Raw genomic sequence first — 82,438 nt, 5'->3', positions numbered from 1 at the left:
ATCGCCGCACGCAAGCCCGACCAAGCCGAGACGCTCGCAAGGTCGCATATTCAGGAAGCTTTGAGGTCACGTCTGAAATTGCTGCAGCATCGTTAGCATCAGCCCGCATGCCTTTCGACGACACCTGCGCAATGGCTTGTAGTTTCGAATCCCCGTGAACAACGGACGGCCCTGTGGTGTCCAACGGTAACGTCCGGATCGGGTCAGACTCTGAAGCTTCCTGTAAAACCCTCTCTTTCCCCTTCGTGCCATACCTCGGGCATGACTTTCTCTCGCGACACCACCGCCATTGTTGAGATCACTCCCGTCTCAGTTCTAGGTGAGAGGATGCTTAGGGAATACGAGCCTGACTCGAACGATTCTCCCAGAAGCCAAACGGTCAAGTGTATCTTTGATCACTTGGGCGATCTCTGGCTCAATGCCCGGAATGCGCTCGATTTGGGGAGCCATGGCTCTAAGCTGCTTGAGGCTCGTGATCTTGGCCTCGTCAAGAGCCTTCCAAGCGCTCCCAGGCAACTGCAGACCTTCGAACCGATCACCGGATCCCTTAGACATCGGAAAACTCCTGGCTATCAATCAGGGGGATGCGAGGCGTACCCGTCGATCTTAGACGCTTGAGCCAGGCGCTTTATTCCCGCGGGGGATGAATTTTCCAGCATTGAGCAGCAGCCCGCCGTTCCCTCTTCATGCCATATCCGTCGGCATGACCTGCTCTCGTCAGGGACCTAGGCGTCAGCACATCCCACTTCCACAACCAGCGAGAGGGCCATCCGCAGCACAACCTGACCGCTCTCGTCTCTTACGCTGACCACGAAGGAGCGAAAATTCCCATCCGGAAGCGCGTCCTTTGCCATGTCAGGCAGAGCTTTCTGCCCTTCGGTCTTGGCCGTCTCGATACTTTCGAGCTCCATCCCCACCTCATCAGGGAAGAAGCGTTCGCCGTCATAGGTGTCGAAGAAAAAGCGAGGCATCCGCACTCCAGAATCACGCGACCGTAGCTGACAACGAGGGAACGCCCCCTTTGTTCATGGATCTGTGTGACAACCCGCAGCAGGAATGCGAGGCCCGCGCACGGCTTCGACTACATTTACGGGCGTGATTTCGACGAGAGCACAGCCATCTTTGGTGAGTATGAGAGTGCTTCGACAGGATGCCCCCGTCATATTTGCATTGTCTTGAGGCAGAAGCGCATGTCACTGTTCTCCTCGACAAAGCGAGCGCATGAAGAGGACCCACGTGGCAGATTTGATATTCGTTCCCGAGCAGGTGCTGGATGCGAGGACCTTTGACGCCTTGCGCGATGCCGGTGCGGATGAGAATTCGGCGCGCGCGGCAACGCGCGCCATGCTTCACGCATCGCGCCTTGGAATCGACAGTCATGGCGTCCGGCTCACATCCCATTATGCGAAGGTTCTCCGCGGCGGGCGCGTGAATCCGACACCTCAGATGGAGACGCGCCGCACGGCTGCTGGCTCCGCCATTCTCGACGCCGACAACGCTCTTGGTCATGCGGCAGCCTATGCCGCCATGAACCTCGCCTGTGACATGGCGAAGGAAGCCGGCGTTGCCGCTGTTGGAGTCGTCAACTCCTCGCATTACGGAGCAGCCGGGGCCTACGCTCTTGCCGGAGCGGAGGCCGGTCTCATCGCTGTCTCGATGACGAACACCGATTCCGTTGTTGCTTTGCACGGGGGAGCACAGCGTTTCCACGGCACCAACCCCATTGCCGTCGGTGCTCCCGTGCCGGGTCACAGGCCGTGGCTGTTGGACATGGCGACCTCTTCCATTCCGTTCAACCGGGTTCTGCTCTACAGAACACTTGGCCGATCTTTGCCTGAAGGGGTTGCCGCTGATCAGTCGGGCCAGCCGACACAAGATCCCAACGATGTCGAGATGTTGATGCCTCTCGGCGGCATCGACTTCGGTTTCAAGGGAGCTGCCCTGGCAGGCTTCGTGACCCTTCTGTCAGCCGTTCTGACCGGCAGCACCTTGGATCATCTCATGATCCGAATGGCCGAGACTGACGATTTCAAAACGCCCCGGCAGATGGGGCACTTCTGCCTTGCCATCGACCCGGATCGGTTCGCGGGCCGGGCCCTCTATGAGGCGGCAATCACGCGCTACCTGGCCGATCTCCGGGCAAGCGCAACCAGTCAGGGACAGAGCGTCATGGCGCCGGGCGACAGGGAATGGGCCGTCGAGGCCGAGCGCCAGCGCACCGGCATTCCAGTGGATCCGGAAACAGCAAAATTTCTCGGTGTCGGATAAATCCTCTTTCCCAGATCAGGTGCACACAGGCATGCCGATCCGCTCATCGCGCTGGCGCAGCCAGGAGATGACCGGAATGCTGAGGATCACCATCCAGGCCTTACCGATGATCTGAGGCAGCAGGAACTGGAGGCTGCCGAAGGCCAGGAACAGGAACACCATGCTGTCGATGACCAAGCCCACGACGCTGCTCGCAACCACCGCAAGAACGAGGCCACGCTTCTGCAGAGGCGTGTAGACTGCCAGATCGGCCATTTCGGACAGCAGGAAAGCAGTTGTCGACGCGAGAATGAGTGGCGGCGGAGCAAATACGACGGAGAGGATCGCCCCGATTCCAATGGCAGCCAGGGCCCAGTAGCGCCCCAAGCGGCGCTGCACGAGGTCGCGCAGAACAAGCGCAAGACCGACCACGAGCACGCCGCTGGGGGCCGAGATACCCGGTGCGACAGGGATGAGACAGGGACCATCCGGAACGCAGGTTGTGCCGACATTGCCGACAAGCCAATTGGCTGCCGGAATACAGGCGGCAAAACCTATCAGAACGGCAATTCCCTCGATCCTGCGGCGCTTATCCGGAGTCATGGTTCGGCTCATCCTTGTGTGAGTTCATCACAAGCGGTTCGAAGGGGCAGTCTAACACCTCAATGTGCCAGCACCGAGCGTCCCTCTTCCGTCAAGGTCGCGCTGTTGAGTGTCGGCTCGGACGGGTGCGGTATGGGGCGCACGATCTGGGTCGGCTCGAACGCCTGCGTGGCGAAACGCGGCCTGTTGCGCAGATCCATGAGCGCGCGCAATTCCGTAGCCGGAAGATCCATCGGCTTCGCGTCTCGCCAGCGCCTGCGGAACTTGGGCTGCCGGGAAAAGAGACTCCAGGCGCTCTTCACCTCTTCTTCGACCTGCAAAATGATCCGTCCGGAAAAGGATTTCCGGAGATTGAAACGCCCCGTCAGAGCCATTGTCTTATTCCTTTTTGAGTTTCTTCGACCCGCCGCCCGATTAGCCGATCGAGGTCGCCAAAGGCTTAAGACATAAGGTAAACGATAGCGAATGAGGGCGATGAGAGCATTTTGCTCTCAGCATCCTCTGTCGCGCATCGAGACGTCGGGATGAGGAATAATTCCCCTACGATCACATCACAGCGCCAACCTGCCAGGGAACGAACTCCAGATCGCCATAGCCAAGGTCTTCAGATTTCGTGTGTTCGCCCGATGCCACACGCAGAAGCGTGTCGAAGATCTCCGCGCCTTTCTGCTCGAGAGAAACTCCATCGAGGATGTCGCCGCAGTTGATGTCCATGTCTTCCTGCATGCGACGGTAGATGTCGGAGTTGGTTGCGAGCTTCAGCGATGGCACGGGCTTGGCTCCGAAGGCGGAGCCGCGTCCGGTTGTGAACGCGATGAGGTTTGCCCCACCCGCCACCTGACCGGTGGCCGCCACCGGATCGTAGCCGGGCGTGTCCATATAAACGAAGCCGTGCTCCTTCACCTGCTCGGCATATTCGTAGACGGCGCGCAGGGTCGAGCGCCCTCCCTTCGCCGAGGCGCCAAGCGATTTTTCCAGGATCGTCGTGAGGCCGCCCGCCTTGTTTCCGGGAGACGGATTGTTGTTCATCTCGCCGCCGTTGCGTGCGGTGTAATCCTCCCACCAGCGGATCCGGGAGACGAGCTTTTCGCCCACCTCGCGGGCCGCCGCGCGCCGAGTCAGCAGGTGCTCGGCACCATAGATTTCCGGCGTCTCGGAGAGGATGGAGGTGCCGCCATGGCGCACCAGCAGGTCGGATGCGACGCCAAGAGCCGGATTGGCAGTCAGGCCCGAATAGCCGTCGGAACCGCCGCATTGAAGCGCGAGGACCAGTTCGGAGGCCGGACGCGTCTCGCGCTTCGCGCGGGCTGCGATGGGCAACATGTCACGGATACCGGCGGTGATCGCTTCGACCGTCTTGCGCGTGCCGCCCGTCTCCTGGATCGTCAGGGTCCGGAAGGTATCCGTCTCCTCCAATCCATATTCTTTCTTCATGCGCCCGATTTGAAACACCTCGCAGCCGAGGCCGACCATCACGACGCCGGCAAAGTTCGGATGGCTGGCGTAGCCCCATTGGGTGCGGCGCAGAATGTCGAACCCCTCGCCATAGGCCGCATGTCCGCAGCCCGTGCCGTGGACGATCGCCACCACACCGTCGATGCCAGGGTAGTCCTTCAAGACGCCCAAACGCTCGATTTCCGCTGCGGCAAACCGGGCGACCGATGCCGAGCAGTTCACGGAGGTCAGGATGCCGAGATAATTCCGCGTGCCGGTTTTCCCCGACTCGCGCCGATAGCCCTCGAAGGTAGCCCGCATCTCCGGCGGCAGCAGATCGTCATCGTGAGCGTCCACGCAGAAAGCGTAGTCACGCTCGAAATCGTGGAGGCCCACATTGTGCTCATGCACCCATTCGCCGGGAGCGATGTGAGTTTTGGCAAAGCCAATGATCTGGCCGAACTTACGGATCGGCTCACCCTCGCGGATCGGCTCGATGGCCATCTTGTGGCCACGCAGAATGCGCTCACGGGCGGTAAGGCCGGAGACGGTATCGCCCTGGTTCACGAGATCGATGGCGATGGCGACGTTGTCGTCGGCGGAAAGACGGATGGTGCGGGGGGATGTCATGGTCATCTCATAAAATTAGTCGTTTTCATCAAATCTCGCCATACACCTTGTCATCTCCCGAGACCCATCTGCCGCGGCAGCCAGAGGGTCAGTTCAGGAATGTAGGTGATCGCGATCAGGGCGAGCATCAGGGGCACCAGCCAGGGCAGGATCGCCATGGTCGTGCGCTCGACGGAGAGTTTCGACACCCTTGCCAGCACGAACAGAACCATGCCGAGCGGCGGATGAAGCAGGCCGATCATCAGGTTGAGGGTCATGATCAATCCGAAATGGACCGGATCGATGCCGAGCTTGAGCACGATGGGCAGCAGAATCGGCACCAGGATGGTGATTGCCGCGATGGTGTCGATGAAGCAGCCGACGAACAGGATAAGGATGTTGGCCAGCAGCAGGAACACCCACTTGTTCTGCGTGAAGCCCAGAATGGCATCCGATAGAAGCTGTGCCGCCTGGCTGACGGTCAGAAGCCAGGCGAAGATCGATGCGGCCGTGACGATGAAGAGCACCGAGGCGGTGGTTTCGATCGTGTCGAAGGTCGCCTTGGCGAGGCTCCTGAATGTCATCGAGCGGTAGCGCACGAGGCCCAGGAACAAGGACCAGATCACGGCGGCCACGGCGGCCTCGGTCGGGGTGAAGAGGCCCAGCGTCATGCCGCCGATCAGGATGACAGGAGCCATCAGGGCCATCACGGCCGAGAAGTCGAAATACCAGTCGAGGGCCAGGAGCACGACAAGCGCAATGCCGATGGCGACGTTGGTGGAGAGCCCGGCCTGAACCATGAGCCAGACGGCGACCGGAAAGGCGAGCACGATGATGACTTCGATACTGGCACTGCCGAGTTGACGCCAGGAGAATGGCGTATCCGAGCCCCAGCTGTTCTTGTAGGCGAAGTAGGCGACGGTCGCCATCATCATGAGCGTCATGACCACGCCAGGGATGAGCCCGCCCAGGAAGAGCGCGCCGATCGAGACATTGGCCATCATGCCGTAGATCACGAAAGGCAGCGACGGCGGAATGATCGGCCCGAGCGTTGCAGACGCCGCCGTAACGCCGACGGAGAACTCGGTCGAGTAGCCATGGTCCTTCATGGCCTTGATCTCGATCGTGCCGAGCCCTGCCGCATCGGCAATGGCCGTGCCGGACATGCCCGAAAAGATCACGGAGCCGACGATGTTGACTTGGCCCAGCCCGCCCTTCATCCAGCCGACAAGGGCGACGGCAAACGAATAGATGCGGCCGGTCACGCCGGCGATGTTCATCAGGTTGCCGGCCAGGATGAAGAACGGGACCGCCAGAAGCGGGAAGCTCTCGACGCCGGCGATCATGCGCTGCGCCACGATGACGTCCGGCACCACGCCGGTGGCGAGAATGTACAACAGGGAGGCGACCGCCATCGAAACGGCGACGGGCAGCCCGAAAACCATGAGGACAAGAAAGGAGCCTAGCAAAATGAGCATCAGGTTTCTGCCACGAGAGGAGCATCAAAAGCTTCGGGCCGTTCAAGAACGGAGTAGCCGCGCCGCCAGTTGGCCACAGCCACCTGGATCGAGCGGAAGCACATCAGCAGGAAGCCGATGAAAACGAAGGCGTAGGTCAGGTTCTTCGGCAGATTGATCGTCGTCATCTGCTCGTCTCCGATGATGCTCATGAAGCGCCAGGTCAGGACAGCGCCATAAGCAAAGAAAGCGAGGCGAGCGAGGTCGACGACGGTCGCCAGGATGCGTCCTACCAGAGGTGGGACATAGCGATAGACGAAGTCCACATGGATGTGCCGGCTCATGCGCACACACATGGCGGAGCCGATGAAAACCAGCGCCACGTTGAGGTTGGTCGCGATCTCTTCAGTCCAGGCGAAGGAATCGTTCAGCACGTAACGGGTGAAGAACTGCACGAAGACGGCGAGCGCCATGGCCCAGAACAGCGCCAGCGCCAGCCAATCCTCAAAAGCATATTCGGAGAGATCGACGGGCGCGTGCTCGCTTTCGTCGAAGGTTTGCGCCAGTTCCTCGGCGCTCACTTGGCTATGGACTTCAGTCGTCATCCGGCAATGATCCTCGTCCTCGAAATCAGGGCGCGACAACCCGGCAGGTCAGCCGGTCGGTCAGGAGAAGGGGCCGCCTCACGACGGCCCCAGAGGTGTCACAGCCCTTCCGACTTCAGCGCCTGGATCTTGTCGTAATCGGACTTCCGGTAGCCGAGGGACTCAAGGCTGACGTTCTTCATCACTACGTCCTTGAACTCGTCCTTGTTCACTTCGGTGACCGTGAGCCCCTTCTGCTTGAAGGTTTCGATCAGCTCCTTCTCCTTGGCCTGGATCTCGGCCGAGGCGCGCACAGCGGCCTCCTGGGCGACGTCGTTGAAGATCTTCTTGTCTTCATCCGAGAGCTTGGCCCAGAGCTGTTTCGAGATGATGGTGGCCAGGTGGTCGACGATGTGGCCGGTGAGCACGATGTGCTTCTGGACCTCGTAGAACTTCTTGGCCTCAATGGTGGTCAGCGGGTTTTCCTGAGCATCGACAGTACCATTCTGGAGGGCGAGGTACACCTCGGCGAAGGCAATCGGCGTCGTGTTCGCACCGCAGGAGCGCGGCATCGCCAGATAGGCGGGAGCATCGGGCACGCGGATCTTGAGACCCTTCATCTCGGCGCAGGTCTTGAATGGCTTGTTCGTCGAGGTGTGGCGCACGCCGTAATAGGTCAGCGCAACCATCTGGTGTCCGGTCTTGTCGGAATATCCCTTGGCGAGCTCCTTGAAGACGTCGCTCTTCGCAAAAGTGAGCAGATGGGAAGCGTCGCGGAAGATGTAAGGATAGTAGCCGATGCCGACCGGCGGATAGCTGCGGGCAGCGAAGCTCGGGCCGGAGATGATCATATCGACGGTACCGAGCGACAGGCCCTGGTTGATATCGCTCTCCTTGCCAAGCTGCGAGGCTGGGTAGACATCAATCTGATAGCGGTTATTGGTGCGCTTCGCGATTTCCTGCGCTGCCCAGACGGACTGCGTATGGAAGGGTTCCGAAGTTTCGTAGACGTGGGCCCATTTGAGCTTCGTCTGCGCACTGGCGGGCAGCGCAGGCAGGGTCAGGGCAACGGCGGCCGTCAGGCCAAGCATAAGGCGGCGGGTCACGGAAGGCATGCTGGCGTTTCTCCCAAAGCATCCGGCTCTTCGTCCGGTTCATGAGCATGAACGAGCAGGTTCGCTCGCGGTGAACCCGACAAGACGATGGCGTCAGCCTGCCGGATCCACTAACATGTTAGCGCCATGACAATGATCGACAAGGCAGAACAATATAGCTTTCTCGAGCCCCTCGAGCGGGGACCGCGCGGGAACACGACGGAGCAGGTGGAGCGCTCGCTTCGTTCCGCCATCGTTGCTCTCGACTTCGCACCGGGCGAGTTCATCGACAAGGGCCTCGTCTGCGCCAGGCTTGGCGTTTCGAGATTTCCGGTTTCGGAGGCTCTCGCGCGCCTGGCAGCGGAAGGGCTGGTGGAGATCCTACCCCAGCGAGGCACGCGCGCCGCCCGCATCCGTCTGGCCGAGATCAAAGAGTCCATGCTGATCCGCAACGCGCTGGAAGCAATAGTGGCGGAGACGGCGGCTCGACGCCTGCCCTCCCCGGCTCTCACTGCCCTGAAAAAGAATCTGCAGGCACAGGAGAAGGCGGTGGCGAAGGGTGACAGGGCTGGCTTCCACGCCCTCGACCTCGCGTTCCATGCTATCCTGGTGGATAGCCTGGAATTGCCGCGGATCGCGGCCGTGATTGAGGCCTCGCGCGCCAATATCGACCGGGTTCGTCGGCTTCTTTCCTCCCCGCGACGTCATGCCGTCACGCTGGCCGAGCACCGGGACCTGCTCAAAGCGCTGGAGGCTCACGATTCCGAGGCCGCACGCCGCGCCATGGAATCCCATCTGGAAGCCGTGATGGACGAGCTGGAGCACTTCTCGTCCGAGTACCCGGAGGTCTTCGCGCCGCGGTGATGGCAGCCCCCTGCTTTCAGCGCCGTCCTCGATCTCTCAGATAGATCCGGGCCGCGTTGTTGCCGAGAATGGCGGCTTTCTCCGTATCGGAGAGGCCGGCGATCAGATCCTGTGTCGTATTCCTCCAACGCTCATACCCGCCAGCAAGATTGACGACGGGCCAGTCACTTCCCCAGAGCAGCCGCTCAGGCCCGAACACCTTGAGAAGATGGTCGACATAGGGGCGCAGATCATCGACCGCCCACTCCGCCTGGGCCTCCGTCACGAGACCGGAGAGCTTGCACACGGTGTTGGGACGGGCCGCCATGGCCGCAATGTCCGCCCGCCATGGATCGAGCAGTCCCTCCCGGATGAAGGGCTTTGCTCCATGGTCGACGACGATGGAGAGATCCGGGTAGCGGTCCGCCACCACAAGCGCTCGGGACAGATGACGGGGCAGGACAAGGGCATCGAACACCAGCCGCTGTTCGACAAGGGTGCGAAAGGCAACTGCCAAATCCGGGCGTAGAAGCCAGTCATCGTCGGGAATGTCCTGCACCATGGGACGAAAGCCGACGATCAGGGGATTGGCTGCCAGTCGTTCTATCGTTTGGGCGGCGTCCGGATCGGAGAATTCGACCCAGCCGACCACTCCAGCCACAAAGGGAGCGGCTTCAGCGGTCTCCAGCATGAACTCGGTTTCCGCCACAGTCGGCGCCGCCTGCACAAGGATCGTCCGGTCGATACCGTGGCGAGCCAGCAGAGGCTGGAGATCCTCCGGGCCGTAGTCGCGATAGAGCATCTCGACGTCAGGGCTCATCCAGAAATAATCGCCGCGACTGACACGCCAGAAATGCTGATGAGAGTCGATCCGCATCATTGAGCCTCGCTAAGCTGCCGGACCTCCGCGGCGTGTCGTTATGGTCTGCATCATTCAGAGCGGACGACGCCCTTCTTGAGGATGATGTTGCCGTAGAGCCTAGCCTCCCCCGTCGAAACGATGGCATAGGCCGCCTTGGCCCGCTCATAGAAGGCAAAGCGCTCAAGGGCAGCGAGACGAAAGCCCGCCCCCTCGTGACGGGCAATGATGGTGCGAAACTCATCGAAGATCGGCTGTTCGGCCTGCGGATCTCCCACGACCTCCATGCGCCATGCGGCTTCGGGCACGAAGTCGTCGAGGGGCATCACTGACAGGATCGCGTCCGTCACGGCTGTCGCGCTCAGCCCATCGAGCCTCACGAGACGCTGCGCCATGGAGGCTGCAGGAAAATTGGCATCGACCACGGCGATCTCATCGCCGTGCCCCATCGAACGGAGCACCATCAACAGTTCAGGGGACAGGAGAGGATTGAGGTTCTTCAGCATGGCGGAGGCTCCACGAACGTCGACTATCCCGGCTTGTACTCACGTGTCGCCTCAGGATCCTCGGTTGAGAAGGACAAGGAGGCCAGCTCATCCCACACCTCCTGAGGAATCGGCCAGCGCGCCCATTCAAGTGTCTGCTCAACCCGCTCAGGCCGGCTCACTCCGCAAACCGTGGAGGTGATCCGTGGATCACGCATCGAGAACTGCAGGGCCGCGGCACCGGGCGGAACGTCGTGCTTGGCACAGACCGCCTCGACACGCCGGACCGGATCCAGCATCTCCTCGGATGCCTCTTGATAGACATAGCGCCGGTACGAGCTTGAGCCTTTGGCCAGAACGCCGCCAGCATAGGGAGCCGCATTCAAAACTGCGATGCCCTTGGCGCAGGCGAAGTCGATCATGGCGTGCGCGTTGCGGTTGGTCAGGGTGAACCGGTTGTGCGTGATCAGCACGTCGAAATCCCACTCGTGCAGGAGCGGCATCATGATGTCCACCGGACCGGCGGCAAGCCCGACGGCGGTCGTCAATCCCTCCTCCTTCATCCTGAACAGTTCCGGAAGGGCTCCCTGAGGGCCGGTGACTTCCTCCAAGGAGGTGGTGTGCTCCGGATCATGGAGATGAAGAATATCGACGCGATCGAGGCCGAGCGCCTTCAGGCTCTCCTCCAGCGAGCGCCGGGCCCGGGAGGCGTCGAAGCGATTTGTCTCAGGGTCACGATCCAGTTTGGTCGAGACGACGAACCCTTGAGGGAGGCCGCCCCGTTCACGGACAGCCTCGCCGATCCGCTCCTCGCTTCGCCCGAACCCGTAGATCCGGGATGTATCGAGAAAGTTCACAGGACTTTCGAAAATGGCCTGGATCGTCTTCTTGGCCCGCTCCTCGTCGACGCCATAGCCATAGGTGTCGGGCATATCTCCCAAGGATGACGTGCCGAAGCAGATATTCGATACGGCAAGATTCGTGCGTCCCAGCTTGGTCTTTCCGATTGGGTCGTCCGCCATACGATCACTCCGCTCGTCCCTGGCCTTGTTGGCGTTGTTTACTCAAGCTATGGCGTATGCTCAAAACCGGCAAGGCGGAGAAGCGTCGAGGGACGAATACATTACATCATGAAGGCTGCTATTGCCCTGTTCCGCTCACAGGTTTGTTGCTCATGCGGTGCAGAAATCATTTCAGTTGCCTCCCTCCACTCTTCATGAATATCATCCTCTCAAAAGAAGAAGCCTCCCCGGTTACAATCCGATCCGGCCCCTGCGGACCGAGAAAATTGGATGGAGAGGCTCTAGGTCGTCGGGGGCCGACGATTGGGAGGAAATATGCGGGTCCAGGGCGACGTCCTGCTCTTTACCGCAGTAGCCTGGTGTCTTGAGCGCGCCTGCGTGGTCACGCGCCGGTGTCCCGGTACTGTTGATCCTGCATGGGCGGCGCCCATCAAGTCTGACCGGGCGGGAAGCGCCTCATGACCCCGCTCGTCACGATCCGGAATTTAGACAAGGCTTTTCCCGGCGTGCAGGCGCTGAAGCAGGCGCGCTTTGAGCTTCTCCCCGGCGAGGTCCACGCTCTCATGGGGGAGAACGGCGCGGGCAAGTCGACCCTGATGAAGATCCTCGCGGGCATCTACCAGAAGGATGCCGGCGAGATCCGCATCGAAGGCGCTTCCGTCGATATCCCCTCCCCCCGAGCGGCACAGGACCTCGGCATCAGCATCATTCATCAGGAACTCAACCTGATGAATGATCTCACGGCTGCCCAGAACATCTTCATCGGCCGCGAGCCCAAACGCGCCCTTGGCATTTTCCTTGATGAGGATGCTCTCAACCGGAATGCCGCCGCCATTTTCGAGCGCATGCATCTCAGGCTCGACCCACGCGTCGAAGTCGGCAAGCTCACGGTCGCCAAGCAGCAGATGATCGAGATCGCCAAGGCCCTGTCGTTCAGGTCCAAGGTCCTGATCATGGACGAACCCACCGCGGCCCTGAACAATGCGGAGATCGCGGAGCTGTTCAGGATCATCCGGCAGCTCAAGGCCGAGGGCGTGGGTATCGTCTATATTTCTCACAAGATGGACGAGCTGAAGGAGATCTCCGACCGGGTCACGGTCATGAGAGACGGTGAATATATCGGCACCATGCCAACGGCCTCGACCTCCGTCGACACCATCATTTCCATGATGGTCGGGCGAAGCCTGACCGAGACGAAAACGGAAGTTCCGGACCTGCTGAAGCATGATGTCGTGCTCGAGGTGAGAAACCTTCGGCGAGATCCTGCAATCCGAGACGTGAGTTTCAGTTTGCGCAAAGGGGAAATTCTCGGCTTCGCGGGTCTGATGGGCGCCGGACGCACAGAAGTTGCCCGCGCCATCTTCGGCGCCGATCCGCTCGATGGTGGCGAAATCATCGTCCGAGGCCGACCGGTGAAGATCCACTCCCCAAGAGACGCCGTGCGCCTAGGAATCGGCTATCTCTCCGAAGACAGAAAGCGCTTCGGGCTCGCGACCGGCATGGATGTGGCAACCAATATCGTCATGCCTTGCCTGAACCGTTTTGTATCCCTTCGCGCATTTCTAAAAATGCGCGAGATCAAAGAGACGGCACGCTCCTATATCAAACAGCTGCGGATCAAGACGCCCTCTGAGACCCAGGAAACCCGGCTTCTGTCAGGCGGAAACCAGCAGAAGATCGTGATCGCGAAATGGCTCGCAAGGGACTGCGAGATCCTGTTCTTCGATGAACCGACGCGCGGGATCGACGTCGGTGCCAAGAACGAGATCTACAAGCTCCTGAACACGCTTGCCGCCCAGGGCCGTGCCATCGTCATGATCTCGTCCGAGCTGCCGGAAATCCTGCGCATGAGCCATCGCATCGCCGTCATGTGTGAAGGGCGGCTGACCGGCGAGCTGCCGGCCGAAGGAACTACCCAGGAAGATATCATGCGGTTGGCCACACAACGGCGTAGCGTAACGGCCGTCACCGCGAACACGGCGACTGAAGGGACAATGACGTGACGACCATTGCAGAGCAGGAAACCCGGGCTGTCATCAAGTCCGCCGTGTTGAGCCAGGGAGCCTGGCAGAAAATTCTTGCCTTCGCCAGTCTGATCGCGCTCATGGCGGTGTTCAGCATCGCCTCCGAGAACTTTCTGCAGAGAGACAATCTCATCGGCATTCTTCAGGCGACAGCCGTCAACGGTGTCCTCGCGGTCGCTGCGACCTTCGTGATCATTACGGGCGGGATCGATCTGTCGGTGGGCACGCTAATGACGTTCTGCGCGGTGATCGCCGGCGTCTTCCTGACCTATTGGGGACTGCCGATGCCTGTCGGCATCTTAGCGGCGATCGCAGCGGGCGCTCTGTGCGGCTCCATCTCGGGAGCCATCATCGCCAAGATGAAGGTACCACCGTTCATCGCGACGCTCGGCATGATGATGCTGCTGAAGGGACTGGCCCTCGTGATATCGGGGACGCGGCCCATCTACTTCAACGATACGCCGAACTTTCCGATGATCTCGCAAGAGTCCCTCATCGGCACCATTCTGCCGTTTCTTCCCATTCCCAACGGCGTTCTTATCCTCTTCGTTGTTGCGATCGTCTCAAGCATCGTTCTCACCCGCACCGCCTTGGGCCGCTATACGTTTGCCTTGGGTTCCAACGAGGAAGCGGTGCGCCTGTCCGGCGTGAACACGGACTTCTGGAAGATCATCGTCTACACGGTCTCCGGCGCGATCTGCGGTATTGCCGGTCTCATCATCGCCTCACGCCTGAACTCCGCGCAGCCCGCGCTTGGACAGGGATATGAACTCGACGCGATTGCCGCGGTGGTCATCGGCGGCACATCGCTCAGCGGCGGCCGCGGCACCATCCTGGGAACGATCATCGGCGCGCTGATCATCAGCGTTCTCACGAACGGACTGAGGATCCTTTCGGTCGCCCAGGAGTGGCAGACCGTCGTAACGGGGATCATCATCATCCTCGCCGTTTACGCCGACATCCTGCGCCGCAAAGGCCAAGGGTAACCCCTATCCCTCAAGTCACTTAAGGAGAACAAGCCCGGCTGAACCAATGACAATCCGGCACACCCACCCCAACAGAATGCCGGAGCCAACGAACGATGATGTCCAGGAGGAAAACATGTTGAACAGACGCACTCTGATCGGTGCCATCGGCATCGGAGCTCTTGTCGGTCTCGCGGGGCCGGCAGCCGCTCAGGAAACCTATATCCCACTCATCTCAAAAGGGTTCCAGCACCAGTTCTGGCAGGCCGTCAAGGCGGGAGCCGAACAGGCCGCCAAGGACTACAAGGTGCGGATCACCTTCGAAGGCCCGGACAGCGAGACCATGGTCGACAAGCAGATCGACATGCTGTCGGCGGCCCTCGCCAAGAACCCGCAGGCCATCGGCTTTGCGGCTCTCGACAGTCAGGCGGCCATTCCCCTCCTGCGGAAGGCGCAGGCCGCCAAGATCCCGGTGATTGCCTTCGACTCGGGCGTCGACAGCGATATTCCCCTCACCACCGCAGCGACCAACAACATCGCAGCCGCAGCGCTCGCAGCCGACAAGATGGCTGAGTTCATCGGCGGCGAAGGGGACATTGCCCTTGTCGTCCACGACCAGACCAGCCGCACCGGCATCGACCGGCGCGACGGCTTCGTCAACCGGATCAAGGAAAAGTACCCGAAGATCAACATCGTGAGCGTCCAGTACGGCTCCGGCGATCACCTGAAATCGACGGAAATCACGAAGTCGATTCTGCAGGCTAACCCGAAGCTCAAGGGTATCTTCGGAGCCAACGAAGGTTCCGCCATCGGCGTCGTCAATGGCGCCAAGGAGATGAACCGCAAGATCGTCATCATCGGCTACGATTCCGGCAAGCAGCAGAAGCAGGCCATTCAAGAAGGCCTCATGGCAGGCGCGATCACCCAAAATCCTGTCGGTATCGGCTACAAGACCGTCGAGGCTGCCGTGAAGGCGCTCAAAGGAGAGAAGCTCGACAAGGTAATCGACACCGGCTTCTTCTACTACGATAAGTCAAATATGAGCGATCCGAAGATCTCGGCTGTTCTCTACGATTGATATGCCGAAGCCGTGGAGAGGGCCAGGACCCTCTCCACTCTTGTCCACCCCAAGAGGATCCTCCAGACCACCTGTGCGGGTAGTCTGGTGTGCTCCCGCACTCCGATTGGTAAACCGTCCCTCCATAATCAGGCTCCCCTAAACCGGGCATTTCCGCTCGACCAACTGAGGAGCTGATGATGATCACGGTGATCGTGCGCTTCCCCCTGCCTCAGGATCTCTCATCTGAGACTGTAAGGACCGTCTACGAGCACTCCGCGCCCCAGTTTCAAGGAGCGCCGGGCCTGATCCGAAAATACTACCTGCATGGAGCGGATCAGACTGGAGGTGGCGTATACCTTTGGGAGAACCGGGAGGCTGCCGACAACATGCACTCCGAGACTTGGCGGCGGCAGATTGCGGAGCGCTTTGGAGCCGCCCCTCAGATCGAGTACTTCGATTCGCTCTTCATCATCGACAACACTGCCGCAGCCATGCCCGAGCAGGCGGCATCACTGGAACCGAGCCGGAACGGCCGGAGGGTGCCTACAAGGTCATAACTGGCCACCGTGAGGATCGTGTTTCGGATGACGCCAGCAGCCGTCGGCCAAGGGTGATCCGGGCAGCCCCTATCCGGATTTTCACATGCGTTCTTGCCGAGCTGAGAGCAAATAATGTCCCTGGAGCCGGTGAAGAACAGGGAGGTGCCTCATGACACCCCGATCGGTCGGCGATGAATCCAGCGCCTCTAGGTTGAGAGGATGGTGGATCGTGGTTGCTGCTTTGGGAGGCTTCCCCATACCTGTCCAGGCTCAGGCGCAAGTTTCCGGATGCACGCTGCAGCGTTCAGGCTCTCCCACCAGACAAGTGTTGCGCTGCCAGGACGGCTTGCAGCTTGAGGCTGAACCTGGTGCCGACTACGCGCTTGTGGACCGCGACAGAGACGGACGTCCGGACGAGGTCAACTTGCGTAATCGCGCGCTTCTTATCGAAGCGGAACCTTCGTCCAGAGGCGTCGGATTTCAGGTCCGGACCCCCGTGGCCATCGCTGCGGTACGCGGCACGCATTGGGCCGTCGATGTGGCGGAGGGGAAGACAGCCGTCTTTGTGTTGAGCGGCCGCGTAGCGGTCAGGCGCTCCAATGCCCGTACAGGCGTCGAGCTGGGCTCCGGCGAGGGCGTGGACGTTGATTCCGGAAGAGCGCCATTGACGGTCAAACGCTGGCCCACTGCACGAGCCAATGCTCTCTTGGGGCGTTTCGGACGGCAAATCCGGTGATGGACGCCCGACGCCAATCATCCACTCTCTTGGCAATGATTCTGGCAATCCTGTGGGGCGGCAGCCTGGCCTTGTTTCATTGGCGCGGCGACATCTCGGTTCTCGACCGCATCGAAGCTCCACTCACGGATCTTCGCTTTCTCGTCCAGGGGCCGAGGATAGCGCCGGATGTCGTCGTCATTTTGGCCATTGACGACGAGACGGTACAGCAGGCCGGCTCGTACCCGCTTCCCCGTAGCGTGATTGCTCGGCTCGTCGAGGAACTCGGACGGTTGGAGCCGAAGGTTGTTGCCATTGATCTTCTTTTCGTCGACCCCGGTCCACCAGAAATGAACCAAGCCCTTGCGGCCGCCCTTGCGGGAGCACGGGGCGTTCTTGCGGCTGCCGGGATTTTCGACCGCCCGATCCAGACCGTCTTCAGCTATGACAGCAGTGAACTTGATCGGATACCGATAGCGCGGAACCTCTTCCTCCCTGTCACGCCTCTGCGTCAGGTTGCAGCGGTTGGCGCAGTCAACGTCGCGACGGATCCTTCGGGCGTGCCGCGGCATGTCCCCCTCCTGGTCCGTACAGGCGATCAGCTCCTGCCATCGTTTCCGCTGCGAGCGGCGTCTATCGCATCCAACCAGAACCCTGTGATCGAACCCAACCATATCGAACTCGACGGCTCTTCGATCAGAACGGATCTTGGATATTCGCTGCCGCTTCGTTTCTACGGCCCACGCGGCTCGATCCGCACAATCTCCGCGACCGAGCTCCTCAAGGGCGACCTCAAGGCAGAGGCGGTACGCGGCAAGATCGTGGTGATGGGGGCGACGATTACCGGAGGCGGTGACGTTTTTCCGACACCCTTCGACCCCGTGATGCCCGGCGTGGAAGTCATGGCGACCGCCATTGCGCACCTGACGACCGGCGATGGATTGATCAGAGATCGGCGTGTACGGCTCGTTGACGTGGCAATGGCCATCACTCTGCCTGCGCTTGCCGTGCTGCTTCTGGCATGGCAGCGCAGCACGCTCAGCTTTGCCATCATCGCGCTTGTTGCTCTTATCTGGATCGGACTGACGACTGTCGCCTTCATCTACGGCATTTGGCTCAGCGCGACCCTCCCTCTGGCCGCCACCGTACCACCGGCCGTCTTGTTCGGTGCCACACGCCTTTGGCTCGATCGACGGCGGGCAGAAGAACTCGCCCGAGAGAGCCGCACGTTGCGGCATTTTCAGCCGCCGAGCCTAACCGATCGACTGAAGCGCGATCCGGACTTTCTGATACAGCCCCTCCGGCAGGAAGCAGCTCTCATCTTCATTGATCTATCCGGCTTCACAGGGCTGAGCGAGACTCTAGACCCCAATGAAATCCGGGAAGTGCTCAGGGAGTTTCACGAGTTGGTCGACCAGGAGGTCGTGCGGTGCCATGGTCTTGTCGCGAGCTTCATGGGAGACGGCGCCATGATCATCTTCGGTCTCCCCGAGCCTGATCCGCAAGATGCCTGCCATGCGGTCGAGGCCTGCGTTCGTTTATGCTCTCGCACAAATGCGTGGCTCGCAACATTGCCAAGCTCGATTTCCTCCAAACTCGGCTTCAAGATCGGAGCGCACTACGGGCTTATTGTTGCCTCTCGCCTTGGCGGGGACAGTCACCAGCACATCACGGCCACTGGTGACACAGTGAACGTGGCAAGCCGGCTGATGGAAGTCGCGGCTCATTACCACGCGGATGTCGCCCTGAGCGAGGATCTCTTCGATGCGGCGAGAGATGCCTGTTCGGTCTTCGATACAGGTATCCTCGACGAGGCGTTCCAGACATCCATCCGTGGCCGCTCCGGCCCTTTGCAAATCCGACTCTGGAGGAGCGCAAGGCCTGAGGTCAGCCGCAAGGCGTGACTTGTGTGCATGGAGAAAATGGGAAGTGCGTCGACTCTGGCACATGGTGCGGAAAAGCGGGCCGCTGTCCGGGACCTAAGGCTGCCAGGGATCCGATGACGCGGATGGGGAGCCGACAGGAAGCGTGAGCGGCTCAAAAAAGGAGGTGATTGCCGTTCGAAGCCTTTCCGGACCTCACCAGTTCAACGTATTTCACGAACTCTGAATAAGGGATCATGATAATCGGGCGGAGATCCTCTCCCCTTACCTCGATCGTGATTTCATCGTAGTAGCTGGGGAGCATTCCGCTCCAACTGTTCAAGAGTTCCTCGGCAATCCTAAGCGCCTCGCTCTCGGCCGCGGCTACGTCGGGCAGCTCAGTTCCGGAGAGGTCCTCCCTTATCCCAAAATGACCTCGAAGATCGATATAAAAGCGAGGCAAGGCAGCACCTGAGGTTGCCATCTCGAGGCCCGAACTCTTCCTGCCTCTTGGCCATATAGTTTAGTCCCCTGCCCTCCTCTCAGAAATCTCCTCTGAATCATTACCCACACTGCGCCGGCTTCAACTCTCCCTTTTGCCCTTTTGCGAGAGGCTGACGAGCAGCGCGGGCGCCATAAGAGGGAAACGATCAGCCATAATCCAGCATGACTGTAATCAGCGCCCCAAGGGCCAGAAGGCCTGCTGCAAAACCTGTTACGGTCAAGATATTCGTACGATGCTCCGGATCCATTGGTGCCTCTGCGTCTGCCGGTAGCCATCACAACGGACTCCAAGACCTTTTGTCTCAGCGCAGCCCAATCGAACAATGCGCGGTGCCGGGGTCTTGCGACCCTGGTGACGAATTAGCGTTGGCAGTAAAGGCTTTAACTTTCCAAATAAAGCTTGGCAGTTCTATTAAAAGGCTTCTAAAAATAGGCGCAGCTTAGCAATAAATTACGTAGTTTTACCTAATTCTTTCGAGGGAATTTTGGGTTACACACCACCCTATTAATGGGGCCATTAAACGAAACTGACCAATCAATTTATAAAAACACTGCCGTGTACGGGGGCTTACACGGCATGAGCCGCGCTCTTGGTTTCGCTGAGACGCGGCTTTTCTTTTTGAATGCCGCTTTCCTCTGAAGGTGGTTCATAGGTTGCCGCCGGCTGATCTCGTTGAGGTATTGAGCCAGAACCTTCCCGAAGACGCGGAGTTGACGCTCCAGACAAGGAGATGCTCATGCGATTTCGATTGATCCTGCCCTTTGCCGCGATGCTTGCCCTTGCCGCCTGCGGCGACGATGGTCCCGACGAGACCGGCAGCACGGATACGAACAACCCCTCGACCACTGCGCCCGCCAATCCACCCCCCGGCGGCGCCCCAGCCAAGCCGACACAGTAGCTCAAGCATTTCATTCAAGCGCGAGCGCGGAGGGAGGCGTGAACCAACGCCCTCACCGGGCTCGTTCACAATGCGCTAGCCTATGTGAATGCGGACTCGATGCCTTCACGTCTTCCTGGTCGATATCGGACGAGGATGCGGATCGTGCGACGGATTAAACCATTGCCATCGTGTCGCCACAGCAATCATCCTTGATCCGACCCGACACGGGACTTGAACAGGCCTGAGCAACCTCTGCCCTATTAACGCCCGTGTTTATCGCATCTCAATGATGTAGGAAGCGCTGATGCAGCAGGACAGGTTTCACATCGGCCAGCTTGTGCGGATCACCCGCCCCTTCTCCGGATACGCGGATCGCCGTACCTATTGCATAGTTTGTCTCGTTTTTGAGGAAGGCGGCGACCGGCTCTATCGTGTGAAGAACACGGTAGGGGTCGAGCGTCTGGTCAAGGCAGAGGAGATCGAGCCCGCAGCCCTCACGGCGGTGCCATAAGCCTGAATCAGGCTAAGAGCGCCTGCCCGAACGCACACGCGGCCGTATATTAGTCCATGGTATTGGTGGCCTGCGCCTTGCCGATGCCGAACCGGCACGACAGAATACCTCCCACAAAGCTCGACAAGAGCAGCCGGCGATCGACCGGTTAAAAGCGTGGGCCACAACAACCGCGCGATAGAGGAAACGAGGCCAACCCGCAGGCTCCTAAAGCCATGCGGTGTCCAGGGAGGAGACGTCGGTGACGGCGGCTGCGGACTCGCGCGAAGATACGTTCCCCAAACTGCTGGCGCGGAATGCTCGCGTTCGCCCGCAACGAACCGCGTTCCGTCATAAGGATCTCGGGATCTGGCAATCCTGGACCTGGGCGCAAGCTTATGACATCGTCCGCGCCTATGCCTCCGGCCTTCAGGCGCTTGGGGTTCAGCGTGGCGGCAAGATCGCCGTCATCGGCTATAACCGCCCTCACCTCTACTGGACCATTGCCGCCGCCCAATGGCTCGGTGCCATCCCGATCCCGGTCTATGCGGATTCGGTCGCCGAGGAGATGGCCTATGTGCTCGCGCATGCGGAGGTGACGCACGCAGCGGTGCAGGACCAGGAACAGGTCGACAAGTTGCTCGCTGTCTCCGACCAGCTGCCGCGGCTGGAGCATGTCCTTTACGACGAAGACAAGGGCCTGCGCGACTACGACCCCAGCCGCCTGCACTCCATCGCTTCCGTGATCGAGGAAGGACGTGCGCGGCTGACCGATGCCGGTGAAGCCGAAAAGATCGAGCGCGAACTGCAGACCGGCAAAGGCTCGGACCTTGCCATCATTCTCTACACCTCGGGCACCACGGGCCGTCCCAAGGGCGTGATGCTCACCTCCGATGCCGTGATCGCGGCAGCCCGGATCGGCTGCGATTTCGACAATCTCAACGAGACGGACGAGATCATGGCCTACCTGCCGATCGCGTGGGTGGGCGACCACATCTTCTCCTATGCGCAGGCCTTCATCGCAGGGCTGTGCGTGAACTGCCCCGAAAGCCCTGAAACCGTGGCCGAGGATCGCCGCGAGGTGGGCGCTACTTACGTCTTCGCCCCGCCGCGCGTGTTTGAGAGCATTCTCACGCTCACCATGGTGCGCATCGAGGATGCGAGCGCGCTGAAGCGGCGCATGTTCCACTTCTTCATCAAGCACGCCAACAAGGTGGGCGAGAAGATCCTGAACCGGGAGCCCGGCGTCGGCGCGTGGGATCGTCTGCTCTGGCACATCGGCAACGTGCTGATCTATGCGCCTTTACGCAACCGCTTCGGGATGACCCGCGTGAAGGTGGGCTACACGGCGGGCGAGGCTATCGGCCCCGAAATCTTCCGCTTCTACCGTTCCATCGGCGTGAACCTGAAGCAGCTCTATGGCCAGACGGAAGCTTCCGTCTACATCACCATGCAGCCTGATGGCGAAATCCGCGCCGACACGGTGGGCCGCCCGGCTCCTGAGGTCGAGATCCGCATCGCCGACAATGGGGAAGTGCTCTACCGCTCGCCCGGCGTGTTCATCGGCTATTACAAGGATGACGAGAAGACCGCCGAGACCAAGACGCCCGACGGCTTCGTGCATTCCGGCGATGCCGGCTTCTTCGACGCCAACGGCCACCTCAAGATCATCGATCGCGCGAAGGACGTGGGCAAGATGCGGGACGGCTCGCTCTTCCCGCCAAAATACGTCGAGAACAAGCTCAAGTTCTATCCCAACATCAAGGAAGCGGTCTGTTTCGGCGACGGCAAGGATTATGTCTCCGCCTTCATCAACATCGACCTCGTGGCGGTGAGCAACTGGGCCGAGCGGAACGGCGTCACTTACGCTTCCTACCAGGAGCTCGCCGGTCATCCGCGTGTCTACGAGATGATCGAGAAGCACGTGGATGAGGTGAACCGCTCGCTCGCTTCCGAGACACGCATGGGCGGGGCGCAGATCAAGCGCTTCCTCATCCTGCACAAGGAGCTCGATGCGGACGACGGCGAGCTGACGCGCACCCAGAAGGTGCGCCGCGGCTTCATCGCCGAGCGCTATGCGCCTCTCATCCAGGCTCTCTACGACGGCTCACCCGAGGCCGACATCTCGACCGAGGTCACATTCGAGGACGGCCGCAAGGGCGTGATCTCCGCGCGCGTGAAGATCAGGGACATGAAGACCTATCCCGTTGAAAAGACCACTCTCGTCCCGGAGGCTGCCGAATGAGAGCACCCGATCATCCTGTCCTGTCCAAGGGCGATGTGCTCCTGGCCGTCGAGAACGTGTCTCTGGCTTTCGGCGGCGTGAAAGCGCTGACGGATGTTTCCTTCGACATCCGCAAGAGCGAGATCCGCGCCATCATCGGCCCGAACGGTGCCGGCAAGACCTCGATGCTCAACTGCATCAACGGCTTCTATTATCCCACGGAAGGCCGCATCACCTTCAAAGGGATAAAGCGCCCGAAGATGCGGCCCCATGAGGCTGCGCGCGGCGGTATCGCCCGCACCTTCCAGAACGTCGCGCTCTTCAAGAGCATGTCCACGCTCGACAACATCATGGCGGGCCGCTCCATCAAGATGCGGTCGAACTTCTTCTGGCAGCTCTTCCGCCATGGCCCGGCCATGAAGGAGGAGGTGGCGCACCGCCGCTTCGTGGAAGAGATCATCGACTTTCTGGAAATCCAGCACATCCGGAAAACTCCTGTAGGCCGCCTTCCTTACGGCCTGCAGAAGCGCGTCGAGCTCGGCCGCGCTCTCGCCATGGAGCCGGACCTGCTGCTCCTCGACGAGCCGATGGCGGGCATGAACCTCGAGGAGAAGGAGGACATGTCGCGCTTCATCCTGGAGGTGAACCAGCAATACGGCACCACCATCGCGCTGATCGAACACGATATGGGCGTGGTGATGGACCTCTCGGACCGTGTGGTCGTGCTGGAATACGGTCGCAAGATCGCGGACGGCACACCCGACGAGGTGAAGCGCGACCAGCGCGTGATCGACGCCTATCTCGGCGTGGCGCATTGAGGGGCAGCCGATGGACATCCTCTATAAAGTCTTCGTCGAACCCTTCGTCTTCATGGGCGAGGCGCCGGATCTGCTGATCCAGACGCTCTGGGAAGGGTTGGTTTCGGGCGTTCTCTATGCGCTGATCGCGCTCGGCTTCGTGCTGATCTTCAAGGCCTCGGGCGTGTTCAACTTCGCTCAAGGCATCATGGTCGTGTTTGCGGCCCTGATCCTGGTCGGTCTTTACGAAAAAGGCGTCCCGGCATTCCTGGCGCTGATCCTCGCTGCGGCTGCGATGCTGGTGCTGGCCGTCGTCGTAGAGCGAGTGGTGCTGCGGCCTCTCGTGAACCAGCCCGATATCATCCTCTTCATGGCCACTTTCGGCCTCACCTATCTTCTGATCGGCTTCGGCGAACTCATCTTCGGCGGCAACCCGCGCGAGATGATCACGGGCGCCCTCTTCCTGCCCCAGGGCACGACGGAGATCGATGCGCTCGGCGGCTCCATCCGGCTGCAGCATCTCGATATCGCCGCAGCCGTCATCGCCTCCATCATGATCGGCCTGCTCGCGGTGTTTTTCTCCAAGACGCGCATCGGACGCGCGCTTCGCGCGGTGGCCGACAGCCACAAGGCCGCCCTCTCCGTCGGCATCTCGCTCAACCAGATATGGGTCATCGTGTGGTTCGCCGCAGGCCTTGTGGCCCTGGTCGCAGGCATCATGTGGGGCGCCCGCTCGGGCGTGTCCTTCTCGCTCCAGATCATCGCCCTGAAGGCCCTGCCCGTTCTTATTCTCGGCGGCTTCACCTCCATTCCGGGCGCGATCATCGGTGGCCTCATCATCGGCGTCGGCGAGAAGGTCGGCGAGTTCTATTGGGGACCGCTGGTGGGGGGCGGCGTCGAGACCTGGCTCGCCTATGTGATCGCCCTCCTCTTCCTGCTCTACAGGCCGCAAGGTCTGTTCGGCGAGAAGATCATCGAACGGATTTAAGGGAGATCTGACGTGCTCTACCGCGAAGCCGGTCAATTCAAGACGAACTACGTCAGCGACTCCGCCATCTTTCCCTTACGCGAGGACAGGATCGGCTTAGGCCTCATTATCCTGGCGGCCTATGCTCTTGCCTTCCTCGGCAACAGCTTCCTGCTTCAGGCGGTGATGATCCCCTTCCTGGTGTTCTCGCTCGCCTCGATCGGCCTGAATATTCTCACCGGTTATACCGGCCTGCTCTCGCTCGGCACGGGTGCCTTCATGGGCGTGGGGGCTTACGCCTGCTACAAGCTGATGACGGCCTTTCCGGAAGTGAACGTGATCGTCTGGATCTTCGTTTCCGGCTTCTTCTCCGCCGCCGTCGGCGCCCTGTTCGGCCTGCCGTCGCTGCGCATCAAGGGCTTCTATCTCGCGGTCGCGACGCTCGCCGCGCAATTTTTCCTGCAATGGTGCTTCATCCGCATCCCATGGCTCGTGAACTACAACGTCTCGGGGGCACTCGATGCACCGCTGCGCACTCTCTTCGGGATCCCGATCATGGGACCGAATGCCACGCCGCAGGTGCGCTACCTCGTGGTCCTGACCATCGTGATCCTGCTCACCTGGCTCGCCTCGAACCTCGTCCATGGCCGCATCGGACGCATGTGGATCGCGATCCGTGACATGGATCTGGCGGCCGAACTCATGGGCATCCGTCCATTGCAGACGAAGCTCCTCGCCTTCGCCGTCTCATCTTATTACTGCGGTGTCGCGGGCGCTCTCCTCGTCTTCCTCTGGTATGGCGGTGCGGAATACGACGTGTTCAACATCAACCAGTCCTTCTTCATCCTCTTCATGGTGATCATCGGCGGACTGGGCAGCCTCATCGGCTCGTTCTTCGGTGCGGCGCTCATCTTCATCATGCCCATCGTGCTCGGCATCGTGCTGCCCGCGGCTCTCTCGCCCTTCGGCATCGCCGTAGGCGCGGACACCATCGAGCACCTGCGCTTCATAATCGTGGGCGCGCTCATCATCTTTTTCCTGATCGTCGAACCGCACGGCCTCGCGCGGCTCTGGCAGATCGGCAAGCAGAAGCTCCTGGTCTGGCCGTTCCCCTACTGACGGCAGCCTAAAAAGGAGACGGGAATTCAGAAATCCGGTGTGAAGCCGGACAACAACGGGAGGAAACGAAAACATGTCGTTTCGCAAACTGAGCCTTAAACTGGTCGCAGCGAGCCTTCTCGCCGGAACCGCGCTGCCTGCCTTCGCGCAGGATTCGATCTACGTACCCCTTTTCACCTATCGCACGGGCCCCTTCGCGGGCTCCGGCACCTTCATCGCCGACGGCATGCACGATTACCTCGAGATGCTGAACCAGCGCGATGGCGGTATCGGCGGCGTGAAGCTCGTCATTGAGGAATGCGAGACCGGCTACGACACCAAGAAAGGCGTCGAGTGCTATGAGGCGGTGAAGGGCAAGAACCCGGTCATGGTCAACCCATGGTCGACCGGCATCACCCTGCCGCTCATCCCGCGCGCGTCCGTCGACAAGATCCCGATTCTCTCCATGGCGTATGGCCTCTCGGCCTCGGCGCGCGGCGACATCTTCCCCTGGGTGTTCAACCCGCCGGCCACCTATTGGGACGGCATGTCGATGATCATCAAGTACATCGGCGAGAAGGAGGGAGGCCTCGACAAGCTGAAGGGCAAGAAGATCGGCTTTATCCACCTCGATGCCGCCTTCGGCAAGGAGCCGATCCCGCTGCTCCAGGAAATGGCGAAGGAAATCGGCTTCGAGGTGGCCCTTTATCCCGTCGCCGCGCAGGACATGCAGAACCAGTCCTCGCAATGGCTCAGCGCCCGTCGCGACCGGCCCGACTACATGATCATGTGGGGCTGGGGCACCATGAACGGCGCAGCCGTGAAGGAAGCGGTGCGCTCCGGCTATCCCATGGACAAGTTCTATTCAGTGTGGTGGCCAAGCGAGGATGACGCGCGCAGCGGCGGCGCAGGCGCAAAGGGCTTCAAGACGCTCAACTGGCACGCGGTCGGCGCGAACTTCCCGGCCATCCAGGACATCCAGAAGCACGTGGTCGACAAGGGCCTTTCCAAAGCCGGCAAGGACAAGGTGGGCGAGGTTCTCTACAACCGCGGCGTCTACAACTCGCTGCTGATCGCGGAAGCCATCGCCACGGCTCAGAAGCTCACGGGCAAGAAGGCCGTGACTGGCGAGGACGTGCGCCGCGGCATGGAGAACATCAAGCTCGATCCGGCCCGCCTGAAGGAGCTCGGTCTCGAAGGCTTCACCGACCAGCTCGTGCTCTCCTGCGCCAACCATAACGGCCACCGCCCCGCCTTCATGCAGGAATGGGACGGCACGAAGTGGGTGAAGATCTCCAACCCCATCGAGCCTCTGACCGACCGCGTGAAGGCTCAGCTCGATGCCGCCGCAAAGGACTATGCCGAGAAGAACGCCGGCTGGCCCAAGCGCACGGAAGCCTGCGACAAGGCGAGCTGATCTTGCTCTCCAGCATGCGGGCCCCGCGCCCGCATGCTTTTCTCATTTGAGAGGAACGCCTATGACCAGCGCCGTTCGGATGGACGCCAACAGGACGCCTGAAGCTGCGGAGACGGTGCTTTCCGTCAACAACATTGAGGTCGTCTACGACCACGTGATTCTCGTGCTCAAGGGCGTATCGCTCACCGTGCCGAAGGGCGGCATCGTCGCGCTGCTCGGCGCCAATGGCGCGGGCAAGACGACGACACTGAAGGCCGTATCCAACCTGCTGCGCGCCGAGCGTGGCGAGGTCACCAAGGGCACGATCGAGTTCAAGGGCGAGCGCGTCGACAAGCTTTCTCCCAACGAGCTGGTGCGGCGCGGCTGCATTCAGGTTCTCGAGGGTCGCCACTGCTTCGGCCATCTCACCATCGAGGAAAACCTTCTGACCGGTGCCTTCACGCGCAAGGACGGCAACGCCGCCATCCGCCGCGATCTGGAGGCGATCTACGAATACTTCCCGCGCCTGAAGCAACGGCGCACATCCATGGCGGGCTACACCTCCGGCGGCGAACAGCAGATGTGTGCCATCGGCCGGGCGATGATGTCCCGCCCCTCAATGATCCTGCTCGACGAGCCGTCCATGGGCCTCGCACCGCAGATCGTGGAGGAGATCTTCGAGATCGTGCGCATTCTCAATTCAAGCGAAGGCGTGTCCTTCCTGCTCGCGGAGCAGAACACCAACATGGCGCTGAAATACGCAACCTACGGCTATATTCTCGAAACAGGCCGCGTGGTGATGGACGGTCCGGCGCAGTCTCTGCGCGAGAATGAAGACGTGAAGGAATTCTACCTTGGTGTTTCCGAAGGAGACCGCAAGTCGTTCCGGGCCGTGAAGAGTTACAAGCGCCGCAAGCGCTGGCTGGCGTAAGTCCCACAAGAATAGCGTATCACATGCTTGACGCCATGGAGACCATATTCTTAGCATTTCCAGGACTGCGAACACACAGATTCACAGCACAAATCTTCCACTTCCAGGGGGCTGACTAAAATGGACTTCGGACTCGCGATCAAAACCTGTTCTTCCAAATACGCCGACTTTACCGGCCGTGCTTCAAGGCCTGAATATTGGTGGTTCTTCCTGTTCTCGGTGATCGTCTACTTCGTTACCACTTTCGTGGATGGTGTGATCGGTCTTCCCATTTTCAATCTGGTTGCGATGCTTGCTCTGCTCCTGCCGAGCCTTGCCGTCGGCGCGCGTCGTCTGCACGACATGGACTATTCCGGCTGGTGGCTGCTGCTGGCGCTCGTTCCGGTCCTCGGTAGTATCGCTCTCATTGTCTGGTTCTGCATGCCGGGCACGCCGGGCGCCAATCGCTTCGGTGAAGCCCCGGCTCAAACGCCTGCCCTGCCAGGCACGCAATCTGCCGCTTGATCAAGACAGCCGTGATGCACGTCTTTGGTCGTGCCTGGCTGTGCATTGTGAAAGTCGATCAACGAGAGGAGTTCGATAAGTCACATGACAGACTATCACGATCATCTTGAGACGCGCGACCCGGCCGAGCGGGAGGCCGATCTGTTTCGTCGCCTCCCGGACATCCTTCGTCGCGCTTCAGCCGCTCCGGCTTATGCGGAGCGGCTGAAGGGAATCGATCCGGCCAGCATCACGAGCCGTGAGGCCTTGGCCACCCTTCCCGTACTGCGCAAGGGCGAACTCTCCACTCTTCAGAAATCCGCCCTGCCCTTCGGCGGGTTCATCGCTGAGGCGCCTGGTTCGTTCGGACGACTTTTCACATCCCCAGGGCCAATCTTCGAAGCGGAAGCGGCTGTGACCGACCCATGGTGCGCTGCGCGGGGGCTTTTTGCTGCGGGCTTTCGCCGTGGAGATGTCGTTCTCAACACCTTCAGCTATCATCTAACGCCAGGCGGCTTCATCATGGATTCCGGCGCGCGCGCACTCGGCTGCGCGGTCATTCCCGCTGGTCCCGGCAACACCGAGCAGCAATTCGAGCTGATCGAGGCCTATCGCCCGAATGCCTATTGCGGTACGCCGGATTTCTTGAAGATTCTGCTCGACAGCGCCGCCACCTCCGGTCGAGACATCTCGTCCATCAAGCGGGCGCTCGTGTCAGGCGCCGCCTTTCCGAAATCGCTGCAGGAGAAATTCGCGGAGCACGGCATCGAAGCCTTTCAGGCCTATGCCACGGCGGATCTCGGCTTCATCGCCTATGAGACCTCCGCCCGTGAAGGTCTCGTGGTCAACGAGGACATCATCGTCGAGATCGTACGTCCTGGCACAGGCGATCCCGTATCCGAGGGCGAGGTCGGCGAGATCGTCGTCACCACTCTCGCTCCGCATCATCCCTTCATTCGCTTTGCGCTTGGCGATCTCACCGCCACACTGCCGGGGTTGAGCCCATGCGGACGCACGAACATGCGGATCAAGGGCTGGATGGGCAGAGCCGATCAGGCGACCAAAGTGAAGGGCATGTTCGTGCGCCCCGAGCAGGTTGCGGAGATCGGCCGCCGGCACCCGGAGCTCGGACGCCTGCGCTTGCTCGTCGAACGGGAGCGTGAAACCGACGCGATGACTCTCGTGGCAGAATGCGCAGGAGCCTCGGAGGATCTTGTCGCGGCTGTGGCAGCCACGCTTCAGTCTGTCACCAAGATCAAAGGCACCGTCACGCTTGTCGCCCGGGGAACTCTTCCCAATGATGGCAAGGTCATCGCCGACGAGCGGAACTACGGCTGATGCGCAGCCGACGAAGCTTGGCATTTTTTATGGAGAATCAGAGATACAGTGAAAAAGAAAGAGCACCTGGAGGGTGCTCTGAGGTGTCCGGCCGTAGGGGCAAAAAGGACCGGAGGTGCGTATCAACGCACGTTTCTCGATTTAGTTCCAAAAATTTTTGAAAAATTTTTATTCCTAGGCCCCGCCTCATTCAGGTCACCTTTCGCCGGTCTAGGGCTTAGCTTCCGTGGGGGCAAACACGGGCCGCGGCCGCGACCAGGATCCCAAAATGGGCCGGTCGCGGCCGTTTTATTGAGCGCACCACAGAACAGGCACAATAAAAGGCCCGGGCTTGCACCCGGGCCTTATGGTTCGGATAGGACAGAACTCAGTAAGTGCCGAACTTGAAGTTCAGCTTGGCACGAGCCACGAAGAAGTCCTGGTCGTCGTTGTCCCGGGGTAGGAATACATCGACGGGCGCTCCGCCAACCGGGGTAAAGGTCCCGATGCGGTCGTCGTCGTCATCTTCATCGAGGCTGACCCACAGCCCCTCCACACCGAAGGTGACCGCCGACGAGCCGAACCAGTTCACCGGCAGGGCCCACTCGACACCACCACCGGCCGTCCAGCCGGTGTTGTCGTCCGTGTAGGCCAGACCGCCGGTGGCGTAGATCAGAACGCGGTCGAACGCGACACCGGCGCGGGCGCGCACCGTGCCGAACCAATCCGAACTGTTCTCGAACTCGCCGGGGACGAAGGTGCCGGCAAAGCCCGGGCCGGGGATGAACACCGCATCTTCATCGTCGGTATCAGCCCACTGGATGTCGGCCTCGAGACCGACCACGAACGAGCCGATCTGGTAGTTGTAGCCGATCTGGGCGCCGCCGACGAAGCCGCCGTCGTCACCGTTACCGAAATCCAGCGTGCCCACCAGGCCGGCCGGAATGCCAGGGCCCGTCAGCACCACGGTTTCCTCATCATCGTCACGCCAGCCCCAACCGGCGTTCACACCGGCATAGAAGCCGGTCCAGGTGAAGATCGGAGCCGCCGCCACGATCGGAGCCGGAGCCGCGCGCGCCGGCAAGTCGGCCGCGGAAGCAGCCGACGCAAGAAGCGCGGCGGATGCAACTCCGGCCAGTAAACTAACAAGGTATGTCCTCATAACCGCCATCCTTTGTGCGAGGGATAACCAGGACAGTTTATGGATCCACTGCAAAATAAGGCTATGACAGATCTGCAACACCCTGCAGCAGCGCGGCAATTCTGAAAGATAAAAAAGTAGTAATACTTTTGAGAAAACTACAGTGGTTTGCGCATCTATTCCTCAATCCCGAAGATTTTCACGGTCGATTACAATAAAAAATTTGACAAGTTCTTTACGATATGTCCAACTTACAGCGTTTTCGGATAACTTCCGAAGGCGAGGAGAATCCTTACCCTGCCCTCCGGGCAGGGTTTTTTCTGGCAAGTCTCACCAAGTCTATGAAGAGATGGTACGATTTCGCCGTGCTCTCTGGTGAACTTCGACTTAAGCCGAACTACAGATCGCCGAGGATGAGCTGCGCCTGATCACGGGCGCCGCTCTTCCGTTTCTTCGCACCGGGGGACGTAGCAGCATTGGTTTTCTGCTTCTGGGAAGCCTTCCGTGTGGTCGCCCTTGTCATCCTCGCCTTCGCGCGGTCCCGTGCAACGGCCTCAGGAGCATCAGGATCCTCGCTCAGCCACTTACCACGCTTGATCACCTCGTTAACCCGCCCCTGATTGACCCCGAGCTCGAACGCAATTTCCTGCTGGGTCATTTCCGTGGTCGCATGGAGTTCGAGAATGCGGCGGGCGAGATCGGGCGTCATCTTCCGACCGGCAATACGGCGCGCAGGAGCCACTGTGCGCGTTACTCTGTCTCGCTCACGTAGCTTCTCCAGAATGGCCAGAGCCATGTGCATGCCCTGCTCGCGGAGGGCATCCTCAAATTCCTTTAGCGTCGTCACCTTAGGCCTACCCCGGTCAATCAGAGAATTCGGGTTTCGAATCCTCAGGAAATCCAACGGTTAAGCTGACGCTTTGTTTCAGCTTGCGGGTCTTTCAATCCTCGTCTGTGCTACATGGCCACGTCTTCGGGGCCGTGAGTCCTGTGGGGAGCTTCGTTTGCTCATCGCCGCAGGCCATGTCGATCTGCGCCTGCGTCAGGCCTTTGACAGACGTCAGATCCGCACCGCCCAACTGGGTCAGGTAAAGGTAGGCCCCAGACATGGTCACATCCTGAAGCACCAAGCCTTCCAAATGCGCCCGGGAAAGATTGGAATAGCTGAAATTGACGCCTCGCAGGTTCGTTTGCTGAAAGATCACTCGGGCCAGCTCGGCCTTCGACATATCGGCGCGTTCGAGATTGGCCCCGCTGAAGTCCGAGCGATTCAATTCTGCCTTCAGGAAGTTGGCGCCCGAGGCTTGAGCCTTTGCAAAATTCGAGCGGTTCATATCGGCGGAAGCGAAATTGGCTTCGGTCAATACGGCCTCGGCAAAGTTCGCTCGCCATCCAAGCGCTTTAGTGAAATCGGCTTTCGACAGATCGGCCTTCTCGAAACGGGCTCGACTGATCTCCGTCTCACCGAGATTGGCCCCTGCCATTTTCGAATTGGCGAAATCGCTCGCGGTCAGGAGGGATCGCTGGAAGATCGTGCCGGTCAGGTCCTCTCCGCTCAGCATGACGCGTGCCTTCGAACACCCCGACCAATCGGCGCCAGGCCCGGGCGAATCCTGACACTTGGCTTCGGCTGTTCCGCCGAAGACCGCAAGCATCAACGCCGCTCCCGCAAGTCTGCGTATCTCTTTGCCAGATGACCGTGTACGCACCTTCCAGCAATGAGGTCCCATGTGCTCCTCTTCGGTTGCGGATTCGAAACCTCTCTTAGAAGTAGGTCTCGCTGCTTTACGGAGGAGCCCCATCCAAGGAATATCCGACACGCGCCACGACCCGACGCAGACTCGACTTAACACATTTACGGCCTAGCTTATGCAACAGAACTGGGGGGTTGTCATGCGTCGGAGAATGATCTTTTCTCTTCTTGGCTTGGCCGGACTGGCACTGGGTGGATGTTCGATGTCCCCTGCCCCGGAAGGCGTGCTGCCGCGCACGGACATCCCTCCGCCTCCATCCGTGACAGACAGTGTGCCGAACCGCGCAGCCATGGGCTCGACCACGAATGCGCAGCAGCCTCAGCGTCAGGGTTTAAGCGTGCCGGACCGGCTTGTGCCTCGGCGCCCGGCTGCGAGGCCTTGAGCATCGACCAAAGACAGATCGGTGGAAGTCCAAGGCCCCGGGAGGGGCCTTTTCCATGGGCGAAGCGCCGATGGAGCTACCTCCAGGTGCGCCAAAGCACAGCTGTCGCCACTGTGACGCTTAGTGGTATATGACGTTCCGGAATGCATAAAGGGGGGAGAATCTCATGACCTGGACCGGCGCCTTGGCCCTGCTCGATGGAATGACCTGGCTCGATGGATTGGCATGGCTGGCAGCCATTCTCGCCATCACTGGCAGCGCGATGCGCACGATCATCCCCCTGCGCTGCATCGGCATTGCCACGAACGCAGTGTCGCTCACCTATGCAGTGTTCATGCGGGCATATCCGAGCATCACGGTCAACCTGATCCTCCTCCCCCTCAACACGGTGCGGCTCTATCAGATGATCCGCCTGATCCGCCAAGTGAAGCAGGCATCGAAAAGCGATCTCTCCATGGAATGGCTCAAGCCGTTCATGACCCGCCGCAGGGTGAAGGCGGGAGAGATCCTGTTTGCGAAAGGCGATAGCGCCACCTGCATGTTCTACACCCTTTCCGGCCGCTACCGCCTGAAGGAACTCAACATCGAGCTGGTGCAGGGACAGGTCGTGGGCGAGATGGGCTTCATGTCACCCGACAACAGGCGCACCCAGACTCTCGAATGCCTGGACGACGGCGAAGTGCTGAACATCTCCTACGATGAGGTTCGCCAGCTCTATTTCCAGAATCCCGAATTCGGCTTCTACTTCCTGCGCCTGACGAGTGAGCGCATGTTCAAGAATATGGAGATGATGGAAGCAGAGATCGCGCGACTGAAGAATGAGTCAGCAGAGACCCCGTTCCTTCGACAAGCGGTCTCAGCTTAGAATATCTCAAAACAGCATCCAGTTTAGAAAACTTATAAGTTCTTGTTTTAGTTCATATTTTCCTTGACCGAACATCGCCGTCATGGTTCTTGCAGCCCATCCAGGACAGGCCTTGAATCTGTTCGATTTGGTGAAGGATCTTGATGATGCTGACGATGAAATTTGCGCGCAGCCTTGCGTTCGGCGCTGCCGCTCTCGGGACCTTGGCCGGTTCCACGTTCTCCGCTTCCGCCGCGGAGGCGCTGAATATCTACACGACCCGTGAGCCGGGCCTCATCAAGCCGGTCCTCGACGAGTTCACCAAAGAGACGGGCATCCAGGTCAATACGATTTTCATCAATAACGGCCTCGAGGAGCGCATCCGCACCGAGGGCGAGAACAGCCCGGCCGACGTGATCCTCACGGTCGATATCGGCCGCCTGCAAGCCGCCAAGGACTATGGCGTGACGCAACCGGTGAAGTCGGAAGCGCTCGAGAAGGTGATCCCTGCCGCCTATCGCGATCCGGAAGGCCACTGGTTCGGCATCGCGCTGCGCGCCCGCGTGGTCTATGCCTCCAAGGAACGCGTGAAGCGGGACAAGATTTCTTACGAAGAGCTCGCCGACCCCAAGTGGAAGGGCAAGGTCTGCATCCGCTCGGGTCAGCATCTCTACAACATCAGCCTCATCGCCGCCGCGATCGCTCACATGGGCGAGGCGAAGGCCGAGGAGTGGCTGAAGGGCGTGAAGGCGAACCTCGCCAAGAAGCCGTCGGGCGGCGATCGCGAGCAGGCCAAGGACATCCTGGCCGGCGTCTGCGACATCGGCATCGGCAACACCTACTACGTCTCGCTCATGCGCAACGGCAAGGACGAGGAGCAGAAGAAGTGGGGCGAGGCGATCAACGTGATCCTGCCCACCTTCCAGGGCGGCGGCACCCACGTGAACGTCTCCGGTCTTGCTCTCGCCAAGCACGCGCCGAACAAGGCGAATGCCCTGAAGTTCATGGAGTTCATGGTCTCCAACGACTCGCAGCGCATCCATGCCGAGGCCAACTCCGAATACCCGGTGAAGGCGGGCATCGCGGTCCATCCGACTATCGCCTCCTTCGGCGAGCTCAAGGCGGACAACGTGTCGATTGCGGAGGTCGCCAAGCTGCGTAAGAAGGCCAGCGAACTGGTCGACAAAGTCGGCTTCGATCAATAAGGCTCAAGAACAGTTCTTGAAGCTGCCCCACTCATAGGAGGCGCTGCCGGCAACGGCGGCGCCATTTCCCATTGAAAGCAACCGCAGAAGCATCGCCCCTCCTCCGCTTCGGCTCCTGGCGCGCGGCCAAGCGCATCCCGTGGTGGCTCTCCGTCGCAGTGGCGGTGGTGGGACTGCTTGTATTCATGCCCATCGCGGCGCTGGTCGGGATCGCGGCGGAGGGCGATGCGGAAATCTGGCCTCATCTGATCCGGAATGTGCTGCCGACGAGCATCGTCGATACGCTGGCGCTGCTCGCAGGCATTGCCGTCGTTGCAGGCTCCATGGGCATCACATCCGCCTGGCTCGTCACGGCGCATCGCTTTCCTGGCCGCAACATTCTCGTGTGGCTTCTGCCCTTGCCGCTCGCCGTGCCCACCTATATCACGGCGTATATCTACGTGGAGCTCTTCGACTCCGCGGGCCTTGTGCAGATGGCGTTGCGCGATCTCATGGGCTGGAAATCACGTTCCGACTACTGGTTTCCGGAAGTCCGTTCGCTTTATGGCTGCGTCATCGTGATGTCAGCCGTGCTCTACCCATATGTGTATATCGCCGCACGCGCGATGTTCCTGACGCAGAGCGCGAGCATGCTGGAAGTGGCCCGCGTGCTCGGCGCAAGTCGCCTGAAGCTCTTCCGCGTCATCGCGCTTCCCCTCGCCCGCCCGGCCCTGGCCGTCGGCCTGTCGCTCGCGCTGCTCGAAGCCTTGAACGACATCGGCGCGAGCGAATATCTTGGCGTGCGCACACTCACCGTCTCCGTCTACAATACCTGGCTCAATCGCGGCAGCCTTGCAGGCGCAGCGCAGATCGCCTGCGTGATGCTCGCTCTTGTCGTCGCGCTGATCCTGATCGAGCGCCATGGCCGCAAAGAGCGGCGCTATGCCACTTCCGCAAAACGCTCACGCGTCGTGCATCCGGCGCCGCTCTTCGGTAGGCGCGCATGGCTCGCGACGGTACTCTGCAGCATTCCGGTCTTTCTCGGCTTCGCTCTGCCGCTTGTCTTCCTGGTGCGTGAGATCCTGCGAGGCAGCCTCGTCGATCAGTTCGATGAAGAATTTCTCGAACATCTCCTGACGACTGTGGGGCTCTCAGTTGCCGCCACTCTCGCGGTGCTGGCGGTGGCGACCCTGCTCGTCTCCGCCGCACGCATTGCCAAATCCTCGCTCACGAAGAGCACCTTGTTCGTGGCGGGCCTCGGCTACACGGTGCCTGGCACCGTGCTGGCTCTTGGCCTCATGACGCCGCTGGTGAAGATCGACTCGCTGATCGGCGCGCTCTGGCGCAGTCTCACGGGCGAGCGTCTAGGCCTGCTCATCATGGGAACGGCAGGCGGCATCATCGTCGCCTATGTGCTGCGCTTCCTGTCGATTGCCACGGGCTCGCTCTCGGCAGGGCTGGATCGCGTTTCGCCAAGTCTCGAAGATGCTGCGCGCACGCTGGGCGCATCGCGAAAAGAGATGGTCTGGCACATCCAGATCCCGCTGATGCGCCCAGCGCTCGCCAGTGCCGCGCTTCTGATCTTCGTGGACTGCATCAAGGAATTGCCGGCAACTCTGCTGCTACGACCGCTCAACACGGAGACGCTGGCAACGCAGGTCTATACGTATGCCTCGCGCGGCCGCTTCGAGGATGGCTCGCTTGCAGCCCTCCTCATTGTGCTGATCGGCCTCATTCCGGTGATCCAGCTCGTCCGCAGCGCCGAGGCGCGCCCGAAGGCCGTGGAGACGGAGCCGTCATCAGGCTCATAAAAGAAAAGCGGCCAAAAAGGCCGCTTTTCAGTACCATTCGTAGACTTGGCGGATCAGGCCGCCTGCTTGCCGTTCAGTGCGACTTTGAACTCGGCTTCCGTCTTTGCCCTGATCTCATCGACCGTTACACCGTCGGCCAGCTCGATCAGGGTCATGCCGGTGCCGCTCTTCTTGTCGATGCTGAAGACACCAAGATCCGTGATCACCATGTCGACTACGCCAGCGCCCGTCAGTGGCAGAGAGCAGGCCTTGAGCAGCTTCGGCTCTTCCGAACCGTCCTTGCTCTTGGCGACATGCTCCATGACCACGACCACGCGCTTCACGCCAGCCACGAGGTCCATGGCGCCGCCCATGCCCTTCACCATCTTGCCAGGGATCATCCAGTTGGCGAGATCGCCATTGCTCGCCACCTGCATGGCGCCGAGAATCGACAGGTCGATATGGCCGCCGCGGATCATCCCGAAGGAATCCGAGCTGGAGAAATAGCTCGTGGTCGGCAGTTCGGTGATCGTCTGCTTTCCAGCATTGATGAGGTCGGCATCTTCCTCACCCTCATACGGGAAGGGTCCCATGCCGAGCATGCCGTTCTCCGACTGGAGTTGTACGTGCACGCCTTCAGGGATGTAGTTCGACACGAGCGTCGGGATGCCGATGCCGAGATTCACGTAGTATCCGTCGCGCAGTTCCTTGGCCGCACGGGCTGCCATCTGTTCACGGGTCCATGCCATCAGACTGTCTCCTCGCGCTTGCGGGTGGTGCGCTGCTCGATGCGTTTGACCGGGTTCGCCACATGCACAAGGCGCTTCACGAAGATGCCCGGCGTGTGGATGCAATCCGGATCGATCTCACCGGCCGGAACGAGGTGCTCCACCTCGGCGATGGTGAGGCGCGAGGCGGTGGCCATCATCGGGTTGAAGTTCCGGGCAGTCTTGCGGTACACGAGGTTGCCCTCCGTGTCGCCCTTGAAGGCATGAACGATGGAAATGTCGGCGAAGAGGCCGGTTTCCATGACGTATTTCTCGCCATTGAACTCGCGCACTTCCTTGCCCTCGGCGATCAGGGTGCCGACGCCGGTCCTGGTGTAGAAGGCCGGGATGCCTGCGCCTCCGGCGCGGATGCGCTCTGCCAGCGTGCCCTGCGGGTTGAACTCCAGTTCCAGCTCGCCGGACAGGTACTGCTGGGCGAAGGTCTTGTTCTCGCCCACATAGGACGAAATCATCTTCCTGATCTGGCGGGTCTCCAGCAGCCGGCCCAGGCCGACGCCATCAATGCCCGCATTGTTGGAGATGAAGGTGAGATCCTTCGCCCCCGAATCACGGATCGCCTCGATCAGGGTCTCCGGGATGCCGCAGAGGCCGAAGCCCCCGGCCATGATGGTCATGCCATCCTTCACAAGCCCAGCCAGCGCAGTCCGCGCATCGCTGTAAACCTTATTCATCAACGATTCCTCCTAGGGCTATGCCTGCCCTTCAAGGTCCTGAAACGAGTTCGGGCTGCACCCTGCAACTTGGCCTCAATTTAGACAATCCCTTCCTATGGATATATGAGAACAATTGATAATTCGGCCCCGCCGCCCACAGGCTGCTGACCAGCCATCTCTTGCGAGGCGGGGTACAAGGTTTAAACACTGCACCCATGTCTCGTCGCATCGTCTTTTTCATTGCTTTGATTGCGTTTGCCCTCATCGGGGCGGCCGCAGCTCCCTGGACTCTCAGGGAGAACGGCCTCTCGTCTGCCCTCTCCAATCATATGAGGGAACGCTATGGTCTCGACCTGACGGTCGAAGGGCGCAGTGTCTTCGCCGTGCTTCCCATCCCCCGGGTCAAGTTCGAAAATGTGACAATCCGCTTCCCCAATCAGGCGCTTACGGCCGAAGGCGGAACCCTGCGGGGCGAGATCCGCGTGCTCCCGCTCCTTCTCGGACGGGTCGAGCTGTCCGATTTCGAGCTGAGCGACAGCAAGATCACGGCCTCCGCCAAAGCGCTGCAAGAGGTGAAATGGGCCGAGGTCTTCCAGAGCCGGTCCAAGGCCCTGCATGCCCGCCGCCTGATCCTCAACAGCTCTTCCATTCATTGGACCGACCTGAAAGACGCGGATCTCGACGTTGCGGAACTCGTGATTCGCTGGGTGGGTGAGGACGAGCCCCTCACGGCCTATGGCAATGGCCTCTGGCGGGATGCGCGCGTGGTGATTGAAGAGGCCTCGGTCCATCCGGACCGGCTCGCTTCCGGCAGTATCAGCCCGGTCGAGCTGACCATCGCCGCCCCCACGGCTCGTCTGAGCCTGAAAGGTGAAGCCCAGCTTGGCCTCAATCCCGGCATGACGGGCGAAGGCTCCATTGAAGCCACCTCCGTGCGCGCCTTCACCCGCTGGAGCGGCGTGAAGTTGCCCTTCGGCTCCCTGATTCAGGCCTTCTCGGTCAGGGGCGACTTCTCCATGGACCGGCGACGCCTGTCCTGGCCCTCGGTGGCTGTCGCGCTGGGCGGCGACAGGCTGGAGGGCACGATGGCGGTTCGCTTCGATACCGAACGCCCCGTTATTACAGGCACCCTTGCGGCGGATGACCTGAACCTTGCCAATTTCTTCGCGCCCTTTGCTCAGGCCCGCACTTCATCCGGCTCCTGGAGCGAGGAGAATCTCGATCTCGCGCATGTCACGGGCAGCGATCTCGACCTGCGTCTCTCGGCGGCGTCGGCCCGCCTGGGACGCCTGCGCGTCGAGGACATGGCGGCCAGCGTTCTCGTGCGTCCCGGCGAGATCGAAGCCTCCATCGGACGTGCCGGCTTCCATGACGGCAGCCTGAAAGGCCGTCTATCGCTGACCACCATCGATAGCCAGACCGAATTCAAAAGCCAGGGCACCTTCTCGGGCGTCGAAATCGGATCCTTCTTGAGCGGCGTCGGCCAGCCACGCTGGATCACAGGCCGCGCCCAGGGGCAATTCGCTTTCGAGGGCAAGGGGCAGAACCCGATCGAAGTGGTCCAACAGGCGCAGGGCCGCAGCGCGATCACCGTACGCAAGGGCGAATTGGTCGGCATTGCTCTAGGCGATGCCCTCAAGCGGGTGGAAAAGCACCCTCTCCTCGCCTCCCTCAACTGGAAGGGCGGCCGCACGCCGTTCCAGGAAGCGCAGGCGCAGATCGTCATCCAGGATGGTGTCGGCGAGGTGGCAGAGGGCAAGCTCACGTCGACGGACGTGGTGGCCGAGCTCAAGGGCCAGGTGCTGATGGTGGATCGCACCCTCAACCTGAAGGCGGAGGTCTCGGCGGCGGGTACCCACTCGACGCCCGCCATCGCCTTTGACATCGACGGCGGGTGGGACAACATCAGCGTCATGCCCAATGCCCGCTCCCTGATCGAGCGGTCGGGTGCTGCGAAGCCCCTTCTCCCCGCCCGTGTGGCCCCGAGCGAACAGGGGCCGCAGGCGACCGCTCACTAGAGCATTTTTCGGTGAAGTGGATCCGGTTCACCGTCAAAAATGCGACTTAGCAAAGACGAGAGCTGATTCCATAGCAATGGAAATCAGCTCTAAACGTTGCGCCGGGAGCGCAGCACCGAGCGCTTGCTGATCAAGGTGGCTGAAATCACACCGAGCGTCACGAGACCGATGAGAATGGTCGAAGCGGCGTTGATCTCCGGCGACAGGCCCAGCCGGACCTGGCTGTAGATCTTGATCGGCAGCGTCGTCGCGCCCGGCCCCGTGTTGAAGCTCGCGATCACGAGGTCGTCGAGCGACAGGGTAAAGGCAAGCAGGAAGCCTGCGACGATGGAGGGTGCGATCAACGGCAGCGTCACGGCGAAGAACGTGCGCAGCGGCGGAGCGCCGAGATCCATCGCGGCTTCTTCCAGCGAACGGTCGAAGGTCATGAGACGCGACTGCACCACCACGGTAACGAAGCACATGGTCAGCGTGGTGTGAGCCAGCGTGATCGTCCAAAAGCCGCGGTCGAGATCAACGGCGACGAAGAACAAGAGCAGCGACAAACCGGTGATGACCTCCGGCATGACCATGGGCGCATAGACCATGCCGGTAAACAACGTGCGGCCGGGAAAGCGCCCATAGCGGGTGAGTGCCAGGGCCGCGAGCGTGCCGAGCACCGTCGCCATGCCGGCAGAGAGAAAGGCAATGCGCAGCGTCACCCAGGCCGCTTCCATCAGCGCCTGATTGCGGAAAAGCGCCGCATACCACTGGGTCGAGAAGCCGCCCCACACGGTAACGAGCCGCGAACCGTTGAAGGAATAGACGACGAGCAGCAGGATCGGCAGGTAAAGGAACGCAAATCCCAACACCAGCGACGTGACGTTGAAGAGGCTCAGGCGCCGGTTCATGGCCGCGTCTCCACGCGCCGTGCCTCCACATCGCGATAGATCACGATGGGCGCGACAAGGACGATGAGGAGCAGGATGGCTACGGCCGAAGCCAGCGGCCAATCGCGGTTGGAGAAGAACTCGCTCCAGAGCTGACGGCCGATCATGAGCGTTTCAGACCCGCCCAGCAGATCCGGGATCACGAACTCGCCCACGGCCGGGATGAAACAGAGAAGCGAACCTGCGATGATACCCGGCATTGCAAGCGGCACGGTGATCGTCCAGAAGGAGCGCCAGGGCGTGGAACCGAGATCGAGGGCCGCCTCCAAGAGCGTGTCGTCCATCTTCTCCAGCGTCGCGTAAAGCGGCAGCACCATGAAGGGCAGATAGGCATAGACGATGCCGATATAGACCGCCCACTCCGTGTTGAGGATCTCGATAGGCTCAGAGATGGCGCCTAAGCTCATGAGCCCCTGCGTGAGCAGGCCTTCAGGTTTCAGGATCGCGATCCACGCGTAGATGCGGATGAGAAAGCTCGTCCAGAACGGCAGGATGACGAGCGCTACCAGCAGCGAGCGGTGCCGCTCCGGCGCGCGCGCCATGCCATAGGCGATGGGAAAGCCCACGAGCAGCAACAGGACCGTCGAGAGCGCCGCAATGCGCACGGACGAGAGGGTTGCGCGGAAATAGAGATCGTCCTCGACCAGAAGCTCGAAATTCTCGAGATCGAGCGCGCTGAAGAATGCCGCGATATCGCTCCACTCGAAAACCGGCTTGTAGGGCGGCTGGGCGATGGCGGTATCCGACAGGCTGATCTTGAGCACGATCAGGAACGGCACGAGGAAGAACACGCCGAGCCACAGATACGGCACGGCAGGCACCAAAGCCGCACTCAGCCTCTTCGTGAAGGTACGCTCTTTCATGGCTATTCCGCCAGGATCACCGCCGCACCCGGCGCGAAGGTGACATATACCTGCTCGTCCCAGTCGATGGGGTTTTCCACGAAGCGCGACACGTTCGCGCAGGAGACGCGCAGGATCTCGCCGGTGGCGAGCCTGATCCGGTAGACGGTCCAGTCGCCGAGATAACCGATATCCCACACCTCGCCGGTGAGCACGTTCACGGCCTCAGGCGCCGGCTTCTCGCGCTGCACGACCATCTTCTCAGGGCGCACGGCGATGGCGACGGCTTGGCCGGAATGCAGCACCTCGTCGGGATCATCGATGGAGAGCGGCATCTCGGCAGAAGCGGTCTTCACGCGCCAGAGGCCATTCTCCTGGCCCATCACATGGCCTTCCAGGATGTTCACGTCGCCGACGAATTCCGCGATGAAGCGGGTCTTTGGCTGCTCGTAGATCTCGCCGGGGGTCGCGACCTGGACGATGCGGCCGTGGTCCATGACCGCGATGCGGTCGGCCATGGTCATCGCTTCCTCCTGGTCGTGGGTGACGACCACGAAGGTCATGTGCAGATCGTGCTGGATGTCCATCAGCTCGAACTGGGTTTCCTCACGCAGCTTCTTGTCGAGAGCGCCGAGCGGCTCGTCAAGAAGGAGCACCTTCGGCTTCTTGGCGAGAGCGCGGGCCAGTGCGACGCGCTGGCGCTGGCCTCCGGAAAGCTGGCTCGGGTAGCGCTTGGCGAGCTTTTCGAGCTGGACAAGGCGCAGCATCTCTTCCACACGAGCAGCAATTTCAGGTTTCGGCAAACCGTCCTGCTTCAGGCCGAAGGCGATGTTTTTCTCCACGCTCATGTGCGGGAAGAGCGCGTAGGACTGGAACATCATGTTCACAGGCCGCCGGTAAGGCGGCACGCCGGCGAGATCCTGCCCGGCGAGGGTAATGCGTCCCTCGGTTGGATATTCGAAGCCCGCGAGCATCCGCATCAGGGTCGTCTTGCCGCAGCCGGAGGGGCCGAGCAGGCAGAAGAACTCACCCTCGAAGATATCCAGCGTCAGGCGATCGACCGCCACGGCGTCACCGAAACGCTTCGTCACGTTCTCGAAGCGGATCAGCGGCTTGGCATTGGGATCGGCCCAGGGAGAGAAGGTGCGGCGCACGGCGCCGACGGAAGTGGAAGCGGATTGGCGGAGCGGCGGAGGCAAGATTACTGAACTTCACCTGAGGGAGAAAACCTGCCGCGCAAGCTAGGATGTTCGAGCCGGGAGAACAACAGATTTAAACCCAGCGTTCCCCATCCTTTGTATGGTTACGGTGGAACAACCATCGGCCCACCTCGTTCCGGAAGCATCGGCAGAAGGAGCTTCCAGATGCCCGACGCACCCGATACCAAGCACGACCCAATCTCCAGCGGCAGCCCTAAGGCCCATTCGCCCGGTCGAAAGGGCGGCAATCCCGTTCAGAATGCGGAAAAGTGGGGCGGCGGATCGAAAGGATCGAAAGGTCCGACAACCTCCACCGACAAGCACAATCCCAATTCCAGCGCAAAGTCTTAAACAACCGGAGATTGGCGCCTACCGCTTGGGAAGACGCGGGACAACTGCGATGACCAAGGAGGTCCGCCATGAGCACAAACGGTCTCGAAGTCTTTGATAAAACTCTTCACACGACAAACACCTGGCTCAAGGAAATCATGGAAGTCCTTGGCCCCGACAGACACGTCGCCTGGCATGCTCTGGGCGCCGTCCTGCGCGCGGTGCGTGATCGGATACCCTTGGAACTGTCCGCGCATCTCAGTGCCGAGCTGCCGCTTCTTGTGCGCGGACTCTTCTACGATCAATGGCGCCCTGCGATGGCACCGGAGCGGTATCGCTCGCTCGACGAATTCCTCCAGCACGTCGACAGCAATCTGAGATCGACCAGACCGGTCGATCCGGAGGATGCAACGCGAGCCGTCTTCACCGTCCTGACACGACACCTCCCTGAGGGCCAGCTGGAAAAGGTGCGGCATGCCTTGCCGGAAGATGTTCGGGCCATCTGGCCTGAGAGAGCTTCGCTCGGAGACAGGACCCGAGTCGAACTCGAAATCGACAGGAACCGTCTCGCCAGGGAAGCCTAAACCACCAGACGCGAGCCATGGAGGGATGTGATGAAGCCCGGCATGGAACAGAGGCCCGACGTTGCGAGCGGCCCGGACAAAGCGCAACCAGGAGAAGGTCACCTTCTCCAGTTCGAGACCGGGCGACAGGCAGAGTGGCATGTCAAAGATGGCGGCCTCTTCGTTCTGCGCCTTGATCGCGCGACCGGCGAATGGTCCGGCGAGCAGAGGGGCATGGATGGCGCTGTCAGCAGCAATCCTCTCTCGCCTCATGAAGTCTCCCTCATGGCTCGCGCCCATGATCTACGCTTCAAGGATGGAGCGCGGGCAGGTTAGGAAGCGTCGCTGAGGGAATGAGACCAGAGCAGCATGCGCTTGAGGAGAGTTTTTATCGCGAATGCGCCCGGCTGCTTATTGTGGTGCATACCTACAAGCCCTGGATCGGACGTCCGCCGAATCGCTGGAACAACCGGCATCCCGGCAACGGCCGCTTTCCAGGCTTTGGTACCATTCGCCTCTATGCACCGAACCATATTCACGTCTCGTTGCGGCAACCCGTGGTTCTGAACCGGGTCTGCCGGTCGCTGGAGGAGGTCTATGACCTTCTGCGCCGCCTCGAGCTGAAAACGCCCAAGCAATAAAAAAGCCCGGCCTGAAGCCGGGCTGAAGTTGTTTGGAGGTAGTCTCAGGAGGGTCGTTTCAGTGGCCGCCGGCACCGGCGGGTGCCGCACGCGGTTTCTTGATGAAGGGCAAGGCGAGGACCAGTCCCAAGAACAGCACGGTCAGCAGCAGGAACACGTCCGCGAAGGACATGACCATGGCTTCGCGCCGAACCATGTTGGACAGGGTCTTGATCGCAGCCGAGCTCGCATCCGTGCCGAGGGACTGGAACTTCAGGGTCATGGAGTTCAGCGCCTCGACTGCCGTGGAGCGGCCCCAGTTCACGTTCTCATGCAACCGCTGGAGATGAAGATCCAAGCGGTTGTTGAGAATCGTGTTGATGAGCGCCAGGCCCACCGCACCACCCAAGTTGCGGGTGAGATTGTAGAGGCCCGACGCGTTCTTGATGCGCTCCGGCGGCAATGTGCCGAGCGCGATATTGTTGATCGGCACCATGCAGATCATGAGACCGACGCCGCGGAAGATCTGGGGCAGGAACAGCTCCCAGAAATCCCAGTCCTTCGTCAGCCCGCTCATCATCCACGTACCGAAGGCAAAGGCGGCAAAGCCGATACCCATCATGACGCGCGGGTCCATCTTGCGGGACAGGAAGCCCGCCACCGGCGCCATCAGGAACATGCAGGCCCCCGATACGAACATGGTCTCGCCGATCTGCAGGGAGGAGTAACCCCGCACGCGGCCGAGAAAGACCGGGTAGAGATAGGTCAGGCCATAGAGGCCGATGCCCATGACGAAGCTGAAGGATGAGCCCGCGAGGAAGTTGCGATCGGCAAAGGCCCGCAGATCCACGATGGGCTGTCTGGCGGTGAACGCCCGGTAGAAGAAGCCGAGTGCACCGACAACACAGACGATGGTGAGGATCAGCACCGCTTCGTCCTGGAACCAATCGTTGTTCGGTCCCTCTTCCAGCACGTATTCGAGGCTTCCGAGAAAGGCCGCCATGAAGCCAAGACCCGACCAGTCGAAGCTCTTGAAGAGTTCTAAATTGGGTTCGTCGAAATCGACCAGGAGATAGGTGGAGACCGTCACGAAGATGCCGGGCACGATGTTCACGAGAAACAGCCAGTGCCAGGAGAACAGGTCGGTGAGATAGCCGCCGAGTGTCGGGCCTATCGTGGGCGCGAGCGTCGCCACGAGGCCGATGAGCGGCGAGATCACGGGCCGCTTCTCCGGTGGGAAGACGGTGAAGGCAGACGCGAACACGGTCGGGATCATGCCGCCGCCGATGAAGCCCTGCAGCGCACGATAGACGATCATCTGCTCGATATTCGTCGCCGTCGCGCACAGGAAGCTCATGAGCGTGAAGCCGCCTGCGGAGATGACGAACATCCAGCGCGTCGAGAGCACGCGCGAAAGAGTCCCTGAAAGCGGGATCATGATCACTTCGGCAATCAGGTAGCTCGTCTGCACCCACGAGATTTCATCCGAGGATGCGGAGAGCCCCGCTTGGATTTCGGCGAGCGACGCCGAGACGATCTGGATGTCCAGGATCGCCATGAACATGCCGAAGACCATGCAGAAGAACGCAAAGGTCCTGCGCGGGCTCACCTGCGCAGGCTTTGCGGCTGGCATGGCAGCCTTGGGCGCGTTCGATATGGCGGCGGAAGCGGCCATGGAGGCTTTGCTCTTTCCTTACTGCTTCAGGCTGGCCGTCTTGGACGCTTCAGCCGAGATACGCGTGTCCACATCGACGACAACCGACAGGCCGGGACGCAGCAGGCCCTGCTGAGCAAACTCGGGGCTGACAGACACACGCACGGGCACGCGCTGCACGATCTTGGTGAAGTTGCCGGTGGCGTTCTCGGGCGGCAGCAGGCTGAACACCGCGCCGGAAGCGGGCGACACGCTTTCCACCGTGCCGACGATGTCCGCATCCGGGAAGGCATCGACCTCGATCTTCACCTTCTGGCCCGGCTTCAGGTGGGCAAGCTGGGTCTCCTTGAAGTTTGCATCCACATGCACGCTGGTGAGCGGCACGAGGGCGGCCAAGCGCGCGCCCGGCTGCACGAAGGTGCCGACTTCGACGGCCTTGTTGCCGATCACCCCATCGGCCGGCGCACGGATTTCCGTGAAGGAAAGATCGCGCTCAGCCTTCTCGATGCCCGTCTGCAACTCGGCCGCGACACGGCGCGCCTCGGTCTGCTGGGCTGAGAGAACGTCGACATTCGCCTTGGCGGCTGCGAGAGCGGCTTGAGCGCTCTTCACGTTGGCCTCTGCGCGATCACTGGTGGCCTTGGCGTTCTCGAGGGCTGCGCGGCTGGTGTAATCGGAACGGGCGAGCTGCTGCTGGCGAGCGTAATCGCTGGCGGCCCGCTCAGCCTCCGCCTTGGCGGCAGCCACCTGGGCGTCGGCCTGAGCCACGGAGGCACGGCCTGCCTCGATCTGACGGCCGATGCGCTCGATCGAGCTCTGCTGGGTGGCGAGCTTGTCCTTGGCCGATTGCAGGGCAAAGCGGTAATCGCCGTCGTCGATCTTGGCGATCAGGTCGCCGGCCCTGACGCTCTGGTTGCTGGTAACGGCCACGGAGGAGACATAGCCGGACACCTTGGCCGAGAGGATCGTGATGTCGGCCTGCACATAGGCATCATCGGTGGAGACCATGAAGCGGCCTTCAGACCACCAGTGGAAGCCCTCGTAGCCTCCGAACGCCAGAGCGCCCAATAGCAGAGCCATGATCACCGGCTTCTTGCGCGACTTCGCCTTGGCGGGCGCAGCTTCCTGGGCCGGAGCGCTTTGCTCCGCTTCGGGAGCCTGGGCAGGCGGTCGATCCATGGCGGGCGCGGAAGCCCCCTTTCCGCCCTGCTCGAACTCTTCACGGTAAGCCATGCCAACCCTCTATCGACAACGCAAACCGCCCGAACCACAAAGTTTAGAGGCGTTCTTGCGACCTTGAACTATAATGACTAAGTGGACTACATATGATTTGACCGAACCGTTCGGTCAATAGCCTGGAGGTGACAAAACGCACATGAGCGACCTGAAAGACATCGCTCGCGCAACAGCCGCCGCTCCCAGCAACTCTCCCTCGACAGAAGAGAGCGCGGAGAGGGCCAAGCGTCGCCAGATCCTGGAGGGAGCCCGTCAGGTTTTTCTCGCAAGCGGCTTCGATGGCGCCAGCATGGGCGAGATCGCGAAGGCGGCCGGTGTCTCCAAGGGCACACTCTATGTGTATTTCGACAGCAAGGAGAGCCTGTTTGCGGCCCTGACGACGGAAGAGAAGCAGGGCCTGGCCGAAGTTCTCTTCAAGCTCGACGCTGACGATCCGGATGTGCGCTCCGTGCTCACCCAGCTCGGCCATACTTACCTGACCCGCATGGGCACACCGGAGCATATCTCCTCGATCCGCATGGTGATCGGCGCCGCGGAAAAATTCCCTGCCCTCGGCCAAGCCTTCTACGAAGCCGGCCCCCGCCAAGGCGCAGCGCGGCTCGCAGCTTACTTCGACCGCCAGGTCCAGGCTGGGCGCCTATCGATCGCGGACACCAGCGTGGCCGCCCAACACTTCCTCGATCTTTGCGTCTCCGGCCTGATGCGCCGCCAGCTCTTCGCTGTCGGTGGGCCGCCGACACAGGACGAGATCAAGAAAAATGTGGAGAACGCGATCCGCGTGTTCTTCGCAGCCTATGGGCCGGACGCCGGCAAGCGTCAGTGATCCGCCCGCATGGCCTCGGCGACACGGGCCTTCAGAACCTCCGGCTGGCGCAGAATCAGGGCACCGCGGGTGCGCTCGATCAGGCCTTCCTGGGTCAGCATCGAAAACTCGCGCGTGATCTGCTCGCGGCGGCAGCCGATGCGGGCGGCGACGATATGGTGGAAGGGCGGCGGGGTAATGACCCGCTCGATACCCTTGTCTCCGCGCGGCACAGAGAGGCGCAGCAGCTCCGAATAGAGCCGGTGCCTCAGATCAAGAACCGTCTGTTCCATGAACTTGGCGTTCAATTCGCGCAGGCGCGAGGCCATGAGGCAGAAGAGGCGCTCGGCGACGGGCCGGTTGGCGAAAAGCAGCTCCTTGAACACCGCCGCCGGCATCACGCAGGCCTCGCCTCTCGTGAGCGCCGTGACATTCGCGGAACGCTTGATGCCGTCGAGGGCAGCCAGTTCGCCGAAGACCTCTCCTGGCTTCATCTCGTTGAGGATCACCTCCCTGCCCGAGGCGGTGCGCATGAGCACGCGCACTTCGCCGGACAGGAGGAAATAGACGTCGGTGGAGAGCTCGTCGAAGTCGACCAGCACCTCATCCGGATCGAAGCGGCGCCAGTTGGACCGCGCCTCGAATGGGATAAGATCGATCTCAAGTCCCTTGAACAAGTGAACATTGGCAAGCCGCGCCATGTTTCTCCCCCGACCGCAAACCTTCGCTAGAACTATACCATAGCGCCCGTACAAGTAGAGCTAAAGCCCTGCTTATCAGTCTTTGACCGTCCGGTCATTCGCAAGCCCCGCTTTCCTGAGACTATTGCGGGTACCCACAACAGGCCGCGCATACTCCAAGACGCTTCAAGGATGGGCTTTCCGCATGTCGTCCGCGTTCTTCTTGTGCGCGCCGAGGATACCTGATCAGCCGGCATTTGAGCCCCCTGAGCCTCTCGTTACGTCATAAATCCATATCTGGCTTACCGCAGGGGAAAAGCCCCAGCTCCCTTTCCCCTGTCCCGGCACCTTGCCAGCGCCCTTTTCACAGGCCAAAAGGCGGCATGCTCCATGTCAATGATCTCACCTACCGCATCGGCGACCGGCTGATCCTCGACCACGCCTCCTTCAACCTGCCCACGGGCAGCAAGGTGGGGCTCGTCGGGCGCAACGGTGCGGGCAAGACCACCCTGTTCAAGATCATCCAGGGCGAGCTCGCCACCGAGAGCGGCAGCATCACCCTGCCCCGCGGCATGCGCATCGGCGCCGTGGCCCAGGAGGCTCCGGGGGGGCCGGAGCGCCTCATCGACGTGGTGCTCGCCGCTGACAAGGAGCGCACGGCCCTTCTCGCCGAGGCCGAGACGGCGGACGGCCTCCGCCGTGCCGAGATCGAGACGCGGCTGACCGATATCGGCGCGCATTCCGCCCCCTCGCGCGCTGCCGCAATCCTCCACGGCCTCGGCTTCGATGCGGAAGCTCAAGAACGCCCCTGCTCCGATTTCTCGGGCGGCTGGCGCATGCGCGTGGCGCTCGCCGCCGTGCTGTTCACCGAGCCGGACCTTCTGCTCCTCGACGAGCCGACGAACTATCTCGATCTTGAAGGCACGCTCTGGCTCTACGACTACCTGGGTCGCTACCCGCATACGGTTCTCGTCATCAGCCACGACCGCGAGCTGCTCGACACCTGCGTCAACCACATCCTGCATCTCGACCGGGGCAAGCTCACGATCTACCGCGGCGGCTATACCTCGTTCGCCAAGCAATATGCGGAAAAGCGCGAGCTGACGGCGAAGATGGCGGCGAAGCAGGAGGCGGAGCGCAAGCACCTGCAGGCCTTCGTGGACCGCTTCAAGGCCAAGGCCTCGAAGGCGCGCCAGGCTCAGTCGCGCGTGAAGCGGCTCGCCAAGCTCGAGCCCATCGCCACCATCGTCGAAGACGACGTGCTGCCCTTCAATCTGCCGGACCCCGAGCGCCCTGCCGCTCCGCCGCTGATCACGGTGGAAAGCGGCGCCGTCGGCTATGGCGAGCGCATCGTGCTCGACCGGCTCAATCTCACGATCTCGCCCGACGACCGCATCGCGCTGCTCGGCTCCAACGGCAATGGCAAATCCACTTTCTGTAAGCTCATCGGTGGCAGGCTTGAGCCGATGAAGGGCGAGATGCGCACGGTCAGCCGCATGGATGTTGCCTATTTCGCGCAGCATCAGCTCGACGAGCTGAACCCGAAGGCGACCGCCTATGATCACGTGGCTGAGCGCATGCCGGACACGCCGATCGCCAAGATCCGCGCCCGTACGGCGCAGATCGGCTTTCCGGGTGCGAAGGCGGATACACCCGTTTCCGCGCTCTCCGGCGGCGAGAAGGCGCGCCTGCTCATGGGATTGGCCGCTTTCAACGGCCCTCACCTGCTCATCCTTGACGAGCCGACGAACCACCTCGACATCGACAGCCGTACGGCGCTGATGGAAGCCATCAACGACTATACCGGCGCGGTCATCCTGGTGAGCCACGACCGCTTCCTGATCGAGGCCTGCGCCGAGCGTCTCTGGATCGTCGGCAACGGCACGGTGAAGGCCTTTGACGGCGACATGGACGATTACCGCCAGCTCGTGCTGTCGGGCGAGTTCGATCCGCAAAAGCAGAACGACAAGCCGCAGGCGCCGACCGCATCCAAGGTCGATGAACGCCGCGCCGCCGCAGAAAAGCGCGCAGCGCTTGCTCCCTTGCGCAAGAAGCTCGAAGCGATCGAAGCGCGCATGGCGAAACTCCACGAAGTCATCGGCAAGGTGGACGCGGCGCTCGCGGACGGAACAGCCTTCCTGAAGGATTCCGCGAAGGCCACCGAGCTTTCGAAGATGCGTGCCGAGGCAGCGGACACGCTCGCCTCTCTCGAGGAGGAATGGCTGACCATCAGCGGCGAAATCGAAACCGCGAGCGCGTGACGATGCAGAACCAGGCACCAGAGCAGCCGGAGGCCTCCACCAAGCGGAAAGCCCTTTGGAAGGAAATCCCCACCGGCATCTGGGCGCTCGGTTTCGTCTCGCTGCTGATGGATGTCTCCTCCGAGATGATCCATGCCCTGCTGCCCGTTTATCTCGTGACAGTGCTCGGCACATCGACGCTCACCGTCGGCATCATCGAAGGCATCGCGGAAGCCACCGCCTCGATCACGAAGGTGTTTTCCGGCGCGCTCAGCGACTGGCTCGGGAAGCGCAAGTTTCTCGCAGCTTTCGGCTATGGCCTCGCCGCCTTCACGAAGCCGATTTTTCCGCTCGCCCCATCCGTCGCCTGGCTCGTCACGGCACGTTTCGTCGACCGCATCGGAAAGGGCATTCGCGGAGCGCCGCGCGATGCGCTGATCGCCGACATCAGCCCCGAGCACCTGCGCGGCGCGAGCTTCGGCCTGCGTCAGTCGCTCGATACGGTGGGAGCTTTCATCGGCCCGTTCCTCGCCATCGGGCTCATGTGGCTGACGGCGGATCACTTCACCACCGTCTTCTGGATCGCGGTGATCCCCGCTTTTCTCTCCTTCGCCCTGATCGTCTTCGCAGTGCAGGAGCCGGAGCGCCCTGAAGGATTGCGGAAAGTGCGCATGCCTCTGCACCCGTCCGAACTCGTGCGCTTGGGCGCGACCTATTGGTGGGTGGTTGCGTTCGCCACCGTGTTCACGCTCGCGCGCTTCAGCGAGGCCTTCCTCATCCTGCGCGCTCAATCCTCCGGCGTGCCGGTGGCGCTGGTGCCCATCGTGCTCGTGATCATGAACGTGGTCTATGCCCTCTCCGCCTATCCGGCGGGCGCCCTCTCCGATCGCGTGGATCGCATCACGATCCTCACCATCGGCTTGGGTCTCCTCCTCGCCGCCGATATGGTCCTCGCCTTCGCGCCCGGCCTCGGCGGAATTGCGCTCGGCGTGGTGCTCTGGGGCGCTCACATGGGCTTCACGCAGGGGCTTCTTTCAACCCTCGTCGCCGACAGCGCTCCACCCGAACTGCGCGGCACGGCCTTCGGCATGTTCAACCTCGTGACAGGGCTTGCCCTGCTGGTGGCGAGCGTGATCGCAGGTGCGCTGTGGGACAAGGTGGGCCCGCAAGGTACGTTCCTGGCCGGAGCGGCCTTCACGGTACTGACGCTGATCGGCCTGCTGCCTGTTCGCGGGCGGTTGCGGGCCAAGGAAAGCGTTTAAGGCTTCGCTATCCGATCGAGCCTGTTGTTCACGAAGAAATACAGCTCGCGTCCGCCGGGCTCGGAATAGAGCACCTGCACCTCGCGCTGGCCCTTGCCGCTTTCGCCGACCAGCACGTCCGTGGCGGGCTTGCCCTTGAGGCGCACGAGATCGCATTCGCTGATGCCGGACTCGATGACGGTGGCGGTGCCGGTCGAGGGGCCGGTGCAGCGCCCGTCAGGTCCGAGCAGTGGGCCGTCGAAGGTCGGACCTGTCGGGGCCGCAGCCATGGGTGTCGGTGCAACAGACGCAGCAACCGGCGGTGCGGAACTCGTGCTGTTGCAGGCGGCCAGACTCAAGGTGGCGAGAGCCACGCACGACAAGACCTTCAGACGCATCGATCAATCCCCATTGGCGGCCCTGGCCTGCAGGGCTTCTTCAAAGAGCCGCTGCACGTCCGTGCGGAACGCCTGCCGCGACGCTTGCCGCGAATAGAACATGTGGCCGCCTTCGTAAACACTCAAAGACACACGCTTCTTCCGGGGACCGAGATCGGGAAGCTGATCGAGGAGCAGCTTGGAGGCAAAATACGGCGTCACCAGATCGGTAAAACCGTGGGTGACGAGCACGCGCATCTTGCCGTCAAGCGCCAGTGCCTGCCGCAGCTCTTCGAGATTTTCAGGGCTGTTGCGCCCATTGCCCCAGCGCCAGGCACCGCTGATGGAGCCGTTGAGCAGATTGTAGCGCCCCTCCGCCTTATAGTTCAGCGTGTCGGTCATGTGATGGATGATGGCGCTCGACAACGGCGCGGTCATCGCATCGAGGACCGGATCTTCGAAGCGAGGAAACTGGCTCGTGGGGTTGGGATCGGCGGTCGCCACATTGGTGTCATAGGCGCTGACGATCTCGGATGAGGAACGCCGTAACTCCCGCTGGACCGTGCGCATGTCGATGCGGCCGGCCAAACGCCGCGTCAGCTCGGGATTGAGCCCACTCAGTTCGGCTACGCGGCGGCTCATGCGCTCAACAGCCTCCTTGTCCTGCAGGCCGCGCATGAGATCGACAACGTACTCGCCGGAAGCGTAAGCCTCAGCCTCGCGAAGACTCTCTCGCGACACCGGTCCATTACGCGACTGCGCGGTGGCAGCGAGCGACGGCAGGAGTGCAGCATTGACCCATGGCGCCCCTGCCCCCTGATCGAGCCAATCGAAATCCAAGACAGGCGAAACGAGCACAAGACCGCTGAAGCCGATGCCCTGATCATTCTGGAGCTTCTGCGCGAGCAGAGGCCCACGAAAACCGCCATAGCTCTCGCCCACGAAGAATTTCGGCGATGTCAGCCGCCCCTTCTCCTTCAGCCATCGCATGACGAAGGCGGCCAGCCCGTCGATATCGCCTTGAACCGAGTAGAATCGCTCCCGCACCTGATCGCCCCCGATCACGCGGCTGTAGCCGGTGCCCGGCGGGTCGATGAAGACGAGGTCCGTGAAGTCGAGCCAAGTCTCCGCATTGGGCACGAGCGCGGGCGAGGCGGACGGGCTGATGGCCGGTCCATCGAGAGGCAACAGCCAGGGGCCAGCGGCAAGAAGATGAAGGTAGGCGGAAGATGCGCCCGGCCCGCCATTCACCGCGAACGTCACCGGCCGCGATGCGGCATCGGCATCCTCCTTCGCATAGGCCACGAACCCGATTTCAGCCTGCGGCGCGCCCTGCTGATCGGTGAGCGTCAGATGCCCCGCCGTCGCCAGAAACTGGAGTGTCCGTCCCGGCAGTTCGAGCGTATGGCGTGTGACCGATTCCGGAGGAAGCGCCTGCGTTTGAGACTCGGGACGTGGCCTGCGGGCCTCCTGCTGCTCGTTTTGCTGCTGCCTTTCCTGCGCCATGGCCGCGAGAGGCACGGCCAAGGACAGACAGAGAGCGGCTGAGGTGAGCAGACGGAAGGCGCGAAGCATGGCTTTTATCCTTGTGGCCTTCGGGAAACTGGAGAGCCGCAGAAGGGTTGCAAGCTTTCCGGCAATGACGACTTCGTGTGCGCTTCAAGCCTTGCGCTGCCAGCGGCCGAAATCGTCCTGCTGCCAATAGGTCGCATCGTGGCCGCCCTCCTTCACCGCGCGCCACTGGTCGCGGGCGATGGCAAGCGCTTGCACGTCGTTGCCGTCGAAGAGGATGGCGATGCGCTGGTAGGAGCCGATCTCCTCCGGCAGGCTCGCCCCTTCGGCAAGGAATCGGATGGCAGCGCCATTGGGGTTCTCGCCGCTCAAGGTAATGAGAATCGGCTGGTCCGCCGCATGGGCCTCGCGGTCCGTACCATGCGGCAGGAAGCTCTCGTCCGAGAAGGTCCAGAGATGATCGTCGAGTGCGGCCATGCGCTCCTCGGTCGTCACCTGCACCACCGCGCGCCAGCCACGCTCCAGCGTTTTCTGCAGGAGCGTGGGCAGCACCGCCTCGAGAGGCTGTTGCTGAAGATGGTAGAAAAGGACCTCGGCCATAATCGTATTGTCATCCTGGGCGGAGCGTAGCGCAGATCCGGGATCGTTGGCAGGATCAAGCGCCATTCTCGTCTAGCGATCCCGGGTTCCGCTGTCGCGGCCCCGGGACGACACTCTCTGAGACTCAACCCTCGTAATGATCGCGAACGAGACGGTCGAGCAGGCGCACGCCCCAGCCCGAGGCCCAGCCGCGGCTGATCTCGGTCTGGGGCGAGCCCATGGCCGTACCCGCAATGTCGAGATGCGCCCAGGGAGTATCATTGACGAAGCGCTGGAGCAGAGCAGCCGCCGAACTCGAACCACCGAAACGGCCGCCGGTATTCTTCATGTCGGCGAACTTGGATTCGATCATCTTGTCGAATTCCGGCCCAATCGGCATGCGCCACACGCGCTCGCCCGTCGCCTTGCCGGCAGCGGTGAGACGCTCGGCCAGTTCATCGTCGTTCGAGAACAGGCCGGCATACTCCTGCGCCAGAGCGACCAGAATCGCGCCGGTGAGCGTCGCCAGGTCGATCATGAACTTCGGCTTGAAGCGGTCCTGCACGTACCAGAGCACGTCGGCGAGCACGAGGCGGCCTTCCGCGTCGGTGTTGATGATCTCGATGGTCTGGCCCGACATGGTGGTGACGATGTCGCCGGGTCGCTGGGCATTGCCGTCGGGCATGTTCTCCACGAGGCCGATGGCGCCAACCACGTTCGCCTTCGCCTTGCGGCTGGCGAGCGCATGCATGAGGCCGACGACGCAGGCTGCGCCCGCCATGTCGCCCTTCATGTCCTCCATGCCGGCCGCCGGCTTGATGGAGATGCCGCCGGTGTCGAACACCACACCCTTGCCGATGAAGGCGATGGGCTTATCGTTCGCCTTGCCGCCCTTCCAGCGCATGATGGCGACGCGGCCGCCGCGCGCGGAGCCCTGCGCCACGCCGAGCAAAGCGCCCATGCCGAGCTTCTTCATGGCCTTGTCATCAAGAATTTCGACTTCGACGCCGAGCTTGGTCAGTGCCTGGGCGCGGGCTGCGAATTCCTGGGGACCAAGCACGTTCGGCGGCTCGTTGACGAGATCGCGTGCGAGCGTGATGCCCTGCAGCACGCTCTCGCGAGCCTTGTAGGTCTTTTTGACAGCGGCAGGATCAGCCACGCTTAAGATGAGGCGGGTGATGCCTTTCTGCTCGTTGTCGTCCTTCTTGGTCTTGTAGCGGTCGAAGCTGTAGCGGCGCAGCTGGACGCCCAGCGCAATGTCGGCTGCCGCGTCCGACGACACCTCGATACCGGGTAGGTCGAGCACGGCGGTTGCCGTCTTGCCATTGGTCTTGCCGGAAATCAGGCCACCCAGCTGGACGAAATCCATATCCTTCCGGTCCTTCTCGCCCCCGACGCCGATCACGATCAGCCGATCGACAGTCAGGCCGTTCGGCACCACGATGGTCATGGCGGACTTGGGCTTGCCCTTGAAGTTCTCCGCAGCCGCAGCCTTGGCGATAAGATCGACGGCCTTGGAGCCGATCTGCTTGGCAACCGCAGGTGTTGGCTTGAGATTATCCCCGACGAAAACGATCAGATCGCCGGACTCGACCTTGCCGGGCGGCTGGAAGTCGATCTTGAAGCTGTCGGCCATGAAATCCTCTTGGTTTAGACTGTGCGGGCGCTGGGCTTGGGGTGCCCCTACTCTGCTGACCGCCTTCATATAGGGCATGCCGGGCCCCGCCGTGAAATAGGCGCAATCTCAGGCTGTTGAAAACGCCCGTCTTGCCTTAACACCGGGCGACAAGGTAACCCTGGGCGTTCCCGCCCAGGGGCAAAGGGCTTCATGACACTTCTCGAACGCTACATCCTGAAAATCGCATTCAGCGCATTTGCCGCGTGCCTGATCGCCCTGACGGGCGTCATCTGGATCACGCAGGCTTTGCGCGAGCTCGATCTTCTGACGGGCAAGGGGCAGACGATTCTCATCTTCCTGACAGTGACGGGCCTCTCCCTGCCGGCGCTCATCAGCGTCATCGCACCTGTCGCTCTGTTCATGGCGACGATCTACACCCTCAACAAGCTGAACGGTGATTCCGAGCTCATCGTCATGAGCGCAGGCGGCATGGCTCCGCGACGCCTGCTGCGCCCCTTCATCGCACTGGCAACCTTCATCAGCATCGTGGTGGGCATGATCTCCCTCTACCTGATGCCGGCCAGCCTGCAGGAAATGCGAATGCTGTTCACGCGGATCAGGGCTGACTTCGTGGCGTCGATGGCCAAGGAGGGTCAGTTCATCACCCTGGATAACGGAATCACCTTCCATTACCGCGAGCGCGCGGGCGATGCCCTGCTCGGCATCTTCATGGAAGACCAGCGCGACAAGACGAAGCCCATCGTCTATCTCGCCGAGCGCGGCCAGACCGTCGAACAGAATGGACAGGCCTATCTCGTGCTCGAGAAGGGTAGCGTGCAGCGCAAGGACCCTAAGAGCAGGGACTCTTCCATCGTTGCCTTCGAACGCTATGCGGTCGACTTGGCCGCGTTCAACCAGGAGAACAACGAGATCGTCTACAAGCCGCGTGAGCGGAGCACCATGCAGCTCCTGCTCCCCGACAAGAACGAGTATCTTTATAAGGTCCAGACCGGCCGGTTCAGGGCCGAGCTTCACGATCGCCTCTCGTCCTGGCTCTATCCCCTTGCCATGATGGCGATTGCCTTCGCGGCTTTGGGCGAAGCGCGAACGACCCGCCAGGGGCGTGGCCTTGCCATTGCGACCGCGATTGCGGCAGTCGTGGTGCTGCGGGTTCTGGGCTTTGCCGCCTCCAGCGCCGTGGCCCGGACCCCTATGGCCATAGTGCCCGTCTATGGCGTTCCCTTGGGTGGAATCGCCATCTGCCTCCTGCTTATTTTCAAAGGCGCAAAAATCCGCTCCCTGAATGCCAGGATCCGCTCCACCCTTCTGGCTTTGCGCCCGTCGCGTAAGACGGCCACTCAAGGGGTTTGAGCATGCTGATCGGCCGGACGCTCGGATTTTATTTTGCGCGCCAGTTCATCAAGACGATCGTTATCGTCTTCGCAACGGTATTTGCCCTCGTCTATACCCTCGACTTCGTCGAGCTGATGCGTCGCGCCGGCGATGCGGAGCAGGCGACGACAGGGATCGTTGCCCAGCTCGCCCTGTTCCGCACCCCCGCCATTGCCGAGCAGGTCATGCCCTTTGCCATCCTCTTCGGCAGCATGGCCGCGCTCCTGCAGCTCAGCCGCAAGCTCGAGCTGGTGGTGGCCCGCGCCGCCGGTGTTTCCGCTTGGCAGTTCCTGCAGCCCGGCCTTTTTGTGGCGCTCCTGATCGGTGTCGGGTCCGTCACGATCTACAACCCGATGTCGGCCCACCTGAAGCAGCAGGCCGCAGCCCTGGAAACCAGGATTTTCTCACGCACCACCCAGACTTCGGGCAAAACCATCTGGTTGCGGCAGAAGAGCCAGGACGGATATGCGGTCTTCCGGGCGGACGGATCCCGCACCGATACGACAACCCTCGTCGGCGTAACCGTTTACACGTTCGATCTGGAAGGTGCCTTCGCGCACCGAATCGAGGCCAGGCAAGCGACCCTTCACGAGGGATTCTGGGAGCTGAAGGAAGCCCGTGTCCTTTCGGCAACAGAAGAGCCCGAATCCCACGACCGATACCTGATCGCCTCCCACCTGCAGCCCTCCCAGCTCAGACAGAGCTTCATTGCTCCTGATTCCGTGCCATTCTGGGACTTGCGAGAGACCATCCAGCGGATGGAGCGGGCAGCCATCAACACCACGGCCTATCAGCTGCACTACGACATTCTCCTGGCCCGTCCCCTCCTGTTCATCGCCATGGTTTTCGTGGCCGCATCGGTATCGTTAAGATTCTTTCGATTTGGTGGTGTAGCAACGATGGTTCTAGGTGGCGTCGCCGCCGGGTTCATGCTTTATGTCGCCACTGAGCTTATGGCGGAGCTTGGAGCCTCGGGCATCATCAGCTCAATTGTTGCGGCCTGGTTCCCTGCTGTAGTAGGCAGTCTATTAGGGACCTTGGCATTATTATACCAAGAGGATGGCTAACCCCGTCCTCACATAAGGGCGTAGGGTTTAGGAGTGGGGATGCAACGGCTCAAGGCAACGGTCGCAACGTCTGCGATCGCAGTGGCGCTTCTGTGTGCTGCTGGATCGATGCCTGCGCTTGCCCAGTCGCTTAACGAGACCATCGGCTCTCGTCTCCAAGCCAATCCGGACGGGGATCGGCTCCTCGTTGACGCCAAGGAAATCATCTACGACAACGACCGGAACACCATTTCGGCAGCCGGCGACGTTCAGATGAACTACCAGGGCCGGACGCTCCAGGCCGACCGGGTCACCTATGACCGGAACACCGGCCGCGTCTATGCCGAGGGCAATGCCCGCCTGACGGATTCCAGCGGCGCGGTCGTCACCGGCGACCGCTTCGAACTGACGGACGATTTCAAGAACGGCTTCATCGATTCGTTGCGGGTGGTTCAGACCACGGTCGAGAACGGCCGAACGGTCACGACCCGCTTCTCCTCGCCGCGTGCAGAGCGCGCTGCGGGCGAGACGACCACCTTCGAGCGCGGCACCTACACGGCCTGCGAACCCTGTAAGGACCATCCGGAACGGCCGCCGCTCTGGCAGGTCAAGGCCGCCAAGATCATCCACAACAACAGCGAGCAGACGATCTATTACGAGGATGCGACCCTCGAGATCCTCGGCCTGCCCGTTGCCTATCTGCCCTATTTCTGGACTCCAGACCCCACCGTCAAGCGCAAGACCGGCTTCCTGGCGCCTCGCTATGTGACCTCGAATACCTTGGGCTTCGGGGTATCGATCCCGTTCTTCTGGGCCATCGCCCCGAACTATGACCTGACGGTTGCTCCTACCTTCCTGACCCGCCAGGGTGTTCTTGGCGAGGCGGAGTGGCGCCACCGGCTTGAGACAGGTTCCTACAACATCCGCGTGGCTGGCATCTCGCAGCTGGATCCGGACGCCTTCCTCCCCAGCCCTCGTGGTCCGGGAGATCGCGATTTCCGCGGCTCGCTCGAGACCGCAGGTCAGTTCTATCTGAACGAGCGCTGGAAATGGGGCTGGGACATCGCTCTCGTGTCGGACAAGTGGTTCCTGGAGAACTATCACATCCGCAGCGAGAGCCTCAGCTCGATCTACCTGAAGGAATCGATTTCGACCGTTTATCTGCAAGGTCAGGGCGACCGCTCGTTCTTCGATCTGCGCGGCTACTATTTTCAGGGCCTGTCCACCCGGGACTGGCAGAAGCAGCAGCCGGTCGTTCACCCGGTTCTCGACTATGACAAGCGGGTCACCCCGTCGGTTATCGGCGGTGAATTTGGCATCAACGTCAATCTGACGAGCCTGTCGCGGGAGGCGGCCCAGTTCGAGCCTCTGACAGCGGAGAACAGGACGGCATTGCTTGGCGTCTACCAGACCTGCCGGATATTCGATCCGGAGGACTGCCTGGTGCGTGGTGCCAGCGGCACGATGTCTCGTGCCTCGATCGCCGCCTCCTGGCGCCGGGAGTTCATCGACCCCATCGGCCAGGTCTGGACGCCCTTCGCCTATGTGCGGGCCGATAACTTCTGGGTCTCTCCGGATCTGGACGGCTATCAGAACGCCAACTTGAGCAACTATCTCGGAGGCGACGACGATTATCTCTTCCGCGCCACCCCGGCCGCTGGTCTCGAATACCGCTATCCTTTCGCTGCCGACCTCGGCACCTCGGGACGCCAGGTGATCGAACCGATCGCGCAGATCATCGCCCGTCCGAATGAAACCAGGATCGGTCACCTTCCCAACGAGGATGCGCAGAGCCTCGTCTTCGACGACACGTCTCTCTTCGATTGGGACAAGTTCTCCGGCTATGATCGCGTAGAGGGCGGCGTCCGCGCGAATCTCGGCGTGCAATACACCGTCACGGGCGCCAACGACTTCTACGCCAATGCGCTGTTCGGTCAGTCCTACCAAGTGGCTGGGCGTAACTCGTTCCGTCAGGGCGATCTGGCCAATGTGGGCCTTGATTCCGGCCTGGATTCCCGCGCTTCCGATTATGTGGGCCGCCTCCAAGTCTCTCCGAACAGGAACTTCGCCCTCTTGACTCGCGCGCGGTTCGACCAGGAGGATTTTAACGTCAACAGGATCGAGGCGACCGTTCGGGCGAGCTTCAACCCCTACCTGCCGCTTTCCACCTCGCTGACCTACGCCCGCTATGAGGCCCAGCCGGATATCGGCTTCCCGCGTCGTCGCGAGGGTCTGCTCGGCTCCGCCACCTGGAACCTGACTCCGAACTGGTACGTGACAGGCTCGGTGCTGTTGGATCTCGACCGCTATCTGCTCGCCCGGGAAAACTTTGAGCTGGCGCTCGCCACCAACCCAGAGGCGGTCTACAATCCCCTGGATCGCGCCTATGTCAGCTCCATGTCTCTCGGTGTGGGCTATATCGACGAGTGCACGACCTTCTCGGTCAAGTACATCATGACGCCACGCTCCATCTCGACCAATTCGGGTGAGAAGGATCGTAACCACACGGTCATGCTCAGCCTTGAGCTGCGGACCTTGGGCGAGGCAACGATCAGTCAGCGCATCGCCGGCGACTCTTCCGAAGAAGGTATTGCGGACTAGTGGCCGGGCTTGAGCGCCCTCTCCTCCTAACCCAGGGTGACCCGGCCGGCATCGGGCCGGAACTGACCCTCCGAGCCTGGCTCCATCGCGATCAGGGGGCACTCCCTCCTTTCGCGGTTCTGGCCGATCCAGCGCATCTGGAGCGTGTTGCAAATGCACAGGGCTGGACCGTTCCCATCGTGTCCGTGGATGCCGCGCAGGTGTCCTCCGCCTTCCCGCAGGCCCTCCCGGTCATTCCGCTGAACGCGAAGGTGTTCGCGGAGTCTGGTAAACCCGATCCTGCGTGGGCTCCTTCCGTGATCGAATCGATCGAGACGGCGGTGCGCCTCGTGCGCAGTGGTGCGGCGCCCGCCCTCGTGACAAATCCAATCGCCAAGCATGTCCTCTACAACGCGGGGTTCCAGCATCCGGGACACACGGAATTCCTGGCGACGCTCGCAGCACAGGATGGAAACGCCTACCATCCGGTGATGATGCTTTGGAGCGAAGAACTCGCCGTGGTCCCCGTCACCGTTCACATCCCCCTCTCCACTGTGTCTTCGGCGCTGACGACGGAGCTGATCGTTCTGACGGGGCGGATCGTGGCGCGGGAGCTGAAGGAGCGGTTCGGCATCGCCAATCCCCGTCTTGCCCTGACCGGTCTCAACCCTCATGCGGGCGAGAACGGCGCCATGGGCACGGAAGACCAGGCAATCATTGCCCCCGCGATCGCAACCTTGCGGGCGGATGGCATTACGGCGTCGGGCCCTCTTCCCGCGGACACCATGTTCCACGCCCGCGCCCGCAAGGGCTATGATGCCGCGCTTGCCATGTATCACGACCAGGCCCTGATCCCGATCAAGACCATCGCCTTCGATGAGGCCGTGAACGTGACATTGGGCCTGCCTTTCGTGCGCACGTCGCCGGATCACGGGACGGCCTTCGACATTGCGGGCCAAGGCATCGCGCGTCCCGGCAGCCTCATGGCTGCGATCAAGCTGGCGGCGCGCCTCGGCGCAGGGGCGAAGAAGCCATGAGCCAGATCGACAACCTTCCCCCCTTGCGCGAGGTCGTCCGCACTCACGGCCTGATGGCCAAGAAGTCCCTCGGCCAGAACTTCCTGTTCGACCTCAATCTCACGAGCCGCATCGCCCGCTCCGCCGGGCCTCTCGAAGACGCCACGGTCATCGAGGTTGGCCCCGGCCCCGGAGGCCTCACCCGCGCGATCCTGGCGGCGGGCGCTAGGAAAGTCATTGCCATCGAGCGCGACAGCCGCTGCCTGCCCGCGCTTGCTGAAATCGCCGACTACTATCCAGGCCGTCTGGAAGTCATCGAAGCCGATGCGCTCGAATTCGATCCGCGTCCCATGGTCGGCGACGGCCCGGTGCGCATCATTTCCAACCTTCCCTATAATGTGGGAACGGCCCTGCTCACCGGCTGGCTGACGGGCGAGGCCTGGCCGCCCTGGTGGGCCTCGCTGACCCTCATGTTCCAGCGCGAGGTGGCCGAGCGGATCGTCGCGACCGAGGACGACCCTAAAGATTACGGGCGGCTCGGCGTGCTCTGCGGCTGGCGCACGGATGCGCGCATTCTCTTCGACGTGCCGCCCTCGGCCTTCGTGCCGCCGCCGAAGATCACGTCAAGCATCGTGCATCTGACGCCCAAGGCCTCACCCCTGCCCTGCCGCATCGGCGCGCTGGAAGCAGTCACCCGCGCAGCCTTCGGCCAGCGTCGCAAGATGCTGCGCCAGAGTCTCAAGGCGATAACGCCTGATCCCTCCTCCATCATCGCCGCTGCAGGCCTCGAGGAAACGATCCGTGCCGAAAATGTTCCCGTGGAAGGCTACGTCGCGCTCGCCAATGCGTTCGACGCGGTGCGGCGTTGAGAAACCTGCCCTCGCTCTTCAGTAGACCTTAACCTCGTCATCTCAATGATGAGCTGAATTCAGCAGCCTCTGACCGGCTGTGACGGGAGGAGCGCATGACACAACCACGCAAGACGATCGGACTTCTCTTTGGTGGCCGCTCTGCGGAACATGAGGTGTCCAAGCTGTCGGCGGCCAATGTCTTTCGTGCCCTGAATCCTGAGCGCTACGATATCGTCCTGATCGGCATCGGCCGGGATGGGCGCTGGCTTTTGTGCGACACCGGCAATGGTGCCGGCAGAGGCGCGCGGTCGCTCGCGATTCCCGAGGGCGCTCCCCAGGTGGCGCTCCTTCCTGGTGGCGACGGCGAGATGATCGTCCTCGATGGCAAAGCCTCCTCCCGCTCTCTGCGGCTCGATGCCATCGTTCCGGTTCTCCATGGACCGAACGGCGAGGATGGAACGGTTCAAGGCCTCCTCCAGCTCGCGAATGTTCCCTATGTGGGCTCCGGCGTGATGGGCTCCGCCGCTGGCATGGACAAGGACATCGCCAAGCGTCTGCTCCGCGACAGCGGCATTCCCGTGGTGCCGTTCCTGCCCCTGACGACGCGCAATCGAATGGACTATCGGGCGGCCGTCGATGTGCTCGGCACCACCGATCTTTTCATCAAGCCCGCCAATATGGGCTCCTCCGTCGGCGTGTCGTGCGCAACGTCCGCAGACGAATTCGCACGAGCCTGCGAGCACGCCTTCCGCTACGATGGAAAATTGCTCGTGGAGCGAAGCATCACGGGCGCCAGGGAAATCGAGTGCTCCGTGCTGGAGGATGCCTCCGGTGAGGTTCGCGCCTCCCCGCTCGGCGAGATCGTGCCCGCGAGCAGCCACGGCTTCTACAGCTATGATGCGAAGTACATCGATGCTGACGGTGCCCTGCTGCGCATTCCAGCCGAACTCTCGGCCGGGCAGGTGCGAAAGATCCAGGATCTCGCCATTGAGACCTTCAAGGTCTTGAGCTGCGAAGGTCTGGCGCGCGTCGATTTCTTCGTCGACCCGAACCGGGAAGAGGGCCTCTTCGTCAACGAGGTGAACACGCTTCCAGGATTTACGGCCATCAGCATGTATCCCAAGCTCTGGGAGGCCGGCGGCCTATCCCAGCAGGAGCTGATGGAGGTGCTGCTCGGCCACGCGATTGCCCGTCACGAGCACCGGAACGGATTGGCACTCGTGTGAACAGCAAGCCTTAGCGCGTCGTGCGGAAAAGTGGACCGGGTTTTCCGCAGCCAACGATGCGCTCATTAAGGAAGAGAGCATCGGATTGATCCCCAAAAGTGCAAGTCCACTTTTGGGTCCGATGCTCTAGTCGATCTTCTCCGTTAGCAGTCCCTGCACAAACTCCTGCAGGCCTACGAGGCGATCCCGCTTGAGGCGCTCGGCTGCCTGGATGGCCTTGAGGCTCTGGAAGGACTGACCGAGATCCTCGTTGACGATCACGTAGTCGTATTCGACCCAACGCTCCATCTCGATACGGGCGTTGGCGAGGCGCTTGGCGATGACTTCGTCCGCATCCTCCGCGCGGCGCTCCAGACGGGCCTTCAGTTCCTTGAAGCTCGGCGGCAGGACGAACACGGTCACCACATCGTCGGGCAGCTTCTCACGCACCTGACGTGTGCCCTGGTAGTCGATGTCGAAGATCATGTCCTGGCCGGCCGCGAGGGTCTTCTCCACCGGCTTGCGCGGGGTGCCATAGAAGTTGCCGTGCACCTCGGCCCATTCGAGGAGCTCATCGCGATCACGCATCGCCTTGAACTCTTCCACATCAATGAAGTGATAGTGCTTTCCCTCGATCTCGGAGGGACGCTTGGGGCGTGTGGTGACGGAAATCGAGAGAACGCCTGCCTGCTCTTCCACGAGGCTGCGGGTGAGCGTGGTCTTTCCGGCGCCGGAGGGCGAGGACAGAATGAGGATGAGGCCGCGACGGCTGACCAGGGGCTTCGAATCTTGGCTCACCGCATCACTCCACGTTCTGAACCTGCTCGCGGAATTGCTCGATAACGGCCTTCAATTCAAGACCGATCCGTGAAAGAGCCACATCATTGGCCTTTGCACACAGGGTATTGGCTTCGCGGCCGAATTCCTGCGCCAGAAAATCAAGACGGCGTCCCACCGGCCCGCCTTCCTTGAGCAGCGCTCGCGCGGCATCCACATGGGCGCGCAGGCGGTCGATCTCCTCGCGAATATCGGCGCGGGCGGCAATGAGCACCGCTTCCTGATGCAGGCGCGCAGGATCAAGGGACGCCTTGCCGTCGAGAAGCTCCGCAATCTGCGCTTCGAGGCGCGCGCGAATGGCTTCCGGCTGGCGGGCGGGACAAGCCTCCGCTTCGGAGACGAGCACTGCAACGGTATCGAGCTGCTGGTTCAAGACGGCAGAGAGCGCCTGGCCCTCTTTCATCCGCGCGGACTTCAATGCTTCGATGAGCTTTGCAATACCCTCTTTCAGAGCCGTCGCAAGCGCTTCATCCTGGGCAGGATCCCCCCCATCCTCGTCGAGTTCCACGACGCCACGAACGGAGAGAAGTCCATCGAGGGAAGCCGGCTTCACATTGTCCGGCAGGGTCAGGCCGCCGATGGCGGAGAGGAGCGATTGCAGCACCTCCTGATTGACCCGCAGCTTCGGCGCGGTGGAGGTCTTGGACAGGGTGAGATTGAGCTGGCCTTGGCCCCGACTGAACGCCTTGAGAATCTGGCCGCGCGCCTCCTCACCGATGGCGTCGAGTCCGGACGGTGTCCTCACGCGCACTTCGAGACCGCGTCCGTTAACGGTCTTGATCTCCCAGGCCCACTGATTGGAGCCGGTCACACCGGCCTCGCGGGCAAAGCCGGTCATGCTTGCAATCGCCATCCACTGAACCTCAGGCCTAGAAATGAAAAATCGGCGCGACCATAGCGCATCGTGCGGAAAAGTGGACCCGGTTTTCCGCGTCACACGATGCGCCCGTCAAAGGGGGAGAGCATCGGACCCAAAAGTGCAAATCCACTTTTCTCGTCCGATGCTCGAATGCGCGCCGACTCTGAAGTCGATTGCAGTGACTGAGCGAAAAACAATCAGGGTTGCTTGAGCGCCGGAACGTTCTTCGGATTGGTCAGGTCGAACGTCTTGTTCTTGAGCGGATCCTTTTCGGTACCCTCGCTGGCATCGAAGCCACGAGCGCGCCCTGCCTTTCCATTCGCGCCGACCGGACGGGCCCCAGGAGTCGACATGGCGTTGGCCGTACCGCGCAGTTCCGACAGGCCGTCGTCGACTGCGCCGGATTGACCGGGAGCCTCCGGATCAACGACGCGATCGACGTTCTCACCGTCGGTCGTCGGCTTGGTCTTCTCGATCTGACGCCAGCGGGTCACGTTGCGCTGGTGCTGGTCGTAGGTTTCGGCGAAGGCGTGGCCGCCCGAGCCGTCGGCCACGAAGTACAGATCCTTGGTGCGCGACGGATTGGCCACCGCTTCGAGCGCGGCCCGTCCCGGATTGGCGATAGGTCCGGGCGGCAGCCCCTCGACCACATAGGTGTTGTAGGGCGTCGCCGTCTCGATCTCGCTGCGCATGATCCCGCGGCCGAGCGTGCCTTTGCCACCAACCAGGCCGTACACGATGGTGGGATCCGACTGGAGCTTCATGCGCTTCATAAGGCGGTTGATGAACACGCCCGCCACACGCGTGCGCTCATCGGCGCGGCCCGTTTCCTTCTCCACGATGGAGGCGAGGATCACGAGTTCCTGCGGCGACTTGATCGGCAGGTCCGCCGAGCGACGCTGCCAGATCTGGTTGAGCGCCTGGCGTTGCGCCGCCTGCATGGTGTTGACGATCTGCTGACGCGTGGTGCCGCGCTCGAACTTGTAGGTATCGGGCAGCAGCGTTCCTTCGCGCGGCGTCTCGGCAATGTCGCCGCTCAGGATCTCGTTCTCGTAAAGGCGCGCCACGATCTGATCGCTCGTAAGGCCTTCCGGAACCGTGATCGCGTGGAGGATCGCCTTACCCTGTACGAGGGTATCGATGGCTTCCTCGATGCTCGCGCCAGCCTTGAACTGGAACTCGCCTGCCTTGAGCTGGCCGCGCTGACGGTTGAGGAGCGCATAGGTCTCAAACAGGAAGGGCTGATCGATGACGCCCTCTTCCTTCAGGATGCGCGCGATCTCACCTGTGCCGGTATTGCGCGGAATGAGCACCACCTTGTCGTTCTGCAGCGGCCCCTTCGCGGTGACCTCCCGCTCCAGCATCGTGAAGCCGAAAACACCTGCCAGAGCCAGGGCCACGAACAGCGTCAGCAGGCCGCTGAAGAGCGACAGCATGCCTCCGCGACGGCGGCGAAGACGAGGCGGCGGCGGGGGAGCAAGCGTCGGCTTGAGCGCCTCGCTGGGTGAGCGCGGCGCAAGGCGCGGCTGCTCCGCACCTTGGGTTTCGGCCTCGTGCTCCGAAAGAAGGGTGCTTTTCTTTTTGCGTCCGAACATCACGATGCTTTTCTGGTGTCGGCCTAGTTTTCGATGACTCGTCCGACACCCTAACGGGGATTATGGCGAAAAGCCGTAACGTAGAACAGCTATCCTCAGGCAACGCGGCGGAAGATCAGTGAGGCATTGGTGCCACCGAACCCGAAGGAGTTTGACAGGGCAACGTTGACTTCCTTGCGCTTGGCCACCTTCGGCACGAGGTCGATAGCGGTTTCGACGGACGGATTGTCGAGGTTGATGGTAGGCGGAATGATACCGTCGCGCATGGCGAGAATCGAGAAGATCGCCTCTACCGCACCGGCCGCGCCCAGCAGATGGCCGATGGCCGACTTGGTGGATGACATGGAGAGCTTGCCCGCCGCGTTGCCGACGATACGCTCGACAGCCTTCAGCTCCAGCTCGTCGCCGAGCGGGGTCGAGGTGCCGTGGGCGTTCACGTAATCGATATCGGAGACCGGAATGCCTGCACGCTTCAGAGCCGCAGCCATGCAGCGGTAGGCACCATCGCCATCCTCGGAGGGCGAGGTGATGTGGTAGGCATCGCCCGAAAGACCATAGCCGATGACCTCGGCATAGATCTTCGCGCCGCGTGCCTTGGCGTGTTCATACTCCTCCAGCACCACGACGCCGGCGCCCTCGCCCATGACGAAGCCGTCACGGTCCTTGTCGTAGGGGCGCGAAGCCCTCTCAGGCGTGTCGTTGTAGCTCGTGGAGAGCGCGCGGCAGGCGGCGAAGCCCGCAATCGAGAGGCGGTTAACCGGGGATTCCGTGCCGCCGGCCACCATGACGTCCGCATCGCCGAGCGCGATCAGGCGGGCCGCGTCGCCGATGGCGTGCGAGCCGGTGGAGCAGGCCGTCACCACGGCGTGGTTCGGTCCCTTCAGGCCGTGCTCGATGGAGACGTAGCCGCCAGCGAGGTTGATGAGACGGCCAGGAATGAAGAAGGGCGAGATACGGCGCGGACCGCGCTCGATCAGGGTCGCCGATGCCTCGTAAATGCCGCCGATGCCGCCGATGCCGGAGCCGATCAGCACGCCCGTGGCACATTGCTCCTCATAGGTCTTCGGGGCCCAGCCCGCATCGCGCAGAGCCTGGGTCGAGGCCGCCATAGCATAGACGATGAAGGGATCGACCTTGCGCTGCTCCTTGGGCTCCATCCACTCGTCGGGATTGAAGGTGCCGTTGGAGCCGTCGCCGACCGGGATCTGGCAGGCGATCTGGCAGGCCAGATCATCGACCTGGAAATTGGTGATCTTGTTAGCGCCGCTTTGCCCCTCGATCAGGCGGGACCACGTGGTATCGACCCCGCTGCCCAGCGGAGTAACCATGCCAACACCTGTAACAACAACCCGGCGCATAACGTTCTACCCTATCGTTAAATAAAAATCGGGCGTCGGGTGACTCACCCGACGCCCGTCAGCGTTCAGGCTGCGTTTTTCTCGAGAAAGCGGATGGCGTCGCCAACCGTGACGATGGTCTCAGCCGCATCATCCGGGATCTCGACGTTGAACTCTTCTTCGAAAGCCATCACCAGCTCGACGGTGTCGAGGCTGTCGGCGCCCAGGTCGTCGATGAAGTTGGCGTTGTCCGTCACCTTGTCGGCCTCAACGCCGAGGTGCTCGACAACAATCTTCTTCACGCGATCAGCGACGTCACTCATCGTTCTCTTCCTCAGTGGCTGCCGCCTCAGGAATTGGGCGGATTAAAAATCGAAATCAGATCAGCTGCTCAGCTGACAACGCTGAAACGGCTACCTTGCGCCGTGCAAAGCCGCATTTTTAAGCGCCGGTCAACCCCTTTGGCTCGATCGGGCTCATGCTTAACACAAGCTTATCCTCTCTGGCGAGAGGCCAGCGGCGCCTGCAAACAGATTCTGCAAACGCCGCTAAGTACCTTTAGAACATGGCCATTCCGCCGTTTACGTGCAGGGTATGGCCCGTCACGTAGCCAGCTTCGTTGGACGCGAGATAGACAACAGACGAGGCGATTTCTTCGCCCTGGCCCAGCCTCCCCATGGGGATGGTGCCCAGGATTCCCTCGCGCTGCTTCTCGTTGAGTACGTCCGTCATGGGGGATTCGATGAAGCCCGGAGCGACCAGATTCACGGTGACGTTGCGGCTGGCAACCTCGGCGGCGAGCGCCTTCGTCATGCCGATGAGGCCAGCCTTGGAGGCGGCGTAGTTGCCCTGCCCCGGATTGCCGGTGGAGCCCACGACCGAGCCGATATTGATGATGCGCCCGAAGCGGCGGCGCATCATGCCCTTCACGGCGGCACGGGAAAGGCGGAAGGAAGCGGTCAGGTTCACGGCGATCACCGTGTCCCACTCCTCGTCCTTCATGCGCATGAAAAGGTTGTCCTTGGTCACGCCGGCGTTGTTGACGAGGATGTCGAGCCCGTCCATCGCCGCTTCCGCAGCGGGAACGAGGGCTTCGACCGAATCCTTGTCGGCGAGGTTCGCCTCGACCACGTGGACCCGCTCACCCAGCGAGGCCGTCAGCTCGTCGAGGGCGGCGCGGCGGGTGCCGGAGAGGGTGACGGTTGCGCCTTGGGCGTGCAGAGAACGGGCGATGGCGCCGCCGATACCGCCGGTGGCTCCGGTCACGAGAGCCTTGCGGCCAGTCAGATCGAACATGGAGGCTCTCCTCTTATCCTTGCAGGGAAGCTTTGAAGGCGGCGACATCCTCAGGGGTGCCGATGGAACTCGACGTGGTGCCCGCCGCGATGCGTTTCACGAGTCCGGTCAGGACCTTGCCCGATCCAACCTCATAGAACGATTCAACGCCCTGGGCCGCCATATAGGCCACGCATTCACGCCAGCGGACCGTCCCGGTGACCTGGCGAACCAGGGCATCCTTGATCGCTGCCGGATCGGTGATCGGCGCAGCCTCCACATTGGCCACCACCGGAACGGCAGGAGCGTTCACGGTCACACCGGCCAGAGCCTCGCGCATGGCGTCGGCGGCAGGCTGCATGAGGGCGCAATGGAAGGGAGCGGACACGGCCAGCATCACGGCGCGCTTGGCACCCTTTTCCTGGGCGATGGCAACCGCTCGCTCGACGGCGGCCTTATGGCCGGAGACCACGACCTGGGCACCGCCATTGTCGTTGGCCGCATCGCAAACCTCTCCTTGAGCAGCCGCGCGGGCGACCTCGAGGGCGGCGTCGTATTCAAGGCCGAGAAGAGCGGCCATGGCGCCCTGCCCCACGGGCACGGCGTTCTGCATGGCATTGCCGCGGATCCGCAGGAGACGGGCCGTATCGGCAATCGAGAGGCTGCCGGCAGCGGCAAGTGCCGAATATTCGCCGAGCGAATGGCCGGCAACGTATGCGGCATGCGTCTTGAGATCGAGCCCAGCCTCGGCCTCCAGCACGCGCATGGCGGCAAGGCTCACGGCCATCAGGGCCGGCTGGGTATTGGCGGTCAGGGTCAGTTCCTCGGCGGGGCCTTCCCACATGATGGCGGAGAGCTTCTGGGAGAGAGCCTCGTCCACCTCGTCGAACACGGCCTTGGCCTGGGGGAAGTTGTCGGCAAGGGCCTTGCCCATGCCCACAGCCTGGCTTCCCTGGCCCGGGAAAATGAATGCGCGCTTCATCGGGAGCGGAACCTTTGTTGCGAAAATCCGCGCGGGACTCGCACTCAAAGACCGAGGAGTCAAGGCGAAGAACGCTCCCCGTGGCACTTGGATTGTTCATAGTCCCAGACCCTGCCGTTATCCATGCAGGCGTCGATCCGCCCGGATTTCGTGTAGGTTCCCCACATTCGAATGGCGCCACCTATCAGGAGCAGGGTGAGCAGAACCAAGCCAAATGCCTTAATGACAACCTCCCCGGTTTGGGCCCTGAGAGCGTAATGCCAAGCAGATAGGGCTGGAGTGCGGGAGCACACCACCGATAACCTTATGGAAAACCACGCTTCCTCTTGTTTTCTCGATCCAGGCGATGTATCTACCCCACCTTCCGATATTCTCATGAACCTGAAGAAGGAGCCCCTGCATGGCTCGCGTGACCGTCGAAGACTGCATCGACAAGGTCGACAACCGGTTTGAGCTCGTGCTGCTGGCCAGCCACCGCGCCCGCCTGATCTCCTCTGGCTCGCCGCTCACCGTCGACCGCGACCGTGACAAGAACCCCGTCGTGGCCCTCCGCGAGATCGCGGATCAGACCATCGCTCCCGACGACCTGAAGGAGCAGCTCATCCACTCCATGCAGAAGTATGTCGAGGTGGACGAGCCGGAGGCCGAGGCCGTTCCCATGCTGGGCAATACGGCTGCCGCCTCGGGTGCCGACAACGACACGGACGTCCAGTTCGATCGCATGAGCGAGGAAGACCTGCTGCGCGGCCTCGAAGGCCTTGTCCCTCCGAGCAACAACAGCTCGGACGACGACGACCGCGAATAAGCGCTCAGCACCATATTTTTCAAAAAGCCCGGCTCAAAGCCGGGCTTTTTCGTCAGGGCCTTAACCACGGTGCGGTTTTACCGCCTGCGGCAAGGTATTCAGCTTGCGGTCAGAAGACGTATTACAATATTTTCCAAAGTCTTCTGATTTCAGCCAGATAGACCGATTCTGAAGGGGGTGGCGGCGGATATGATGCGCCAGTACGAACTTGTCGAGCGGGTAAAGCGCTACAACCCCTCGGCTGACGAGGCGCTGCTTAACCGTGCTTACGTGTATGCCATGATGGCTCATGGCAACCAGAAGCGCGCGTCCGGCGACCTGTTCTTCGGCCATCCTCTCGAAGTCGCGGCCATCCTGACGGATATGAAGCTCGACGAGGCGACCATCGCCGCGGCGGTGCTCCACGACACGGTGGAAGACACCGAGGCGACGCTGGAGGAGATCAACAAGACCTTCGGCCCCCAGATCGGCGCCCTCGTCGACGGCCTTACCAAGATCAAACGCCTCGACTTGGTATCGAAGCGCGCCGCGCAGGGCGAGAACTTCCGCAAGCTGCTGCTTGCTGTCGCGGACGATGTGCGCGTGCTCCTGGTGAAGCTCGCCGACCGCCTTCACAACATGCGCACCCTCGGCTTCATGCCGCCGGAGAAGCGCCAGCGCATCGCGCAGGAAACGCTTGAGATCTATGCACCGCTCGCCGGACGCATGGGCATTCAGGAGATGCGCGAGGAGTTGGAGGAGCTGTCCTTCCAGAACCTCGATCCGGAAGCCTTCGAGGCCATCAACCGCCACCTGCACGAGCTGACGGCAAAGAGCGAAAAGCTCGTCGAAGAGATCGAGCAGACTCTGACCACCAAGCTCAAGGCCCAGGGCATCGACGCGCAGGTGTCGGGACGCCAGAAGCGGCCCTATTCCATCTGGCGCAAGATGGAGCGCAAGTCCGTTTCCTTCGAGCAGCTGTCGGATATCTTCGCCTTCCGCATCATCGTCGGCACGGTCGATGAATGCTACCGCGCACTCGGCATCGTGCACACGAGCTGGCCGATGGTGCCGGGTCGCTACAAGGACTACATTTCCACGCCCAAGCAGAACGATTACCGCTCGATCCACACCACGGTGATCGGCCCTGGCAGCCAGCGCGTGGAGCTGCAGATCCGCACCGCCGACATGGACGAGGTGGCGGAATACGGCATTGCCGCGCATGCGCTCTACAAGGAAGGCGTGAACGGCAATTCGCGTCTGGCGAACGAAAGCCGCGCCTATCAATGGCTGCGGCGCACCATCGACCTCCTCGCGGAAGGCGACAATCCGGAAGAGTTTCTGGAGCACACGAAGCTTGAGCTCTTCCACGATCAGGTGTTCTGCTTCACCCCGAAGGGCCGCCTCATCGCGTTGCCGCGCGGCGCGACTCCCATCGACTTCGCCTACGCGGTGCACACGGATGTCGGTAACACGGCGGTCGGCTGCAAGATCAACGGCCGCATGTCGCCGCTGCTGACCGAACTGCAGAACGGCGACGAGGTCGAGATCGTCCGTGCCGAAGGCCAGACGCCGCCTGCGGCCTGGGAATCCCTTGTGGTGACCGGTAAGGCACGCGCCTCGATCCGCCGCGCCACACGCACGGCCGTGCGGCGGCAATATACGGGCCTCGGCCATCAAATTCTGGAGCGCGCCTTCGAGCGCGCAGGACGTGCCTTCTCCGACGAGAAGCTGAAAGGTGCCCTGCCCCGCTTGGCGCGTGCTTCCGTGGAGGATGTACTCGCAGCCGTGGGCCGTGGCGAGATGTTCTCCGGCGATGTCGTGCGCGCGGTCTATCCAGACTACAAGGACGAGCGGCGCGTGGGACCCGATGGCAAGGGCACAGGCCAGCCGGACGGCGCAGGCACGAAACCGACCGGTGAGCAGCCGACCGGCATTCCAGTCCGCGGCCTCAACAAGGATATGCCCATCCGCTTCGCACCCGAAGGCGGTGCCGTTCCGGGCGATCGTATCGTCGGCATTCTGACGCCGGGCGAAGGGGTGACGATCTACCCGATCCAATCGCCCTCACTCGCCGCGTTCGACAACGAGCCCGACCGCTGGATCGACGTGCGCTGGGATCTGGAATCCGGCTCCACGCAGCGCTTCCCCGCGCGCATCAAGTTGCAATCGATCAACGAGCCGGGCTCGCTCGCGCAGATCGCACAGGTGATTGCGGATCACGACGGGAACATCGACAACGTCAACATGAAGCGGCGCACGCAGGATTTTACGGATATCACCATCGACCTGACTGTGTGGGATCTGAAGCACCTCAACGCCATCATCGCTGAACTGCGCGCCAAGCGTGTGGTGAGCCGCGTCGACCGCATCACAGGATAAGCAGCCATGTCGTCTAAACCCCGCATCGCCGTCATCATGGACGAAAACACCAGCGTTGACGGCACGCGTTACGACATGACGAAGAACTACTTCGTTGGAATTCAGCGCGCGGGCGGCATGCCCTTCGGCATCCCCTATTTCATGGATATGGTCGAAGCCGTCGTCGACGAGTTCGACGGCTTCGTGAATGTCGGCGGTCGTTTCGCGTTTCCCGATGAGTGGTTCCTCGACGGACAGACCTCGAAAGCTCCGCAGTCCGAACGTCTCGATGTGGAGCTCGCACTCATGCGCGGATTCCTCGAACGCGACAAACCGGTGCTCGGCATCTGCAACGGCATGCAGGTTCTCGCAGGCCTCCACGGCTGCCGCCTGTCGCCCGATGTGCGCGCGATGGGCTCGCACGTCATGGAGCACGACAAGCGCGGTCACGAACATCCCGTGGCGATCGAAGCGAACACCCTCCTCTCCCGCATCGTGGGACGACGCGAGCTTTCCGTGAATACCTTCCACCGGGAAGCTGTCGTCGAACTCTCGGACGAGGTGGTGGCAAGCGCCCATGCCGAAGACGGCGTCGTTGAAGCCATTGAAATCCCGTCCCGCCGCTTTGCTCTGGGCGTGCAATGGCACCAGGAGCTGTTTGCCAGACAGGATCACCCTGGGAATGCGATTTTCAACGCATTCGTGCAGGAATCCGCGCAAGGCTGACAAAGACAGCTATTTGACGTTCACGTGCGTTTGGCCCTTGCCTCTCGCCGCCCCTCCTGCCACACAGCGCTCACGTAGGAGACACGCCATGACCCCGAACGAAGTCCTTGAAGAATTCCGCTCCGCCGGTGCTTTGCTTGAAGGGCATTTCATTCTCTCGTCGGGGCTGCACAGCCCAGTCTTTCTTCAGAAGATGTTCGTGTTCCAGGACCCTGCTCGGACGGAGCGGGTCTGCCGGGCGCTGGCCGAGAAGATCAAGGAAAGGTTCGGGGCCGTCGATTACGTGGTCTCGCCCGCCGTGGGTGGTATCGTGCCTGGCTATGAAACCGCCCGGCATCTCGGCGCCAAGGCGATCTTCGTGGAGCGCGAGAACGGTGTCTTCACCCTGCGGCGCGGCTTCACGATTCCCGAAGGCGCACGGGTCGTGACGGTGGAGGATATCGTCACCACGGGCCTGTCCTCCCGTGAATGCCTGACGGCTCTTAAAGAGTATCCGGGAACGACGCTGGGGGCAGCCTGCCTCATCGACCGCTCCGGCGGGAAAACGGATCTCGGTGTGCCTCTCGTCTCCCTGGTCCAGCTCGACATTCCCGCCTATGAACCGGACAAGCTGCCGCCGGAACTGGCTGCTTTGCCGGCCATCAAACCGGGCAGCCGCAACCTTAAATCATAAAAATCTGTTTATTTCCCGCCTTAAGGGTTGACTGCCCCCTTTCTGCCAACTTGACTCTTCCCACTTACTGGCCATTAAGTATTTGAAGTTTCGGTTTTTACTCGTCTAAAGGGTTGATAGCAGCCTGTTCCTAGGCGCGCCTGTTTTTATTGCGCAAGTATATTGTGAGCATAAATAATAGATGTCGCTTTGACAGTTCAGGTTGTTATGCCGACCAAGCAGACACAAACAGAGAATACTTATGTCAGGCCAGCAGCGGATTGCGCTCTTCATCGACGGAGCCAACCTTTACGCTACGACTAAGACGCTTGGTTTCGATATCGACTACAAGCGCCTGCTGAAGGAATTCCAGGGCCGAGGCACCCTGGTGCGCGCGTTCTACTACACGGCCCTCGTGGAAGATCAGGAATACTCTTCCATCCGTCCGCTCATCGACTGGCTCGACTACAACGGCTACCGCGTGGTCACGAAGCCGACGAAGGAATTCGTCGACTCCGCCGGTCGCCGCAAGGTGAAGGGCAACATGGATATCGAGCTCGCCATCGATGCGCTCGAGCTCTCTCCCTATATCGACCACATGGTCCTGTTCTCCGGCGACGGCGACTTCCGCTCGCTGGTCGAGGCCATGCAGCGCCGGGGCGTGCGGGTCTCCGTGGTATCCACCATCACCACCCAGCCCCCAATGGTCGCCGATGAGCTGCGCCGTCAGGCCGACGAGTTTCTGGATCTCTCGCAGTTGGCCTCCCGCATCGGCCGCGATCCGTCGGATCGTCAGCAGCGTCCCGCCGGGGAAGGCAGTGACCGCCCGAGGACGCAGCAGCAGCAACAGCAGCCGCGCAACGGTGCCCTGGAAAGCCGATACGGCATCCGCCAGCAGGGATCGGACGACGAGTTCGATCTCTAAGGATTGAAACCCAAGAGGATACACAGATGGCCGGACTAATCCCGGCCATTGTTGCTACGGGCGAGAGCTAAAGCGTGCTCGCCTCTACGTCACAATCCAATCCCAGCGCGCCGGCCGTGTTGCTGACGGTGGCGACGCAGAGGTTCACCTGCTCGTCTGGGATGAACACCGCAAAGCGCGTCACATAGAGTCCCCCCTCGGCATCCGAGAGCTTGCGGGCTTCCAAGCGCACGATGTTGGCATTGTATTGCTTGAACACCTCCGCGAGCCGCGCCACGAGGCCAAGCTGATCGCCGCCGCTGATGGTGATGCGGTGCGTGATGCTGCCAGCAGGGCCGGGACTGGGGTCGAAGGCGTAAGGTACGGCCCGAACTTCAGAGCCATCCAGCTCCGGAAGCCGGCTCAGACCCGTCTCGATATCGCCTGCTTCGAGACCTGTGGGCAGCTCGCAGATCGCCAGGAACTCGGCTCCCGACCCCAGCGAGGCGAAGGTCGTATCGCGCAGGTTCACGCCGATATTGAACAGGTGCTCCGCAATCGCGGCGACAAGCCCGACGCGGTCGGGGCCGAGAACGGAAACGAGAGCCACGGACGCCATGCTGATCCCTCCAATTGCAGCAGGGAGTTAGAGCGCGAGGACGCCGTGTCAGCCCTTCTCGCGCATGAGCCGCGCCTTCTCGCGGTTCCAGGAGCGTTCCTTCTCCGTCTCGCGCTTGTCGTGGAGCTTCTTGCCCCGACCGAGGCCGAGCTCCACCTTCGCCCGTCCGCGCTCGTTGAAATAGATCTTGAGCGGGATCACGGTGAAGCCCTCGCGCTGCGTTGCACCGATCAGCTTGTTGATCTGGTTCTTGTGCAGCAGAAGGCGGCGTGGACGGCGCGTTTCGTGGTTGAAGCGGTTGGCCTGGAGGTATTCCGGGATATAGGCGTTGAAGAGGAAGAACTCCTCGCCCGACGGGCCGGCATAGGCCTCGCCTATGGTGGCCTTGCCCGTGCGCAAGGACTTCACCTCCGTGCCGGTGAGCGCAATGCCCGCCTCGTAGGTATCGACGATTTCGTAATTGAACCGCGCCTTCCTGTTGTCGGCGACAACGCGGAAGGCGCTCTTCGGATCTTTTGCCATTCGTTTTTAAGCGTTGATCAGGCCCGCATGGACCATGGCCGAACGCACCGCCTGCTTCGTGCCCGCGGAGACCGGGATGAGCGGCAGGCGCACATCGTCCTTCATCAGGCCCAGAACGGACGCGGCATACTTCACCGGCGACGGATTGGTCTCAAGGAACAGGTTGGTGTGGAGCGGCATGAGGCGGTCCTGAATTTTCAGGGCGGTTGCGTAATCGCCCTCCAGGCAGGCCTCCTGCATATCGGCGCACAGGCGCGGAGCCACATTGGAAGTTACGGAAATGCAGCCATGGCCGCCATGGGCCATGAAGCCGAGGGCCGTCGCATCCTCGCCCGAGAGCTGGATGAAATCGGGGCCCATGGCTTGGCGCTGCAGGCTGGCGCGGGCGAGGTTCGCGGTCGCGTCCTTCACGCCCACGATGTTCTTGAGCTCATAGAGCCGCGCCATCGTCTCCACCGACATGTCGATCACCGAGCGGCCGGGGATGTTGTAGATGATGATCGGAATGCCGATGGCGTCGTTGATGGCCTTGAAGTGCTGATAGAGGCCTTCCTGCGTTGGCTTGTTGTAATAAGGCGTGACGATCAGCACCGCATCGGCGCCGACCTTCTCCGCATGCCTGGAGAAGCCGATGGCCTCCTCCGTGCTGTTGGAGCCGGCGCCCGCGATCACGGGCACCCTGCCTTTCACCTCATTGACGCAGATCTCGACGACCTGGTCGTGCTCCTTGTGGCTCAGTGTCGGGCTCTCGCCGGTGGTGCCGACCGGAACCAGGCCATGAGTGCCCTGCTCGATCTGCCAATTGATGAAGGCCCGGAAGGTAGCCTCATCCACGGCGCCATCCTTGAAGGGGGTCACCAGAGCCGTGATGGAGCCTGAGAAGCGGGTCATGATTATCCTCGAATTAGAAGCGGCAGATCTGAAGCAGCCCAATGGCTTAACACATAAGGGGTGCGTCGCATGGGCGCAAACGAACCTTTAGGGTGTTGTCCTAGCGCGGCACTTGGTGTTTCCTCAAGAGAAACGTCGCAAAAACAGGCAAGCGACGGCACGGGGGTTAGCGGGTGAACCTCACAATGCGCCTTTTCATACGTCTTCTGGCGTCTGTCGCCGTGCTCCAATTGTCCACCCTCACCGTTCACGCCAACGAAATGCCGGTTGGCCCACCTGAAGCCACGACCCTGGAGAGCTTCACACCGCCCCCCAAGCCCATGGGAGACCTGGAACAGCTGCCGCTGATCTTCAAGGCCTACCGGGACAACGATCTGACGGAAGCCGCGATCCTGAAATCGAAGCTTTCCGACCCGGCAGCGCAGGCTGTGGCGGAATGGTTCGCTATCCGCAGCGGCTTGTCCATCGGCTATGAGAGGATCATCGCCTTCCGGAAGGATTATCCGGACTGGCCCACGACTGCGCAGCTCCGTCGGCGCATGGAGGATACTTTCCTCGCGCAACGCCCCTCGACCGCCCAGATCCGCGCTTTTTTCGACGAGCATCGCCCAGTCACGGCGTCCGGACGCATCGCGCTCGGTTTCGCGCTCAAGAATGATGGCCTCGACCAGGAGGCCACCGACCTGATCCGCCATGTCTGGCGGGAGGACACCTTCGGCAGCGAAACCGAAAGCCGCATTCGCGACCGCCTCCCGAACCTGCTGACGCAAGCCGATCATCGCTTTCGTATGGAGCGTCACCTCCTGAAGGAGAACTGGGGCGCGGCCCTGCGCGCAGCGGGCTATGCCGGCAAGGATTATGTGACCCTGGTGAAGGCGCGCATGAGCGTCTTTCAGGGCAAGAAGAAGGCCGCGAAGGCCTTCGCGACTGTCCCGGCCTCGTTGCGGATCGACCCGTCCTACCTGTTCTCTCGTGCGCTCCTTCAGCGTCGGAGCAAGAACCTGGTCGAGGCCGCCAACATCATTATGCAGGCGCCGCGGGATCACGAACTGCGCGTCGATGGCGACGAGTGGTGGGCCGAGCAGCGCCTCATCACCCGGGAGCTTCTCGACAAGGGCGACGCTCAGACGGCCTATAAGGTTGCAAACCATCATGCCGCCGAATCCCCTGCGCAGCAGATCGAGGCTGAGTTTCATGCCGGCTGGATCGCGCTTCGTTTCCTGAACGATCCGGCAGCAGCTGCAAAGCACTTCGCGACGGTTACGAAGACGGCCTCCACACCCATCTCCCTGTCCCGCATCGCCTATTGGCAGGCGCGAGCCGCTGAAACTGCCGGAGCATCGGTTGACGCGAGGCTCTTTTACGCCCGGGCGGCCGACCACCCGACCACCTATTATGGGCAACTCGCCCGCGAGAAGCTCGGCGAGAGCGTATCCCTGCGATCCGTGGATCCTCTGAAGGAGGAGGAACGCAAGGCTTTCGAGGCTCTCATTCCCGTCCGCGCGTTAAGCCTTCTGCACCAAGCTGGTGAAACGGAATTGGCGATCGGCCTCTACATTGACCTTGCCCAGACCATGAACGATCCGGGACAGCTCGATGCGCTCGCGGCACTCGCGACCTCACAGCAGAATCCGCGCGCGGTTCTGGCGGTCGGCAAGATCGCCCTGCAACGGGGTTTCCCGCTCGATCAACACGCATATCCGCTTGCGGCTATTCCGGATTTCCAGCCGGTCGGCGACGAGGTGGAGCCTGCTATGGTCTATGCCATCGCTCGACAGGAAAGCGCCTTCAATCCCAAGGCCGTTTCGAGCGCAGGCGCGCGCGGCCTCATGCAGCTCATGCCGGCCACCGCCAAGCGCACAGCACAGCGCTTCGGTCTCGGCTTCGACTTGAAACGGCTGGTAGAGGACCCGTCCTACAATGCAAAAATCGGCTCGGCTCATTTGGGAGAGCTGATGGAGGATTGGAAGGGTTCCTACATCCTCGCCTTTGCTTCCTATAATGCCGGTGGCGGCAATGTGAAGAAATGGATCGATGCCTATGGCGATCCACGCAAGCCCCAGGTGGACATGATCGACTGGGTCGAACGCATCCCGTTCTATGAGACCCGCAACTATGTGCAGCGTGTCATGGAAAACCTGCATGTCTACCGGGCGCGGCTGAAAGAGAAGCCGGTGTCGGCTCCGACGGCGGCTGAAACGGCGGATGCGACAAAGACCGCGTATTGAGGCAAGATGCTGCTCATCTGACGCCTCAAATCGAGTCTCCCATGAGCAGCTCTTACCGGGATCTTTTCGTTTCGGCCTCCGACGGCTTGCGTCTCTATGCGCGTGATTATGGCCCCCTGGCCGGGAGCGCGCTGCCTGTCGTGTGCCTGCCCGGCCTTGCGCGAAACTCCGAGGATTTTCACGGTCTCGCCGAGACGCTCAGTACGGACGCAGCCCACCCTCGCCGCGTTCTCGCCCTCGATTATCGCGGGCGCGGACGCTCGGAATGGGCTTCCGACTGGCGTCAATATGAGCTCGGAACAGAACTCGATGATGTCTTGCAGGTGCTGACCGTTGCAGGAATCGAGAAGGCGGTTTTCGCCGGCACCTCGCGTGGAGGGCTTCTCACGATGGCCTTGAGCGCGACGCGGCCGACACTGCTGGCCGGGGCCGTTCTCAACGATGTCGGCCCGGTCATCGAACCCAAAGGGTTGATCCGTATCCGCAGCTATGTGGGCAAATTACCAATGCCCAACACGCTTCAGGAAGGCGCACAGATCCTGAAGCAGGTTTTGGATGCGCAGTTTCCTGCCTTCACACAAGAGCAATGGGAGAGCATGGCACGGGGCACCTGGCACGAGAAGAACGGCCATCTTGCTCTCAGCTACGACCCCAGCCTGATGAAGCCTTTGCAGGAGCTCGATCCCGAGATACCGATGCCAGATTTGTGGAACCTGTTCGGTGGAATGACGCCCTTTCCGGTTCTCGCCATTCGCGGGGAGAACTCGGATCTCCTGTCGGCCCAAACTCTCAGCGCCATGCAAGAGCGTCATTCGCAACTGACGGCAATCACTGTGCCGGGACAGGGCCATGCCCCATTGATCGAAGAACCGATCATTCAATCGATCAAAGATCTGATCGCCCGCGCTGAAACCTCTCTCTGAGTTTCAGCGCATTTCCTCACCTTCCGACAAACTGAGAAGCAGGCCTTTGCCATGCTTCTGACGGCATAGCCTTGCACGGCAGACCATGGACGCAAAAGAAAACCCCGATGTTTCCACCGGGGTTTCCTTATCCGATCGGGATGAGCCGATTAGAAGTCGCGCTGAACGCGCAGACGGCCTTCCCAAGCGTCGTCGTTTTCGACACCAGGAGCCTCAGGATTGACGCTGGCGTAGAGAACCTCGACGCCGATGTCGAGACCGGAGACCGGCGACCAGATCACGTTCGTGCCGACGCGCCACTCGTCGAAGTCCGCATCGACGACGCCAGCGCCGTACTCGACGCTCGCATACGAACCGAACACGTTCTGACGGATCTCAGGGGTCCAG

78 protein-coding genes and 1 pseudogene are annotated in these 82,438 nt (G+C 61.6%); 42 read left to right on the top strand and 37 right to left on the bottom strand.

Going from position 1 to position 82,438, the window contains the following annotated elements; all coding sequences use genetic code 11:
* Positions 1 to 725: 725 nt before the first annotated feature.
* The gene (locus AA309_RS27070) at positions 726 to 971 is read right to left on the bottom strand and encodes a DUF6894 family protein (RefSeq protein ID WP_047192121.1); all 246 of its coding nucleotides are present in this window, start codon (positions 969 to 971) and stop codon (positions 726 to 728) included.
* A gap of 265 nt (positions 972 to 1,236) precedes the next feature.
* Between AA309_RS27070 and AA309_RS27065 the strand changes: the two genes are divergently transcribed.
* A complete protein-coding gene (locus AA309_RS27065; protein ID WP_244470510.1) occupies positions 1,237 to 2,268 on the top strand; it encodes an Ldh family oxidoreductase in 1,032 nt (343 codons plus the stop codon).
* Positions 2,269 to 2,283: 15 nt separating this feature from the next.
* Here AA309_RS27065 and AA309_RS27060 read toward each other — a convergent pair whose 3' ends face one another.
* The 6 genes from AA309_RS27060 to AA309_RS27035 form a co-directional block, all read right to left on the bottom strand.
* Complete coding sequence (locus AA309_RS27060; RefSeq protein ID WP_047192119.1) at positions 2,284 to 2,850, bottom strand: VUT family protein; 567 nt, start codon at positions 2,848 to 2,850, stop codon at positions 2,284 to 2,286.
* A 59-nt stretch (positions 2,851 to 2,909) separates the two neighbouring features.
* The gene (locus tag AA309_RS32585; RefSeq protein WP_052955030.1) at positions 2,910 to 3,224 is read right to left on the bottom strand and encodes a hypothetical protein; all 315 of its coding nucleotides are present in this window, start codon (positions 3,222 to 3,224) and stop codon (positions 2,910 to 2,912) included.
* Positions 3,225 to 3,396: 172 nt separating this feature from the next.
* Positions 3,397 to 4,914 (bottom strand): UxaA family hydrolase, encoded by a 1,518-nt coding sequence (locus tag AA309_RS27050; protein ID WP_047192118.1) that lies wholly within the window; start codon positions 4,912 to 4,914, stop codon positions 3,397 to 3,399.
* A gap of 50 nt (positions 4,915 to 4,964) precedes the next feature.
* Entirely contained in the window at positions 4,965 to 6,371 is a 1,407-nt protein-coding gene (locus tag AA309_RS27045) for a TRAP transporter large permease (protein ID WP_047192117.1), read from the bottom strand.
* Complete coding sequence (locus AA309_RS27040) at positions 6,371 to 6,955, bottom strand: TRAP transporter small permease (protein WP_047192116.1); 585 nt, start codon at positions 6,953 to 6,955, stop codon at positions 6,371 to 6,373. Before AA309_RS27040 ends, AA309_RS27045 begins: the two co-directional genes overlap by 1 nt.
* Before the next feature lie 98 nt (positions 6,956 to 7,053).
* Positions 7,054 to 8,025 carry a sialic acid TRAP transporter substrate-binding protein SiaP gene (locus AA309_RS27035; RefSeq protein WP_047192136.1) on the bottom strand — a complete coding sequence of 324 codons (972 nt, stop codon included), beginning with the start codon at positions 8,023 to 8,025 and terminating at the stop codon, positions 7,054 to 7,056.
* A 150-nt stretch (positions 8,026 to 8,175) separates the two neighbouring features.
* On the opposite strand from AA309_RS27035, the gene AA309_RS27030 reads away from it, so the two are divergent.
* Complete coding sequence (locus AA309_RS27030) at positions 8,176 to 8,892, top strand: GntR family transcriptional regulator (RefSeq protein ID WP_047192115.1); 717 nt, start codon at positions 8,176 to 8,178, stop codon at positions 8,890 to 8,892.
* A 16-nt stretch (positions 8,893 to 8,908) separates the two neighbouring features.
* On the opposite strand, the gene AA309_RS27025 is transcribed toward AA309_RS27030, so the two are convergent.
* From AA309_RS27025 to AA309_RS27015, 3 genes are read right to left on the bottom strand one after another with little or no spacing between them, the layout of a single operon-like run.
* Positions 8,909 to 9,751: an amidohydrolase family protein gene (locus tag AA309_RS27025; protein ID WP_200902062.1), complete on the bottom strand. Its 843-nt coding sequence runs from the start codon at positions 9,749 to 9,751 to the stop codon at positions 8,909 to 8,911.
* 50 nt (positions 9,752 to 9,801) lie between these two features.
* The gene (locus AA309_RS27020; RefSeq protein ID WP_047192114.1) at positions 9,802 to 10,236 is read right to left on the bottom strand and encodes an RbsD/FucU family protein; all 435 of its coding nucleotides are present in this window, start codon (positions 10,234 to 10,236) and stop codon (positions 9,802 to 9,804) included.
* 23 nt (positions 10,237 to 10,259) lie between these two features.
* Positions 10,260 to 11,237, bottom strand: coding sequence for an aldo/keto reductase (locus AA309_RS27015; RefSeq protein ID WP_047192113.1), 978 nt, complete (start codon positions 11,235 to 11,237; stop codon positions 10,260 to 10,262).
* A gap of 458 nt (positions 11,238 to 11,695) precedes the next feature.
* On the opposite strand from AA309_RS27015, the gene AA309_RS27010 reads away from it, so the two are divergent.
* From AA309_RS27010 to AA309_RS26985, 6 genes are all read left to right on the top strand, one after another.
* Positions 11,696 to 13,240, top strand: a complete 1,545-nt coding sequence (locus tag AA309_RS27010) for a sugar ABC transporter ATP-binding protein (RefSeq protein WP_047192112.1) — start codon at positions 11,696 to 11,698, stop codon at positions 13,238 to 13,240.
* Between the two features lie 5 nt (positions 13,241 to 13,245).
* The gene (locus AA309_RS27005) at positions 13,246 to 14,247 is read left to right on the top strand and encodes an ABC transporter permease (protein WP_047192134.1); all 1,002 of its coding nucleotides are present in this window, start codon (positions 13,246 to 13,248) and stop codon (positions 14,245 to 14,247) included.
* A 115-nt stretch (positions 14,248 to 14,362) separates the two neighbouring features.
* Positions 14,363 to 15,304, top strand: a complete 942-nt coding sequence (locus AA309_RS27000; RefSeq protein WP_047192133.1) for an ABC transporter substrate-binding protein — start codon at positions 14,363 to 14,365, stop codon at positions 15,302 to 15,304.
* Between the two features lie 176 nt (positions 15,305 to 15,480).
* The gene (locus AA309_RS26995; protein WP_200902061.1) at positions 15,481 to 15,843 is read left to right on the top strand and encodes a YdhR family protein; all 363 of its coding nucleotides are present in this window, start codon (positions 15,481 to 15,483) and stop codon (positions 15,841 to 15,843) included.
* Positions 15,844 to 15,994: 151 nt separating this feature from the next.
* Positions 15,995 to 16,561 carry a FecR domain-containing protein gene (locus AA309_RS26990; RefSeq protein WP_084731705.1) on the top strand — a complete coding sequence of 189 codons (567 nt, stop codon included), beginning with the start codon at positions 15,995 to 15,997 and terminating at the stop codon, positions 16,559 to 16,561.
* 35 nt (positions 16,562 to 16,596) lie between these two features.
* A complete protein-coding gene (locus AA309_RS26985) occupies positions 16,597 to 18,444 on the top strand; it encodes a CHASE2 domain-containing protein (RefSeq protein WP_244470511.1) in 1,848 nt (615 codons plus the stop codon).
* Positions 18,445 to 18,577: 133 nt separating this feature from the next.
* Here the strand turns inward: AA309_RS26985 and AA309_RS26980 are convergent, their stop codons facing one another.
* Complete coding sequence (locus AA309_RS26980; RefSeq protein WP_047192110.1) at positions 18,578 to 18,886, bottom strand: DUF6894 family protein; 309 nt, start codon at positions 18,884 to 18,886, stop codon at positions 18,578 to 18,580.
* 757 nt (positions 18,887 to 19,643) lie between these two features.
* Between AA309_RS26980 and AA309_RS36015 the strand changes: the two genes are divergently transcribed.
* The 10 genes from AA309_RS36015 (at position 19,644) to AA309_RS26935 (ending at position 29,511) form a co-directional block, all read left to right on the top strand.
* Positions 19,644 to 19,805, top strand: coding sequence for a hypothetical protein (locus AA309_RS36015; RefSeq protein ID WP_200902060.1), 162 nt, complete (start codon positions 19,644 to 19,646; stop codon positions 19,803 to 19,805).
* 286 nt (positions 19,806 to 20,091) lie between these two features.
* Complete coding sequence (locus AA309_RS26975; RefSeq protein ID WP_047192109.1) at positions 20,092 to 20,298, top strand: hypothetical protein; 207 nt, start codon at positions 20,092 to 20,094, stop codon at positions 20,296 to 20,298.
* A 241-nt stretch (positions 20,299 to 20,539) separates the two neighbouring features.
* The gene (locus AA309_RS26970; RefSeq protein WP_047192108.1) at positions 20,540 to 22,522 is read left to right on the top strand and encodes an AMP-dependent synthetase/ligase; all 1,983 of its coding nucleotides are present in this window, start codon (positions 20,540 to 20,542) and stop codon (positions 22,520 to 22,522) included.
* Complete coding sequence (locus AA309_RS26965) at positions 22,519 to 23,319, top strand: ABC transporter ATP-binding protein (RefSeq protein ID WP_047192107.1); 801 nt, start codon at positions 22,519 to 22,521, stop codon at positions 23,317 to 23,319. The genes AA309_RS26970 and AA309_RS26965 overlap by 4 nt, the downstream gene beginning before the upstream one ends.
* 10 nt (positions 23,320 to 23,329) lie before the next feature.
* Positions 23,330 to 24,286 carry a branched-chain amino acid ABC transporter permease gene (locus tag AA309_RS26960; RefSeq protein ID WP_200902058.1) on the top strand — a complete coding sequence of 319 codons (957 nt, stop codon included), beginning with the start codon at positions 23,330 to 23,332 and terminating at the stop codon, positions 24,284 to 24,286.
* 12 nt (positions 24,287 to 24,298) lie between these two features.
* On the top strand, positions 24,299 to 25,384 hold the full coding sequence (locus AA309_RS26955) for a branched-chain amino acid ABC transporter permease (RefSeq protein WP_047192106.1): 1,086 nt from the start codon (positions 24,299 to 24,301) through the stop codon (positions 25,382 to 25,384).
* A gap of 73 nt (positions 25,385 to 25,457) precedes the next feature.
* Positions 25,458 to 26,780 carry an ABC transporter substrate-binding protein gene (locus AA309_RS26950; protein WP_047192105.1) on the top strand — a complete coding sequence of 441 codons (1,323 nt, stop codon included), beginning with the start codon at positions 25,458 to 25,460 and terminating at the stop codon, positions 26,778 to 26,780.
* A 61-nt stretch (positions 26,781 to 26,841) separates the two neighbouring features.
* Positions 26,842 to 27,690 (top strand): ABC transporter ATP-binding protein, encoded by an 849-nt coding sequence (locus AA309_RS26945; RefSeq protein ID WP_047192104.1) that lies wholly within the window; start codon positions 26,842 to 26,844, stop codon positions 27,688 to 27,690.
* Between the two features lie 120 nt (positions 27,691 to 27,810).
* Positions 27,811 to 28,194 (top strand): DUF805 domain-containing protein, encoded by a 384-nt coding sequence (locus AA309_RS26940; RefSeq protein WP_047192103.1) that lies wholly within the window; start codon positions 27,811 to 27,813, stop codon positions 28,192 to 28,194.
* Positions 28,195 to 28,278: 84 nt separating this feature from the next.
* On the top strand, positions 28,279 to 29,511 hold the full coding sequence (locus AA309_RS26935; protein WP_047192102.1) for a phenylacetate--CoA ligase family protein: 1,233 nt from the start codon (positions 28,279 to 28,281) through the stop codon (positions 29,509 to 29,511).
* A 367-nt stretch (positions 29,512 to 29,878) separates the two neighbouring features.
* On the opposite strand, the gene AA309_RS26930 is transcribed toward AA309_RS26935, so the two are convergent.
* The 3 genes from AA309_RS26930 to AA309_RS26920 all read right to left on the bottom strand — a co-directional run bounded on the left by AA309_RS26930 (position 29,879) and on the right by AA309_RS26920 (position 32,286).
* Positions 29,879 to 30,652, bottom strand: coding sequence for an outer membrane protein (locus AA309_RS26930; protein WP_047192101.1), 774 nt, complete (start codon positions 30,650 to 30,652; stop codon positions 29,879 to 29,881).
* A gap of 376 nt (positions 30,653 to 31,028) precedes the next feature.
* Complete coding sequence (locus AA309_RS26925; RefSeq protein WP_047192100.1) at positions 31,029 to 31,478, bottom strand: sigma factor-like helix-turn-helix DNA-binding protein; 450 nt, start codon at positions 31,476 to 31,478, stop codon at positions 31,029 to 31,031.
* Between the two features lie 94 nt (positions 31,479 to 31,572).
* Entirely contained in the window at positions 31,573 to 32,286 is a 714-nt protein-coding gene (locus AA309_RS26920) for a pentapeptide repeat-containing protein (protein ID WP_052955029.1), read from the bottom strand.
* A 683-nt stretch (positions 32,287 to 32,969) separates the two neighbouring features.
* Here AA309_RS26920 and AA309_RS26915 point away from each other — a divergent pair.
* From AA309_RS26915 to AA309_RS26905, 3 genes are all read left to right on the top strand, one after another.
* Positions 32,970 to 33,632 carry a Crp/Fnr family transcriptional regulator gene (locus tag AA309_RS26915; RefSeq protein WP_047192128.1) on the top strand — a complete coding sequence of 221 codons (663 nt, stop codon included), beginning with the start codon at positions 32,970 to 32,972 and terminating at the stop codon, positions 33,630 to 33,632.
* 155 nt (positions 33,633 to 33,787) lie between these two features.
* Positions 33,788 to 34,816 carry a Fe(3+) ABC transporter substrate-binding protein gene (locus AA309_RS26910; protein WP_047192127.1) on the top strand — a complete coding sequence of 343 codons (1,029 nt, stop codon included), beginning with the start codon at positions 33,788 to 33,790 and terminating at the stop codon, positions 34,814 to 34,816.
* Positions 34,817 to 34,887: 71 nt separating this feature from the next.
* Positions 34,888 to 36,606, top strand: a complete 1,719-nt coding sequence (locus tag AA309_RS26905; RefSeq protein WP_244470509.1) for an ABC transporter permease — start codon at positions 34,888 to 34,890, stop codon at positions 36,604 to 36,606.
* A 53-nt stretch (positions 36,607 to 36,659) separates the two neighbouring features.
* Here the strand turns inward: AA309_RS26905 and AA309_RS26900 are convergent, their stop codons facing one another.
* Together AA309_RS26900 and AA309_RS26895 are read right to left on the bottom strand one after the other, a co-directional pair.
* Positions 36,660 to 37,334 carry a CoA transferase subunit B gene (locus AA309_RS26900; protein WP_047192099.1) on the bottom strand — a complete coding sequence of 225 codons (675 nt, stop codon included), beginning with the start codon at positions 37,332 to 37,334 and terminating at the stop codon, positions 36,660 to 36,662.
* Positions 37,334 to 38,044, bottom strand: coding sequence for a CoA transferase subunit A (locus AA309_RS26895; protein WP_047192098.1), 711 nt, complete (start codon positions 38,042 to 38,044; stop codon positions 37,334 to 37,336). Before AA309_RS26895 ends, AA309_RS26900 begins: the two co-directional genes overlap by 1 nt.
* Before the next feature lie 197 nt (positions 38,045 to 38,241).
* Between AA309_RS26895 and AA309_RS26890 the strand changes: the two genes are divergently transcribed.
* Positions 38,242 to 40,044 (top strand): AsmA family protein, encoded by a 1,803-nt coding sequence (locus tag AA309_RS26890; protein WP_047192097.1) that lies wholly within the window; start codon positions 38,242 to 38,244, stop codon positions 40,042 to 40,044.
* Between the two features lie 89 nt (positions 40,045 to 40,133).
* Here AA309_RS26890 and AA309_RS26885 read toward each other — a convergent pair whose 3' ends face one another.
* Genes AA309_RS26885 through AA309_RS26875 form a run of 3 tightly spaced genes read right to left on the bottom strand, consistent with a single transcriptional unit; the run spans position 40,134 to position 43,014 of the window.
* Complete coding sequence (locus AA309_RS26885; RefSeq protein WP_047192096.1) at positions 40,134 to 40,934, bottom strand: ABC transporter permease; 801 nt, start codon at positions 40,932 to 40,934, stop codon at positions 40,134 to 40,136.
* The gene (locus AA309_RS26880) at positions 40,931 to 41,836 is read right to left on the bottom strand and encodes an ABC transporter permease (protein WP_047192095.1); all 906 of its coding nucleotides are present in this window, start codon (positions 41,834 to 41,836) and stop codon (positions 40,931 to 40,933) included. Before AA309_RS26880 ends, AA309_RS26885 begins: the two co-directional genes overlap by 4 nt.
* 2 nt (positions 41,837 to 41,838) lie before the next feature.
* Positions 41,839 to 43,014, bottom strand: a complete 1,176-nt coding sequence (locus AA309_RS26875; protein WP_047192094.1) for an ABC transporter ATP-binding protein — start codon at positions 43,012 to 43,014, stop codon at positions 41,839 to 41,841.
* Positions 43,015 to 43,179: 165 nt separating this feature from the next.
* Here AA309_RS26875 and AA309_RS33625 point away from each other — a divergent pair, with 165 nt between their 5' ends.
* From AA309_RS33625 to AA309_RS26860, 4 genes are all read left to right on the top strand, one after another.
* Positions 43,180 to 43,365: a hypothetical protein gene (locus AA309_RS33625; protein ID WP_084731699.1), complete on the top strand. Its 186-nt coding sequence runs from the start codon at positions 43,180 to 43,182 to the stop codon at positions 43,363 to 43,365.
* A gap of 68 nt (positions 43,366 to 43,433) precedes the next feature.
* Entirely contained in the window at positions 43,434 to 43,928 is a 495-nt protein-coding gene (locus AA309_RS26870) for a DUF2267 domain-containing protein (protein ID WP_047192093.1), read from the top strand.
* Positions 43,929 to 43,958: 30 nt separating this feature from the next.
* Positions 43,959 to 44,243 (top strand): hypothetical protein, encoded by a 285-nt coding sequence (locus AA309_RS26865; protein WP_047192092.1) that lies wholly within the window; start codon positions 43,959 to 43,961, stop codon positions 44,241 to 44,243.
* Between the two features lie 17 nt (positions 44,244 to 44,260).
* The gene (locus tag AA309_RS26860; RefSeq protein ID WP_047192091.1) at positions 44,261 to 44,548 is read left to right on the top strand and encodes a hypothetical protein; all 288 of its coding nucleotides are present in this window, start codon (positions 44,261 to 44,263) and stop codon (positions 44,546 to 44,548) included.
* A 58-nt stretch (positions 44,549 to 44,606) separates the two neighbouring features.
* On the opposite strand, the gene AA309_RS26855 is transcribed toward AA309_RS26860, so the two are convergent.
* Together AA309_RS26855 and AA309_RS26850 are read right to left on the bottom strand one after the other, a co-directional pair.
* The gene (locus tag AA309_RS26855; protein WP_047192090.1) at positions 44,607 to 46,202 is read right to left on the bottom strand and encodes a DHA2 family efflux MFS transporter permease subunit; all 1,596 of its coding nucleotides are present in this window, start codon (positions 46,200 to 46,202) and stop codon (positions 44,607 to 44,609) included.
* A gap of 18 nt (positions 46,203 to 46,220) precedes the next feature.
* Complete coding sequence (locus AA309_RS26850; protein WP_047192089.1) at positions 46,221 to 47,414, bottom strand: HlyD family secretion protein; 1,194 nt, start codon at positions 47,412 to 47,414, stop codon at positions 46,221 to 46,223.
* A 142-nt stretch (positions 47,415 to 47,556) separates the two neighbouring features.
* Here AA309_RS26850 and AA309_RS26845 point away from each other — a divergent pair, with 142 nt between their 5' ends.
* The gene (locus AA309_RS26845) at positions 47,557 to 48,240 is read left to right on the top strand and encodes a TetR/AcrR family transcriptional regulator (protein ID WP_084731697.1); all 684 of its coding nucleotides are present in this window, start codon (positions 47,557 to 47,559) and stop codon (positions 48,238 to 48,240) included.
* On the opposite strand, the gene AA309_RS26840 is transcribed toward AA309_RS26845, so the two are convergent.
* The gene (locus tag AA309_RS26840) at positions 48,234 to 48,920 is read right to left on the bottom strand and encodes a Crp/Fnr family transcriptional regulator (protein ID WP_047192088.1); all 687 of its coding nucleotides are present in this window, start codon (positions 48,918 to 48,920) and stop codon (positions 48,234 to 48,236) included. The two genes, AA309_RS26845 and AA309_RS26840, sit on opposite strands and share 7 nt — an antisense overlap.
* Positions 48,921 to 49,282: 362 nt before the next feature.
* Here AA309_RS26840 and AA309_RS26835 point away from each other — a divergent pair, with 362 nt between their 5' ends.
* Together AA309_RS26835 and AA309_RS26830 are read left to right on the top strand one after the other, a co-directional pair.
* Complete coding sequence (locus AA309_RS26835) at positions 49,283 to 51,160, top strand: ABC-F family ATP-binding cassette domain-containing protein (protein ID WP_047192087.1); 1,878 nt, start codon at positions 49,283 to 49,285, stop codon at positions 51,158 to 51,160.
* Positions 51,118 to 52,401 (top strand): MFS transporter, encoded by a 1,284-nt coding sequence (locus tag AA309_RS26830; RefSeq protein ID WP_425286908.1) that lies wholly within the window; start codon positions 51,118 to 51,120, stop codon positions 52,399 to 52,401. The genes AA309_RS26835 and AA309_RS26830 overlap by 43 nt, the downstream gene beginning before the upstream one ends.
* Here AA309_RS26830 and AA309_RS26825 read toward each other — a convergent pair.
* From AA309_RS26825 to AA309_RS26810, 4 genes are all read right to left on the bottom strand, one after another.
* Positions 52,398 to 52,778: a hypothetical protein gene (locus tag AA309_RS26825; protein ID WP_047192086.1), complete on the bottom strand. Its 381-nt coding sequence runs from the start codon at positions 52,776 to 52,778 to the stop codon at positions 52,398 to 52,400. The two genes, AA309_RS26830 and AA309_RS26825, sit on opposite strands and share 4 nt — an antisense overlap.
* Positions 52,779 to 52,781: 3 nt before the next feature.
* Positions 52,782 to 54,332, bottom strand: a complete 1,551-nt coding sequence (locus tag AA309_RS26820; RefSeq protein ID WP_047192085.1) for a S10 family peptidase — start codon at positions 54,330 to 54,332, stop codon at positions 52,782 to 52,784.
* An 84-nt stretch (positions 54,333 to 54,416) separates the two neighbouring features.
* Positions 54,417 to 54,869: a DNA polymerase III subunit chi gene (locus tag AA309_RS26815; protein ID WP_047192123.1), complete on the bottom strand. Its 453-nt coding sequence runs from the start codon at positions 54,867 to 54,869 to the stop codon at positions 54,417 to 54,419.
* Positions 54,870 to 54,993: 124 nt separating this feature from the next.
* A complete protein-coding gene (locus AA309_RS26810) occupies positions 54,994 to 56,484 on the bottom strand; it encodes a leucyl aminopeptidase (RefSeq protein WP_047192084.1) in 1,491 nt (496 codons plus the stop codon).
* A 192-nt stretch (positions 56,485 to 56,676) separates the two neighbouring features.
* Here AA309_RS26810 and lptF point away from each other — a divergent pair, with 192 nt between their 5' ends.
* The 6 genes from lptF to AA309_RS26780 all read left to right on the top strand — a co-directional run bounded on the left by lptF (position 56,677) and on the right by AA309_RS26780 (position 64,577).
* Complete coding sequence (lptF, locus tag AA309_RS26805; RefSeq protein WP_047192083.1) at positions 56,677 to 57,837, top strand: LPS export ABC transporter permease LptF; 1,161 nt, start codon at positions 56,677 to 56,679, stop codon at positions 57,835 to 57,837.
* A 2-nt stretch (positions 57,838 to 57,839) separates the two neighbouring features.
* Positions 57,840 to 58,925 carry an LPS export ABC transporter permease LptG gene (lptG, locus tag AA309_RS26800; RefSeq protein WP_047192082.1) on the top strand — a complete coding sequence of 362 codons (1,086 nt, stop codon included), beginning with the start codon at positions 57,840 to 57,842 and terminating at the stop codon, positions 58,923 to 58,925.
* Between the two features lie 39 nt (positions 58,926 to 58,964).
* The gene (locus tag AA309_RS26795) at positions 58,965 to 61,505 is read left to right on the top strand and encodes an LPS-assembly protein LptD (RefSeq protein WP_047192081.1); all 2,541 of its coding nucleotides are present in this window, start codon (positions 58,965 to 58,967) and stop codon (positions 61,503 to 61,505) included.
* Positions 61,505 to 62,521, top strand: a complete 1,017-nt coding sequence (gene pdxA, locus AA309_RS26790) for a 4-hydroxythreonine-4-phosphate dehydrogenase PdxA (RefSeq protein WP_047192080.1) — start codon at positions 61,505 to 61,507, stop codon at positions 62,519 to 62,521. The genes AA309_RS26795 and pdxA overlap by 1 nt, the downstream gene beginning before the upstream one ends.
* On the top strand, positions 62,518 to 63,369 hold the full coding sequence (gene rsmA, locus AA309_RS26785) for a 16S rRNA (adenine(1518)-N(6)/adenine(1519)-N(6))-dimethyltransferase RsmA (RefSeq protein ID WP_047192079.1): 852 nt from the start codon (positions 62,518 to 62,520) through the stop codon (positions 63,367 to 63,369). Before pdxA ends, rsmA begins: the two co-directional genes overlap by 4 nt.
* Before the next feature lie 95 nt (positions 63,370 to 63,464).
* The gene (locus AA309_RS26780) at positions 63,465 to 64,577 is read left to right on the top strand and encodes a D-alanine--D-alanine ligase family protein (RefSeq protein ID WP_047192078.1); all 1,113 of its coding nucleotides are present in this window, start codon (positions 63,465 to 63,467) and stop codon (positions 64,575 to 64,577) included.
* A gap of 126 nt (positions 64,578 to 64,703) precedes the next feature.
* Here AA309_RS26780 and gmk read toward each other — a convergent pair whose 3' ends face one another.
* From gmk to fabD, 7 genes are all read right to left on the bottom strand, one after another.
* Positions 64,704 to 65,354 carry a guanylate kinase gene (gene gmk / locus AA309_RS26775; RefSeq protein WP_047192077.1) on the bottom strand — a complete coding sequence of 217 codons (651 nt, stop codon included), beginning with the start codon at positions 65,352 to 65,354 and terminating at the stop codon, positions 64,704 to 64,706.
* Between the two features lie 4 nt (positions 65,355 to 65,358).
* Positions 65,359 to 66,246, bottom strand: a complete 888-nt coding sequence (locus tag AA309_RS26770; RefSeq protein WP_047192076.1) for a YicC/YloC family endoribonuclease — start codon at positions 66,244 to 66,246, stop codon at positions 65,359 to 65,361.
* 203 nt (positions 66,247 to 66,449) lie between these two features.
* Positions 66,450 to 67,847: an endolytic transglycosylase MltG gene (mltG, locus tag AA309_RS26765; protein WP_047192075.1), complete on the bottom strand. Its 1,398-nt coding sequence runs from the start codon at positions 67,845 to 67,847 to the stop codon at positions 66,450 to 66,452.
* Positions 67,848 to 67,942: 95 nt separating this feature from the next.
* Complete coding sequence (gene fabF, locus AA309_RS26760) at positions 67,943 to 69,205, bottom strand: beta-ketoacyl-ACP synthase II (RefSeq protein ID WP_047192074.1); 1,263 nt, start codon at positions 69,203 to 69,205, stop codon at positions 67,943 to 67,945.
* 65 nt (positions 69,206 to 69,270) lie between these two features.
* Positions 69,271 to 69,507, bottom strand: a complete 237-nt coding sequence (locus AA309_RS26755; protein ID WP_009764365.1) for an acyl carrier protein — start codon at positions 69,505 to 69,507, stop codon at positions 69,271 to 69,273.
* 235 nt (positions 69,508 to 69,742) lie between these two features.
* Positions 69,743 to 70,480 (bottom strand): 3-oxoacyl-[acyl-carrier-protein] reductase, encoded by a 738-nt coding sequence (fabG, locus tag AA309_RS26750; protein ID WP_047192073.1) that lies wholly within the window; start codon positions 70,478 to 70,480, stop codon positions 69,743 to 69,745.
* A 13-nt stretch (positions 70,481 to 70,493) separates the two neighbouring features.
* On the bottom strand, positions 70,494 to 71,441 hold the full coding sequence (gene fabD / locus AA309_RS26745) for an ACP S-malonyltransferase (protein ID WP_047192072.1): 948 nt from the start codon (positions 71,439 to 71,441) through the stop codon (positions 70,494 to 70,496).
* Positions 71,442 to 71,841: 400 nt separating this feature from the next.
* Here fabD and rpoZ point away from each other — a divergent pair, with 400 nt between their 5' ends.
* From rpoZ to AA309_RS26720, 5 genes are all read left to right on the top strand, one after another.
* The gene (gene rpoZ / locus AA309_RS26740; RefSeq protein WP_047192071.1) at positions 71,842 to 72,246 is read left to right on the top strand and encodes a DNA-directed RNA polymerase subunit omega; all 405 of its coding nucleotides are present in this window, start codon (positions 71,842 to 71,844) and stop codon (positions 72,244 to 72,246) included.
* Between the two features lie 189 nt (positions 72,247 to 72,435).
* The gene (locus AA309_RS26735) at positions 72,436 to 74,607 is read left to right on the top strand and encodes a RelA/SpoT family protein (protein WP_047192070.1); all 2,172 of its coding nucleotides are present in this window, start codon (positions 72,436 to 72,438) and stop codon (positions 74,605 to 74,607) included.
* Positions 74,608 to 74,613: 6 nt separating this feature from the next.
* Positions 74,614 to 75,312: a gamma-glutamyl-gamma-aminobutyrate hydrolase family protein gene (locus tag AA309_RS26730; RefSeq protein WP_047192069.1), complete on the top strand. Its 699-nt coding sequence runs from the start codon at positions 74,614 to 74,616 to the stop codon at positions 75,310 to 75,312.
* A gap of 88 nt (positions 75,313 to 75,400) precedes the next feature.
* Entirely contained in the window at positions 75,401 to 75,985 is a 585-nt protein-coding gene (pyrE, locus tag AA309_RS26725; protein WP_047192068.1) for an orotate phosphoribosyltransferase, read from the top strand.
* 241 nt (positions 75,986 to 76,226) lie between these two features.
* Positions 76,227 to 76,889: a LabA-like NYN domain-containing protein gene (locus tag AA309_RS26720; RefSeq protein WP_047192067.1), complete on the top strand. Its 663-nt coding sequence runs from the start codon at positions 76,227 to 76,229 to the stop codon at positions 76,887 to 76,889.
* 67 nt (positions 76,890 to 76,956) lie between these two features.
* On the opposite strand, the gene AA309_RS26715 is transcribed toward AA309_RS26720, so the two are convergent.
* From AA309_RS26715 to dapA, 3 genes are read right to left on the bottom strand one after another with little or no spacing between them, the layout of a single operon-like run.
* Positions 76,957 to 77,487 carry a glycine cleavage system transcriptional repressor gene (locus AA309_RS26715; RefSeq protein WP_047192066.1) on the bottom strand — a complete coding sequence of 177 codons (531 nt, stop codon included), beginning with the start codon at positions 77,485 to 77,487 and terminating at the stop codon, positions 76,957 to 76,959.
* A 48-nt stretch (positions 77,488 to 77,535) separates the two neighbouring features.
* Positions 77,536 to 78,009: an SsrA-binding protein SmpB gene (gene smpB / locus AA309_RS26710; RefSeq protein WP_047192065.1), complete on the bottom strand. Its 474-nt coding sequence runs from the start codon at positions 78,007 to 78,009 to the stop codon at positions 77,536 to 77,538.
* Positions 78,010 to 78,015: 6 nt separating this feature from the next.
* Positions 78,016 to 78,900 carry a 4-hydroxy-tetrahydrodipicolinate synthase gene (gene dapA, locus AA309_RS26705; protein WP_047192064.1) on the bottom strand — a complete coding sequence of 295 codons (885 nt, stop codon included), beginning with the start codon at positions 78,898 to 78,900 and terminating at the stop codon, positions 78,016 to 78,018.
* 185 nt (positions 78,901 to 79,085) lie between these two features.
* Here dapA and AA309_RS26700 point away from each other — a divergent pair, with 185 nt between their 5' ends.
* Both AA309_RS26700 and AA309_RS26695 read left to right on the top strand, forming a co-directional pair.
* Complete coding sequence (locus AA309_RS26700) at positions 79,086 to 81,128, top strand: lytic transglycosylase domain-containing protein (protein WP_047192063.1); 2,043 nt, start codon at positions 79,086 to 79,088, stop codon at positions 81,126 to 81,128.
* Positions 81,129 to 81,169: 41 nt separating this feature from the next.
* Positions 81,170 to 82,051 carry an alpha/beta fold hydrolase gene (locus tag AA309_RS26695; protein WP_047192062.1) on the top strand — a complete coding sequence of 294 codons (882 nt, stop codon included), beginning with the start codon at positions 81,170 to 81,172 and terminating at the stop codon, positions 82,049 to 82,051.
* 149 nt (positions 82,052 to 82,200) lie between these two features.
* On the opposite strand, the pseudogene AA309_RS26690 reads toward AA309_RS26695, so the two are convergent.
* Positions 82,201 to 82,438 (bottom strand): annotated as a pseudogene (locus AA309_RS26690) (porin); the annotation flags it as partial.

Origin of the sequence: Microvirga vignae (assembly GCF_001017175.1) — a bacterium.
Lineage (GTDB): Bacteria > Pseudomonadota > Alphaproteobacteria > Rhizobiales > Beijerinckiaceae > Microvirga > Microvirga vignae.
The sequence above is the reverse complement of the archived record's forward strand: the minus strand, read 5'-3'. Positions and strand labels throughout refer to the sequence as shown.

Excerpts from the sequence above, each read along its gene's own strand:
- AA309_RS27070 (WP_047192121.1), bottom strand. The coding sequence starts at position 971 with ATGCCTCGCTTTTTCTTCGACACCTATGACGGCGAACGCTTCTTCCCT.
- AA309_RS27060 (WP_047192119.1), bottom strand. The coding sequence starts at position 2,850 with ATGACTCCGGATAAGCGCCGCAGGATCGAGGGAATTGCCGTTCTGATA.
- AA309_RS32585 (WP_052955030.1), bottom strand. The coding sequence starts at position 3,224 with ATGGCTCTGACGGGGCGTTTCAATCTCCGGAAATCCTTTTCCGGACGG.
- AA309_RS27050 (WP_047192118.1), bottom strand. The coding sequence starts at position 4,914 with ATGACATCCCCCCGCACCATCCGTCTTTCCGCCGACGACAACGTCGCC.
- AA309_RS27045 (WP_047192117.1), bottom strand. The coding sequence starts at position 6,371 with ATGCTCATTTTGCTAGGCTCCTTTCTTGTCCTCATGGTTTTCGGGCTG.
- AA309_RS27040 (WP_047192116.1), bottom strand. The coding sequence starts at position 6,955 with ATGACGACTGAAGTCCATAGCCAAGTGAGCGCCGAGGAACTGGCGCAA.
- AA309_RS27035 (WP_047192136.1), bottom strand. The coding sequence starts at position 8,025 with ATGCTTGGCCTGACGGCCGCCGTTGCCCTGACCCTGCCTGCGCTGCCC.
- AA309_RS27030 (WP_047192115.1), top strand. The coding sequence starts at position 8,176 with ATGACAATGATCGACAAGGCAGAACAATATAGCTTTCTCGAGCCCCTC.
- AA309_RS27025 (WP_200902062.1), bottom strand. The coding sequence starts at position 9,751 with ATGATGCGGATCGACTCTCATCAGCATTTCTGGCGTGTCAGTCGCGGC.
- AA309_RS27020 (WP_047192114.1), bottom strand. The coding sequence starts at position 10,236 with ATGCTGAAGAACCTCAATCCTCTCCTGTCCCCTGAACTGTTGATGGTG.
- AA309_RS27015 (WP_047192113.1), bottom strand. The coding sequence starts at position 11,237 with ATGGCGGACGACCCAATCGGAAAGACCAAGCTGGGACGCACGAATCTT.
- AA309_RS27010 (WP_047192112.1), top strand. The coding sequence starts at position 11,696 with ATGACCCCGCTCGTCACGATCCGGAATTTAGACAAGGCTTTTCCCGGC.
- AA309_RS27000 (WP_047192133.1), top strand. The coding sequence starts at position 14,363 with ATGTTGAACAGACGCACTCTGATCGGTGCCATCGGCATCGGAGCTCTT.
- AA309_RS26995 (WP_200902061.1), top strand. The coding sequence starts at position 15,481 with ATGATGATCACGGTGATCGTGCGCTTCCCCCTGCCTCAGGATCTCTCA.
- AA309_RS26990 (WP_084731705.1), top strand. The coding sequence starts at position 15,995 with ATGACACCCCGATCGGTCGGCGATGAATCCAGCGCCTCTAGGTTGAGA.
- AA309_RS26985 (WP_244470511.1), top strand. The coding sequence starts at position 16,597 with ATGATTCTGGCAATCCTGTGGGGCGGCAGCCTGGCCTTGTTTCATTGG.
- AA309_RS26980 (WP_047192110.1), bottom strand. The coding sequence starts at position 18,886 with ATGGCAACCTCAGGTGCTGCCTTGCCTCGCTTTTATATCGATCTTCGA.
- AA309_RS36015 (WP_200902060.1), top strand. The coding sequence starts at position 19,644 with ATGCGATTTCGATTGATCCTGCCCTTTGCCGCGATGCTTGCCCTTGCC.
- AA309_RS26975 (WP_047192109.1), top strand. The coding sequence starts at position 20,092 with ATGCAGCAGGACAGGTTTCACATCGGCCAGCTTGTGCGGATCACCCGC.
- AA309_RS26965 (WP_047192107.1), top strand. The coding sequence starts at position 22,519 with ATGAGAGCACCCGATCATCCTGTCCTGTCCAAGGGCGATGTGCTCCTG.
- AA309_RS26960 (WP_200902058.1), top strand. The coding sequence starts at position 23,330 with ATGGACATCCTCTATAAAGTCTTCGTCGAACCCTTCGTCTTCATGGGC.
- AA309_RS26950 (WP_047192105.1), top strand. The coding sequence starts at position 25,458 with ATGTCGTTTCGCAAACTGAGCCTTAAACTGGTCGCAGCGAGCCTTCTC.
- AA309_RS26945 (WP_047192104.1), top strand. The coding sequence starts at position 26,842 with ATGACCAGCGCCGTTCGGATGGACGCCAACAGGACGCCTGAAGCTGCG.
- AA309_RS26940 (WP_047192103.1), top strand. The coding sequence starts at position 27,811 with ATGGACTTCGGACTCGCGATCAAAACCTGTTCTTCCAAATACGCCGAC.
- AA309_RS26935 (WP_047192102.1), top strand. The coding sequence starts at position 28,279 with ATGACAGACTATCACGATCATCTTGAGACGCGCGACCCGGCCGAGCGG.
- AA309_RS26930 (WP_047192101.1), bottom strand. The coding sequence starts at position 30,652 with ATGAGGACATACCTTGTTAGTTTACTGGCCGGAGTTGCATCCGCCGCG.
- AA309_RS26920 (WP_052955029.1), bottom strand. The coding sequence starts at position 32,286 with ATGCTTGCGGTCTTCGGCGGAACAGCCGAAGCCAAGTGTCAGGATTCG.
- AA309_RS26915 (WP_047192128.1), top strand. The coding sequence starts at position 32,970 with ATGACCTGGCTCGATGGATTGGCATGGCTGGCAGCCATTCTCGCCATC.
- AA309_RS26910 (WP_047192127.1), top strand. The coding sequence starts at position 33,788 with ATGAAATTTGCGCGCAGCCTTGCGTTCGGCGCTGCCGCTCTCGGGACC.
- AA309_RS26900 (WP_047192099.1), bottom strand. The coding sequence starts at position 37,334 with ATGGCATGGACCCGTGAACAGATGGCAGCCCGTGCGGCCAAGGAACTG.
- AA309_RS26895 (WP_047192098.1), bottom strand. The coding sequence starts at position 38,044 with ATGAATAAGGTTTACAGCGATGCGCGGACTGCGCTGGCTGGGCTTGTG.
- AA309_RS26890 (WP_047192097.1), top strand. The coding sequence starts at position 38,242 with ATGTCTCGTCGCATCGTCTTTTTCATTGCTTTGATTGCGTTTGCCCTC.
- AA309_RS26885 (WP_047192096.1), bottom strand. The coding sequence starts at position 40,934 with ATGAACCGGCGCCTGAGCCTCTTCAACGTCACGTCGCTGGTGTTGGGA.
- AA309_RS26880 (WP_047192095.1), bottom strand. The coding sequence starts at position 41,836 with ATGAAAGAGCGTACCTTCACGAAGAGGCTGAGTGCGGCTTTGGTGCCT.
- AA309_RS33625 (WP_084731699.1), top strand. The coding sequence starts at position 43,180 with ATGCCCGACGCACCCGATACCAAGCACGACCCAATCTCCAGCGGCAGC.
- AA309_RS26870 (WP_047192093.1), top strand. The coding sequence starts at position 43,434 with ATGAGCACAAACGGTCTCGAAGTCTTTGATAAAACTCTTCACACGACA.
- AA309_RS26865 (WP_047192092.1), top strand. The coding sequence starts at position 43,959 with ATGAAGCCCGGCATGGAACAGAGGCCCGACGTTGCGAGCGGCCCGGAC.
- AA309_RS26860 (WP_047192091.1), top strand. The coding sequence starts at position 44,261 with ATGAGACCAGAGCAGCATGCGCTTGAGGAGAGTTTTTATCGCGAATGC.
- AA309_RS26855 (WP_047192090.1), bottom strand. The coding sequence starts at position 46,202 with ATGGCCGCTTCCGCCGCCATATCGAACGCGCCCAAGGCTGCCATGCCA.
- AA309_RS26850 (WP_047192089.1), bottom strand. The coding sequence starts at position 47,414 with ATGGCTTACCGTGAAGAGTTCGAGCAGGGCGGAAAGGGGGCTTCCGCG.
- AA309_RS26845 (WP_084731697.1), top strand. The coding sequence starts at position 47,557 with ATGAGCGACCTGAAAGACATCGCTCGCGCAACAGCCGCCGCTCCCAGC.
- AA309_RS26840 (WP_047192088.1), bottom strand. The coding sequence starts at position 48,920 with ATGGCGCGGCTTGCCAATGTTCACTTGTTCAAGGGACTTGAGATCGAT.
- AA309_RS26835 (WP_047192087.1), top strand. The coding sequence starts at position 49,283 with ATGCTCCATGTCAATGATCTCACCTACCGCATCGGCGACCGGCTGATC.
- AA309_RS26830 (WP_425286908.1), top strand. The coding sequence starts at position 51,118 with ATGGCTGACCATCAGCGGCGAAATCGAAACCGCGAGCGCGTGACGATG.
- AA309_RS26825 (WP_047192086.1), bottom strand. The coding sequence starts at position 52,778 with ATGCGTCTGAAGGTCTTGTCGTGCGTGGCTCTCGCCACCTTGAGTCTG.
- AA309_RS26820 (WP_047192085.1), bottom strand. The coding sequence starts at position 54,332 with ATGCTTCGCGCCTTCCGTCTGCTCACCTCAGCCGCTCTCTGTCTGTCC.
- AA309_RS26815 (WP_047192123.1), bottom strand. The coding sequence starts at position 54,869 with ATGGCCGAGGTCCTTTTCTACCATCTTCAGCAACAGCCTCTCGAGGCG.
- AA309_RS26810 (WP_047192084.1), bottom strand. The coding sequence starts at position 56,484 with ATGGCCGACAGCTTCAAGATCGACTTCCAGCCGCCCGGCAAGGTCGAG.
- lptF (WP_047192083.1), top strand. The coding sequence starts at position 56,677 with ATGACACTTCTCGAACGCTACATCCTGAAAATCGCATTCAGCGCATTT.
- lptG (WP_047192082.1), top strand. The coding sequence starts at position 57,840 with ATGCTGATCGGCCGGACGCTCGGATTTTATTTTGCGCGCCAGTTCATC.
- AA309_RS26795 (WP_047192081.1), top strand. The coding sequence starts at position 58,965 with ATGCAACGGCTCAAGGCAACGGTCGCAACGTCTGCGATCGCAGTGGCG.
- rsmA (WP_047192079.1), top strand. The coding sequence starts at position 62,518 with ATGAGCCAGATCGACAACCTTCCCCCCTTGCGCGAGGTCGTCCGCACT.
- AA309_RS26780 (WP_047192078.1), top strand. The coding sequence starts at position 63,465 with ATGACACAACCACGCAAGACGATCGGACTTCTCTTTGGTGGCCGCTCT.
- AA309_RS26770 (WP_047192076.1), bottom strand. The coding sequence starts at position 66,246 with ATGGCGATTGCAAGCATGACCGGCTTTGCCCGCGAGGCCGGTGTGACC.
- mltG (WP_047192075.1), bottom strand. The coding sequence starts at position 67,847 with ATGTTCGGACGCAAAAAGAAAAGCACCCTTCTTTCGGAGCACGAGGCC.
- fabF (WP_047192074.1), bottom strand. The coding sequence starts at position 69,205 with ATGCGCCGGGTTGTTGTTACAGGTGTTGGCATGGTTACTCCGCTGGGC.
- AA309_RS26755 (WP_009764365.1), bottom strand. The coding sequence starts at position 69,507 with ATGAGTGACGTCGCTGATCGCGTGAAGAAGATTGTTGTCGAGCACCTC.
- fabG (WP_047192073.1), bottom strand. The coding sequence starts at position 70,480 with ATGTTCGATCTGACTGGCCGCAAGGCTCTCGTGACCGGAGCCACCGGC.
- fabD (WP_047192072.1), bottom strand. The coding sequence starts at position 71,441 with ATGAAGCGCGCATTCATTTTCCCGGGCCAGGGAAGCCAGGCTGTGGGC.
- rpoZ (WP_047192071.1), top strand. The coding sequence starts at position 71,842 with ATGGCTCGCGTGACCGTCGAAGACTGCATCGACAAGGTCGACAACCGG.
- AA309_RS26735 (WP_047192070.1), top strand. The coding sequence starts at position 72,436 with ATGATGCGCCAGTACGAACTTGTCGAGCGGGTAAAGCGCTACAACCCC.
- AA309_RS26730 (WP_047192069.1), top strand. The coding sequence starts at position 74,614 with ATGTCGTCTAAACCCCGCATCGCCGTCATCATGGACGAAAACACCAGC.
- pyrE (WP_047192068.1), top strand. The coding sequence starts at position 75,401 with ATGACCCCGAACGAAGTCCTTGAAGAATTCCGCTCCGCCGGTGCTTTG.
- AA309_RS26720 (WP_047192067.1), top strand. The coding sequence starts at position 76,227 with ATGTCAGGCCAGCAGCGGATTGCGCTCTTCATCGACGGAGCCAACCTT.
- AA309_RS26715 (WP_047192066.1), bottom strand. The coding sequence starts at position 77,487 with ATGGCGTCCGTGGCTCTCGTTTCCGTTCTCGGCCCCGACCGCGTCGGG.
- smpB (WP_047192065.1), bottom strand. The coding sequence starts at position 78,009 with ATGGCAAAAGATCCGAAGAGCGCCTTCCGCGTTGTCGCCGACAACAGG.
- dapA (WP_047192064.1), bottom strand. The coding sequence starts at position 78,900 with ATGACCCGCTTCTCAGGCTCCATCACGGCTCTGGTGACCCCCTTCAAG.
- AA309_RS26700 (WP_047192063.1), top strand. The coding sequence starts at position 79,086 with ATGCGCCTTTTCATACGTCTTCTGGCGTCTGTCGCCGTGCTCCAATTG.
- AA309_RS26695 (WP_047192062.1), top strand. The coding sequence starts at position 81,170 with ATGAGCAGCTCTTACCGGGATCTTTTCGTTTCGGCCTCCGACGGCTTG.